Source organism: Paracidovorax oryzae ATCC 19882 (assembly GCF_000687165.1).
Taxonomy (GTDB): Bacteria; Pseudomonadota; Gammaproteobacteria; order Burkholderiales; family Burkholderiaceae_C; genus Paracidovorax; species Paracidovorax oryzae.
Map to the genome: position 1 here is coordinate 55,903 of NZ_JMKU01000006.1, position 113,547 is coordinate 169,449.

102 protein-coding genes, 1 other RNA gene and 2 pseudogenes (2 of these 105 cut by a window edge) are annotated in these 113,547 nt (G+C 69.1%); 55 read left to right on the forward strand and 50 right to left on the reverse strand.

What is annotated here, in order from left to right:
* The 5 genes in view from kdsB to T336_RS0105270 are tightly spaced (at most 34 nt apart) and all read right to left on the reverse strand, a layout consistent with a single transcriptional unit that may run on beyond the window.
* Positions 1-507, reverse strand: partial view of a 3-deoxy-manno-octulosonate cytidylyltransferase gene (kdsB, locus tag T336_RS0105250; RefSeq protein WP_026431748.1) — the 5' portion only. Its footprint begins 285 nt before the window's first position; 507 of the gene's 792 nt are visible here — the first part of the coding sequence; the start codon lies at positions 505-507; its stop codon lies beyond the left edge, outside the window.
* Positions 504-686, reverse strand: coding sequence for a Trm112 family protein (locus tag T336_RS0105255; protein ID WP_013595057.1), 183 nt, complete (start codon positions 684-686; stop codon positions 504-506). Before T336_RS0105255 ends, kdsB begins: the two co-directional genes overlap by 4 nt.
* A 34-nt stretch (positions 687-720) precedes the next feature.
* Positions 721-1,761, reverse strand: a complete 1,041-nt coding sequence (gene lpxK, locus T336_RS0105260) for a tetraacyldisaccharide 4'-kinase (protein WP_026431749.1) — start codon at positions 1,759-1,761, stop codon at positions 721-723.
* Positions 1,762-1,766: 5 nt separating this feature from the next.
* The gene (locus tag T336_RS0105265) at positions 1,767-2,192 is read right to left on the reverse strand and encodes an ExbD/TolR family protein (RefSeq protein ID WP_026431750.1); all 426 of its coding nucleotides are present in this window, start codon (positions 2,190-2,192) and stop codon (positions 1,767-1,769) included.
* A gap of 8 nt (positions 2,193-2,200) precedes the next feature.
* Entirely contained in the window at positions 2,201-2,827 is a 627-nt protein-coding gene (locus T336_RS0105270; RefSeq protein ID WP_019700999.1) for a MotA/TolQ/ExbB proton channel family protein, read from the reverse strand.
* A gap of 362 nt (positions 2,828-3,189) precedes the next feature.
* Between T336_RS0105270 and xseA the strand changes: the two genes are divergently transcribed.
* Together xseA and T336_RS0105280 are read left to right on the forward strand one after the other, a co-directional pair.
* Complete coding sequence (gene xseA, locus T336_RS0105275) at positions 3,190-4,503, forward strand: exodeoxyribonuclease VII large subunit (protein ID WP_026431751.1); 1,314 nt, start codon at positions 3,190-3,192, stop codon at positions 4,501-4,503.
* 130 nt (positions 4,504-4,633) lie between these two features.
* A complete protein-coding gene (locus T336_RS0105280) occupies positions 4,634-5,218 on the forward strand; it encodes a superoxide dismutase (RefSeq protein ID WP_013595052.1) in 585 nt (194 codons plus the stop codon).
* Between the two features lie 83 nt (positions 5,219-5,301).
* Here T336_RS0105280 and T336_RS0105285 read toward each other — a convergent pair whose 3' ends face one another.
* Together T336_RS0105285 and T336_RS0105290 are read right to left on the reverse strand one after the other, a co-directional pair.
* Entirely contained in the window at positions 5,302-5,790 is a 489-nt protein-coding gene (locus tag T336_RS0105285) for a DUF192 domain-containing protein (RefSeq protein WP_026431752.1), read from the reverse strand.
* A 132-nt stretch (positions 5,791-5,922) separates the two neighbouring features.
* The gene (locus T336_RS0105290) at positions 5,923-6,132 is read right to left on the reverse strand and encodes a hypothetical protein (RefSeq protein ID WP_013595050.1); all 210 of its coding nucleotides are present in this window, start codon (positions 6,130-6,132) and stop codon (positions 5,923-5,925) included.
* 200 nt (positions 6,133-6,332) lie between these two features.
* On the opposite strand from T336_RS0105290, the gene icd reads away from it, so the two are divergent.
* The 3 genes and pseudogenes from icd to T336_RS25950 all read left to right on the forward strand — a co-directional run.
* Positions 6,333-7,592 (forward strand): NADP-dependent isocitrate dehydrogenase, encoded by a 1,260-nt coding sequence (gene icd, locus T336_RS0105295; RefSeq protein ID WP_019703162.1) that lies wholly within the window; start codon positions 6,333-6,335, stop codon positions 7,590-7,592.
* 198 nt (positions 7,593-7,790) lie between these two features.
* On the forward strand, positions 7,791-8,000 hold the full coding sequence (locus T336_RS25945) for an Arm DNA-binding domain-containing protein (RefSeq protein ID WP_084151372.1): 210 nt from the start codon (positions 7,791-7,793) through the stop codon (positions 7,998-8,000).
* A gap of 95 nt (positions 8,001-8,095) precedes the next feature.
* Positions 8,096-8,706, forward strand: a pseudogene (locus T336_RS25950) (IS3 family transposase); the annotation flags it as partial.
* A 4-nt stretch (positions 8,707-8,710) separates the two neighbouring features.
* Here T336_RS25950 and T336_RS0105305 read toward each other — a convergent pair.
* The gene (locus T336_RS0105305) at positions 8,711-9,718 is read right to left on the reverse strand and encodes an alpha/beta hydrolase (protein WP_019703164.1); all 1,008 of its coding nucleotides are present in this window, start codon (positions 9,716-9,718) and stop codon (positions 8,711-8,713) included.
* A 575-nt stretch (positions 9,719-10,293) separates the two neighbouring features.
* A complete protein-coding gene (locus T336_RS0105310; protein ID WP_026431754.1) occupies positions 10,294-10,872 on the reverse strand; it encodes a PaaI family thioesterase in 579 nt (192 codons plus the stop codon).
* A 91-nt stretch (positions 10,873-10,963) separates the two neighbouring features.
* Between T336_RS0105310 and T336_RS0105315 the strand changes: the two genes are divergently transcribed.
* From T336_RS0105315 to T336_RS0105330, 5 genes and pseudogenes are all read left to right on the forward strand, one after another.
* Positions 10,964-11,437, forward strand: a complete 474-nt coding sequence (locus T336_RS0105315) for a MarR family winged helix-turn-helix transcriptional regulator (RefSeq protein ID WP_026431755.1) — start codon at positions 10,964-10,966, stop codon at positions 11,435-11,437.
* 39 nt (positions 11,438-11,476) lie between these two features.
* A complete protein-coding gene (locus T336_RS0105320) occupies positions 11,477-12,775 on the forward strand; it encodes an MFS transporter (RefSeq protein ID WP_026431756.1) in 1,299 nt (432 codons plus the stop codon).
* 26 nt (positions 12,776-12,801) lie between these two features.
* Positions 12,802-12,897 (forward strand): annotated as a pseudogene (locus T336_RS27320) (VOC family protein); the annotation flags it as partial.
* A 143-nt stretch (positions 12,898-13,040) separates the two neighbouring features.
* A complete protein-coding gene (locus T336_RS0105325; RefSeq protein WP_026431757.1) occupies positions 13,041-13,733 on the forward strand; it encodes a response regulator transcription factor in 693 nt (230 codons plus the stop codon).
* A gap of 27 nt (positions 13,734-13,760) precedes the next feature.
* The gene (locus T336_RS0105330) at positions 13,761-14,993 is read left to right on the forward strand and encodes a sensor histidine kinase (RefSeq protein WP_026431758.1); all 1,233 of its coding nucleotides are present in this window, start codon (positions 13,761-13,763) and stop codon (positions 14,991-14,993) included.
* Between the two features lie 35 nt (positions 14,994-15,028).
* Here the strand turns inward: T336_RS0105330 and T336_RS0105335 are convergent, their stop codons facing one another.
* The 12 genes from T336_RS0105335 to T336_RS0105390 form a co-directional block, all read right to left on the reverse strand.
* Complete coding sequence (locus T336_RS0105335) at positions 15,029-15,271, reverse strand: hypothetical protein (RefSeq protein ID WP_026431759.1); 243 nt, start codon at positions 15,269-15,271, stop codon at positions 15,029-15,031.
* A gap of 8 nt (positions 15,272-15,279) precedes the next feature.
* Positions 15,280-16,980, reverse strand: a complete 1,701-nt coding sequence (locus tag T336_RS0105340) for a phosphoethanolamine transferase (RefSeq protein ID WP_026431760.1) — start codon at positions 16,978-16,980, stop codon at positions 15,280-15,282.
* Positions 16,981-17,233: 253 nt separating this feature from the next.
* Positions 17,234-17,593, reverse strand: a complete 360-nt coding sequence (locus T336_RS0105345; protein WP_019701569.1) for an H-NS histone family protein — start codon at positions 17,591-17,593, stop codon at positions 17,234-17,236.
* 98 nt (positions 17,594-17,691) lie between these two features.
* Complete coding sequence (locus T336_RS0105350; protein WP_026431761.1) at positions 17,692-18,270, reverse strand: putative pterin-binding protein; 579 nt, start codon at positions 18,268-18,270, stop codon at positions 17,692-17,694.
* Positions 18,271-18,589: 319 nt separating this feature from the next.
* Complete coding sequence (locus tag T336_RS0105355; RefSeq protein WP_019701565.1) at positions 18,590-19,210, reverse strand: hypothetical protein; 621 nt, start codon at positions 19,208-19,210, stop codon at positions 18,590-18,592.
* A 287-nt stretch (positions 19,211-19,497) separates the two neighbouring features.
* The gene (locus T336_RS0105360; RefSeq protein ID WP_244883871.1) at positions 19,498-20,865 is read right to left on the reverse strand and encodes a S8 family peptidase; all 1,368 of its coding nucleotides are present in this window, start codon (positions 20,863-20,865) and stop codon (positions 19,498-19,500) included.
* On the reverse strand, positions 20,862-21,554 hold the full coding sequence (locus T336_RS0105365; protein WP_026431763.1) for a hypothetical protein: 693 nt from the start codon (positions 21,552-21,554) through the stop codon (positions 20,862-20,864). Before T336_RS0105365 ends, T336_RS0105360 begins: the two co-directional genes overlap by 4 nt.
* On the reverse strand, positions 21,551-22,144 hold the full coding sequence (locus T336_RS0105370) for a sigma-70 family RNA polymerase sigma factor (protein WP_019701562.1): 594 nt from the start codon (positions 22,142-22,144) through the stop codon (positions 21,551-21,553). The genes T336_RS0105365 and T336_RS0105370 overlap by 4 nt, the downstream gene beginning before the upstream one ends.
* A gap of 79 nt (positions 22,145-22,223) precedes the next feature.
* Positions 22,224-22,940, reverse strand: coding sequence for a TorF family putative porin (locus T336_RS0105375; protein WP_026431764.1), 717 nt, complete (start codon positions 22,938-22,940; stop codon positions 22,224-22,226).
* A 151-nt stretch (positions 22,941-23,091) separates the two neighbouring features.
* Positions 23,092-24,003: a 5-dehydro-4-deoxyglucarate dehydratase gene (gene kdgD / locus T336_RS0105380; protein ID WP_026431765.1), complete on the reverse strand. Its 912-nt coding sequence runs from the start codon at positions 24,001-24,003 to the stop codon at positions 23,092-23,094.
* A gap of 74 nt (positions 24,004-24,077) precedes the next feature.
* A complete protein-coding gene (locus tag T336_RS0105385; RefSeq protein ID WP_026431766.1) occupies positions 24,078-25,052 on the reverse strand; it encodes a Bug family tripartite tricarboxylate transporter substrate binding protein in 975 nt (324 codons plus the stop codon).
* Positions 25,053-25,138: 86 nt separating this feature from the next.
* Complete coding sequence (locus T336_RS0105390; RefSeq protein WP_084151378.1) at positions 25,139-25,951, reverse strand: FadR/GntR family transcriptional regulator; 813 nt, start codon at positions 25,949-25,951, stop codon at positions 25,139-25,141.
* 65 nt (positions 25,952-26,016) lie between these two features.
* Between T336_RS0105390 and T336_RS0105395 the strand changes: the two genes are divergently transcribed.
* From T336_RS0105395 to T336_RS0105430, 8 genes are read left to right on the forward strand one after another with little or no spacing between them, the layout of a single operon-like run.
* Entirely contained in the window at positions 26,017-26,829 is an 813-nt protein-coding gene (locus T336_RS0105395) for an NAD-dependent epimerase/dehydratase family protein (RefSeq protein ID WP_019701557.1), read from the forward strand.
* A gap of 5 nt (positions 26,830-26,834) precedes the next feature.
* Positions 26,835-27,773, forward strand: coding sequence for an SMP-30/gluconolactonase/LRE family protein (locus tag T336_RS0105400; protein ID WP_026431768.1), 939 nt, complete (start codon positions 26,835-26,837; stop codon positions 27,771-27,773).
* A gap of 43 nt (positions 27,774-27,816) precedes the next feature.
* On the forward strand, positions 27,817-28,785 hold the full coding sequence (locus T336_RS0105405; protein WP_026431769.1) for a TRAP transporter substrate-binding protein: 969 nt from the start codon (positions 27,817-27,819) through the stop codon (positions 28,783-28,785).
* A gap of 58 nt (positions 28,786-28,843) precedes the next feature.
* The gene (locus T336_RS0105410) at positions 28,844-29,332 is read left to right on the forward strand and encodes a TRAP transporter small permease (RefSeq protein ID WP_013595022.1); all 489 of its coding nucleotides are present in this window, start codon (positions 28,844-28,846) and stop codon (positions 29,330-29,332) included.
* A gap of 3 nt (positions 29,333-29,335) precedes the next feature.
* A complete protein-coding gene (locus T336_RS0105415; protein WP_013595021.1) occupies positions 29,336-30,631 on the forward strand; it encodes a TRAP transporter large permease in 1,296 nt (431 codons plus the stop codon).
* A gap of 14 nt (positions 30,632-30,645) precedes the next feature.
* Complete coding sequence (gene garD / locus T336_RS0105420) at positions 30,646-32,202, forward strand: galactarate dehydratase (protein WP_019701554.1); 1,557 nt, start codon at positions 30,646-30,648, stop codon at positions 32,200-32,202.
* Positions 32,203-32,248: 46 nt separating this feature from the next.
* Positions 32,249-33,322 carry an SMP-30/gluconolactonase/LRE family protein gene (locus T336_RS0105425; RefSeq protein WP_019701553.1) on the forward strand — a complete coding sequence of 358 codons (1,074 nt, stop codon included), beginning with the start codon at positions 32,249-32,251 and terminating at the stop codon, positions 33,320-33,322.
* A gap of 46 nt (positions 33,323-33,368) precedes the next feature.
* The gene (locus tag T336_RS0105430) at positions 33,369-34,364 is read left to right on the forward strand and encodes a Bug family tripartite tricarboxylate transporter substrate binding protein (RefSeq protein WP_026431770.1); all 996 of its coding nucleotides are present in this window, start codon (positions 33,369-33,371) and stop codon (positions 34,362-34,364) included.
* A 49-nt stretch (positions 34,365-34,413) separates the two neighbouring features.
* Here T336_RS0105430 and T336_RS0105435 read toward each other — a convergent pair whose 3' ends face one another.
* The 7 genes from T336_RS0105435 to T336_RS0105465 all read right to left on the reverse strand — a co-directional run bounded on the left by T336_RS0105435 (position 34,414) and on the right by T336_RS0105465 (position 42,207).
* Positions 34,414-36,585, reverse strand: a complete 2,172-nt coding sequence (locus T336_RS0105435) for a TonB-dependent receptor family protein (protein WP_026431771.1) — start codon at positions 36,583-36,585, stop codon at positions 34,414-34,416.
* A gap of 5 nt (positions 36,586-36,590) precedes the next feature.
* Positions 36,591-37,301 (reverse strand): superoxide dismutase family protein, encoded by a 711-nt coding sequence (locus T336_RS0105440; RefSeq protein ID WP_019701550.1) that lies wholly within the window; start codon positions 37,299-37,301, stop codon positions 36,591-36,593.
* A gap of 155 nt (positions 37,302-37,456) precedes the next feature.
* A complete protein-coding gene (gene mmsB, locus T336_RS0105445; protein WP_019701549.1) occupies positions 37,457-38,356 on the reverse strand; it encodes a 3-hydroxyisobutyrate dehydrogenase in 900 nt (299 codons plus the stop codon).
* Positions 38,357-38,388: 32 nt separating this feature from the next.
* Positions 38,389-38,841 carry a TfoX/Sxy family protein gene (locus T336_RS0105450; protein ID WP_026431772.1) on the reverse strand — a complete coding sequence of 151 codons (453 nt, stop codon included), beginning with the start codon at positions 38,839-38,841 and terminating at the stop codon, positions 38,389-38,391.
* Positions 38,842-38,878: 37 nt separating this feature from the next.
* On the reverse strand, positions 38,879-40,045 hold the full coding sequence (locus T336_RS0105455; protein WP_026431773.1) for an acyl-CoA dehydrogenase family protein: 1,167 nt from the start codon (positions 40,043-40,045) through the stop codon (positions 38,879-38,881).
* 67 nt (positions 40,046-40,112) lie between these two features.
* Positions 40,113-40,535: a lysozyme inhibitor LprI family protein gene (locus T336_RS0105460; protein ID WP_019701546.1), complete on the reverse strand. Its 423-nt coding sequence runs from the start codon at positions 40,533-40,535 to the stop codon at positions 40,113-40,115.
* A 148-nt stretch (positions 40,536-40,683) separates the two neighbouring features.
* On the reverse strand, positions 40,684-42,207 hold the full coding sequence (locus T336_RS0105465; RefSeq protein WP_019701545.1) for a CoA-acylating methylmalonate-semialdehyde dehydrogenase: 1,524 nt from the start codon (positions 42,205-42,207) through the stop codon (positions 40,684-40,686).
* A 163-nt stretch (positions 42,208-42,370) separates the two neighbouring features.
* Here T336_RS0105465 and T336_RS0105470 point away from each other — a divergent pair, with 163 nt between their 5' ends.
* The 8 genes from T336_RS0105470 (at position 42,371) to T336_RS0105505 (ending at position 53,089) form a co-directional block, all read left to right on the forward strand.
* Positions 42,371-43,258, forward strand: a complete 888-nt coding sequence (locus T336_RS0105470) for a LysR family transcriptional regulator (protein ID WP_019701544.1) — start codon at positions 42,371-42,373, stop codon at positions 43,256-43,258.
* Positions 43,259-43,588: 330 nt separating this feature from the next.
* Positions 43,589-44,908: an ATP-grasp domain-containing protein gene (locus T336_RS0105475; protein ID WP_026431774.1), complete on the forward strand. Its 1,320-nt coding sequence runs from the start codon at positions 43,589-43,591 to the stop codon at positions 44,906-44,908.
* A gap of 194 nt (positions 44,909-45,102) precedes the next feature.
* Positions 45,103-46,566, forward strand: coding sequence for a D-serine/D-alanine/glycine transporter (cycA, locus tag T336_RS0105480; RefSeq protein ID WP_026431775.1), 1,464 nt, complete (start codon positions 45,103-45,105; stop codon positions 46,564-46,566).
* 202 nt (positions 46,567-46,768) lie between these two features.
* Positions 46,769-47,344, forward strand: a complete 576-nt coding sequence (locus tag T336_RS0105485) for an EF-hand domain-containing protein (protein ID WP_026431776.1) — start codon at positions 46,769-46,771, stop codon at positions 47,342-47,344.
* Between the two features lie 170 nt (positions 47,345-47,514).
* Complete coding sequence (gene carA / locus T336_RS0105490) at positions 47,515-48,699, forward strand: glutamine-hydrolyzing carbamoyl-phosphate synthase small subunit (RefSeq protein ID WP_026431777.1); 1,185 nt, start codon at positions 47,515-47,517, stop codon at positions 48,697-48,699.
* Positions 48,692-51,952 carry a carbamoyl-phosphate synthase large subunit gene (carB, locus tag T336_RS0105495; RefSeq protein WP_026431778.1) on the forward strand — a complete coding sequence of 1,087 codons (3,261 nt, stop codon included), beginning with the start codon at positions 48,692-48,694 and terminating at the stop codon, positions 51,950-51,952. The genes carA and carB overlap by 8 nt, the downstream gene beginning before the upstream one ends.
* Positions 51,953-52,169: 217 nt before the next feature.
* Entirely contained in the window at positions 52,170-52,646 is a 477-nt protein-coding gene (greA, locus tag T336_RS0105500) for a transcription elongation factor GreA (protein ID WP_013595003.1), read from the forward strand.
* Between the two features lie 32 nt (positions 52,647-52,678).
* Positions 52,679-53,089 (forward strand): DUF4149 domain-containing protein, encoded by a 411-nt coding sequence (locus T336_RS0105505; RefSeq protein WP_026431779.1) that lies wholly within the window; start codon positions 52,679-52,681, stop codon positions 53,087-53,089.
* 92 nt (positions 53,090-53,181) lie between these two features.
* On the opposite strand, the gene T336_RS0105510 is transcribed toward T336_RS0105505, so the two are convergent.
* Together T336_RS0105510 and T336_RS0105515 are read right to left on the reverse strand one after the other, a co-directional pair.
* Positions 53,182-53,949 carry a hypothetical protein gene (locus T336_RS0105510; protein ID WP_026431780.1) on the reverse strand — a complete coding sequence of 256 codons (768 nt, stop codon included), beginning with the start codon at positions 53,947-53,949 and terminating at the stop codon, positions 53,182-53,184.
* 18 nt (positions 53,950-53,967) lie between these two features.
* Entirely contained in the window at positions 53,968-54,444 is a 477-nt protein-coding gene (locus T336_RS0105515; RefSeq protein WP_026431781.1) for a YhbY family RNA-binding protein, read from the reverse strand.
* A 21-nt stretch (positions 54,445-54,465) separates the two neighbouring features.
* Between T336_RS0105515 and T336_RS0105520 the strand changes: the two genes are divergently transcribed.
* The 4 genes from T336_RS0105520 (at position 54,466) to glmM (ending at position 59,641) form a co-directional block, all read left to right on the forward strand.
* Positions 54,466-55,122: an RlmE family RNA methyltransferase gene (locus T336_RS0105520; RefSeq protein ID WP_026431782.1), complete on the forward strand. Its 657-nt coding sequence runs from the start codon at positions 54,466-54,468 to the stop codon at positions 55,120-55,122.
* Positions 55,123-55,336: 214 nt separating this feature from the next.
* The gene (gene ftsH, locus T336_RS0105525) at positions 55,337-57,265 is read left to right on the forward strand and encodes an ATP-dependent zinc metalloprotease FtsH (protein ID WP_019701534.1); all 1,929 of its coding nucleotides are present in this window, start codon (positions 55,337-55,339) and stop codon (positions 57,263-57,265) included.
* 116 nt (positions 57,266-57,381) lie between these two features.
* Positions 57,382-58,248 (forward strand): dihydropteroate synthase, encoded by an 867-nt coding sequence (folP, locus tag T336_RS0105530; protein ID WP_026431783.1) that lies wholly within the window; start codon positions 57,382-57,384, stop codon positions 58,246-58,248.
* Positions 58,249-58,306: 58 nt separating this feature from the next.
* On the forward strand, positions 58,307-59,641 hold the full coding sequence (gene glmM, locus T336_RS0105535) for a phosphoglucosamine mutase (RefSeq protein WP_026431784.1): 1,335 nt from the start codon (positions 58,307-58,309) through the stop codon (positions 59,639-59,641).
* A 63-nt stretch (positions 59,642-59,704) separates the two neighbouring features.
* On the opposite strand, the gene T336_RS0105540 is transcribed toward glmM, so the two are convergent.
* Positions 59,705-61,942, reverse strand: coding sequence for a bifunctional diguanylate cyclase/phosphodiesterase (locus tag T336_RS0105540; RefSeq protein WP_026431785.1), 2,238 nt, complete (start codon positions 61,940-61,942; stop codon positions 59,705-59,707).
* Between the two features lie 269 nt (positions 61,943-62,211).
* Here T336_RS0105540 and T336_RS0105545 point away from each other — a divergent pair, with 269 nt between their 5' ends.
* The 3 genes from T336_RS0105545 to T336_RS0105555 all read left to right on the forward strand — a co-directional run bounded on the left by T336_RS0105545 (position 62,212) and on the right by T336_RS0105555 (position 65,789).
* Complete coding sequence (locus tag T336_RS0105545) at positions 62,212-63,051, forward strand: GNAT family N-acetyltransferase (protein WP_019701530.1); 840 nt, start codon at positions 62,212-62,214, stop codon at positions 63,049-63,051.
* 123 nt (positions 63,052-63,174) lie between these two features.
* Positions 63,175-65,328, forward strand: coding sequence for a polyphosphate kinase 1 (ppk1, locus tag T336_RS0105550; RefSeq protein WP_019701529.1), 2,154 nt, complete (start codon positions 63,175-63,177; stop codon positions 65,326-65,328).
* Positions 65,325-65,789, forward strand: coding sequence for a SixA phosphatase family protein (locus T336_RS0105555; protein ID WP_019701528.1), 465 nt, complete (start codon positions 65,325-65,327; stop codon positions 65,787-65,789). Before ppk1 ends, T336_RS0105555 begins: the two co-directional genes overlap by 4 nt.
* A 4-nt stretch (positions 65,790-65,793) precedes the next feature.
* Here T336_RS0105555 and T336_RS0105560 read toward each other — a convergent pair whose 3' ends face one another.
* Together T336_RS0105560 and T336_RS0105565 are read right to left on the reverse strand one after the other, a co-directional pair.
* Positions 65,794-66,300, reverse strand: a complete 507-nt coding sequence (locus T336_RS0105560; protein WP_026431786.1) for a hypothetical protein — start codon at positions 66,298-66,300, stop codon at positions 65,794-65,796.
* Positions 66,301-66,388: 88 nt separating this feature from the next.
* The gene (locus T336_RS0105565; RefSeq protein WP_026431787.1) at positions 66,389-67,867 is read right to left on the reverse strand and encodes a Ppx/GppA phosphatase family protein; all 1,479 of its coding nucleotides are present in this window, start codon (positions 67,865-67,867) and stop codon (positions 66,389-66,391) included.
* A 345-nt stretch (positions 67,868-68,212) separates the two neighbouring features.
* Between T336_RS0105565 and pstS the strand changes: the two genes are divergently transcribed.
* From pstS to phoR, 7 genes are all read left to right on the forward strand, one after another.
* A complete protein-coding gene (pstS, locus tag T336_RS0105570) occupies positions 68,213-69,253 on the forward strand; it encodes a phosphate ABC transporter substrate-binding protein PstS (RefSeq protein ID WP_019701525.1) in 1,041 nt (346 codons plus the stop codon).
* 73 nt (positions 69,254-69,326) lie between these two features.
* On the forward strand, positions 69,327-70,340 hold the full coding sequence (gene pstC / locus T336_RS0105575; RefSeq protein ID WP_019701524.1) for a phosphate ABC transporter permease PstC: 1,014 nt from the start codon (positions 69,327-69,329) through the stop codon (positions 70,338-70,340).
* Positions 70,337-71,221, forward strand: a complete 885-nt coding sequence (gene pstA / locus T336_RS0105580; RefSeq protein WP_035225342.1) for a phosphate ABC transporter permease PstA — start codon at positions 70,337-70,339, stop codon at positions 71,219-71,221. The genes pstC and pstA overlap by 4 nt, the downstream gene beginning before the upstream one ends.
* A 36-nt stretch (positions 71,222-71,257) precedes the next feature.
* The gene (pstB, locus tag T336_RS0105585; protein WP_013594986.1) at positions 71,258-72,040 is read left to right on the forward strand and encodes a phosphate ABC transporter ATP-binding protein PstB; all 783 of its coding nucleotides are present in this window, start codon (positions 71,258-71,260) and stop codon (positions 72,038-72,040) included.
* 19 nt (positions 72,041-72,059) lie between these two features.
* Positions 72,060-72,761 (forward strand): phosphate signaling complex protein PhoU, encoded by a 702-nt coding sequence (gene phoU, locus T336_RS0105590; RefSeq protein WP_013594985.1) that lies wholly within the window; start codon positions 72,060-72,062, stop codon positions 72,759-72,761.
* A 15-nt stretch (positions 72,762-72,776) separates the two neighbouring features.
* The gene (gene phoB / locus T336_RS0105595) at positions 72,777-73,484 is read left to right on the forward strand and encodes a phosphate regulon transcriptional regulator PhoB (protein WP_013594984.1); all 708 of its coding nucleotides are present in this window, start codon (positions 72,777-72,779) and stop codon (positions 73,482-73,484) included.
* Positions 73,485-73,587: 103 nt separating this feature from the next.
* Positions 73,588-75,015 carry a phosphate regulon sensor histidine kinase PhoR gene (phoR, locus tag T336_RS0105600; protein WP_019701522.1) on the forward strand — a complete coding sequence of 476 codons (1,428 nt, stop codon included), beginning with the start codon at positions 73,588-73,590 and terminating at the stop codon, positions 75,013-75,015.
* On the opposite strand, the gene T336_RS0105605 is transcribed toward phoR, so the two are convergent.
* From T336_RS0105605 to T336_RS0105615, 3 genes are all read right to left on the reverse strand, one after another.
* On the reverse strand, positions 74,939-76,315 hold the full coding sequence (locus tag T336_RS0105605; protein WP_026431790.1) for an MATE family efflux transporter: 1,377 nt from the start codon (positions 76,313-76,315) through the stop codon (positions 74,939-74,941). The two genes, phoR and T336_RS0105605, sit on opposite strands and share 77 nt — an antisense overlap.
* Complete coding sequence (locus T336_RS0105610; protein ID WP_167333637.1) at positions 76,315-78,060, reverse strand: hypothetical protein; 1,746 nt, start codon at positions 78,058-78,060, stop codon at positions 76,315-76,317. The genes T336_RS0105605 and T336_RS0105610 overlap by 1 nt, the downstream gene beginning before the upstream one ends.
* Before the next feature lie 174 nt (positions 78,061-78,234).
* Entirely contained in the window at positions 78,235-78,495 is a 261-nt protein-coding gene (locus tag T336_RS0105615) for a type B 50S ribosomal protein L31 (RefSeq protein ID WP_013594980.1), read from the reverse strand.
* 149 nt (positions 78,496-78,644) lie between these two features.
* Between T336_RS0105615 and sbcD the strand changes: the two genes are divergently transcribed.
* Together sbcD and T336_RS0105625 are read left to right on the forward strand one after the other, a co-directional pair.
* Positions 78,645-79,865, forward strand: coding sequence for an exonuclease subunit SbcD (gene sbcD / locus T336_RS0105620; protein ID WP_026431792.1), 1,221 nt, complete (start codon positions 78,645-78,647; stop codon positions 79,863-79,865).
* Complete coding sequence (locus T336_RS0105625; protein WP_026431793.1) at positions 79,862-83,365, forward strand: AAA family ATPase; 3,504 nt, start codon at positions 79,862-79,864, stop codon at positions 83,363-83,365. The genes sbcD and T336_RS0105625 overlap by 4 nt, the downstream gene beginning before the upstream one ends.
* Before the next feature lie 86 nt (positions 83,366-83,451).
* Here T336_RS0105625 and rho read toward each other — a convergent pair whose 3' ends face one another.
* Both rho and trxA read right to left on the reverse strand, forming a co-directional pair.
* Positions 83,452-84,714, reverse strand: coding sequence for a transcription termination factor Rho (gene rho, locus T336_RS0105630; protein WP_013594977.1), 1,263 nt, complete (start codon positions 84,712-84,714; stop codon positions 83,452-83,454).
* A 263-nt stretch (positions 84,715-84,977) separates the two neighbouring features.
* Complete coding sequence (gene trxA / locus T336_RS0105635) at positions 84,978-85,310, reverse strand: thioredoxin TrxA (protein ID WP_013594976.1); 333 nt, start codon at positions 85,308-85,310, stop codon at positions 84,978-84,980.
* 116 nt (positions 85,311-85,426) lie between these two features.
* Here trxA and T336_RS0105640 point away from each other — a divergent pair, with 116 nt between their 5' ends.
* The 3 genes from T336_RS0105640 to T336_RS0105650 all read left to right on the forward strand — a co-directional run bounded on the left by T336_RS0105640 (position 85,427) and on the right by T336_RS0105650 (position 93,297).
* Positions 85,427-88,078: a PD-(D/E)XK nuclease family protein gene (locus T336_RS0105640; protein ID WP_026431794.1), complete on the forward strand. Its 2,652-nt coding sequence runs from the start codon at positions 85,427-85,429 to the stop codon at positions 88,076-88,078.
* Positions 88,079-88,326: 248 nt separating this feature from the next.
* Positions 88,327-91,872 (forward strand): UvrD-helicase domain-containing protein, encoded by a 3,546-nt coding sequence (locus T336_RS0105645; protein WP_026431795.1) that lies wholly within the window; start codon positions 88,327-88,329, stop codon positions 91,870-91,872.
* Positions 91,873-91,917: 45 nt separating this feature from the next.
* Positions 91,918-93,297 (forward strand): TIGR03862 family flavoprotein, encoded by a 1,380-nt coding sequence (locus tag T336_RS0105650; RefSeq protein WP_026431796.1) that lies wholly within the window; start codon positions 91,918-91,920, stop codon positions 93,295-93,297.
* A gap of 1 nt (position 93,298) precedes the next feature.
* Here the strand turns inward: T336_RS0105650 and ffs are convergent.
* Both ffs and T336_RS0105655 read right to left on the reverse strand, forming a co-directional pair.
* Positions 93,299-93,395: signal recognition particle sRNA small type (gene ffs, locus T336_RS25965), an RNA gene on the reverse strand.
* The gene (locus T336_RS0105655) at positions 93,394-95,019 is read right to left on the reverse strand and encodes a methyl-accepting chemotaxis protein (protein WP_026431797.1); all 1,626 of its coding nucleotides are present in this window, start codon (positions 95,017-95,019) and stop codon (positions 93,394-93,396) included. The genes ffs and T336_RS0105655 overlap by 2 nt, the downstream gene beginning before the upstream one ends.
* A gap of 119 nt (positions 95,020-95,138) precedes the next feature.
* Here T336_RS0105655 and dnaX point away from each other — a divergent pair, with 119 nt between their 5' ends.
* The 6 genes from dnaX to T336_RS24780 all read left to right on the forward strand — a co-directional run bounded on the left by dnaX (position 95,139) and on the right by T336_RS24780 (position 100,210).
* Positions 95,139-97,163: a DNA polymerase III subunit gamma/tau gene (gene dnaX, locus T336_RS0105660; RefSeq protein ID WP_026431798.1), complete on the forward strand. Its 2,025-nt coding sequence runs from the start codon at positions 95,139-95,141 to the stop codon at positions 97,161-97,163.
* A gap of 104 nt (positions 97,164-97,267) precedes the next feature.
* Entirely contained in the window at positions 97,268-97,600 is a 333-nt protein-coding gene (locus T336_RS0105665; protein ID WP_011795741.1) for a YbaB/EbfC family nucleoid-associated protein, read from the forward strand.
* A 17-nt stretch (positions 97,601-97,617) separates the two neighbouring features.
* Entirely contained in the window at positions 97,618-98,217 is a 600-nt protein-coding gene (recR, locus tag T336_RS0105670) for a recombination mediator RecR (RefSeq protein WP_026431799.1), read from the forward strand.
* A 33-nt stretch (positions 98,218-98,250) separates the two neighbouring features.
* Positions 98,251-98,655 (forward strand): MAPEG family protein, encoded by a 405-nt coding sequence (locus tag T336_RS0105675; protein WP_019701510.1) that lies wholly within the window; start codon positions 98,251-98,253, stop codon positions 98,653-98,655.
* Between the two features lie 166 nt (positions 98,656-98,821).
* The gene (locus T336_RS0105680) at positions 98,822-99,883 is read left to right on the forward strand and encodes an ABC transporter substrate-binding protein (protein WP_026431800.1); all 1,062 of its coding nucleotides are present in this window, start codon (positions 98,822-98,824) and stop codon (positions 99,881-99,883) included.
* A gap of 174 nt (positions 99,884-100,057) precedes the next feature.
* Complete coding sequence (locus tag T336_RS24780) at positions 100,058-100,210, forward strand: DUF3096 domain-containing protein (RefSeq protein WP_013594967.1); 153 nt, start codon at positions 100,058-100,060, stop codon at positions 100,208-100,210.
* 46 nt (positions 100,211-100,256) lie between these two features.
* Here the strand turns inward: T336_RS24780 and T336_RS0105690 are convergent, their stop codons facing one another.
* Together T336_RS0105690 and gloB are read right to left on the reverse strand one after the other, a co-directional pair.
* A complete protein-coding gene (locus T336_RS0105690) occupies positions 100,257-101,798 on the reverse strand; it encodes a transglycosylase SLT domain-containing protein (protein ID WP_019701507.1) in 1,542 nt (513 codons plus the stop codon).
* Between the two features lie 4 nt (positions 101,799-101,802).
* Positions 101,803-102,585 (reverse strand): hydroxyacylglutathione hydrolase, encoded by a 783-nt coding sequence (gloB, locus tag T336_RS0105695; protein ID WP_019701506.1) that lies wholly within the window; start codon positions 102,583-102,585, stop codon positions 101,803-101,805.
* Here gloB and T336_RS0105700 point away from each other — a divergent pair.
* Positions 102,584-103,423, forward strand: coding sequence for a class I SAM-dependent methyltransferase (locus T336_RS0105700; RefSeq protein ID WP_035207908.1), 840 nt, complete (start codon positions 102,584-102,586; stop codon positions 103,421-103,423). The genes gloB and T336_RS0105700 overlap by 2 nt on opposite strands.
* Positions 103,424-103,466: 43 nt before the next feature.
* Positions 103,467-103,916, forward strand: a complete 450-nt coding sequence (rnhA, locus tag T336_RS0105705; RefSeq protein ID WP_019701504.1) for a ribonuclease HI — start codon at positions 103,467-103,469, stop codon at positions 103,914-103,916.
* Positions 103,917-103,923: 7 nt separating this feature from the next.
* Here rnhA and T336_RS0105710 read toward each other — a convergent pair whose 3' ends face one another.
* From T336_RS0105710 to moaA, 5 genes are read right to left on the reverse strand one after another with little or no spacing between them, the layout of a single operon-like run.
* A complete protein-coding gene (locus tag T336_RS0105710; RefSeq protein WP_019701503.1) occupies positions 103,924-104,277 on the reverse strand; it encodes a thioredoxin family protein in 354 nt (117 codons plus the stop codon).
* A 59-nt stretch (positions 104,278-104,336) separates the two neighbouring features.
* Positions 104,337-105,692, reverse strand: a complete 1,356-nt coding sequence (moeA, locus tag T336_RS0105715) for a molybdopterin molybdotransferase MoeA (protein ID WP_019701502.1) — start codon at positions 105,690-105,692, stop codon at positions 104,337-104,339.
* A complete protein-coding gene (locus T336_RS0105720) occupies positions 105,689-106,276 on the reverse strand; it encodes a GNAT family N-acetyltransferase (protein WP_019701501.1) in 588 nt (195 codons plus the stop codon). The genes moeA and T336_RS0105720 overlap by 4 nt, the downstream gene beginning before the upstream one ends.
* Positions 106,273-106,926, reverse strand: a complete 654-nt coding sequence (gene mobA / locus T336_RS0105725; protein ID WP_019701500.1) for a molybdenum cofactor guanylyltransferase MobA — start codon at positions 106,924-106,926, stop codon at positions 106,273-106,275. Before mobA ends, T336_RS0105720 begins: the two co-directional genes overlap by 4 nt.
* Positions 106,927-106,939: 13 nt before the next feature.
* Entirely contained in the window at positions 106,940-108,082 is a 1,143-nt protein-coding gene (gene moaA / locus T336_RS0105730) for a GTP 3',8-cyclase MoaA (RefSeq protein ID WP_026431803.1), read from the reverse strand.
* A gap of 180 nt (positions 108,083-108,262) precedes the next feature.
* Here moaA and T336_RS0105735 point away from each other — a divergent pair, with 180 nt between their 5' ends.
* Positions 108,263-108,592 carry a hypothetical protein gene (locus tag T336_RS0105735; protein WP_026431804.1) on the forward strand — a complete coding sequence of 110 codons (330 nt, stop codon included), beginning with the start codon at positions 108,263-108,265 and terminating at the stop codon, positions 108,590-108,592.
* A 5-nt stretch (positions 108,593-108,597) separates the two neighbouring features.
* Here T336_RS0105735 and T336_RS0105740 read toward each other — a convergent pair whose 3' ends face one another.
* From T336_RS0105740 to T336_RS0105750, 3 genes are read right to left on the reverse strand one after another with little or no spacing between them, the layout of a single operon-like run.
* A complete protein-coding gene (locus tag T336_RS0105740) occupies positions 108,598-109,368 on the reverse strand; it encodes an SDR family oxidoreductase (RefSeq protein WP_019701497.1) in 771 nt (256 codons plus the stop codon).
* Positions 109,369-109,413: 45 nt separating this feature from the next.
* Entirely contained in the window at positions 109,414-110,574 is a 1,161-nt protein-coding gene (locus T336_RS24785; RefSeq protein WP_051647060.1) for an NAD(P)/FAD-dependent oxidoreductase, read from the reverse strand.
* On the reverse strand, positions 110,571-112,583 hold the full coding sequence (locus tag T336_RS0105750; RefSeq protein ID WP_026431805.1) for a LodA/GoxA family CTQ-dependent oxidase: 2,013 nt from the start codon (positions 112,581-112,583) through the stop codon (positions 110,571-110,573). The genes T336_RS24785 and T336_RS0105750 overlap by 4 nt, the downstream gene beginning before the upstream one ends.
* 218 nt (positions 112,584-112,801) lie before the next feature.
* Between T336_RS0105750 and T336_RS0105755 the strand changes: the two genes are divergently transcribed.
* Positions 112,802-113,547, forward strand: the 5' portion of a protein-coding gene (locus T336_RS0105755) for a GntP family permease (RefSeq protein ID WP_026431806.1). 655 nt of this gene lie beyond the right edge of the window; the window shows 746 of its 1,401 coding nt (coding positions 1-746); it begins with the start codon at positions 112,802-112,804; its stop codon lies off the right edge, out of view.

The following is a 113,547-nucleotide window of genomic DNA, read 5'->3' on the forward strand; positions in this document are numbered from 1 at the left end:
CGGAATCGGTGCCCGGCTGAAATAGTGCGCGAGGCCGCGGGCGTCGAGCACCACTTTCACCACGTTGGGATTGGCGAAGTCCTCCAGCGCATGGATGGCGTGCGCGGCCGTGCCCATGTCCGCTTCGGGGCGGGCCGGCAGCAGGGCCGCGACCGCATCGATCAGGGCCGGTGCGATCAGCGGCTCGTCGCCCTGCACGTTCACCACCACATCGTCGTCGGCCAGCCCGAGCTGCACGCAGGCCTCGGCCAGCCGGTCGCTGCCGCTGGGATGGTCCGCGCGCGTCGCGACGGCCTGCACGCCATGCGCCGCGCAGGCTTCCAGGATGCGAGGATGGTCGGCGGCCACGACCACGCGGGCGGCCGAGCTGCGGGCCGCCTGCTGCGCCACCCGCACGACCATCGGGACACCCCCGATGTCGGCCAGCGGCTTGTCGGGCAGGCGGGTCGATGCCAGCCGGGCGGGAATCAGGACGGTGAAGCCAGCGGATGCGGCCGGGCCGCTCACGCCTCCAGCTCCGCGTCGGTCAGCGTGCGGGCCTCGGTCTCCAGGAGTACCGGAATGCCGTCGCGCACCGGGTAGGCAAGGCGCGCGCTGCGCGACACCAGTTCGTCGCGCTCGCGGTCGTAGGTCAGCGGACCCTTGGTGACCGGGCAGACCAGCAGTTCGAGCAGTTTGGGATCCATGGCGTGGCGGATAAGTTCGAAAAATGGATCCCGATCATAGCGAGGGCTGGCCCAGCGCCTGCAGCCGTGCGTGCAGCCGGTCGAAGAAGGCCGGCGCGATGTCCACCACGAGCGGCACCGCCAGCGCCTGCGGGTGCGTGCGCCACAGTTTCGCTGCGTCTTTCTCGGTGCAAACCAGAGGCACGCCGGGCGGCGTGTCCGGATGCCAATCCGAGAAGTCGGCATGGTCGGGCAGGGCGGTGGCCTCCTGCAGGACCAGTCCTTCGGCGCGCAGCATGCCGAAGAAGGCGGCGGGCCGGGCGATTGCCGCCACGGCATGCACCGGCACGCCGCGCAGGTGCGACAGCGGCGTGGCGCGTCCGGAGGCGTCCACCGCATGGGCGGCAAGCGTTCTGCGCAGGGCGAAAACCCCCATGGGGGCGCGCCCGGTGCCCTCAGGGGCCGCTCCGGCATGCAGCACGGCATCCACGGGCCGCGGCCAGCGCTCGCGCAGCGGGCCGGCGGGCAGCAGCCAGCCATTGCCGACGCCTTCCTCGCTGAACACGCACAGTTCCACATCCCGCGCCAGCGCCCAGTGCTGCAGGCCGTCGTCGCAGACGATGACGTCGGTCTCTGGATGCCGTTCCAGCAGGGCACGGGCTGCCTGTGCACGGCGCGGGGCGACGAACACCGGCACGCCGGTGGAGCGCGCGAGCAGCAGGGGCTCGTCTCCGGCTTCGGCGGCGCTGCTGTCCGCCAGCACCTCCCGGCAGTCGGAAGTGCTGCGCCCGTAACCACGGGAGACCACGCCCGGATGCCAGCCGCGCTGCCGCAGCGCGTGCACGGTGGCCTGGGTCACGGGCGTCTTGCCGGCGCCGCCGGCCACTACGTTGCCCACCACGACCACGGGAACAGGCATGCGCTCCGCCCGCAGGACGCCCCGCTCATACAGCAGCCTGCGCATGCCGGCCAGGGCGCCGTAGAGCAGGGAGACGGGCGACAGCAGCCAGGCGACCGCGCTGCGGTGGCGCCAGACCCGCTGGATCCCCGGCGTCGCCTCCGGCTCCGGCAGCCCGCGGCGGCGTGGCTGCGCCATCCGGGTCAGCGGCCCGCGCTGGCGGACGATTGCGTGGCGAAGGTGATCTGCGACAGGCCCACGCGGCGCGCGGCTTCCATGACGGAAATCACGGCCTGGTGGGGAGCGCTGGCGTCGGCGCTGATGATCACCACGCTGTCGCGCCCGGCCTGCGCGGCGGTCCCGAGGGCCTGGGCGATCGCTTCCACGCCCTTGCCTTCCACGGCGGTCTTGTTGACGGCGTAGCGCCCGTCGGCGGCCACCGCGACGATCACTTCCTTGGGATGGTCGCGCTGCTGCTCGGCGTCCGCCACCGGGAGCGTGAGCTGCAGTTCGGTGAACTTGCTGTACGTGGTCGAGAGCATCAGGAAGATGAGGATCACGAGCAGCACGTCGATGAACGGGATCAGGTTGATCTCCGGCGCTTCCTTCGGGCGGTGGCGGAAATTCATCGCACCGCTCACTTGCGCAGGCGCAGCAGGTGGCGGACGAACTGCTCGGAGGCGAGCTCCAGCGTGAGCAGGTAGGCGTCCACGCGGCTGCGGAAATACCGCCAGAAGATCAGCGTCGGGATGGCGACGATCAGGCCGAAGGCCGTGTTGTAGAGCGCGATGGAGATCCCGTGCGCCAGCTGGGCCGGATTGCCCTGGCCCGTGGCGGACGACCCCTGCGAGCCGAAGATCTCGATCATGCCGATCACCGTGCCGAGCAGGCCCAGCAGCGGGGCGGCCGAAGCGATGGTGGCCAGGGCGTTGAGGTACTTCTCGAGCCGCTGGGCGACGGCACGGCCCGTGCCTTCCATGGCGGCCCGGACGTCCGCCTCGCTGCTCTGGGGATGGCTGTTGAGCGTTCGCAGCCCGCTGGCCAGCACTTCGCCCAGGGCGGAGTTCTGCGACAGCTGGTTCACCACGTCGGGCGTGGGCAGCCCGCGGGAGGAAACGGAGATGGCCTCGTCCAGCAGCTTCGGGGGGGCGACCTTGGCGGCTTTCAGGGCGACGAAGCGCTCCGCCACCAGTGCCAGCGCCAGGATGGAGCAGGCTATGAGGGGCCAGATCGGCCAGCCTGCGGCTTGTATGATCGACAGCAATTCTCTCTCCGCGCAGATGGAAGCAGTCCGCGATTATGGCCCAGTGCCATGGCGCTCCGGCGGCTGCGCAGGTACCGGCCGGGTCCACCGGCCGCGTCGGCGTTGTTTTTCACAGCCACCCACAATTTCTGTGGATAACTTTGTGGGCAACCGGGTGTGTAACACCTGCTACATGGCGCCAAATCGACACTTTGACAGATTGATGAAAAATTGCGCAGCAAAAAATCGTTGTAAATCAACAGGTTGCACGGATTCTCGTGGTTTGCGCGCACATCCGGACCGCCAGACCAGCCCATCCGCTGCTCCGTGCGGCTTGTGGACTATTGCGGGTGCCCCGCTCCCCGCAAACCCTGGCGGCGCCGATGTTTGAATGTCCGGACCCAGCATCGGCGCCGCGAATTTGGGACGTCGGGGCGCTGTGCCGCGCCGTTGCTGATGCACTGGAGGCGCGGTTCAACCCTGTCGCGGTGCGCGGGGAGATCACGGGCTTCTCGCGGGCTTCCAGCGGGCATTGCTACTTCTCCATCAAGGACGGCCAGGGGCAGATCCGCTGCGCCATGTTCCGCCGGGCGGCCATGCTGCTCGACGGCACTCCGCGGGACGGGGAAATGGTCGAGCTGCGAGGGCGGCTGGCCGTCTATGAAGCCCGGGGCGACCTGCAGCTCATCGTCGAGAGCCTGCAGCGCGCAGGGCAGGGGGCGCTGTTCGAGCAGTTCCTGCGGCTCAAGGCCCGGCTGGAATCCGAAGGCCTGTTCGATTCCGCCCGCAAGCGCGGCCTGCCGGTCATGCCCCGCTCGATCGGCTTGGTCACCTCGCCGGGCGCCGCGGCGCTGCACGATGTCGTGACCGCCCTGCGGCGGCGCGTTCCGCACCTGCCCGTGGTACTGGCCCCGGCCCTGGTGCAGGGGGCGGCCGCACCGGCGTCGATCTGCGCCGCCCTGCGCGCGCTCTACCGCATGGCCGAACCCTCCGGCGATGGGGCAGGGCATCCGCCGGTGGAGGTGATCCTGCTGGTGCGCGGGGGCGGCTCCATCGAGGACCTGTGGGCATTCAATGATGAGCAGGTCGCCCGCACGCTGGTGCAGAGCCCGGTGCCGGTCGTGTCCGGCGTGGGCCACGAGACCGACTTCACCATCGCCGATTTCTGCGCCGACCTCCGGGCACCGACCCCCACGGCCGCGGCAGAGCTGGTCGCGCAGCCCCAGGCCACCTGGCTCGCGGGCATGGACGCGCTGGCCGGCCGCCTGTCGGACAGCCTGCAGCGCCAGATCGACGGGCGCCACCAGCGGCTGGACATGGCGGCGCAGCGGCTGGGGCGGCCTTCCGGGCTGGTGGCGCGCCAGGAACTGCGCCTCGCGCGCCTCGCGCAGCAACTGCGCCATGGCGCGGCCTGGACGGCCCAGCGGTGCGCCCAGCGGCAGGATGGCCTGGCGGATCGCCTCCCCAAGGCCGTGGCGCAGGGCGTGGCCCGGCAGGCGCAGCGGCTGGACCATGCGGCATTGCGGCTGGAGCTGCTCGATCCGCGCCTGGTGCTCCAGCGCGGCTACGCGCTGCTCACCGACAGCGAAGGCCTGCCCGTGACCCGCACCGCCCAGGTACGTACCGGGGACGCCGTGCGCGCCGCCGTATCGGATGGCGAGATCGATCTGACGGTGTCCGCTCCGCGCCTGCTGTGAGCCCGGCATTCTGGGCCGTCGCCTACACCGCGGGGCGCGATTAACTTCCTACAATGCCCGCCTGTTGCGCTGCATGTCACATTGCGGCGCTGCACACGCAAGAATCACCAACCACCCACGAGGACCGCACATGGAACATACCCTGCCACCGCTGCCTTACGCCATCGACGCCCTGGCTCCGCACTACAGCCAGGAAACCCTGGAGTACCACCATGGCAAGCACCACAACGCCTACGTGGTGAACCTCAACAACCTCCAGAAGGGCACCGAATTCGAGAACATGCCCCTCGAGGAGATCATCAAGAAGTCCAGCGGCGGCATCTACAACAACGCAGCCCAGATCTGGAACCACACCTTCTTCTGGAACTGCATGGCCCCCAACGGCGGCGGCGAGCCTTCCGGCGCGCTGGCCGATGCCATCAAGGCGAAGTGGGGCAGCTATGCCGCGTTCAAGGAAGCCTTCGTGAAGAGCGCCGTGGGCAACTTCGGCTCCGGCTGGACCTGGCTGGTAAAGAAGGCCGACGGCAGCGTGGACATCGTGAACACCGGCGCCGCCGGCACGCCCCTGACCACCGCCGACAAGGCGCTGCTGACCGTGGACGTCTGGGAGCACGCCTACTACATCGACTACCGCAACCTGCGCCCGAAGTTCGTCGAGACCTTCCTCGACAAGCTGGTGAACTGGAAGTTCGCGGAAAGCAACTTCGCGGGCTGATCCCGCGGCCCGGCCTGCCGGGCTCCATGAAAAAACGGCCCCTGGAGGGCCGTTTTTTTGTGCGGTCGCCGGGTGCCGACGCGTCAGCGCCTGGCGAACGGTGCGCCGGACAGCTTCGAGCCCGGCTTGATCCCGCGTTTGGCGAACCACCCCTGGTTCATCTCGAGCACGAAGCGCACGGGCTTGTCGGAGCAGTGGGAGTCCAGCGTCTGCGGCTTCATGTCGGCCAGGTTGACGATGGTGCCGTCGTCGGCGACGAAGGCGGCGGTGAGTGGCAGCAGGGTGTTCTTCATCCAGAAGCACTGCACGGCCGGTACCGAGAACACGAACAGCATGCCTTCGTTGGAGGGCATGTCCTTGCGGTGCATGAGGCCGGTTTCGCGCTCCTGGGGCGTTACCGCCAGCTGCGCGTCGATACGGTGCATGCCGGCGGCCAGGTCCACCCGCTGCAGGTCGAGTTGCGGCCCTTCCTGGGCCTGTGCCGTGCCGAGGCAGGCAGCGGCGAGGGCCAGCGAAGCCGCCAGGCGGCGAAGGGGGCGGGGCGTCGGGCCGGACAAAAGAGCGTGGTTCATGGCGGGTGGGGCATCCATCGGGAAAGGGCTGTTCCAAAGCCTATCAGCCAAAAGCAAAGCCCGCGTAAAGCGGGCTTCGGAGCGGGGACGGCGCCAGGGCGGTCATCCCCGTTGCACGGGAGGCGGCAAACCTCAGGCGGCAGCCTTGTGCTTCTTGCTCTTCTTGTGGGCGGTCTTGTGCTTGGCACCCTTGCCGGCCTTCTTGGCCTGGGCCGTGGGAGCGGGCGCAGCGGTGTCGGCGGCCATGGGAGCGGACGTCGTGGCGGGGGCCTGGGCCGGAGCCTGGGCGAAAGCGCCGGCGGTGAACAGACCGGCGATCAGGACAGCGAGGAGTTTTTTCATTTGGCCGTTTCCTTGAGAGTTTCGGAAGGTTTGCGAGCCCCGCGTAGGCCCGCGAAGCCCTGACACAACGATACCGCAGCCCGGGGCGTTGACAGACAAGACCTACAAATTTTTATCGCTAAAATCATTGCGTTTTGTGCCTGTCGCACAGGCCGGCCGGGCGCCGCCCCGGACGCCATCCCACCGGAGATAACCGTTCCATGACCAGCTACCAGCACATCAAGGTCCCTGCCGAAGGCCAGAAGATCACCGTCAATGCCGACATGTCCCTGAACGTGCCGGACCAGCCCATCATTCCCTACATCGAGGGTGACGGTACCGGCCTCGACATCACCCCCGTGATGCTGAAAGTGGTGGACGCAGCCGTGGCCAAGGCCTACGGCGGCAAGCGCAAGATCCACTGGATGGAAGTCTTCGCCGGCGAGAAGTCCACGAAGGTGTACGGCCCCGACGTCTGGCTGCCGGAGGAAACCCTGCACGCCGTGCGCGACTACGTCGTGTCCATCAAGGGCCCGCTGACGACGCCCGTGGGCGGTGGCATCCGCTCGCTGAACGTGGCGCTGCGCCAGGAGCTCGATCTCTACGTCTGCCTGCGCCCCATCCAGTACTTCAAGGGCGTTCCCTCGCCCGTGAAGGAGCCCGAGAAGACCAACATGGTGATCTTCCGCGAGAACTCGGAAGACATCTATGCCGGCATCGAGTTCGAAGCCGAGTCCGACAAGGCAAAGAAGCTCATCAAGATCCTGCAGGAAGAGTTCGGCGTCAAGAAGATCCGCTTCCCCGAGACCTCCGGCATCGGCGTGAAGCCCGTGTCCAAGGAAGGCACGCAGCGCCTGGTGCGCAAGGCCATCCAGTACGCCATCGACAACGACAAGCCCAGCGTGACCATCGTTCACAAGGGCAACATCATGAAGTTCACGGAAGGCGGCTTCCGTGACTGGGCCTACGACCTGGCTGCCAAGGAATTCGGCGCCGAACTCATCGACGGCGGCCCGTGGATGAAGTTCAAGAACCCGCGCACCGGCAAGGAAATCACGGTCAAGGACAGCATCGCCGACGCGTTCCTGCAGCAGATCCTGCTGCGCCCCGCCGAGTACAGCGTGATCGCCACGCTGAACCTGAACGGCGACTACGTCTCCGACGCGCTGGCAGCCCAGGTGGGCGGCATCGGCATCGCCCCCGGCGCCAACCTGTCCGACTCCGTCGCCATGTTCGAAGCCACGCACGGCACGGCACCGAAGTACGCCGGCAAGGACTACGTGAACCCCGGTTCCGAAATCCTCTCCGCCGAAATGATGCTGCGCCACATGGGCTGGACCGAAGCGGCCGACATCATCATCAGCTCGATGGAAAAGTCCATCCTGAGCAAGAAGGTGACGTACGACTTCGCCCGCCTGATGGAAGGCGCGACGCAGGTGAGCTGCTCGGGCTTCGGCCAGGTGATGATCGACAACATGTGAAGCTGAACCACGACGTCTCATGACGTCTCGTAAGCCCTTGATTTTCCTGGGAAAATCAAGGGCTTTTTCGTTTTGGCGCGTCCCACGGCAATTCGCGAAATCCGGCCCTTTTGGAGCCGGAATTAGAGCGACAGCACCGGTTTTCTGCTCCAAATTACTCCATTTGGAGCATGACCGGACTGACACCGTGAGGACGCGATGCGATCAATCAACTACACCCTTTCACCCACCCGTATCAACAACGCGAAGCCCAGAGCGAAGACCTACAAGCTCAGCGATGGTGGAGGGCTTTTCGTGGAGATCAGCCCTGGCGGGCAGAAAACCTGGCGATACCAGTACCGGCTGGATCGATTGCGCAACACCGTCAGCATCGGTCGGTACCCGGAAATAGGCGTAGCCGATGCCTGAAGTTGTCCCGGTTTGACGGGCACCTTACGCTATAGAGCAAGGAGTTCGAAATGGGCAAGACAAGGCCGCCGTATCCGGCGTAGTTCCGAGAGCAGATAGTGGAGTTGGTGCGAGTTGGGAGGCCCCCAGCAGAGCTGGCTCGCGAGTTCGACGTGACCGCTCAGACCATTGCCCACTGGGTGGGTGCCGCTGGTGGTCAAGCGTCGCGAAGCCAGGCGACGGCAGGTGCGCTCACCGGGAGCGAACGCGAGGAGCTGGCCAGGCTGCGCCGGCAGTTGCGGCAAGTGCAGATGGAGCGCGACATCCTGGCAAAGGCTACGGCCTGGTTCGCCGCCAAGAGCGACAAGACGTTCACGCCGTCTTCGAACTCGTGAACGCGAACCAGGCCGACTTCCCCGTTCGGACGATGTGCCGGGTGCTGGGCGTGTCCCACAGCGGCTTCTACGACTGGCGGCACCGAGCGCCAAGCCAGCGCGCGATGGAGGACATGGTGCTCACCGAGCGGATCAGGCAGGTGCACGCCGAGTCCCGCGAGACCTACGGCCAGCCACGCGTGCGGGCCGAGTTGGCCGCACAGGGCGTGCGCGTCGCAGGCAAGCGGATCGCCCGCCTCATGCGCCAGGCAGGCCTGCAGGGGATCAGCAAACGACGGGCGACCACGGTGACCACGCGGCGTGACCCACGCGAGCGTCCAGCGGCGGACATCGGGATCACTGCTGCTCGCCCGAACCCTTCCGCCAGTGCGTCCTGGCGAATCGGGACACCTCGTCGGCCAACTCGCTGTCTTCGGGCGTATTGCCCATGAAACCGCCATGCGGCATCGCTTCGAAGACATGCAGTTCGGCAGTTACGCCACACTTGCGCAAGGCGCGGTGCATGCGCACGGTGTTGGACAGGAACAGGTCACGGGTACCCGATTGCAGGAACGTCGGAGGCAGGCCGGCCAGATCGCCGAACAAGGGCGAAAGAAAGGGATGCGACAGATCGGTTCCGTCGGCGTAGAGCTGGTTGTTTCGCATCAGCGAGCCGGGCAGCACGACGTCGACCATCTGGTTGACCTGGAAGCTGTCGCCGGACTCGGTCAGATCGACTTCCGGCGAAAGCAGGATCAAGGCCGCGGGCATGGGAAGCCCCTCGTCTTTTGCGCGCAGCAGCATGGCGACGGCCACGTTGCCACCGGCCGATCGGCCGCCCACGACGACGTGCGAGGCCGCGTGGTGCTGCAGCAGATGGCGGTACGCCGCCATGGCATCGTCCAACGCCGCCGGATACGGATGTTCGGGCGGCAACCGGTAATCGACGCCGTAGCACAGCACGCCATGCTGGTCCGCCTGCATCCTGGCCTGGACGCGGCAAGCCTCGCCGCCACCGAACACCAGCGCACCACCATGAAAATCCAGATAAGCGCAGTCCGGCATCGAGAAGGGATCCGGGGTCGCGACATGGATGGTCGCATCACCGACACGAATCGTCTCTGCGCGCGCACGCAGCGTACCAGCCAGACCGCTGAGGGAGGCCGCATAGTGCGCATCCGCCGCTGCCTTCACCTTCGTCCATCCGGCACGGTCATGCGGCAATGGCATCGTGTAGCTGGCGTTCCGAGGAATGCCATCCGCATCCACCATGCGCTCCAGGTTCGCGCGCGCTTCGGGGCTGATCGACGACGGGAAGGGAATCAGGCGTGCCGCCGCGCGGACGCCATGCGGATGATCATTCATCGTGGTTCGGAGACCTTCTTGTTGCGAGGAGCGCGGGTGCGTCCTGCAAGCGCGCCGACTCCCGATCGAAGCCGATGATCGTCGCCTGCCAGACCGATCGATTCTTCATTATGCAAGCCTACTCAATCGCAGTGCGCATGTCTTCTGCGACATCAACCGGCACACGCATCACAGGTGACTGTACGGCAGTGGAGCGCGCCTGCTTCTGCAGCGCCGCCGCAGTTCCTGCAGAAGACGCCGCGGACGCTCTGCGTCATTCCCGGCGCCACCGTGTAGCGCTAGACGTGGCGTTGTACCGCCGCACAGCATGGCGGCCGCTACGGCCAACCGCGGTCGGTGCGGATGTAGGCGATGTATTCAGCGAGGCGGGATCGGGCAGCAGCCAGGAGGGCGACTATCTGTTGCTCGAGTCCGGCGGCGGGGCTTCGGGGTGAAGGTGGTTTCGCTCCCCGTATTCCCGGCCGCTTCCGTGCCTGGACTCCCGTCGTGCCCGTGCAGGCCCGTGTGGACCACCTTGTCGTGCTTGACGGCGGTGACGGAGCCCATCGCCCGACGGGTCTCGGGGAGCGCTGAAGTCAGCGAGTGCCCGGTATGTCGAACACCAGGCACGTGGTGGTGGCATGGGCGTACAGCCTGCCGTCCGCACCCACCAGGCGTGCCTCGGCCGTGGCGAGCTGGCGGCCGCAATGCAGCACGCGGCCTTCGGCGCGCACCCGTGGCACGCGCGGCGTGAGGCCCTTGACCAGGTTGATGCTCAGTTCGGCCGTGGTGTAGCCGCGGCCTGGCGGCATGCGGGTATGGACTGCGCAGCCCAGCGCCGAATCCAGCAGCGTGGCGAACCAGCCACCATGCACCCCGTTCATGGGATTCAGGTGCGCCGTGCCGGGCGTTCCCTGGAATACGGCGCTGCCTTCGCCAACGGAAATCAGCAGGAAGTCCAGCGTCTGCGCGATGGGAGGGTAGGGGACTTCGCCGCGCAGCATGGCCTGCATCAGTTCCAGTCCGCTGCGGCCTGCGGCCTGTTCCGGCCGTATCACGCCAGGACCGGGGCCGGCATCAAGGCGGGCCTGGACGGCCCGTTCCTCGTCCAGCCAGGCCTGCAGGGCGGGTGATGGCGTGCTGTCCGAGGTCTGGAAATGGGTATGGGTGTCCATGGCGTCGCTCTCTTCCTTGTGTTGATGCCTCCGGGTGCGAGGCGCAAAAATTATTGTATCTACAACATTTGTATATGCAATAATAAACTCCATGTCGAGCAACTCCAACCGTTCCACCGTGCCATCGGGCTGCACCAACAACCGTGTGCGGCAGCTCATGCGTAGCGTGGGCCTGGTCTATGACGCCCATCTCCATGCCGCCGACATGCGCATCACCCAATACACGCTGCTGAGCCACGTGCTGGCCGCCAGCCCCGTGCGGCCGGTGGATCTCGCGCGGCTCATGCGCATGGATGCATCGACGCTGACGCGCAACCTCAAGCCGCTGATGGACGCGGGATGGGTGCGTATGGGCCAGGGCGAGGACCAGCGCAGCCGCCTGGTTCACATCACCGAAGCGGGCCGCGCCAAGCGCGACGAAGCCAAGCGAAGCTGGAAGGCCGCGCAAACCGAACTCAATGCCCGGTTGGGCCCCGAGCGTGTGGCAGCCCTGCACCTTCTGATCGATGAGTGCCTGCCCCTGCTCGATGGCGGTGACAGCGGCACGACCAGTTTGTCTGGCTAGATCTGCCCCACAGGCATTCCTCTCGAGAAAGGAACCGGCATGTTCTCCATTCCCACGGCGCGCTGGCTGCAGCGGCGCGGCATCCACTATGGCTGGCTGGTCGCGGCCATCACTTTCCTGACCATGCTGACCATGTCGGCCGCCCTGGGCCTGCCGGGCGCCATGCTGCAGCCGCTATCGCGCGAGTTCGGCTGGAGCACCGAGCAGATATCGAGCAGCCTGGCATTGCGTTTTGCGCTGTTCGGCCTGCTGGGCCCGTTTGCTGCCGTGTTCATGGAACGATTCGGGCTGCGGGCCGTCATGGTGGCCGGGCTGCTGCTGGTCGGCGCCGCCATGGCCCTGGTCACGCAGGCCACGCAGCTGTGGCAGCTGTTCATGCTCTGGAGCCTGGTGCTGGGCATCGGCACGGGACTGACGGCCCTGGTGCTGGGTGCCGTGGTCGCCAATCGCTGGTTCGTGGCGCGCAAGGGGCTGGTCGTCGGCGTGCTCACGGCCAGCGCGGCCACGGGCCAGCTGGCCTTCCTGCCGATGGCGGCCTGGATGATCGAGCACTGGGGCTGGCGCTCGGCCACGGTCCCCGTGTGCGCGGGGAGTGCGCTGGTCGCGCTCCTTGTCTTCGCCCTGGTGCGCGACCGGCCCTCCGATCTCGGCCTGGCGCCTTATGGCGGCGAGCCCGCGTCCACGTCTGCGGGCGTGGCCCCGCCTTCGGTCATGACGCTGGCCACGCCGTTCAGGGTGCTGGCCGAAGCCTCGGGCCACCGGACGTTCTGGCTGCTGGCGGGCACCTTCTTCATCTGCGGCCTGTCCACCAACGGCCTGGTGCAGACGCATTTCATCTCGCTGTGCGGCGACCGCGGCCTGTCGGCCGTGCCGGCAGCCTCGGTGCTGGCCATGATGGGGGCCTTCGACTTCGTGGGCACGGTGCTTTCGGGCTGGCTGTCGGACCGCTATGACAACCGCAAGCTGCTGTTCTGGTACTACGGGCTGCGCGGGCTGTCGCTGTTCTGGCTGCCGCATTCGGAGTTCACCTTCTACGGCCTGGGCCTGTTCGCCATGTTCTATGGCCTGGACTGGATCGCCACCGTGCCGCCGACGGTCAAGCTCACGGCGCAGCATTTCGGTCCCGAGAAAGTGGGCCTGGTCTTCGGCTGGATTTTTGCCGCCCATCAACTGGGCGCCGCCACGGCCGCATGGGGGGCGGGCCTGACCCGCACGCTGCTGCTGACCTATACGCCCGCGCTGTATGGCGCGGGCGCGGCCTGCCTGGTGGCGGCGGTGATGGCGATGGTGATCGGGCGGGCGCGTGCAATGGCCGGAGCAGGGCGGCCGGGCGCCTAGCCCGGGTGGAGCCACCGAGGCCGCGGGGGCTGCGGCCCGGCTATCACGCCCGCTACTACGGAGCCTTCGTGATCGACCCTGAGGGCAACAACATCGAGGCGGTCTGCCATCTGCCTGGATAGCGTGGTCGCTGCGGGCCCATCGAGTAGCACTGGGCCTTTTCGCATGGGCGATTTCGCACGCGATGGTGCGGAGATGGATGGGCCGCTGACCGGTGCGTGCCCGCTGCCGGCGGTGGCCGCGCTGGCTAAGATGCCGACCACCTATGACACGCCTGCTCATCATCGAAGACAACCCCGAGCTCGTGGCCAACCTGTACGGTTTCTTCGAGCCGCTGGGCTATGTGCTGGACGATGCACGCGATGGCGCCACCGGCTTGCGCATGGCCACGCAGCACGATTACGACGCCATCCTGCTGGATCTGATGCTGCCGCGGCTCGATGGCATGGCGCTGTGCCGCAAGCTCCGCGAGGAATACCAGAACCCCGTGCCGGTGCTGATGCTGACCGCGCGCGATCCGGTGGACGATCGCGTGGAGGGCCTGGCGGCGGGCGCGGACGATTACCTGGTCAAGCCGTTTTCGCTCAGGGAGCTCGACGCCCGCATCCAGGCGCTCGTGCGCCGCGCCCAGGGCCGGCAGGTGCAGGGCATGCTGGCCTGGGAAGACCTGCAGGTGGATACACGCGCGCCCCGCGCGTGGCGGCAGGGCCGGACCATCCACCTGACGCCCACCACCCACAAGTTGGTGATGTGCCTGGTGCGTGCCGCTCCCGTGGTCGTCCGCAGGCAGGAGATGGAATACCTGCTCTGGGGAGAGGAGCCGCCCGAGGGCGGCGCCTTGCGCACGCACATCCATGACCTGCGCCAGCAGGTTGACAAAAACTTCACGCACGCGCTCATAGAAACGGTGCACGGCATCGGCTGGCGCCTGCAGGGGCGCCCTCGGGCCGCGCCATAGCGACGTGCCCGCAGCGGAGTGACTTACATGCGATCCACCTTCCACCCGATGACGCTCAGGACACGCATCACGGTGTCTTTCGTGCTGCTGATGGCGGCCGTCATGGCGTTCGTGGTGCTGGCGGAGCAGGTGGACTACGACGAGTTGCGGGCTTACGGCGTTTCTGAAAGCCTGCACCGCGAGGCGCGGCGGCTGGAACCGGACATCGCCCGGGGCATCGTCCCCGCCATGCCCGAGGGCACCGCACTCCACGACGCGCGCACGGTGCCGGATGCCCTGCGTGGTTACACCCCGGGCTACCACGGCGGGAGCGAGCTGGATGGCCGCCACCTGCTGGTGTTCGAGTTCGGCGGCCAGCGCCATTACCTGCTCCGGGACCGGGCGCACTACCGCTACCTGGAGCGCGTGATCGACGGGTTCGCCCCGCTGGTCATCCTGCTGTGCATGCTGGGCGCGTTCTGGATGGGGCGATGGACATCGGAGCGGGTCGTCGCTCCCATCAAGCGCCTGGCCGAAGCCGTGCAGCGCAAGCAGCAACCCTTTCCCTTCCAGGACGCGCCCAACGAGATCGGCGTGCTGGCCCGGGCCTTCGCCCGGCACAGCGACGAGGCGGAGCAGTTCCTGCAGCGCGAGCGGTGCTTCGCGGGCGATGCCAGCCACGAGCTGCGCACCCCCCTGGCGATCATCGCCGGTGCCGCGGAAACCATCGCGCACCAGTTGCCTGCCGGCAGCCCGCTGGCCTCCAGTGCCGAGCGCATCGTGCGCACCACGGAGGAAATGCAGCGCCAGCTGGCCTGCCTGCTGCTGCTATCGCGCGATCCGCAGAGCCTGGCCCGGACCGACGTGCCCCTGCGCCCCCTGATCGAGGAGTGCATGGCGCGCTGCGCGCCCTGGCTGTCGAAAAAACCCGTGGCGCTGGTGCTGGACGCGCCGGCGGACATCCATGCGCACACCCATGCGGAACTGGCGCGCAGCGTGCTCTGGAACCTGCTGCGCAATGCCTGCCAGTACACCGATGAAGGCGAGGTGCGCATCGTCCTGCAGGGCAGTACGCTGGTCGTTTCGGACACGGGGCCCGGTTTGCCGCCCAGCATCGACCCGCGGCATTTCCAGCGCTTTCTGCCCAGTGCCCGCCAGAGCGGCGAGGGGCTCGGCCTGTCCATCGTGCAGCGCATCGTGGAGCACCTGGGCTGGCACATGGAGGTCGAAAGCTCTGACAGGGGCTGCCGCTTCACGCTGGACATGCGCGGCCCGGCCTGAAGTTCCTGCCGGGCCTGGAGGACGCCCGCGAGTTTTCAGGTGACCAGCAGGCACACCTTTTTCTGTACGCCATCCTCAATGACCTCCATCGACGAGGCATAGGGCGACCCCGACCTCCAGGCCCGCAGAATGGCATGCACGTCCATGCCGCGATCTTTCAGGCGGGTGAGCGCGGACGAAGGAAGCACCCAGGCGGCCACACGGACGAGCAGGCAGGGCACCTCGAAGCTCCGTTCGAGCGTGCCGGCGACATATTTTTCCACGGTGAGTCTTGGCATTTGGGTGTTCAGGCGCTTTGTGCGGCCCGTGCTGTTGCGAGGGTGTGCGGAGCTGCAGGTGCCGGCTGGCGGCAGGGGGCGAAGAGGTCCAGCCCGCTCTGGTACACGCTGCTGCGGACATCCAGCAGGCCCAGCAGGGAGTGGTAGAGGTTGTCGTGGCTGTAGTCCTCGCGGGACGCATTGGCGCGCAGGCAGGCCAGATCGAGGCGGGCCCGCTGCGCGAAGGCCGGGGAGAACCACATCACCATGGGCACCTGCGTCTGTTCGTCTGGCGCGATGGGGTAGGGCGTGCCGTGGAGGTACATCCCGCGTTCGCCAAGAGATTCGCCGTGGTCAGAGACATAGAGCATGGCCACATCGCGCTCATCCGCGTGGCGCTGCAGCAGGTCGATGGCCATGTCCAGCACCCTGTCGGTGTGGACCAGCGTGTTGTCGTAGGTGTTGACCAGTGCTTCGCTGCTGCACTTCTGGATCTGGTTGGTATCGCAGGTGGGGGCGAAGACCTTGTCCTGCGCGGGATAGCGTTCGAAGTACGAGGGCCCGTGGCTGCCGAGCTGGTGCAGGACGACCAGTGCATCGCCCTGCATGGCATCGATGCGCGCGCCGAGCTGATGCAGCAGCGCATCGTCATGGCAGGTTCCGTCCGGGTTGGTGCAGTGCCCGGAGGGCTTCAGGGCGGGCATGTCGTCGGTGTCCACGCGCTCGCACACACCTTTGCAGCCGCCATTGTTGTTGTTGCGCCATAGGATGTGCATGCCGGTGCGGCGCAGGATGTCGAGCAGGTTTTCCTCCGTCGCCGCTCGCACGCCATCGTATTGGGTTCGTCCCATGCGGGAGAACATGCACGGCAGGGAAATGGCCGTGGCGGTGCCGCAGGACGCCACGTGCCTGAAGCTGATGATGCCTTCGCGCCGCGACAGCGACGGGTTGGTCGCACGCGGATAGCCGTTGAGCTGGAAATTCCGCGCCCGCGCGGTTTCTCCCACCACGATCAGCAGGAGCAGGGGCCGTCCACCTGCGGCGGCCGCCGGGCGCACGGCGTCTTCGCCGATGGAGCGCAGCACCTGCCGCTTCGCGATGTACCTGCGTTTCAGGTAGCCGTTGGCGTTGCGCACGAAGTTGAATGGCAGTACCTGGTCCCTGATCTGCCGGTGGTTGCGCAGCAGCGAGGCGTAATCCTTGTAGAACGCCATGGTCACCGCGGCCAGCACGGCCAGGGTGGCGAGGACATTGCCCAGCCACCACAGGGCGCCATGCAGCGGGCGCCCGTTCGATCCGGTCGGCAGCAGGACCATCGCGGCGGCGGGCAATACGCCCAGCACGAGGATGGTGAGCACCAGCGGGACGGAGATGTACGACGTGAGTTCCGCCCGGTTGGTCTCGAAGGCGTTCTGCACCATGCCCCGGTCGATCAGCACGTTGTAGTGCAGCATGAAGTAGCTGCAAACCGCGCTCACCATGACCAGCAGCGCCAGGAGCGGCTTGCGCACATACGGCAAGGCCAATACCGCCGTGAGCAGCAGGTTCAGGAGGCAGAACAGGAAGACCGGCAGGCTGATGAAGAACCACAGGCTGCGGAGGTTGTCCACCTCCACGGCGGACCACAGCGTTCGCCACAGCACGGCGTTGCCCAGGGTGGTGAAGAACAGGGCTGCGCACCAGCCCAGTTGCACCGGATGGAGCCGGAGGGATGTCAGTCGTTGGAACACGCGCAATTTCCAGGAAGTGAAAACTGCGCGCAGTGTCGGAAAGCGCCCGTCAGGAAATCGTCAAGGACTGCCTGCGGGCATGGAAGCCTGTGCCCGGTGCGTGGCGATCGGCATGCGCGATGTGCATAGGCACGCGCACGACGCGGCGGGACCACGCAGGCCCGGTTGCAAGGCGGCCTGGCTGCTGCCGTCGTGTGTGGCTGGGTGCAGGTTCAGGGCCGGGCCTGAACCTGGAAATGGACGGAGGGCCGGATCAGCGCCTGTGGTTCCGGGCCGCCGCCGCAGCCGCCGCCATTTCGGCGAGGAAGGGCCCTTGCTGGGCCGGCTGCGTCACGGTCTTTTCGATCAGGAACTGGTCGCGGTCCTTCCCGGCGATCCAGGCGGGCGGCTTGCCGCGGCCCGTCCAGGTGGCGCCGGTTTTCGGATCCAGGTATTTGGCGGGCACGTGCTTCTTGGCGGGCTGCCAGGGAAACACCTGCTGGGCAGTGAAGCCGAACTCGGCAATCAAGGCCTGGATCTGGCTCAGGGCTTGTGCGGCTGCCTGCTTTTTTTCGCGGGCGATTTCTGCATCCAGGGCTGCTTGCTCTGCAAGCAGCGTCTTCAAACTCTTCATGCTGTCTTTGTGGCGGGCTGTAGGGGGGCGTGAACGCGCTGGATCATAGCGCCAACGCCACCCCTCAGGCCCGCCGCCGGGCAGAATTCCAGGCTTCCCTAGCGTACTTCGATCAGATAGAGGCCCCAGGGGGCCAGTGCGAAGCGCTCCTTGAGCGGCTTGTCCTTGAACTGCGGCAGGTTGTCCGCATCGTAGATCGCCCACTGGGGGCCCAGACCGCCGAGGGGCAGGGGAGCGCCGTCCATGCGCAGCGCGACGATCATGCGGTAGCGGTCCGCGTCGGCGACGGTCAGGGAGACGTTGTAGCCGTCCACGGCGCGCAGCACCACGGTGGCCGAGCCCTGGGTCGGTGCGCCGGCTGCCGCGAGCACGGCGGTGAGCAGCGGACCTTCGAGGGTGTGGCGCTGGCCGTCGTATTCGAGCGTGGGGTTGATGGAGATGGCCGGCAGGTGCTGCAGCGCCGCGGCATCGAAGCTGCGGGCCTGGCTGAACTGCACTCCCTGCTTGGCGGCCAGCAGGTCTGCCGTGGGGTTCAATGCCCCGCGGTTGGGATGCTGGATCGCGCCGGCCACGGTGAGCAGCGCGGGCTGGGGCTGGGCAGGCGCATGGGCCAGCGCGGAACCGGCGGGCAGCATGCCGGCGAGGCCGAGGTGGGTCAGGAAACTGCGTTTGCGCATGGGCATTCATTCGCGGTCTTGTGGAGGGGGCCAAAGCATCGCATGGAACCGGGGCTGGATGCCATCCGCACAAAACGGTGCGGAATGCGATGTATGCACGGCGATGCATTGCCAACCGGATGGCCGTCTGCTATGGGGTTGCTTCCCTAGGGCCCCGCACGGCTACCCTTGCGCGGGCGCCGCGTTCAGGTAGCCCATGGTGGGCGGCTTCCGCGTAGTGCTGCGCGAACCGCCACTGGAGATCGAAATAGTCTTCCCGCATGGACATGGCGGCAAGAATACCCGGCACCTTGGCCGACCGGCGGCAGGACCGGGGGGGTCAGGTCGTGCTGGAGGATGCCTCCTTCTTCCAGGCGCCCACCGGCAGGGCGAACGCTTCCGGGGCGCGCCGGTAGAGGTGGCGCAGGGTGGCCATCAGGGCCACGGAGCCGCAGCCGGCCACCAGCAGCAGCCCGAGGTAGATGGCCAGCGCATGCTGGAAGGGCATGACGTGGTTCCACGAGCGCGCGATGCCCAGGAACGATGCGTAGAGCCACGAGACGGAGGAGACCGTGGCGAACAGGGTGAGGCCGAGCATTCTTCCAGGTGGGAACTCCAGGAAGATGCCGCCCTGCATCATGAGCGGAAACGCGAAGCGGTGCATGAGCATGCCGTTCAGCGTGAGCACGCTCACCGCCAGGATCTTCATCCAGAGCTTTTCGTTCATCACATAGGCGGGATCCTGGGCGTAGCCGGTATAGACGAACACGGCGCCCGTGGCCCAGAGCAGCCACAGAGCGCTCGTCATGACGGCCTTGGTGCGCTGCAGTTCTTCGCGGCGCTCGGGGGTGATGGGGCGGTGGGCCATGCCGAGGAATCGGAAGTCGTATTCCAGCATCTTCGCGATGGCGACGGCCATGGCCAGCAGGTGGAGGAAAACCAGTGCGTTCTTGATAAACATGGGAGGGATCGGCAATCAAAAGGGACGGTCGTGGGTGCTGCCTTTTGCTGCCCTGCGCGCGGCATGGCCGATCGGTTTCATTGATCGCGCCCATTGGCTGGCTCAATGCCCTGTTTGCATGGGATCGCCTGCTCACGCGCATGCGCAAGTACCGGCACCGCGGCAGCGGGCCGGTGTACAGGCGAGGGGATGGGATGGCGAGACGTGCCGGAGTGTTGTCCGGCAGGTGGTGCGCGGCGCCGGGCTGGGCAGGGGAGGTGCCGCCGGCCGCCCGCGCGCCGCGTGTCTCAGCGGGCGGCGAAGCGCGCGGTGGAGGAGGACAGGGTCGCCAGGGCACGCTCCGCATTCACCATCAAGGGTTGCGTGCCGTCCTGGACTTCGCTGCGCAGCAGCAGCCGCTCGATGGTGTCCCGGTCCAGGCGCGGCTCCACCGACTGGAGCAGAGCGATCATGCCGCTCACGTGGGCCGCGGCCATGGAAGAGCCCGTGGCGAAGTCGTACCGGCCCTGCGGCTGGAGGGTGAGGATGTCACTCCCGGGGGCGAGCAGGACCCCGTCCGTGGACGGCGTGCGCACGGCGCCGGCGGAGTCCACGGCCAGGACGCCTGGCACGCCCGCGGGAAAGCCGCTGCGCTGGCCGCCTGAGGGCACCGCGGCGACGATGATCCGGCCCTGGCCGACCAGCTGGGATAGCAGTTGCCCGAGCAGGGGATCGCTCGGGCCGCCGAGGCTCATGTTGACGATCCGCGCATCCGACGACATCACGGCGACCAGCGCCTTGGCGAGCGTGAAGGAGTTGCAGCGCGCGCTGCTGCCCGGCGGCTGGGCGGGGTACCAGCAGGCCTTGTAGAGGCTGAACCGGGCCCCCGGGGCCATGCCGACGATGCCCTGCAGGTTGTTGCCGGTGGCTGCCATGATGCCCAGCACCTCGGTTCCGTGGCGGTCCTTCTGGAAGGCGGCGGCATCGTCGTCCACGACGTTGCGGGTTTCGAGGATGCGGCCCTGCAGGTCCGGGTGGCCGGTCTGCGCGCCGGTATCGATGACCGCGACATGCGTGCCGCGGCCCGTGGTGATGCGGTGGGCCTGCGCTGCGGACATGCCGATGAAGCCGCGCTGCAGCGGGACGTAGGGGTCGTTGTAGGCCACGGCGGAGGCATCCGCCGCCGCCGGCTGTGCCTGGACGGAAAAGTCCTGCAGGGGTTGCGCGAGGGCGATGCGGGTATCTTTCGCCAGGGCCCTGAGCACCTCGTCGCGAGGGCGGCTGCCCAGGATCTCGAACACGATGCAATGCACGTTGAGCGAGGGTATCGGCCAGGCATCGGCCTGGGCGAGCCCGTGGTCGCGGGCGATCTGTTCCACCTGCGTGGCGGCCTGCATGCCGGTGGTGTATCTCGGCGGTGCTCCATAGCCTGCCAGGCTGGTGGCGGCACGCACGGGCACCCGCTGCAGGGGGTTGGCGAGCGCGACGATGACGTACCGGCTGCTGTCTTCCCGCATGGCGAGGTCTGCCGCCTGCGCTCCGCTGGCAGCCGCTGCCCTGGATGGTGTATCCACGCCCCCAGGAGGCGGGCCCGCGCAGGCCGCCAGCAGCACCAGCGCCGGCAGCATTGCAGCCCGGCGCAGGCTTTGCGCGGCGTGCTCCAGGGCGTGTTTCACGGCGCGTCTCCCGCGGGCTCGACGAGCCGCATGCCCGGCATGGCCCGCAGCTGCGCGAGCGCCTGCGCGCCGGAGGTGCCGGGCAGCGGCGCCAGCATGTAGGCACCCATGGCGTTGGGACCGGCCACCACTTGCAGGCCCGAGCCGGCCAGCGCCGCATTCCAGGCAGCCAGCGTGAGTCGATCGTCCGGAACCGCCCGGATGGTGCCCTGGGCCGCGCCGCCCGTGCCGGCAGTGGCTTGCGGGCTGCTGAACATGCGGTACTGCGCGGGCTCCTGGTCCGCCGTGCGCCAGCCGATGAGCGCCAGGGCGGCGGTCTGGAGCACGGCCACGGCGGCCAGCGCATAGGTGGACCATCCGTGGCGGCGCGGCTGCGGCGCGGCCTGCGGTGCCTGCGGGGCGGGCTGGTCGCACAGGGCGTCCAGATCGATGCGCTGCATGAGCCGCTGCAGTCCCTCTTCGGCGTCGGGAAGGGCAGTGGCCGGCTGCAGTTGCAGGCCCGCCTGGATGCGCTCCTGCAATGCCAGTTCGGCCTGGCAGTCGGCGCAGGCCGCGAGGTGGCCCGCCGCGGCGGCGCGCTGCTCGTCGGTGGCGGTACCGTTCACGATCCACGGCAGCAATTCCTGCGTGAGCAGGTGGGACCGGTCCTGGTCCGGGCCGTGGGCGGATACGGGGGGGAATGTCGTCATGGTTGGATATCCTTGGTGCCGGTGCTGCCCACCGCCAGGCCGGGCAGCAGGTTGCGCAGCTTCACACGCGCGTGGAACATGCGGGCCTTGACGGTGCCCACGGGGGCCTGCGTGATGACGGCGATCTCCTCGATCGAGTGGCCGTGGGTGTAGGCCAGCTCGAGGACGAGGCGCTGGTCCGCCGACAGCCGGGCGAGGCCCTTGGCCAGCCAGTCCCTCAGTTCGCGGTCATCGCCGGGGTTGATGCCGGGGTGGCCCCTCTCCAGGGCCGTTTCGTCGTCCAGGTCGTCGCTCGCATCCAGCGGGCCGCTCTGCCGCAGCACCTTGAGCCCGCAGCGGTAGGAGATGCCCATGATCCAGGTGGACACGCGGGAATCCCCGCGGAAGGTGCCGGCCTTCTGCCAGACCACCCAGAAGCAGTCGTTGATGATCTCCTCGATGAGGTCGGTGCGGCGCGTGAGGCGGGTGAGGAACTGCCCCAGGCGCCGGTGGTAGCCGCGGTAGAGGGTGGCCAGCGCGTCGCGATCGCCAGCCGCGATCGCGTGCAGCAGCGCCAGGTCGTGGGAGTTGTCCGGATAGTGTGCGGTCATGGGCCACCAGAGGTAAAACGTGCCGTTCTGGCTGTGGTGGGTGCGTCTGCGCGGTGGAAAGGTTGCAGGCCGGTCCGCATCAGAAGCTGCGGATGACGGTCACGGCCCAGCGGCCCGGGGTGGCCCCCATGATGTGGCGCTGCGCCCAACGGTCCGATGCGAGGTAATTCAGTTCGGCGCGCCAGGGGCCGGTGGTCCAGGCGGCGCCCACGCTGCCATACAGGTACTGGCCGTGGGGGCGCACGGCGGAGACCCCGAGCGAGCCGACCAGGGACAGCCGGGGCGTCAGGGGCCAGCGCGCGCCGGCATCGAGCGCCCAGCGCATGGGAGAGATCTCGTCGCGGGTATGGACATAGTGAAAGGCGGACAGGCCGACGGTGAAGACATCCCGGAAGCTGGCGCTCAGCGTGCCCTCCGCGCGGTCGTACAGTCGGAAGAACGCATCCCCGGGGTAGGCGTAGTACTGCAGCGACGCCTGGTATTGCCAGTCGTTGTCGATCACGCCGTCGTAGGCGCCCCGCACGATGGCACGCGTGGATTGCGACCCATAGGTCTGCATGCCCAGAGCGGTGGTGACGGACCAGCCGCGGGCGTCGTAGAAGCTGAGCAGGCCCTGGACGATGGGGCGGGGCCGGCCCACGACGATCCCCCGCTCGACCAGGTCGCTGCTGACGGCCAGTTCGCCGGTGACGTCGCGCGTCTGGGCCATGCCCGCCGCCGGAAGCGCGCAGGCCAGCAGCAGCCAGAAGCGGCAGGCAGTGGGCGATGTCTGGCGGGAACGCGCATGGCAGGGCATGCGCGCAGTTTAGAACGGCTTGGAGAGGCCGCCGCCGTGCTGGCGGCTCCCGCGGCAGCCTCGTGCGGCATGCCTCGGGTCACGCGGCCCCGGAGGTGGCCCCTGGCCGGAAGCGGGCGGCCTGCCCGCTGCCCGGCCATGGGAGTCCGGATTATTGCGGTCCGAGCTGGTCGATGAGTGCCTTGAGCGCGGCCATCTCGTCGGCCTTGAGGTCGGTGAGCGGCGCGCGCACGGGGCCCGCGTCATGGCCGACGATCTTCGCGCCGGCCTTCACGATGCTCACCGCGTAACCCGGCATGCGGTTGCGCAGTTCCAGGTAGGGCATGAAGAAGCTGCGCAGCAGGCGGTGCTGCGTGGCCTGGTCGTCGTTCGCCACCGCGTGGTAGAAGTCCATCGCGGTCTTCGGGATGAAGTTGAACACCGCGGAGGAATACACGGGCGTGCCCAGGGCCTTGTAGGCCGCCGCATACACCTCGGCCGTGGGCAGGCCGCCCAGGTAGGCGAAGCGGTCGCCCATCTTCATGTAGATGGAGTTCATCAGCTCGATGTCGCCCACGCCGTCCTTGAAGCCCACGAGGTTGGCGTTGCGCTCGGCCAGGCGAGCGAGCGTCTCGGGCGTGAAACGGCTCTGGCCGCGGTTGTACACGATGACGCCGAACTTCACGCTCTTGCAGACGGCCTCGACGTGCGCTGCCAGGCCCTCCTGGCCGGCCTCGGTGAGGTAGTGCGGCAGCAGCAGGATGCCGTGGGCGCCGGCCTTCTCGGCGGCTTGGGCGCACTGGATGGCGAAGCGCGTGGGGCCGCCGGCACCCGCGATGATCGGCACCTTGCCGCGGCAGGTCTGCACGGCGGTCTCGATGATGGCGGGATATTCGTCGGCGGTGAGCGAGAAGAACTCGCCCGTGCCGCCAGCCGCGAAGAGCGCGCTGGCGCCGTAGGGGGCGAGCCATTCGAGGCGCTCGGCGTAGCCGCGGGGATTGAAGTTGCCTTCGCTGTCGAAGTCCGTCAGCGGGAAGGACAGCAGGCCGGAGCCCATGATGGTCTTGAGTTCTTGAGGTTGCATGGCGAAAGCCCGGAAAGTGGTTCGGAAAGCGGGTGGGGTGGTGGGGGATCGGGAAATTCCTGCAGGGCCGCGCGTCAGTCCAGCCGGATCTGCGCCGCGGACACGACGCCGGCCCAGCGGGCGCGTTCCTTCTCGAAGAAGCGGTCCTGCTCTGCTGGCGCCATCGTGACCACTTCGGCGCCCTGGCCGGTCAGGCGCGAGCGGATGTCGGGGGTGCGGATGACGGAAATGAGTGCGGCATGGATGCGCTGGACGACCGCCTCGGGCGTGCCGCGGGGCACCAGCACCCCTTGCCAGGTGCCCGACTCGAAGCCGGGGACACCCTGCTCGGCGATGGTGGGCACATCGGGCAGCAGGGGCATGCGGGTGCCCTTGGAGAGCCCGAGCACTTTCAATTTGCCGCTCTGCACGTGGGGCAGGGTGGCGAGCATGCCGTTCATGAGAACCTGGGTCTGGCCGGCCATGGTGTCCTGGATGGCCGTCACGCCGCCCTTGTAGGGCACGTACTGCCAGCGCGCTCCGCTGGCGGCCGCGAGGGCCACGCCGGCCAGGTGCGGCGCGCTGCCCGTGGCCGTGACGGCGAAGTTCAGGTCGCTCGTGCGCGACAGCGCGATCAGCTCCTTCAGGTCCCGGGCCGGCACGGAAGGATGCACCACCAGCATGTGGGGTGAGTAGGCGAGCATCGTCGTGCCGCGCAGATCCCTGGAAGGATCGAAGGGCAGCTTGGTATAGACCGAGGGGCTGATCGCCAGGGCGCCCACGTCGCACAGCAGCATCGTGTAGCCGTCCGGCGCGGCCTTGGCCACGAAGTCCGCGCCCAGGTTGCCGTTGGCACCCGGCTTGTTCTCCACCACCACCGGCTGCTTCAGGGCTTCCGAGAGGGGCTGGCTGATGGCGCGGGCGATGATGTCCGAGCTGCCGCCCGGCGGGTAGGGAACGACGAGGCGCAGCGGCCTGGCGGGCCAGGGCGTCGCGGTCTGCGCAGTGGCTGACGAGCAGGCGAGGGCCAGGACAGTGGCGTGCAGCAGGGTGCGGCGGGAAAAGGGCATGGTCTCTGTCTCCTGGATTTTGTTGTACGTCATCATACAACTTGACTCGCGAAGAAAACAAGGGGGCCCTGCCCATGGGCGTTTCGTCACATGGAAGGTGGCGCGGCGGGCTCGGTGTCGGCCTGGCTCTTGGCCGCTTCCTGCGCGAGGCGCAGGCGTTCACGGCTGTTGGTGAGGTGGATGCGCATGGCCGCGCGCGCGGAGTCGGGGTCCTGCCGCGCGATGGCGGAGTAGATTTCCTCGTGCTCGCGGTTCACGCGGTCCAGGTATTCGGTGCTGCGCTGCACGCGCAGGGCCGCGATGCGGGTGCGCGGTATCAGCGTGGTGCCGAGGTGGTTCATGATGTCCGCGAAATACGGGTTGCCCGTGGCTTCCGCGATCTGCAGGTGGAAGCGGAAATCGTGCGCCACGGTGTCTCCCCCGCTGCGGACGTTGCGCTCGAAATCGTCCAGGGCCTGGGCCATGGCCTGCAGGTGCGCCTCGCTGCGCCGCATGGCGGCCAGGCCCGCGGATTCGGTTTCCAGGCTGATGCGCAGCTCCAGCACGGCGAGCACGTCGGCCGACGTGCTGAGCTCGGAAGGATCGAGGCGGAAGACGCCGCCTGCCCGCGGCTGCAGCACGAAGGTGCCGATCCCGTGGCGGGTCTCCACGAGGCCGGCTGCCTGCAGGCGCGAGATCGCCTCGCGCACCACCGTACGGCTGACATCATGCGCGCGCATGATCTCGGATTCCGTGGGCAGCTTGTCGCCCGGCACCAGGATCCGGTCGCGGATCCTGCCCGAGAAATCCTCCACCACCGCGTGGGCCAGGCCCCGGGCGCGACGCACGGGCGGGGCGGCCGGCACGGGCCGGTCGGCGGGGGCGGTGAATGAGGGTAATCCCTTTGTCGAGGCGGCCATGGCCATGATCATAATCCCGTCGCGTTGTACGACAACATATGACAAATACCTGTAGAGAAAACGCCATGAGCCAGTCTTCCCGATTCCAACGACTGCTGTTGACCGGTGCCGCCGGTGGCCTGGGGCACGTTTTGCGAGAGCGCGTGCGGCCTTTTGCGGAGACCGTGCGTCTCTCCGACATCGCGGAGATGGAGCCTGCGCGGGACGGCAGCGAGGAAGTGGTGGTCTGCGACCTGGCCGACAAGGCGGCCGTGGATGCGCTGGTGGCCGGCTGCGACGCCATCGTTCACCTGGGCGGGGTATCGGTGGAGCGGCCCTTCGAGCAAATCCTCGAGGCCAACATCAAGGGCGTCTTCCATATCTACGAAGGGGCCCGCCGCCACGGTGTGAAGCGGGTGGTGTTCGCCAGCTCCAACCACGTGATCGGCTTCTACCGGCAGGACGAGCGCATCGATGCCCTGTCACGCCGCAGGCCCGATGGCTACTACGGCCTCTCGAAGTCGTTCGGGGAGGATATGGCGAGTTTCTATTACGACCGCTATGGCATCGAGACGGTGAGCCTGCGCATCGGGTCGTCGTTTCCCGAGCCCCGCGACCGGCGCATGATGAGCACCTGGCTGAGCTATGACGACCTGACGCAACTGGTGCAGAAGGCGCTGTTCACACCGGACGTGGGCCACACGGTGGTGTATGGCGCTTCGGCCAACCGCGACCTGTGGTGGGACAACCACGCGGCGTCCCATCTCGGGTATGCGCCCAAGGACAGCTCCGAGCCGTTTCGCGCGAAGGTGGAGGCGCAGCCGGCTCCTGCCGCGGATGATCCCGTGGCTGTTTACCAGGGGGGCGCTTTCACGGCCCAGGGGCCGTTCGAGGGATGAGCGGCATGCAGGCCACACCTTCGAACCGGGCCGAGCTGGTGCTGGACGCGCGCTGCGCCACGGGCGAGAGCCCGGTATGGCGCACGGCGGAAGAATCGCTGTACTGGACCGACATTCCCCGCGCCGTGCTGCACCGCTGGTCGGCGCGCACGGGAACCAGGGCGCAGTGGACGTCGCCCGAAATGGTGGCCTGCATGGCCGCCTGGGCCGGCCAGCCGGATCGCTGGATCGCCGGCCTGGAGACCGGGCTGTTCGCACTGGACCTTCCGCAGGCCGGCGGTGCGCTGGCGGCCGCGCGCCTGGCCGGCGTGTCGCATGCGTCGCCCGGAATGCGCTTCAACGACGGCCGGTGCGACCGGCAGGGGCGTTTCGTTGCGGGCACCATGCTCATGGACATGGCGGCCGCCTCCCCGGTGGGGGCCGTCTTCCGCTTCGGCGGCAGGGAACTGGCTGCGGGCAGCGCCACGGACCTGGATCTCGGGCCGTTGATCGTGCCCAACGGCATCGCCTTCAGTCCGGACGGGCGCACGATGTACCTGTCGGATTCGCACCCGCAGGTGCAGAAGATCTGGGCGTTCGACTACGACACAGACACCGGAACCCCGCACGGCCGCCGCCTGTACGTGGACATGGCGCCGCTGCCGGGGCGCCCGGACGGCGCGGCGATCGACGTGGACGGCGGCTACTGGATCTGCGGCAACGACGCCGGCCTGGTGCACCGCTTCACCCCGGACGGCCGGCTGGACCGCTCGCTGGCGGTGCCGGTCAAAAAGCCGGCGATGTGCGCGTTCGGCGGGCCGCGGCTGGACACGCTCTTCGTCACCTCGATCCGGCCCGGCGCGGAGGCGGACCTGGCGGACCAGCCACTGGCCGGCGGCGTGTTCGCATTGCATCCGGGCACGCAGGGCCTGCCGGAACCCGAGTTCGATCCCGCTGCGGAGTGACCCCTTTTTTTCAGCTGACAGACATCTCCAAGAGGTAGCAAGCATGAAGTTCATCAAGACCACCCTGGCCGCCGTGGCGGCCTGCCTGACGGCTTTCGCGGCGCAGGCGACGGAGTTCCGCTCCGCCGACATCCATCCCGACGACTACCCCACCGTGACCGCGGTGAAGTTCATGGGCGAGCGCCTGAAGGCGCTTTCGGGCGGCAAGCATTCCATCAAGGTGTACAGCAGCGGCGCCCTGGGCAACGAGAAGGACGCGATCGAGCAGGCGAAGATCGGCGCGCTGCAGATGGTGCGCATCAACATCGGCGCGATGAACAACATCTGCCCCGAGACCGTGGTGCCGACCATGCCCTTCCTGTTCCGCTCGGTGGAGCATCTGCACAAGGTGCTGGACGGCCCGGTGGGCGAGGAGATCCTGAAGGCCTGCGAACGCCAGGGCTTCGTGGGCCTGGCCTATTACGACAGCGGCGCGCGATCCATGTTCACGGCCAAGAAGCCGGTGCGAAAGTTCGAGGACATGAAGGGCATGAAGGTGCGCGTGCAGCAGTCGGACCTGTGGGTGTCCATGCTGGAGGCCATGGGCGCCAACGCCACGCCGATGCCGATGGGCGAGGTGTACACGGGCCTCAAGACCGGCCTGATCGATGCCGCGGAGAACAACTATCCCACGTACGAAAGCTCGCGCTCTTTCGAGGTGGCCAAGTACTACACCAAGACCGAGCATTCCATGGCCCCGGAAATGCTGCTCTTTTCCAAGCGCGCCTGGGACCGCCTCTCGCCGCAGGAGCAGGGCTGGATCCGCCAGGCCGCGAAGGAGTCCGTGCCCTACATGCGCAAGCAGTGGGCCGAGCGCGAGGTGAAGTCGCTCGCCACCGTGAAGGCCGGCGGCGCGGAGATCATCGAGATCGACAAGGCCCCTTTCCAGGCCGCGATGAAGCCCGTGTATGACAAGTACATCACCGACGCGAAGCTGAAGGACCTCGTCAAGCGCGTGCAGGACACGCAGTGATCCCCCATCCCCGGGCCGTCTCAACGGAAGCCCGGGGATTTTTTCATCTCCCATCAACATGTACACCCAAATCTGCCGCACGCTCGCGCGTGCCTGCATGTGGCTGGGCATCCTCGGGCTCGTGGCGGTGATCTGCGCCGTGAGCTGGCAGGTGTTCGGCCGCTATGTCCTCAACAACACGCCCACCTGGGCGGAAAGCCTGGCGCTGCTGCTGGTGCTCTACGTGACCATGTTCGGCGTTGCCGTGGGCGTGCGGGATGCCGGGCACATCGGGCTCGAATCCTTCCTGGTGCTGGCGCCCGACTGGCTGCGCCTGAAGATGGAGTACCTGATCCACGTGCTCATCCTGGTGTTCGGCGCCGCCATGGCCTGGAACTGTGCATCGCTCGCCCAGTCGGTGTGGGAATACCGCCTGCCCACGCTCTTCATCTCCGAAGGCTGGAAATACGTCCCGGCCAGCATCGCCGGCGTGCTCATCGTGCTGTTCTCCATCGAGCACATCATCGCGCTGGCCCAGGGCCGCGAAGTCGAACCTGCCTGGGGCTGATCCATGACCGTGCCACTCCTGATCCTGTGCGTGACATTCACGCTGTTCCTGCTGCTGGGCGTGCCGGTGGCGTTCTCCATCGGCCTGTCGGCCCTGGCCACGCTGGCCTACGAAGGCCTGCCGTTGGAAGTGGGCTTCCAGCAGATGACCTCCGGCATGGGAATCTTCTCGTTCCTGGCGATCCCGTTCTTCATCTTCGCGGGCGAGCTCATGCTGTATGGCGGCATCGCCGACCGCATCGTCAATTTCGCGCGGGCCCTGGTGGGCCACGTGCGCGGTGGCCTGGGCATGTCCAACGTCGTGGCCTGCACGCTGTTCGGCGGGGTCTCGGGCTCGCCGGTGGCGGACGTGTCCGCGATGGGCGCGGTGATGATCCCCATGATGAAGAAAGAGGGCTACCACGCCGACTACGCCGTGAACGTGACGACGCACGCGGCGCTGGTGGGCGCGCTGATGCCCACGAGCCACAACCTCATCATCTACTCGCTCGCCGCAGGCGGCAAGGTGTCGATCGCGGCGCTGATCCTGGCGGCACTGATTCCGGCCCTGGTGCTCACGATCAGCAACCTTGCGGCGGCCTACCTCGTTGCGGTCAAGCGCGGCTACCCGAAGGGCACGTTCCCCGGCTGGCACATCGTGGCCCGCTCGTTCGCGGCGGCGCTGCCGGGCCTCTTCATCGTCGTGCTGATCCTCGGGGGCATCCTCTCGGGCATCTTCACGGCGACAGAATCGGCGGCGGTGGCGGTGCTCTATGCGCTGGCGCTCACCATCTTCCTCTACCGCACTTTGACGCGGGAGCACTTCATCAAGGCGGCCTCCAAGGCCGTGCGCACCACGGGCGTGATCCTGCTGCTGATCGGCATTTCCAGCACCTTCGGCTACCTCATCAGCCTCTACGGCGTGGCGGAGCTGACGGGCGAGATGCTGTCCCAGGTGACCAGCACGCCCTGGGTGATCTTCCTGCTGATCAACATCATCCTGTTCGTGCTGGGCACCTTCCTGGACATGGCAGCGACCATCCTGCTGTGCACGCCCATCTTCCTGCCGATCGCGCAGCACTACGGCATGAGTTCGGTGCAGTTCGGCATCGTGATGCTGATCAACTGCGCGCTGGGCCTGAATACGCCGCCCGTGGGCACGACCCAGTTCGTGGGCTGCGCCATCGGCGGAGTGTCGGTGGGCACGGTGATGCGGACCATCTGGCCGTTCTACGGCGCGCTGATCTTCGCGCTCGCGCTGGTCACCTTCGTGCCGTCGTTCTCGACCTGGCTGCCCGGCATGTTCATGGTCGTGCGCTGAGGGAAGGACACAGCATGGCGACGCCCCTGACCATCCGCATGCACGAGGCCGACAACGTCGCCATCGTGGCCAACGACGGCGGCCTGCCCGCGGGCACGCCGCTGCCCTCGGGCATCACGCTGCGCGAGCACGTGCCGCAGGCCCACAAGGTCGCACTCGCGGACATTCCCGAAGGCGGTGCCGTGCGCCGCTACAACGTGCCCATCGGCTATGCCATCCGGCCGATCTCGGCCGGCAGCTGGGTGCACGAGAAGCTGCTGCACATGCCCGACGCGCGCTCGCTCGAAGGTTTGCCCATCGCCACGGTGAAGCCGCCGGCCCTGCCGCCGCTGGAGGGCTACACCTTCGAGGGTTACCGCAATGCCGATGGTTCCGTGGGCACGCGCAACATCCTGGCCATCACCGAGACCGTGCAGTGCGTGGCCGGCGTGACCGAATTCGCCGTGCAGCGCATCAAGGCGGAACTGCTGCCGAAGTACCCGAATGTCGATGACGTGGTGGCCCTGGCCCACACCTACGGCTGCGGCGTGGCCATCGACGCGCCCGACGCGGTGATCCCCATCCGCACGCTGCGCAACATCAGCCTCAACCCCAATTTCGGCGGCGAGGTGATGGTCGTCAGCCTGGGCTGCGAGAAGCTCCAGCCCGAGCGCCTGCTGCCGCCCGGCGCCATCCCGCTGGTGGACGAGCGCACGCTCGAAGAAGCGCCGCTGGACGTGGTCTGCCTGCAGGACGAGGCCCATGTGGGCTTCATGTCCATGGTCGAGTCGGTGATGCGCCAGGCCGAAAGGCACCTGGAACGCCTGAACCGCCGCCGCCGCGAGACCGTGCCCGCCAGCGAGCTGGTGGTGGGTGTGCAGTGCGGCGGCAGCGATGCCTTCAGCGGCGTGACCGCCAACCCGGCCGTGGGCTTCTGCACCGACCTGCTGGTGCGCGCCGGGGCCACGGTGATGTTCAGCGAGGTGACCGAGGTGCGCGACGGCATCGACCAGCTCACCTCCCGCGCAGCATCGCCCGAGGTGGCCGAAGCCATGATCCGCGAGATGGCCTGGTACGACGCCTACCTGAGCCAGGGCCGCGTGGACCGCAGTGCCAACACCACGCCAGGCAACAAGAAGGGGGGCCTGTCCAACATCGTCGAGAAGGCGATGGGCTCCATCGTCAAGAGCGGCAGCGCGCCCATCAGCGGCGTGGTGGCACCCGGCGAGAAGGCGCGGCAGAAGGGGCTGCTCTATGCCGCCACGCCCGCCAGCGACTTCATCTGCGGCACGCTGCAGGTGGCCGCGGGCATGAACCTGCACGTGTTCACCACCGGCCGGGGAACACCCTATGGCCTGGCCGAAGTGCCGGTCATCAAGGTGGCCACGCGCAGCGACCTGGCGCGGCGCTGGCACGACCTGATGGACGTGAACGCCGGACGCATCGCCGACGGCGAATCCACCATCGAGGAGATGGGCTGGGAGATGTTCCGCCTGATGCTGGACGTGGCCAGTGGCCGCAGGAAGACCTGGGCCGAGCACTGGAAGCTCGCCAACTCACTGGTACTGTTCAATCCCGCGCCCGTGACCTGATTGCCCACGTGGCGCTTTCCATCATCACGAACAGGGAGAGAGAAACATGACGCCACGGCATCCAACCCTTCACTCCGGCGGCAGCCGCCGGGCCTTTCTCGGCGGAATGCTGGCAGCCGGCGGTGCAGCCGCCTGGCCTGGCGCCGCGGGCGCCCAGGCCTTCGATTTCAAGCCCAACCAGCGGTATCCCGATCCGGCCGTGCAGGTGCTGGATCCCTCATTTGCCAAGTACCGCCTGTTCAACAGCACCGTGGAGCAGGTCGCGACAGGCCTGCGCTGGGCCGAGGGGCCCGTCTGGTTCGGCGACGGGCGCTATCTGCTGGTCTCGGACATTCCCAACAATCGCATCGTGCGCTGGGACGAGGCCACGGGGCAACTGGGTGTCTTCCGCCAGCCCTCCAACTTCTCCAACGGCCTCGCGCGGGACCGCCAGGGCCGGCTGCTGGCCTGCGAACACCTGACGCGCCGCATCACGCGCACCGAGTACGACGGCAGCATCACGGTGCTGGCGGACGGCTACGGCGGAAAGCGCTTCAACTCGCCGAACGACATCGTCTGCGGGAGCGATGGTTCCATCTGGTTCACCGACCCGTCCTTCGGTATCTCGGGCCACTGGGAAGGGGACAAGGCGACGCCGGAACTGCCGCATTCGGTCTATCGCATCGATCCGCAGAGCGGCAGGACCGAACTGGTGCTGGACGACCTCGCCGGCCCCAACGGCCTGTGCTTTTCGGCGGACGAGCAGCGGCTCTACATCGTCGAGTCGCGTGCGCAGCCGCACCGCGTGGTGTGGGCGTTCGATGTCGCGGCGGGCGGCCGGCGGCTTGCCAATCGGCGGGTACACATCAAGGCGGCGGGAGGCGGCGCGCTGGACGGCATCAAGTGCGACGAAGACGGCAACCTCTGGTGCGGCTGGGGCAGCGACGGTTCGGCCGGAGCCAGCGCCGCCGAGCTGGACGGGGTGCGGGTGTTCAACCCGCAGGGCCAGCCGATCGGACACATCCACCTGCCCGAGCGCTGCGCGAACCTCGCGTTCGGCGGCGCCAAGCGCAATCGCCTTTTCATGGCCGCCAGCCATTCGATCTACGCGCTTTACGTCGAGGCACGCGGCGCGTCCTGAGGCGTCGCGCGGCCCGGAATCTTTTCACAACAAGGAGACAACCACCATGCAGCGCAGAACCTTCACCCTCCACGCCCTGGCCCTCGGCGCAGGTGCCATGCTGGGCACCGGGCCGGCCCTGGCCCAGGCGCCATGGCCCACGGGCAAGACCATCACCTACCTGGTGCCGTTCGCGGCGGGCGGCACGACCGACACGCTGGGCCGGCTGATCAGCCAGCAGCTGGGCACGGCCCTGGGCACCACGGTGGTGGTGGACAACAAGGGAGGGGCGGGCGGCAGCGTGGGCTCCGAGATCGCGGCGCGGGCCGCCCCGGACGGCTACACGCTGCTGGGGGGCACCATCAGCTCGCACGCGATCAACGTGAGCCTCTATCCGAAGCTGGGCTACGACCCGGTCAAATCCTTCGCGCCCGTGACGCTGATCGGCACCAACCCGGTGGTGCTCGTGGTGGCCGCCGGCAGTCCCTATAAGACGCTGCAGGACGTGCTCGCGGCGGCGAAGGCCAAGCCGGGCGGGCTTTCTTCGGCCTCGGCCGGCACGGGCACCTCGCAGCATCTGGCCCTGGAACTGCTGGCCTACAAGTCGGGCGTGAAGTTCACCCATGTGCCCTACAAGGGCAGCGGGCCGGCGATTCAGGACGTGATCGGCGGCCAAGTGGACATGATGTTCGACACCACCGTGGTCGCGGCGCCGCACATCCAGAGCGGCAAGCTGCGCGCGATCGCCGTCACCTCGGCGAAGCGGCTGGCCTCCATGCCCGACGTGCCCACGGTGGCCGAATCGGGCGTGGCCAGCCTCAAGGACTTCGAAGTGGTGTCCTGGCAGGCGATCTTCGTGCCCGCGGGAACGCCTGCGCCCATCGTCAACCGGCTGCACGACGAGATCCGCAAGATCCTCGCCCAGCCCGACATGCAGGCCAAGCTCAAGGGCTTCGGCATGGAGCCGGCGGACCTGACCATCGCCCAGATCGCGACCTTCCAGAAGGCCGAGGTCGAGAAATGGGCCCAGGTCATCAAGGCCGCGAACGTGAAGGTCGATTGAGACCCGGGCGTGGGGCAAGGGGGCGCCGGCCCTGCGGAGGCGCGCCCCTTCAAAGCAGCTGCGCGCGCAATCCCACCATGATGCGCCGGCCTGCCGCGGGCTCAAAGAAGCGTCCGTTGCCATCGTTGACGATCAGCGAGCCTGCGTAGCGGCGGTCGAACAGGTTGTCCAGCCGCGCCCAGGCCTGCCAGCGCACGGTGCCTCCGGTCTTCCATCCATAGCCCGCCCGCAGTCCGGCGACGGCATAACCGGGGGCCGATTCGGTGTTGGCGTCGTTGGCTTGTACCCGGGAGGAGAAGTCCACCGCGCCGCCCAGCGTCCATCGCGCGTCGGGCGCGTAATCCAGCGACAGGCGGGCCGTGTGGCGCGCCGTGCCCGGCAGGCGGTTGCCGGAGGGCACCGCCACGCCGCCCGCGCCGGTGTAGGGACTGGCGAAAAAGGCGTCCAGGTAGGTGTAGGCGGCCCGCGGGACGAAGGCACCCATGCGCGCGCTCCAGCCCAGCTCCATGCCGCGGCGGTGCACGCGGTCGGCATTCTGGTACACCGTGCGGCCATTGACCGTCGCCGCGGGAACGATCTCCCCGCGCGTGCGGGCGTCGAACCAGGCGGCCTCCACGCGGTGCACCCCGTCCTGCCACTTGGCGCCCACCTCGAACTGGCGGTTGCGCGCGGCCTCCAGCCCGTAGTTCGGTCCGCTGTTGGTGCGGCTGTAGGCCATCTCGGCCAGCGTGGGCGTCTCGATGCCTCCGCCGGCATTGGCATACAGGTTCAGGTGCTCCGAGGCGGCCCAGACCAGGCCCACGGCCGGACTGGTGCGGTGCCAGGTGCGTTCGCCGCTGTCGTCGGGATTGGCGGCGCTCGCGGGAAAGCGGTCGTCCACGGCCAGCCGGACCCGCGTCGATCGCAGTCCCGCGACCGCGCGCACGGTGGGGGCGATCCATGCGTCCACCTGGGCGAAGAGGTCGGTGTTGCCCGCGCGGTCCTGCTCGTCGCGCCGCAGTGCGCCGGGCACGCCCGCATCGTTGACGAAGCCCTGGCGATGCTCGGAGAGCCGGTCGGCATCCACACCCACCGTCCAGGACCAGGGCAGGCCGGCGGCGGTGCGGTCGCTGTGCGTCCAGGCGGCCCCGAGGCCGTAGTAGTCGCGGTCCAGGTCCACCACGCCGCCGGCGCTGTTGGCGGCCGCACCGGAGAAGGAGAGGGTCTGGAACAGGCTGCGGGTGCCGCCATAAAGCCTTGCGCGCACGCTGTCCGTGGCGCTCAGCGCGTGCTCCACCACCAGACCGAGCTGGTTCTGTCGCACGGTCTTGCGGGTGTCGAAGCTGTACGCCACCGCGTGGGCCTGGCGGGGATCGGCCCGCCACTGCTCGCGCGTCAGACCGAGCGGGTCCTGCGCCAGCGGCTGGTCGAACAGGTTCACCAGCACCGTGACGCGGGTGTCGCTGGAAGGCCGTGCCACGACCTTCGCATTCAGGTGCGTGCGGCGGGCGGCGCCGTGGTCTCGCCATCCGTCGGTCTCGAAGCGGGAGATGTCCACCAGCCCGCCCAGGGTGCGGTCGCCCGCGTCGAACGATGCCTCGGCCATGCGCTGGCCGTAGGATCCCGCGGCCACCGAGGCGGAAGCCCCTCCGCCTTCCCGCGGATCGCGCGTGGTGACCTGCAGCACGCCGCCCGCCGCGTTGCCGTACTGCTGGGCGAGCGGCCCGCGCAGCACTTCCACCTGCGAGGCGGACGGCAGCTGGGCCGTGGCGGCCTGGCCCTGGCCATCCGGCATCGTGGCCGGGATGCCGTCCACGAGGATGCGCACGCCCCGCACGCCGAACGTGGAGCGCGACCCGAAGCCGCGCACCGCGATCTGGAGATCCTGCGCGTAGTTCTGTCGGTCGGACACCGCCACACCGGGCTGGCCGGCCAGCAGCTCGGACAGGTTGACGAGCGGCGTGGCGGCCGTGAAGGGGTCCAGGGCGATGGCCGTATGGCTTGCGGTGGCATCGAAGCGGCGCTGGGCCGCAGCCTGGCCGCCGGACACCTCGACGGCCGGCAGCGCGGGATCGGGGCCGGCGGCCTGGGCCATGGCTTCCGGCGGGCTGCCCGCCCACAGGGCGCAGCCGGCCATGACCGCCCAGACCGGCGCGTAAGCGCGGTTGGTCGCAGTGCCGGAAGGAGCGCAGGGCGGAAGGGAGGGGGCCGCGTGGTTCGGGGGAGAGGGCAGGCCGCGCATGCGCATCAGCTGCGCGGCGCCGGGGCCTGGCCGACCACGCTGCTGGGCTGCGCTGGCTCGATCACGCCGCACAGGACGCGGCCACCGGAGTTGCCGGCCGGATTGGTCTTGTAGTCGTCTTCCTTCTCGTGCACCACGAGGGCGCGGCCCATGATGGAAGCCTTGCCCGGGGTGAGCGTGACATTGGCATTCAGGTAGCGCAGCGTGCCGCGGCCATCCGCGCCCACGGTGATGTTGGGCAATTCGCCAGCGTGGGCCTTGTCGACGGGCGATCCAGGCTGGCCGTGCTGGTGGGACATGCCGGGGTCGAAGTGCCCGCCCGCCGCGCCGAAGGGAATGGTCTTGCCGGTGGCGGCGTCCGGCCCGGGAGCGCACTGGCCATTGGCATGGATGTGGAAACCGTGCAGGCCGGCGGAAAGCCCCTGTACCTGCGCGGCGATTTCCACGCCGCTGGGCGTTTCGGTCAGGACGGCCGTGCCGGCGGGCTGGCCGTCCGCGGTCATCAGGCGGGCCGAGGCCGTGGCGCGCTCCGGGCCGGGGACCGGCATCTTCGTGGCGCTGCTGGCGGCTTCCACGGCGTGGGGGGCGGGCGTGCCCTGTGCCTTGGTGCCCTGGGCGCCGCAGCCCGCGAGGGCCAGCGCGGCGCCCGCAGCCGCCAGCGCGGTGGCCAGGCGCAGGGGACGGAGAGAGGAGTGGGTCGGGCGGTACAGGTTCATGGTCGTCGGGCTGTGTAGAAGGACAAAGGCCCTGCGATGCAGGGCTGCGGCACCCGGCAGCATGCGGCGCGATTTCCGCGTGCCGCGTAGGACAACCGCCCGGGGGCGGCCGGCCTTCCCTCGGCAGCGGCAGGCGTGCCACCCCGGAAAAGGGCTCAGGTGCCGGGTTTGCGGACGAGCCGCAGGATACTGGAGAAATCCAGCCCGCCGTGGCCCGCCAGGCTATGCGCCGCATAAAGACTGCGCGCAAGTCCTCCCAGGGGCGTGGCCGCTTTCACGGCGGTGGCATTCTCCTGCGCGAGCCCCAGGTCCTTGAGCATCAGGTCAGTGCCGAAGCCTCCCGCGTAGTCCTTGCTCGCCGGGGCCTGGGGCATGACACCGGGCCAGGGATTGTATTTTTCCAGGGCCCAGTTGCCGCCCGAGCTGCGGCGCATGATCTCGCTGAGCACCGCCGGATCCAGGCCGTTGGCGACGCCCAGGGCGAGGGCCTCGCTCGTGCCGGCCATCAGGATGCCCAGCAGCATGTTGTTGCAGATCTTGGCGGTCTGGCCCGCACCCACCCCGCCTGCGTGGAAGATGTTGGCGCCCATTTTCTCCAGCACCGGGCGGGCACGTTCCAGATCGGCCGCATCGCCGCCCACCATGAAGGTCAGCGTGCCCGCGACGGCCCCCCCCGTGCCGCCGGAGACGGGGGCGTCGATGAAGGCGATGCCGCGCTCCCGTGCAGCCTCGGCGACCTTACGCGACGTGGCTGCCGCGATGGTCGAGCAGTCGATCACCAGCGTGCCGGCGGCCAGCTGGGGCAGCAGGCCGGGCTGCTGGGCGCTTCCCAGGAACAGCGACTCCACATGCGGGCTGGCCGGCAGCATGCTGATGACCACCTCGGCGCCCGCCACGCAGGCGCCGGCATCGGTGGCGATGCGCACCCCGTCGGCTGCCAGCCTGTCGCAGGCGGGCCGGGACAGGTCGAATGCGCCGACGTCATGGCCGGCCTTGTGCAGGTTCAGGGCCATGGGGCCGCCCATGTTGCCCAGGCCGATGAATGCGATCTTCATGTGTTGTCTCCTTGGGGTGGTGAATCGGTGTGTCAGTCGTCGGCCTCGAAAATGCTGTGGCGACGCGGGGCTGCCTTGGCCGGCGGTGCTTTCGGGGCCGTGGCCGCAGTCGTGGCAGCTTTCCGGCGCTTCGGGCTCGCCTTGGCGCGCGGGTTGTAGGCGAGGGCTTCGTCCAGCCAGAAGGCCCACTGCGCGGCACGCGCGTAGCCGTGCGGCTCGACCCAGAAGTAGCCCTGCATGCCGCCGCCGGGAGAGAGCTCGCGCGTGTTCTGCATTTCCTGGAATTCGCCGTGGCGCTCCGGCGGCAGGCGCACCAGCAGTTCCGCACCTTTCACGCCGATGCACAGCTTGCCGTCCACGAAGAAGGCCCGGCAGCCGAACAGCGTGCGTTCTTCCATCGACGTGGGGCCGCAGCGCTGCGCGAGCGCATCGCGCACGGCATCGATGAGGTGCAGTGTCTCGTCGGAAAGGGGGCGCGCAGGCATCTGAATGAAGGCACTTCAGCCGGTGGTGCGGCAGGGCTCAGCGGATCGCGTCCGGTGCGTCGCCGTCCAGCATGCGCCGGGCGATGATGACGCGCATGATCTCGTTCGTGCCCTCCAGTATCTGGTGCACTCGCGCATCGCGCAGCAGGCGCTCCAGCGGGTATTCGCGGATGTAGCCGTAGCCGCCGTGCAGCTGCAGCGCCTCGTTCACCACGGCGAAGCCCGCATCGGTGGCGAAGCGCTTGGCCATGGCGCAGTAAGTGGAGGCGTCGCGGGCGCCCGCATCCAGCTTGGAGGCGGCCAGCCGCACCATCTGGCGCGCGGCGACCAGTTCGGTCGCCATGTCGGCCAGCTTGAACTGCAGTGCCTGGAAGCTGGCAATGGCCTTGCCGAATTGCTTGCGGTCCTGCATGTATTGCTGCGCCGCGTTCAGCGCCCCCTGGGCTGCGCCCACAGAGCAGGTGGCGATGTTGATTCGCCCTCCGTCCAGGCCCTTCATCGCGATCTTGAAGCCCTCGCCCTCGGCCCCCAGCAGGTGGTCAGCCGGGATGCGCACGTTGTCGAAACTGATGGTGCGCGTGGGCTGGCTGTTCCAGCCCATCTTCTCTTCCTTCTTGCCGTAGTGGATGCCTGCCGCATCCGCCGGCACGGCGAAGGCGCTGATGCCGCCCGCACCGGAGTCGGGCGCGCCCGTGCGGGCCATGAGCACCAGCACGTCGGTGCTGCCGGCGCCGCTGATGAAGGCCTTGGAGCCGTTGATGACGTATACATCGCCCGACCGCTCGGCCCGCGTCTTGAGCGAGGCCGCGTCCGAGCCCGCGCCCGGCTCGGTCAGGCAGTAGCTGGCGAGCTTCTCCCCGCTCGTGAGCAGCGGGCCCCAGTGGTCCCGCACCGCACTGGTGGCCCAGGTGCCCAGCATCCAGGTCGCCATGTTGTGGATGGTGATGAAGGCGGTGGTCGAGGGATCGACGGCCGCCATCTCCTCGAACACCAGCGTGGCATCCAGCCGCGGCAAGGCGAGGCCGCCGGCGTTCTCGGGCGCGTAGAGGCCGCAAAAGCCCAGCGCGCCCGCCTTCGCGATCGCCTCGCGCGGGAAGATGCCTTCCGCGTCCCATTGCGCGGCATGGGGCGCCAGTTCGGCCCGGGCGAACTCGCGGGCGGTGTCGGCGAAGGCGCGTTGTTCTTCGGTCAGCTCGAAATCCATGGTGCGTGTCTCGTCCTGCTCGTTGTTCTGTCTTCGTCCTGGGGGCGTCGTGGATGCATGGCGCCCGCTAGGGTTTCGCGGATGGATGCTCCAGCGTCAGCCAGCGCATCAGGCCCCGGCGCCGCGCTTCGGTTTCAGCCGCCAGGCACTCGTGGTAGAGGCGCGGCCCCTCGGGCAGCGCTTCGGTCGCGCGCGTCGCCTGCTTGCACCGCGTGATGCGCTCGCGCTGCCACGCGGCCTGCTCCTGCCGCAGTTGCGGCCGCTCGTTTGCCGACAGCGCCCGCATCACATCGCCGTACAGGATCGCGATGGCCGCATCCGCCTGCTGCCAGGCCTGCACCGCACAGGCATTCGTTTCAGCCAGCGTGCCCTTGGGATCACAGGCCGCGCCAGCCTGGGCATGCGCGCCGGCACTGCACAGCAAGAGGGCGAGAGCGCCCGCGGCACTGGCCACCCGGGCCGGTCGTCGCGGAATCTTGAGAATTTCCATCCTTCGCTTGTACCACTGCGCCAGATACCGGCGCGGCCCGAGGCCAGCAGACGCCGTGGAACTGGCTTTGCCAGGCCACTGGCGTCGTCTCCCTTCCCGCGCGCCAGCGCGAGAGAAGGGGGAAGGCGCGCAGCGCCTCAGGGGGATGTCACTTCAGGCTAATGGTGGTGTTCACGCCATGGCCGATCGTGCTGTCGTCGAACCAGCGCGCCGTCACCGTCTTGGTCTGCGTGTAGAACAGCACCACCTGCTTGCCGTAGGGCCCCAGGTCGCCGAGCTTGGAGGCGCGCGAGCCCGAGAACGAGAAGAGGGGCACCGGCACGGGAATCGGCACGTTGATGCCCACCTGGCCCACGTCGATCTCTTCCTGGAACTTGCGCGCCGCCGCGCCCGACTGGGTGAAGATGGCCGTGCCGTTGCCGTTCGGGTTGGCGTTGATGAATTCGATGGCTTCCTCGATATCCTTGGCCGCCGCCAGGCAGAGCACGGGGCCGAAGATCTCCTGGTCGTAGATGGACATGCCGGGCTTCACGCCGCTGAAGATGGTCGGGCCGACGAAGTTGCCCTTCTCGAAGCCGGCCACCTGCGGCTTGCGGCCATCCAGCTCCAGCGTGGCGCCGTCGGCGATGCCGCGCTCGATCAGTCCTTCGACGCGGTCCCTGGCGGCGCAGGAAACCAGCGGACCCACGTCCGTGCCTTTCTCGGTGCCGGCATTGACCTTGAGCGTCTTCGCCTTGGCGACCAGGTCGGAAATCCATTGCTGCGCCTCGCCCACCAGAACCACCACCGACAGTGCCATGCAGCGCTGGCCGGCAGCGCCGAAGGCCGCGCCGGCCAGTGCGTTGAGCGTCTGCTCCTTGTTGGCATCGGGCATGACGATGGCGTGGTTCTTCGCGCCCATCATGCACTGCACACGCTTGCCATTCAGGCTGGCGCGGTTGTACACATGGGTGCCGACCTTGGTGGAGCCCACGAAGCTGATCGCCTTGATGTCCTGGTGGTCGCAGATCGCGTTCACCGCATCCTCGCCGCCGTGCACCACGTTCAGGACGCCGGGTGGGATGCCTGCCTCCAGCGCCAGTTCGCACAGGCGCATGGTCACCATCGGGTCCTGCTCGCTGGGCTTGAGCACGAAGGTGTTGCCGGTGGCGATGGCCATGGGGAACATCCAGAGCGGGATCATGGCCGGGAAGTTGAAGGGCGTGATGCCCGCGCACACGCCCAGCGGCTGCATCAGCGTGTAGGTATCCACGCCACCGGCCACGTTGTTGGCCAGTTCGCCCAGTTGCAGGTTGCCGATGGCGCTGGCGTGCTCCACCACCTCCAGGCCGCGGAACACGTCGCCTTCTGCATCGGGCAGGGTCTTGCCCTGCTCGGCCGTCAGCAGCGCGGCCAGCTCGGCCATGTTCTCGCGGATGAGCTGCTGGTATTTCAGGAAGATGCGCGCCCGGGCGCCGATGGCGGTCTTCTTCCAGCTCTTGAAGGCTTCCTTGCCGGAGGCCACGGCGGCATCGATCTCTTCCGGCGTGGCGAAGGGCACGCGCGCCAGCACTTCCTGCGTGGCAGGGTTCACCACGTTGCGCCACTGGGTGGTCTTCGATTCGACGAACTGGCCGCCGATCAGCAGCTTGACCGTCGGCGCCAGGACGGCCGTGGATTGGGGGGCATTCATGCGCTTGTCTCCTGTCTGGGTTGGAATCGGGGTGCCGGCTCCGGACCGGTACGCCGACACATGCTATCCGTGCGAAATTGCAAGATCAATAGAGAAAAATCGCACGGGCGCTTTGCGAAATTGCACAACACAATCCCCGCATCGAACACCACGCGAACGCCTTATGGATTGGGAGAACCTGCGCTATTTCCTGGAACTGGCCCGTACCGGCACGCTGGCCGCCGCGGCGCGCCGCACCGGCGTGGAACACACCACCGTCGCGCGCCGCATCCAGGCCCTGGAAAAACAGATGGGCGAATCCCTGTTCGCCCGTGAGGCCGGCGGCCACCGTCTCACCGAAGCAGGCCGGAACCTGCTTCCGGCCGTCGAGGCGATGGAGACGGCCGTGCTCGGCGTCGAGCGGGTGCGGCCCACCGGCATCGGCCCGGCAGGCCTCGTGCGCGTGGGCGCCACGGAGGGCTTCGGCACGCAGGTGCTCGCTCCGCACCTCGCGCGGCTCACGTTGCAGTATCCCCACCTCAGCGTGGACCTGCTGGCCTTGCCCCGCATGCTGCACCTGTCACGCCGGGAGGCGGACATCGTCATTTCGCTGGAGCGGCCCACGCGCGGCGCCGTGATCGTCTCCAAACTGGCGGACTACACCCTGCGCCTCTACGGCCAGAAGGAATACCTGGCCCGCAGGCCGCCCATTGCCCGGCGCGATGACCTGCGGCACCACGCGTTCGTCAGCTATGTGGACGACCTGCTGTTCACCAAGGAGCTTCAGTTCCTCGACCAGCTCGTCCCGCCCGAGCGCTTCGCGTTCCGCAGCACCAGCGTCGCGGCGCAATACGAGGCGGTACGCGCCGGTGCGGGGCTGGGGGTGCTGCCGGCTTTCCTGGCCGGCAGCGACCCGCTGCTGGAGCGTGTGCTGCCTGGCGAGGCACGTTTCACCCGCACGTTCTGGATGAGCATGCCGGCCGAAGCGAAATACCAGGCGCGTACCCAGGCGGTGTGGGATTTCCTCAAGGAAGTCGGCCAGCAGGAGGCTGCCAGGCTGATGCCGTCCTGATACGGGGTGTTTCAATTCAAAGAAACATTAATGGCGTGCATGACCTGTCAGATCAAGGTCTGTGCATGGATGCGTGCAATCATTCCTGCATTGCATTCCAGAAGATTTCGAGGGTGGGGCAGGGGAAGCGCCGCGTCTGACGGGGCGGGGCACTCCTGAAGGAGCCTGCTGCGTGCGTCGGCGCCAGCATGCCGCGTGCCGTGCCGCAGCGGCGCCTGGGCCATGGGCCATGGGCCGTGCAGGTCGGTGCGAGACGTGCATGCGCTGCCAGTCGCCATCTCCCGGCTGGAGACGCCGCCCGCATGCCATGGCTGTCGAGATCGCGGTCCCATGAACATTCTCATCTTCCATTCCATTCCCTATCCGCACGTGGAGTACCACCGCGGGATCGACCACTCCCGGCACGACGTGACCTATTTCGGCCCTGCGGAGGCGCTGGCAACAGTGCCCGAGGGGCTGCGCTGCAGCAAGGTCGCGCGCCCTGGCGCCGCAGGGGCCTGCGAAGAGGCGCGCTCCTGGATGGCGGCCCATCCTTGCGTGGCGTTCGACCGGGTCATCGCCCTGTCCGAGGGCGAGCGCCTCGAGGCCGCTCGCTTGCGCGAATGGCTGGGCCTGCCGGGCGACCGGTCCGAGAAGGTCGCGGCCCTGCGCAACAAGCTCTGGATGAAACAGGCCGTCGCCGCCGCAGGGCTGCGGGTGCCGCGCTTCGCCTCACTTCCCGCCTTCCTCGCCCGCCGGGACGGCCCGCCCTGGCAGGGGCGGACCGTCCTCAAGCCCCACAGCGGCGCGGCCAGCGAAGACGTGGCCGTCTTCGCAACCGCCGCGCAGGCCCGTGCCGCCGTGCTGGGCTTCTGCTCCGGCATTCCCCGGCTGGACGCCCTGGAGGCCGTGGACGCCTGCGGCGACTTCGAGGTGGAGGAGTATGTGGAAGGGCCCGTCCTGCATTTCGATGGCGTGGTCGCGGGCGGCACGGTCTTCGCGCTCGCCGCCAGCCGCTACCTCAATACCTGCCTGGACTATGCCCGCGGAGCACCGCTGGGCTCCATCCACATTCCGCTGGACGAGCGCATGCGTCACTGGGTCGCCCGCGCCCTGGAGGGGCTCGGCATGCGCGACGGCTGCTTCCACCTGGAGGCGATCGAGCAGGGTGGCGAGCTGGTTTTCCTGGAGATCGACCATCCCGTCGATGTCCCCCACGGCATTGCCACGTTCGAGCGGGCCACGGGCATCCATCTGCCATCGGTGGAGCTGCACCGACTGCTCGGCGAGGCCGGGGAGAACGAAGTGCCTCCCCTGGGGCGGGAGGCTGGCTCGGCCGATCCGGGACGGTGCTGGCACGGCTGGTTCGCCGTGCCCGGGCACCACCTGGGATGCGCCACCCATCCCGGCCTGGAGGGTATCGCCGTTTTCCGGCGCAGCGAGGCGGTGGTCGGCTGGAGCGAGCTCCCGGCAGGTGCGCCGCTGCCCGGAAGGGTTACCTACCGGACCGATGCGCTGCCGCTCGCAGGCATCGTCGCCACCGCGGCCCCGCCGCAGACCCAGGCCTGGATGGAGTCGCTTTTCGCGGCGGTGCAGTGGAAGCCCGCCGCGCCGCATGCCGTGCCGGAAGCCGCCCCCGGTCCCGCGGCCCCGCTGCCCGCCACCGCATGAGTTCCAGCCTCCGCGGACCGGGCTGCCGGCAAAGGGGCGCGGGTTGGGTCTAAGATCCGCGCTTTCCGGCCAGCGGAACCACGCGCCGCCCGCACTGTCGGGCGGCTTCTTTCCGGCCCCTGTTCGGCCTTGTCTGCCCTGAGCGGCGAAGCGAGCGGGCCGGTTTCCCTGTTTCTTCCATTGGAGTTCCCTGAATGACACCTCAGGCCACGCCCCCAGGGCAAGACCCCACGGGGCACGACCATCTGCAGCGCAACCTCACCAACCGGCACATCCAGCTCATCGCCATCGGCGGCGCGATCGGCACCGGGCTTTTCATGGGGTCCGGCAAGACGATCAGCCTCGCGGGCCCGTCCATCGTGTTCGTGTACATGGTGATCGGCTTCGTGCTGTTCTTCGTGATGCGTGCCATGGGCGAACTGCTGCTCTCCGACCTGCGCTACAAGTCCTTCATCGATTTTTCCGCCGACCTGCTCGGGCCCTGGGCAGGGTTCTTCACCGGCTGGACCTACTGGTTCTGCTGGATCGTCACGGGCATCGCCGACGTGATCGCGATATCGGCATACACCCAGTTCTGGTTTCCGCACATTCCGCAGTGGGCGCCGGCCCTGGCCTGCGTCGGCCTGCTGCTGTCGCTCAACCTCCTCACCGTCAAGCTCTTCGGCGAGATCGAATTCTGGTTCGCCATGGTCAAGATCGTCGCCATCGTGGCGCTGGTCGCCACCGGCCTGTACATGGTGGGCACGGGCTTCGTCGCTCCGGCGGGGCACCAGGCCAGCCTGGGCAACCTCTGGAACGACGGCGGCATGTTCCCGCACGGGCTGATGGGCTTCTTCGCCGGCTTCCAGATCGCGGTGTTCGCCTTCTCGGGCATCGAGCTGGTCGGCACCACCGCGGCGGAGGCGCAGGATCCGGAGCGCAGCCTGCCGCGGGCCATCAACTCCATTCCCGTGCGCATCATCGTCTTCTACGTGCTGGCGCTGGTCGCCATCATGGCGGTCACGCCATGGCGCGAGGTCGTGCCCGGCAAGAGCCCGTTCGTGGAGCTGTTCGTGCTCGCCGGGCTGCCGGCCGCGGCAGGCATCATCAACTTCGTCGTGCTGACCTCGGCCGCCTCGTCGGCCAACAGCGGCGTGTTCTCCACCAGCCGCATGCTCTACGGGCTGGCGCTGAAAGAGGACGCGCCCCGGGCCTTCCGCCACCTGTCGAAGCAGAGCGTGCCCTCGCGCGGCCTGCTGTTCTCGTGCACCTGCCTGCTGGCGGGGGCCCTGCTGATGTGGGTGATTCCCGACCTCGTGGAAGCATTCACCCTGGTGACCACCGTGTCGGCCATCCTGTTCATGTTCACCTGGTCGCTGATCCTGCTGTCCTATATCGCCTACCGGCGCAACCACCCGGAACGGCACGCCGCCTCCATCTACAAGATGCCCGGCGGCGCGGCGATGTGCGCGGCCTGCCTGGCGTTCTTCGTGTTCATCCTGGGGTTGCTGGCGCTGGAATCGGACACGCGCAAGGCGCTCATCGCGACCCCGCTCTGGTTCGTGCTGCTGGGAGCGGCCTACAGCCTGCTGCGCCCCGGCTCCCGCCGGGCGGCCGCGCAGGCCGCCGAGACGGGGATGGCTCCGGGCCCGATGCCAGGACCGGCTTCCAGCCGCTGACCGCGCGGGGCATTCCAGGGGGCGACACCTGGCCCATGCGGAGTGCGGCTTCGTGCCGCGCTGCCCGAAAAGCCGGGCGCTTGCCGCCTTCTTCCGGGGATCGGCGCGCCGCAGGCTGCGTAACCTTCCGGGGAGCGCATGCGGTTTCGCTCCGGGCAGGGTGCCAGGAGCGGCGGGCGCCATTCCTCAGGAGCCTGCGGCCATGTCCCCCATCATTTCCGGTCTCGCGTCCGTCGCGTCCATGCTGTACAACGCGGCCTCCTCGTCCAGGGCGTCCTCCGGCCCGGCAGGCAAGGGTGCCGACACATCGTCCCTGCCCGACCCCTCGGCAGTCGTGACGCTGAGCCAGGATGCAGGCGGCCTCGCCCGCCTGGCCGGCCAGGGCGTGATGGCCTCCACGGCTCAGGCGCAGGCCGGCCTGCTGGCCACGGGCGGATCGGCAGGCGGTGCGCTGCAGGCGCTGTCGTCCAACCGCGCCGTGCCGAAGGAAGACTTCCAGGCGCTGCTCACGCGCTTCGGTGCCACGGACGCGCAGAAGGAGCAGCTCACTGCGGGCTTCGACACCGACAAGGACGGCACCATCACGCGCGACGAGTTCCTCCAGGGCCTTGCGCAGACGGCGGGCCCGCAGGGTTCGGGGGAGTTCGCGCAGTCCCTCCTGGCGCTGCTCGACCGCGGCGCCGCCGGCAATGCCGACGGGACCGTGGGCGCCAACGAGTTCAGCGCGCTGACCACCGCGTTCGCGGACATGTCACGGCGCCCGCGCAACATCCTCTGAAGGCTGCGGAGATTGGCCGGCCGCCGACCGCGGCACCCGGGTGAGGCTACAATTGGAGGCTTTCCCGCAAAAACGTCGCCCGGCCGCAACCAAAGCAATCCTTCCATAAAGAGCAGTCCTCAGGTCCATCCCGAGGGCTCCGGGCGACCCGTAACCATCCGGAGAACCCAGTGCTTTTGTCTCTCAAGGGAACCTTCCCTCCCGCCATCCTGGCGCTCGCAGACGGCACGGTCTTTATTGGTCGCTCGATCGGTGCCACCGGCACCACGGTCGGTGAAGTGGTGTTCAACACCGCCATCACCGGCTACCAGGAAATCCTCACAGACCCCAGCTATTGCCAGCAGATCGTCACGCTGACGTATCCGCACATCGGCAACTACGGAGTCAACACGGAGGACGTCGAGGCCGACAAGATCCATGCCGCAGGTCTCATCATCAAGGACCTGCCCCTGCTGGCCAGCAATTTCCGCAGCACCGAAACGCTGTCGCAATACCTCGTGCGCGGGAGCACGGTGGCCATCGCCGACATCGACACCCGCAAGCTCACCCGACTGCTGCGCGACAAGGGCGCGCAGAACGGCGCGATCCTGGGCCTGGCGGCCGGCGAGGCGGTGACGCAGGCGCGCATCGACGAAGCCCTGGCCGCCGCGAAGGCAGCCCCCAGCATGAAGGGGCTGGACCTCGCACAGGTGGTGAGCACGCCGTCTTCCTACGTCTGGGAGCAGACCGAGTGGAAGCTGGGCGAAGGCTACGGCCGGCAGGAGTCGCCCCGCTTCCACGTGGTGGCGTACGACTACGGCGTGAAGAAGAACATCCTGCGCATGCTGGCCGAGCGTGGCTGCAAACTCACCGTGGTGCCGGCGAAGACCCCGGCCGCCGACGTGCTCGCGATGCGCCCGGACGGCGTGTTCCTGTCCAACGGCCCCGGCGATCCGGCACCCTGCGACTACGCCATCGAAGCCACGCGCCAGATCATCGACGCCGGCGTGCCCACCTTCGGCATCTGCCTGGGCCACCAGATCATGGCCCTGGCCAGCGGCGCGAAGACCTTCAAGATGGACAACAGCCACCACGGCGCCAACCATCCCGTGAAGGACCTGGACAACGGCCGCGTGAGCATCACCAGCCAGAACCACGGCTTCGCCGTCGAGGCCGGGTCGCTGCCCGACAGCCTGCGCGCCACCCACGTGAGCCTGTTCGACGGCACGCTGCAGGGCCTGGAGCACACCAGCCAGCCCGCATTCTGCTTCCAGGGGCACCCCGAGGCATCGCCAGGCCCGCACGACATCGCCTATCTGTTTGACCGCTTCACGGCGCTGATGGAAAAGCACAAGACGGAGAACAAGAATGCCTAAGCGCAGCGACCTCAAATCGATCCTCATCATCGGCGCCGGCCCGATCATCATCGGCCAGGCCTGCGAGTTCGACTACTCCGGCGTGCAGGCCTGCAAGGCGCTGCGCGAGGAGGGCTACAAGGTCATCCTGATCAACAGCAACCCCGCGACGATCATGACCGACCCGGCCACGGCCGACGTCACCTACATCGAGCCCATCACCTGGCAGACGGTCGAGAAGATCATCGCCAAGGAGCGCCCGGACGCGATCCTGCCCACCATGGGCGGCCAGACCGCGCTCAACTGCGCGCTCGACCTGTGGCGCAACGGCGTGCTGCACAAGTACAAGGTGGAGCTGATCGGCGCCACGCCCGAGGCCATCGACAAGGCCGAGGACCGCCTGAAGTTCAAGGACGCGATGACCCGCATCGGCCTGGGCTCCGCCCGCTCCGGCATCGCCCACTCGATGGACGAGGCCTGGGCCGTGCAGCGAAGCGTGGGCTTCCCCACGGTGATCCGCCCCAGCTTCACGCTGGGCGGCACCGGCGGCGGCATCGCCTACAACCCGGAAGAGTTCGAGACCATCTGCAAGCGCGGCCTGGAAGCCTCGCCCACCAACGAGCTGCTGATCGAGGAATCGCTGCTCGGCTGGAAAGAGTACGAGATGGAAGTGGTCCGCGACAAGAAGGACAACTGCATCATCGTCTGCTCCATCGAGAACCTGGACCCGATGGGCGTGCACACGGGCGACTCGATCACGGTCGCGCCCGCGCAGACGCTCACCGACAAGGAATACCAGATCATGCGCAACGCCTCGCTCGCGGTGCTGCGCGAGATCGGCGTGGACACGGGCGGCTCCAACGTGCAGTTCTCGGTGAACCCGAAGGACGGCCGCATGATCGTCATCGAGATGAACCCGCGCGTGTCGCGCTCCTCGGCGCTGGCCTCCAAGGCCACGGGCTTCCCGATCGCCAAGGTGGCCGCCAAGCTGGCCGTGGGCTACACGCTCGACGAGCTGCGCAACGACATCACCGGCGGCGCCACGCCGGCCTCGTTCGAGCCCTCGATCGACTACGTGGTGACCAAGATCCCGCGTTTCGCGTTCGAGAAGTTCCCCGCGGCCGACAGCCGCCTGACCACGCAGATGAAGTCCGTGGGCGAGGTGATGGCCATGGGCCGCACCTTCCAGGAGTCCTTCCAGAAAGCCCTGCGTGGCCTGGAAGTCGGCGTGGACGGCATGAACGAGAAGACCCAGGACCGCGAGCTGCTCGAAAAGGAACTGGGCGAGCCCGGCCCCGAGCGCATCTGGTACGTGGGCGATGCCTTCGCCATGGGCCTGTCGGTCGATGAGGTGCATGACCTCACCAAGATCGACAAGTGGTTCCTGGTGCAGATCGAGGAGATCGTGAAGATCGAGCTCGACCTCGACCGGCTCTACGACGAGAAGGGCGAGGGCGCGCTGGCCGCGCTGGACGCCGACACTCTGCGCGTGCTCAAGAAGAAGGGCTTCTCCGACCGCCGCCTGGCGAAGCTGCTCAAGACCAACGAGAAGGCCGTGCGCGAGGCGCGCCGCGCGCTGAAAGTGCGCCCCGTCTACAAGCGCGTGGACACCTGCGCCGCCGAGTTCCCCACCAACACCGCCTACATGTACTCGACGTACGAGGAAGAGTGCGAGGCCGCGCCTTCCTCGAAGAAGAAGATCATGGTGCTGGGCGGCGGGCCGAACCGCATCGGCCAGGGCATCGAGTTCGACTACTGCTGCGTGCACGCCGCGCTCGCCATGCGCGAGGACGGCTACGAGACCATCATGGTCAACTGCAACCCCGAGACGGTCTCCACCGACTATGACACCTCGGACCGCCTGTACTTCGAGCCGCTCACGCTCGAAGACGTGCTCGAGATCGTGGACAAGGAAAAGCCCACCGGCGTGATCGTGCAGTACGGCGGCCAGACGCCGCTGAAGCTCGCGCTGGGCCTGGAGGCCGAGGGCGTGCCGATCATCGGCACCAGCCCCGACATGATCGATGCCGCGGAAGACCGCGAGCGCTTCCAGAAGCTGCTGGGCGACCTGGGCCTGCGCCAGCCGCCCAACGCCACGGCCCGCACCGAGGCCGAGGCACTGGAAAAGGCTGCCACCCTGGGCTACCCGCTCGTGGTGCGCCCCAGCTACGTGCTGGGCGGCCGCGCAATGGAGATCGTGCACGAGCAGCGCGACCTCGAGCGCTACATGCGCGAGGCCGTCAAGGTGAGCAACGATTCCCCGGTGCTGCTGGACCGCTTCCTGAACGATGCGATCGAGTGCGACGTGGACTGCCTGCGCGACCCCGAAGGCAAGGTCTTCATCGGCGGCGTGATGGAACACATCGAGCAGGCCGGCGTGCACTCGGGCGACTCCGCCTGTTCGCTGCCGCCGTACTACCTCTCCAAGGCCACGGTGGACGAGCTCAAGCGCCAGACCGCCGCCATGGCCGAGGGCCTGAGCGTGGTGGGCCTGATGAACGTGCAGTTCGCCATCCAGGAGCGCGAAGAGAATGGCGCCAAGCAGGATGTGATCTACGTGCTGGAAGTGAACCCCCGCGCCTCGCGCACGGTGCCGTTCGTCTCCAAGGCCACGGGCATCCAGCTGGCGAAGGTGGCCGCGCGCTGCATGGCCGGCCAGTCGCTCGCGTCCCAGGGCATCACCGAAGAGGTGACGCCGCCGTACTTCAGCGTGAAGGAAGCGGTGTTCCCGTTCGTGAAGTTCCCGGGCGTGGACACCATCCTCGGCCCCGAGATGAAGTCCACCGGCGAGGTGATGGGCGTCGGCAAGACCTTCGGCGAGGCCTTCGTCAAGAGCCAGCTCGGCGCCGGCACCAAGCTGCCCACCTCGGGCAAGGTGTTCCTGACGGTGAAGAACAGCGACAAGCCGCGCGCCGTGGCGATCGCGCGCGAGCTCGCCGCCATGGGCTTTGACCTCGTGGCGACCAAGGGCACGGCTGCGGCCATCGCCGACGCCGGCGTGCCGGTGAAGGTGGTCAACAAGGTCACCGAAGGCCGCCCCCACATCGTGGACATGATCAAGAACGACGAGATCGTGATGGTCATCAACACGGTGGAAGAGCGTCGCAACGCGATCGCGGATTCCCGTGCGATCCGCACCAGCTCGCTGCTGGCGCGCGTGACCACGTTCACGACCATCTTCGGCGCGGAAGCGGCCGTGGAAGGCATGAAGCACCTGCAGAACCTGGACGTGTATTCGGTGCAGGAACTGCACGCGCAGCTGACCGCCGCGTGACGGCGCCCGCACGCCTGTCCCGCACGGGCCTGCCCCGTGCGGCGGCCGGTGTGGACAGGCATGAAAAACCGGCATAATTTGCCGGTGACCTATTCAAGACCGCCGCGCGGCAACGCGCGGCGGTTTGCTTTTGGGGCGCAGCCAAACCCTTTCGCGGTCTGCTGCGCCGGTAGGCCGCGCGCGTGCGCGGCATGAGTTGAACGTGGAGACTGATTCAATGGCCACCATTCCCATCACCAAGCGCGGCGCCGAAAAGCTCAAGGAAGAGCTGCACCGCCTGAAGACCGTCGAGCGGCCCGCCGTCATCAACGCCATCGCGGAAGCCCGCGCGCAGGGCGACCTGAGCGAAAACGCCGAGTACGAGGCCGCCAAGGACCGCCAGGGCTTCATCGAGGGCCGCATCCAGGAGGTGGAAGGCAAGCTGTCCGCTGCGCAGGTAATCGATCCCGCGCAACTGGACGCGGGCGGCAAGGTGGTGTTCGGCGCCACGGTGGATCTCGAGGACGAGGAGTCCGGAGACCCGGTGACCTACCAGATCGTGGGCGAGGACGAGGCCGACCTCAAGCAGGGACTGATCAACGTGTCCAGCCCGATCGCGCGCGCGCTCATCGGCAAGGAAGAGGGCGATACGGCAGAAGTGCAGGCGCCCGGTGGCCTGCGCCGCTACGAGGTCGTGGCCGTCCGCTACCAGTAAGCACCACCACCTCCCGCGCCGCCGAGCTCACCATGCGCCACCGCCTGCACGTCCTGCTGGCCGCCCTGTGGTGGGGCAGCCTTTCCACGATCGGCTTCCTCGCCGTGCCCATGCTGTTCGCGCACCTGCCGACGCCGGTGATGGCAGGCAACATGGCGGCCCGGCTGTTCGAGGCGCAGACCTTCGTTTCCGCTGCCTGCGGCATGGGCCTGCTCTTGGCCTCGCAGGGCAGGGGCGATGCGCCGCGGGAAGATTGGGCGAAGGAGGCGATGCCCTGGATCATCGGCGGCCTGCTGCTGGCCTTGCTCGTGCAGTACGGCGTGGCGCCGCGCATCGTGGCGCGCACCCAGCTCAAGCTGTGGCACAGCGTGGGAACGGTGATGTATGCCCTGCAGTGGCTGTGCGCATTGCGGGTGCTGTGGCGCGCTTGCGCGCCGCGATAGAGCGAAGAACGGCCAGGGCCGCCACCGCAGCCGGCGTTTGCAGGGTCTCGCGCAAAGGGCAGGGCGGCCGGCGGACGCACCCTGCCGTGGCGTCATTCCCGCCAGTGCTCCGCCACCCAGGGCGTGGGCTCGATATGGCGGAACCGGCGGTTGCGCCGGCCTGCGAGGGCATCCGGCGGATTGCATTCCCCGTGGAAGATCACCACGCGCGCGCCCGGTGGAATCGCCGGCGGCCGCCAGTAGTTGGCGGGCCAGCGCGGAATGCTGTGGTACTTGAAGCTCGGGCACCAGGCCGCCGGCCAGTAGCTGAGCTTGCCCTGGCGGTGCAGGAAGTCCGACAGGTAGGCCTGTTCATTGCGGAACTGCGCGCGGATCGCCTCGAAGTTATCGCGAAAGTACTCCAGCACGCCCGGGTGCGCGCCGATCTCGAACCGGTAGACGGACGAATTGCCGGTGATCCGCCAGGGTCGCTTGTAGTCGTGGATGATGACGAATTCGCCCGGCTGGGTGAAGAAATCGTCCAGCGGGCCGACCACCACCACGTCCACGTCGAGGAACAGCGCCGTTCCGCGCAACCCGTACAGATCCGGGTGGAAGGTGGCCAGCTTGGTCCAGCCGCGCTCCGGGATGCCCGCGGGCAGCTCGAGCGGAGGAATGGGAAAGCACTCCACCTCCTGCCGGATGCCCTGGGAATCGTCCGTCAGGCAGATGAAGCGGAACGGGCCCGTGAGATGCCGGCGCACCATGGCGTACAGCCGGTTCACATAGTCCGGTCCGTACTTCGTGCCCCATTTCATGCAGAGGATGTGGCGCTGGGACGAGTTCGCCTGCGCCTGCGTGGCGCCGATGTCCGTGCCCATCGCGTCAGTTCCCCTGCATCAATCCGCCTGCCGCTTCTTCACGGAGGTCTGCTTCGGCTTCTTGGCGCGCTTGATCTGGCCGCCGGGCGTCAGGCGCTGGTTGCCGAGCACGCGCAGCTGCTTCACTTCCGGCCGCTGGCCGCCACGCTTGCTGAATTTGAGGACCTTCACGTCCCGCGGGCCGGGCATGCGGTCCTCATCGACCGTCTTCGCCTTCTGCGCTGGAGGGCGCCAGAGCACGATGAGCTTGCCGATGTGCTGGATCGGCGCTGCATTCAATTCATCGGCCAGTTTCTGGTAGATCTGGTCGCGCGCGGCGCGGTCGTCGCCGAGAATGCGCACCTTGATGAGGCCGTGGGCCGACAGCGCGGCATCGACCTCTTTCTGGACCGCTGCGGTGAGGCCGTCGCCGCCGATCATCACCACGGGGTCCAGGTGGTGGGCGTTGGCGCGGTGTTCCCGGCGCTCCGCGGGGGTCAATTGGATTTGGGGCATGGGCCGTATTATCGAGGCAGGATGAAAGCCAACACAAAAAGCAAGAAGGTGAACAAGGCGTGGCTCCACGACCATGTCAACGACACCTACGTCAAGCTCGCCCAGAAAGAGGGCTACCGCGCACGCGCCGCCTACAAGCTCAAGGAGATCGACGAAACCCTCGGCCTCATTCGCCCCGGGCAGGTGGTGGTCGATCTCGGCTCCGCGCCCGGCGCCTGGAGCCAGTACCTGCGCCGGCGCATGGCGCCTGCCGGCGCCGCCACCGGCCAGCTCAACGGCACGCTGATCGCCCTCGACATCCTGCCCATGGAGCCGATCGAGGGCGTCACCTTCCTGCAGGGCGACTTCCGCGAGGAAGACGTGCTCGCGCGGCTGCAGGAGACGGTGCAGGGCCGGCCGGTGGACGTGGTGGTGTCGGACATGGCGCCCAACCTGTCGGGGGTGGAGTCCGTCGATGCCGTGCGCATCGCCCACCTGATCGAGCTGGCGGTGGATTTCGCGCAGCAGCACCTCAAGCCGGACGGTGCGCTGGTGGTGAAACTCTTCCATGGCAGCGGCTATGCCCAGCTGGTGCAGCTTTTCAAGGAAAACTTCCGCACCGTGAAACCGATGAAGCCCAAGGCATCCCGCGACAAGTCGTCCGAAACCTTTCTCGTCGGAATGGGTTTGCGCAAATAACCCGGCGGGAATTTTTCCCGACTCCGTGCAGGCGGCCATGCCGCGGGAGGGTCATCCGGATGCCGGAGCTATGGTGACCATAGCCGCGGTTGGGGTAAAGGCAAGGGGGCGCCCGCCTTGAAAGGCCTAAAATGCGCCCTAAATGCGCTGGAACATGCCCCCGGTGAGCGTCTGATCCGGCCATTGTTCTCCCCCTCGATTCTGGAGCCCCGCTTTGAACAATCAATGGTTTTCGAAAATTGCCGTGTGGCTCGTGATCGCCATGGTGCTTTTCACGGTGTTCAAGCAATTCGACACCCGTGCGGGCGCCAGTGCCGGCAACATCGGGTATTCGGAATTCCTCGATGAAGTGCGTGGCGGCCGCATCAAGAACGCCACCATCCAGGAAGGGCAGGGCGGCACCGAGATCGTCGCCACCACCAATGACGACCGCAAGGTCCGCACCACGGCCACCTATCTCGACCGTGGCCTGGTCGGGGACCTCATCAACAACAACGTCAAGTTCGACGTCAAGCCCCGCGAGGAAGGTTCCCTGCTCATGACCCTCCTGGTCAGCTGGGGCCCCATGCTGCTGCTGATCGGCGTGTGGGTGTACTTCATGCGACAGATGCAGGGCGGCGGCAAGGGCGGTGCCTTCAGCTTCGGCAAGAGCAAGGCGCGCATGCTCGACGAGAACAACAACACCGTCACCTTCGCCGACGTGGCCGGCTGCGACGAGGCCAAGGAAGAGGTCAAGGAAGTCGTCGATTTCCTGAAGGATCCGCAGAAGTTCCAGAAGCTGGGCGGCCGGATCCCGCGCGGCCTGCTGCTGGTCGGCCCTCCCGGCACCGGCAAGACGCTGCTGGCCAAGTCCATCGCCGGCGAGGCCAAGGTGCCGTTCTTCAGCATCTCCGGCTCCGACTTCGTCGAGATGTTCGTCGGCGTGGGCGCGGCCCGCGTGCGCGACATGTTCGAGAACGCCAAGAAGAACGCCCCCTGCATTATCTTCATCGATGAAATCGACGCCGTGGGCCGCCAGCGTGGTGCCGGCCTGGGTGGCGGCAACGACGAGCGCGAGCAGACCCTCAACCAGATGCTGGTCGAGATGGACGGCTTCGAGACCAACCTGGGCGTCATCGTGGTCGCCGCGACGAACCGCCCGGACATCCTGGACGCCGCTCTGCTGCGTCCCGGCCGCTTCGACCGCCAGGTGTACGTCACGCTGCCGGACATCCGCGGCCGCGAGCAGATCCTGAACGTCCACATGCGCAAGGTGCCCGTGGGCCAGGACGTGAACGCCGGCGTGATCGCCCGCGGCACGCCGGGCATGTCCGGCGCCGACCTCGCCAACCTCTGCAACGAAGCCGCGCTGATGGCAGCCCGCCGCAATGCGCGCACGGTGGAGATGCAGGACTTCGAGAAGGCCAAGGACAAGATCATCATGGGCCCCGAGCGCAAGAGCATGGTCATGCCCGAGGAGGAGCGCCGCAATACGGCCTACCACGAGGCCGGCCACGCCCTCATCGGCAAGCTGCTGCCCAAGTGCGACCCGGTCCACAAGGTCACCATCATCCCGCGCGGCCGCGCGCTGGGCGTGACGATGAGCCTGCCCGAGAAGGACCGCTACAGCTACGACCGCGAGTACATGCTCAACCAGATCAGCATGCTGTTCGGCGGGCGGATCGCGGAAGAGGTCTTCATGAACCAGATGACGACCGGCGCCAGCAACGATTTCGAGCGCGCGACCTCGATCGCCCGCGACATGGTGACGCGCTATGGCATGACCGAGGCGCTGGGCCCCATGGTCTATGCCGAGAACGAGGGCGAAGTCTTCCTCGGCCGTTCCGTCACCAAGACGAACAACATGAGCGAGCAGACGATGGAGAAGGTGGACGGCGAAGTCCGCCGCATCATCGACGAGCAGTACACCCTGGCGCGCAAGCTCATCGAGGACAACCAGGACAAGATGCACGCCATGGCGAACGCGCTGCTGGAATGGGAAACCATCGACACCGAGCAGCTGGACGACATCATGGCGGGCAAGCCGCCCCGTCCTCCCAAGGACTGGACGCCCCGCACGCCTTCGTCCGGCGGCGGTGACAACTCCTCCGGCGGCGGAACGCCCGCGCCGGTGTCCAGCGATCCTTCGCCCACCGTGGCATAAGGCGCTACAGCACTGCCGCGGGGCAGTGCACGGAAACGGGGCCTCGGCCCCGTTTTTGCGTTTGCAGCCTCGCTTTTTGCTTTCACGAACTCCGTCACGTCGGCGACCTAGCTTCCATGCACTGGCAGACAACCCGTTTCCGCATCGACCTCTCGCGCCCACAGGTCATGGGCATCCTGAATGTGACGCCGGACTCGTTTTCCGACGGCGGGCGACATGCCTCGCTGCGGGATGCCCTGCGCCGCGGCGAGGCCATGCTGCAGGACGGCGCGGACATCCTGGACATCGGGGGGGAATCGACCCGCCCCGGCAGCCCGGCGGTGCCCCTGGAGGAGGAGCTGGCCCGCGTGGTGCCGGTGGTGAAGGAGGCCGTGGCCTGGGGCGTGCCCATCTCGGTGGACACCTACAAGCCTGCCGTGATGCAGGCGGTGCTGGACCTGGGCGCGGACATCGTCAACGACATCTGGGCCCTGCGGCAGCCGGGCGCGGTGGAGGCGGTGGTGCGCCACGGCGCATGCGGCGTCTGCCTGATGCACATGCACGGAGAGCCGCAGACCATGCAGGTGGCGCCCATGGAGGGCGACGTGGTGGCGCAGGTAAGGTCCTTCCTCGGCCGGCAGGCCGATGCCCTGCACGGCCAGGGTGTGGCCAGGGACCGCCTCGTGCTGGATCCCGGCATCGGGTTCGGCAAGACGGTGGAGCAGAATTTCGCGCTGCTGGCGCAGCAGGCGCAACTGGCCGCGGACGGCCATGCCTGGCTGGCAGGGTGGTCGCGCAAGTCGTCGCTGGGCGCGGTGACTGGCCTGCCGGTGCAGGACCGGCTCGTGCCCAGCGTCGCGGCGGCGCTGTTGTCGGTGGAGCGGGGCGCCCGCATCGTGCGCGTGCACGATGTCGCGGAAACGTCCGTGGCGCTCAGGATCTGGTGCGCGGCCCGGATACCATCGGAAGATACCGGCGCAGGCACTGCGCGAGGCAAGTCGTAGCCCTGGCCGCTTGCGCGAAGCGCCCGGCGGCCCGGGAAAAACCATCAGGAACATGACCATGGCTCGCAAATATTTCGGAACGGACGGCATCCGTGGAACCGTGGGGCAGGCCCCCATCACGCCGGATTTCGTCCTGCGACTGGCGCACGCGGTGGGCCGGGTGCTGCGGCGCACGGAGGAGAGGCCGACGGTGCTGATCGGCAAGGACACGCGCATTTCCGGCTACATGCTCGAGAGCGCGCTGGAATCCGGCTTCAATTCGGCCGGGGTGGACGTAGTGCTGCTGGGGCCGCTGCCCACCCCGGGCGTCGCCTACCTCACGCGCGCTCAGCGGGCCAGCCTGGGCGTGGTGATCAGCGCCAGCCACAACGCCTATCCCGACAACGGCATCAAGTTCTTCAGCGCCCAGGGCACGAAGCTGCCCGACGAATGGGAACTGGCGGTCGAGGCCGCCCTCGACGAGGCCCCGGCCTGGGCGGACTCGGCCTCCCTGGGCAAGGCCCGGCGCCTGGAGGATGCGGCCGGCCGCTACATCGAGTTCTGCAAGAGCACCTTTTCCCAGGATCTCACCCTCAAGGGCACGAAGATCGTGGTGGATGCAGCGCACGGTGCGGCCTACCACATCGCGCCCAAGGTGTTCCACGAACTGGGGGCCGAGGTGCTGGCCATCGGCTGCTCGCCCGATGGGCTCAACATCAACCACCAGGTGGGCGCCACCCATCCCGACGCACTGGTGCGCGCGGTGCGCGCCAACCGTGCCGACTATGGCGTGGCGCTGGACGGCGATGCGGACCGCCTGCAGATGGTGGATGCCGCAGGCCGGCTCTACAACGGCGACGAACTGCTCTACCTGCTGGCGGCGGACCGCCTGTCGCGCGGGGAAAGTGTGCCTGGCGTGGTTGGCACCCTGATGACCAACATGGCCGTGGAACTCGCGCTCCAGGCCGACGGCGTGGAGTTGGTCCGTGCCAAGGTGGGCGACCGCCATGTGCTGGAGGAACTGGCCCGGCGCCGCTGGCTGCTGGGCGGCGAGAGCTCCGGCCACCTGCTGGCGCTGGACCGGCATACGACGGGTGACGGCCTGATCAGCGCGCTGCAGGTGCTGCAGGCCTGCGTGCGCGGCGGCCGCAGCCTGGCGCGCACGCTGGAGCACGTGCGCCTGTTCCCGCAGGTGCTGGTCAACGTCCGGCTGCCTCCCGGCCAGGACTGGAAGGCCAACACCGTGCTGCAGGACGCCCTGAAATCGGTGGAGGCCGAACTGGGAACCCAGGGCCGCGTGCTGGTGCGGGCGAGCGGAACCGAGCCGCTGCTGCGCGTCATGGTCGAGACTTCCGACGCGGACCGCGCCAGCCATTTCGCCCACCAGCTGGCCGACGCGGCCAGGGCAGGCTGAAAAGGCTCCGTCCGGCGCAGTCGGAATGGGGCGGGGCCAGGGCGGTGCCGCCGAGCCTGCGGCTCAGCCTGCAGGCTGGATCTTGCGCTGCCGCAGCAGCGGCGTGATGGCCTCCGCGGTCTGCGGCCGGCTGAAATAGTAGCCCTGGGCCTCGTCGCAGCCCTGCTGCCGCAGGTACTCCAGCTGTTCGGCCGTTTCCACGCCCTCGGCGGTGGTCCGCATGCCCAGGGCCTGGGCCATGCGGATGATGGCGCTCACGATGGCGCGGTCATTGCTGTCCACGCCCAGGTCCCGCACGAAGGACTGGTCGATCTTCAGCTTGTAGATCTGGAAGCGCTTGAGCTGGCTCAGGGACGAGTAGCCGGTGCCGAAGTCGTCCATCGACATGCGCACGCCCCGGGCGTGGAGCTGGTCCATGGTGGCGATGGCAGACCGCGGGTCGTCCACGGCGACACCTTCGGTCAGCTCCAGCTCCAGGCGCTGGGGATGCAGGCGGGTTTCGTCCAGGATGCGGCTGACCAGTTCGGGCAGCAGGGGCTGCCTGAACTGCAGGGCCGACAGGTTGACGGCCATGGACAGCCATTCCAGGCCCATGGCGTGCCATGCCTGCAACTGGGCCAGGGCCGTGCGCATCACCCATTCGCCGATCTGCAGGATCTGGCCGCTGTCCTCGGCGATCGGGATGAACTCGGCCGGGGACACGGGCCCGAGTTCGGGGTGGTCCCAGCGCAGCAGCGCCTCGACGCTGCGGATCTCGCCGCTGGCGATCGTGATCTGGGGCTGGTAGTGCAGGCGGAGCTGGTCGCGCTCCAGGGCCCGGCGCAGCGCGTTTTCCAGCAGCAGGGCGCGCACGGACTGCGCCTGCATCTCCGGCGTGAAGAAGCGGTAGGTGTTGCGGCCGTCGAGCTTGGCGCGGTACATGGCCACGTCCGCGGATTGCGTCAGCGTGTCGAAGTCGCTGCCGTCGTCGGGGAAGAGGGCGATGCCCATCGAGGGCGCCATGGTGAGTTCGTGGTGGCCGATCTGGTAGGGCTGGCGCGAGGCCTCCTGCAGCTTGGTGGCCACGCGCGCCGCGCCATGGGCGTTGGCGCCTGGCAGCAGCAGGATGAATTCGTCGCCGCCCAGGCGGGAGACCGTGTCGCGGTCACGCACCACGGCGCGCAGGCGCTTGGCGATTTCCACCAGCAGCGCGTCGCCGACGCGGTGGCCCAGCGAATCGTTCACGTGCTTGAAGTGGTCCAGGTCCAGGAAGACGACCGCCAGCGGCGTGCCGTTCTCCTGCGCGACCCGGATCGCATGCTGGGCGCGCTCGGCCAGCAGAGTGCGGTTGGGCAGGCCCGTGAGCGGGTCGTAGTGCGCCAGCCAGTAGATGCGCTCCTGGTCGTGCTTGCGGTCGTTGATCTCCCGGTGCAGGCTTTCGACGGTTTCGCTGAGCTGGCGCGTGCGCTCCTGCACCTGGTGCTCCAGTTCGGCATGCATGCGCGCGAGTTCCGCCTGCGTCTTGCGCTGCGCGGTCACGTCCATGGCGATGCAGATGCAGCCCTGCTCGGGCAGGAGCGGATCCAGCGGCTGGCTGCGCACCTCGCAGGTGACCGTGCTGCCATCCTTGGCGAGCAGCTCCATCTCCCCGGTGAAGCCTGCAATCGCGCGGTTCGGCTCGCCGTGGCCGTGGCGTTCCATGGCCTCCCAGTCGGCATCGCTGAAATGCTGCTGGCGGGCCGAGCCCTCGGACAACTCGCCCGGCATATAGCCCAGCATCTGCTCGAAATGCCGGTTGCAGCGGGTGAGGCGGTTGTTGCGAACGAACGCGATGCCCACCATCGCATGGTCGAACAGTGCCTGCTTCTCCCGGATGGCCGCGTGCAGGCGGATCTGCGCGTGGCGCTGCTCGTCGATGTCATCGACGATCCAGATCGATCCTTCGGACGTGTCCAGCGGGTTGATGAGGCGGCCCGTGAGGCTGGCCCAGAACAGGCGGCCGTTCTTGCGCCGCATCTGGCATTCGCAGCGGTACGGCAGCCCGAGGGACAGGGTGGGATAGGCCGCCCGGCCGAGGGCGCGGAAGGCCGCGGAACTGGGGTAGAGGCTCTGGCTGCTCAGCCCGATCGCCTCGCGGGTGGAGGCGTAGCCGAATATTTCCGCGTAGCGGGGGTTGCAGCGCACCACCTGCCGCTGCCGTATGAACACGATGCCTACGCCGGCACTGTCCAGTAGCGTCTGCTGCTCGCGCAGGAGTCGTTCCACGGCAGGGCCGTCAGATGTTCCCAGGACAGGCAGGGACCGGACTTTGGTGAAGGGCATGACGAGGGGACGCCGGCCTCGGGCGGCAGGCAGAGGCTACAAAGTGTAGCAGCGGGCCACTGCCGGGCGGGCAGGGCAATCCAGTAGAGCAAGGGGTTGTGCCGTGCGCGGGATCACCTGGGCACGTGGGGCGGGGCCGGCAGCGATGGGCGTTTGTCATGAACGCGCCATCGCCGCGACACCGACATGTCATGCGCCGCTGCGACATTGTCCAGCGCGGCCTTGCCGGGCAGGGCTGCGATGGTTCAACGGTTCACCGGGAGTAATTCGTGAGCGACCTTCCTGTCCCCACCCTGTCTCTGTCCCCAGACATGCCTTTCCGGAGGTCGCTTCATCGACCGGGTCCTGGGGAGGTTCCAGCGCCACGGCAAGGCAAAGGCGCAGTGGCGCCCATCGAGGCTTCCTGGGCGCGCGACGCTGCCGAAGTCCGGGAAGCCCAGCGCCTGAGATACCTCGTGTTCGCCGGGGAGATGGGCGCGCGCCTGAGCACGTCCGTTCCCGGCCATGACGTGGATGCATTCGACGCCTACTGCGAGCACCTGCTGGTGCGCGACGTGGAGACGCGGGCCGTGATCGGCACCTACCGCGTGCTCACGCCCGCCCAGGCGCAGCGTGCTGGCGGCCTGTACAGCGACACCGAGTTCGACCTGTCGCGCCTCGCCCACCTGCGCGGGCGCATGGTGGAACTGGGCCGCAGCTGCGTGCACCCCGACTACCGCCATGGCGGCGTCATCATGACCCTGTGGGGCGCGCTGGCGGACTTCATGGTGCGCAACCGGCTGGACATGATGATCGGCTGCGCGAGCATCCCCATGCTGCACAACGGCGTGCTCAGCGGCAACGCCGCGGCCAGCATCTGGAACCAGCTCAAGGCCGGCTACATGGCGCCCCCCGAATACGAGGTGCAGCCCCGCCTGCCGCTTCCGGTGGACCAGCTCGACGGATCTCTGCCGGTGGAGCCACCGGCGCTGATCAAGGGCTACCTGCGCCTGGGCACCCGGGTGCTCGGCGCGCCCGCCTGGGATCCGGATTTCAACACCGCCGACCTGCCGATGCTGATGCGCATCGAGGACCTGCCTCCCCGCTATCGCAAGCACTTCCTCGGCTGACCGCTGTCCCGGCGCTGGATGATCGTTGCAAATCTGTTCGTGACAGCGTTGATGACATGTCATGAAAATGTCATGGTCGAGACTAATACTAAAACTGATTCCGGTACTGACAATTTGTCTTCCATGCACTCTTCGACCACGCTCCCTCCAGAACCGGCATCCTTCGCAGGCGCGCAGGACCTCCTGGCGGCTCCCGAGCCCCTGCCCGATGCGTCCGGCATCGCGTTCCTCAATCGCGACCACAGCATCCTGGCATTCAACGAGCGGGTATTCGACTGGGCGACGCGCATCGACGTGCCCCTGATGGAGCGGCTGCGCTACCTGTGCATCGTGTCGTCCAACCTCGACGAGTTCTTCGAGGTGCGCGCCGCGCCGCACATCACGGCGGCGCAGAGCGGGGAGACCAAGGGACCCTACACGGTGGCGTCCTTCGAGGCGCTGTCCACCAAGGCGCACGACCTCGTGGCCCGCCAGTACGCGCTCTACAACGAGTCGCTGATGCCGGCCTTCGCGGAGCAGGGCATCCATATCGTCTCCCATGGCGAGCGCTCGCCCGAGCAGCGCCGCTGGGTGCGCGACTATTTCGAGCGCGAGGTGCGCCCGCTGCTGGTGCCGGTGGGGCTGGATCCGGCCCACCCCTTCCCGCAGGTGGCGAACAAGTCGCTGAACTTCATCGTGCGGCTCAAGGGCAATGACGCTTTCGGGCGCGAGAACGAGATCGCCATCGTCAAGGTGCCGCGCGTGCTGCCGCGGCTGGTGCGGCTGCCCGTGAAGGTGGCGCCGCAGGGGGCGCAGTGCGTCAGTCTGTCCAGCATTGTGCGGGCACATCTGAGCGAACTGTTCCCCGGGCGCGAGGTGACGGAATTCTCCCAGTTCCGCGTGACGCGCCATTCCGACCTCGCCGTGGACGAGGACGACGTGCGCAACCTGCGCACCGCGTTGCGCCAGGGCCTGCAGCACCGCCATTACGGCCAGGCGGTGCGCCTGGAGGTGTCGGCCAGCTGCTCGCGTTTTCTCTCCGATTTCCTGCAGTCGCAGTTCGCACTGCCCGATGCGGCGCTGTTCCGCGTGCATGGTCCCGTGAACCTGGTGCGGCTCACGCAGCTGGTGGACCTGGTCAACGAGCCCGCGCTGCTGTTTCCGCCCTGGCGCGCGGCCTGGCCCCGGCAGGTGCAGGCGGGTGCGCCGCTCATGGAGCAGATCCGGCGCCGCGACATCCTGGTGCACCAGCCGTTCGAGAGTTTCGACTCGGTGCTGCAGTTCCTGCGCGAGGCCGTGAACGATCCGCAGGTGCTGGCCATCAAGCAGACGATCTACCGCACGGGCGCGGATTCCGAGATGATGGAGCTGCTGCGCGAAGCCGTGCGCCGCGGCAAGGAAGTGATGGCCGTCGTCGAGTTGAAAGCCCGCTTCGACGAAGAGGCGAACATCAACTGGGCGGAGGCGCTGGAGTCCATCGGCGCGCAGGTGGTCTACGGGGTGGTGGGCCTCAAGACGCACGGCAAGATGCTGCTGGTGACCCGCCGCGAGGGCAAGCAGCTGCGCCGCTACGGGCATCTCTCCACGGGCAACTACAACCCCCGCACGGCACGGCTCTACACCGACCTGAGCTATTTCACGGCCGATGCGGACACGACGGCCGACATGGATGCCGTGTTCAACCACCTGGCCAGCCAGAACAAGCTGCCCCGGCTCAAGCGCCTGGTGATGGCGCCTTTCCACCTGCACCGGCAATTGCAGGAAATGATCGCGGCCGTGGGCGATGCCGCCGCGCGCGGTGAAGACGCGCGCATCGTGGCGAAGATGAATGCCCTGACCGACGAGGCGCTCATGAACGCGCTCGTCGCCGCCGGGCAGAAAGGCGCGCGCATCGACCTGATCGTGCGCGGTGCCTGCATGCTGCCGGCGCAGCGCGAGGGCGTGACCGACAACATCCGCGTCCGCTCCATCATCGGGCGGTTCCTGGAGCACACGCGGGTGTTCTATTTCCGCGCGGGCGGCCAGGAGCAGCTGCTGCTGTCCAGCGCCGACTGGATGAACCGGAACATGCTGCGCCGCGTGGAGCTCGCCTGGCCGGTGGACGATCCCGAACTGCGCCAGCGGATCATCGACGAGTGCCTGGTCGCCTACCTGCACGACGACAAGGATGCCTGGACGCTGCAGGCCGATGGCTCCTATGCGCGGGCACCGCACCCGGTGTCGGGCAACGGTGCCCAGCAGGCACTGATGCTGCGCTACGGCCCGCCCGGCACTGTGCCTTCGGCGGCCAGGGCATGATGGATCTGATCCTGTGGCGGCACGCCGAGGCGGAGGAGCCTCGCGAGGGCGATGAGGACCTGCAGCGGCCATTGACACCCCGGGGCGAGAAGCAGGCCGCGCGCATGGCGGCCTGGCTGGACCGCCAACTGCCGGACGGCCTGCGCGTGCTGGCGAGCCCGGCCGCGCGGACCGAGGCCACGGCCAAGGCGCTGGGGCGCAAATACAAGCTGCGCGCGGAACTGTTGCCCGGAGGCACAGCGGCGGACCTGCTGGAGCTGGTGCAGTGGCCGCACGCGCGCGGAGCGGTGCTGGTCGTGGGGCACCAGCCCATGCTGGGTCAGGCCGCTGCCGAACTGCTCGGCCTGCGTTCGCCGGATTGCACCATCCGCAAGGGCGCGGTGTGGTGGCTGCGCCGGCGCGATCGCGCCGAGGTGGCGGAAACCATCCTCATGGCCGTGCAGGCGCCGGATTTCCTCTAGGGCATCAGGCCTTGCCGGCGGCGCGCGCCTTGGGGGCCTTGGCAGGCTTTGCGGTGGCTGCGGTTTCGGCCGGCTCGGACTTCGGGCGGCCCGTCTTGATGGACGGAATGGCCTGCATGGCCTTGGCCAGCGCGGCATCCGACAGGCTGGCCAGCAGCACGAGGCCCGCACGCAGCAGTTCGCTCTTCTTCGCGGGCGTGCCCTGCAGGGCCAGACGCTGCTTCAGCCCTTCGATCGCGGCGTACTCTTCCTTCGGGATCGTGAAGCTGTCGCGCACCAGCTTGGGCTTCTTCGCCTTGGCCTCGCGCACGGCGGGTGCCTGCTTGGCGGCGGGCTTGCTCTTTGCTGCCGCGGGCACGCTGCTGCGCTTTCCTGCCGCACGGGGGGCCTTGGCGGCCTTGTCGGTCTTGACGGACTTGGCCGGCTTCGCGGCGGATGCCGGTGCGGCTGCCGGCGTGGAGGCCACTTCGGCGGCGGCAGGGACGGGGGCGGAAGAGGTGATGTCGGACATGGCAGGCCATCCAGAGTGAAACGATATAAACAGTTTATACCGTTATGGATGAGCCTGCATGTTTTTGCGGCTTTGCGCCGCCGGGCCATCAGGGCAGATCGGCCACGAATTCCCAGGCGGTTCGCTGCCACGCAGTGCCTTCCTCGCGCAGCAGGTGGGCCGATTGCGGATAGGCCGCGGCCCAGCCGGGGCGGGCGGACGCGATGAAGCGCTGGCCGTCCCGTACCAGGGCCACGCCTTCCAGGTCCGGATCGCGGCGGGCATGGCACAGGGCGACGGCCATGCGCAGGCAGGCCAGCTGGTGGGCCAGCCGCGGGTCGTCGATGTCGGCCTCGAGCTTGCGCACCTTGCCCCGGTGGCCCTGCACGAGCCGGGCGAGGTGGCGCAGCTCCGGCACGGAAAAGCCCGCCGCGTCGGTGTGGTCCAGGAGGTAGGCACCATGGTGGTGGTGGTCGCCATGGGAGACGATGCAGCCGATTTCGTGCAGCTGCGCGGCCCAGACGAGCTCCCTGTGGCTTTGCTCCGCGCCGCCGGGGCAGGCCTGCTGGTGGAGCAGGGCGGCCGTGCGGGCCACGCGCCCGGCATGCCGCACGTCCACGCGGAACCGCTCCATCAGTCCGATCACCGTGGAGGAGCGCAGGTCGTCGGCATGCTGCTCGCGGTCCAGCAGGTCGTACAGGGCGCCCTGTCGCAATGCACCCTGGGCCACCTGCATCTCGCGGATGTCCAGCAGGTCGAACACGGCGCGCAGCACGCTCAGGCCGCCGCCGATCACCGGCCGGCGGTCTTCCTTCAAGCCTTCCAGCCGCACCTTGTCCACCGTGCGGGCGCGCAGCAGCTGCTCCTGCAGCCAGTCCAGCCCGGCGCGCGTGATCAGGCCGGGCGGGCCGCCCAGAACGGCCAGGATGTCACCGATCGCGCCGGCGGTGCCGGAGGAGCCGTAGGCCACGTCCCAGGCCTGGGGCCGGTAGGTGTTGAGCGCCTCGTCCAGCACGGCCTTGGCCGCGATCTCCGCGGTGCGGAAGGATTCCGCGGTGAAGGCACCGTCAGGGAAGTAGCGGGTGGACCAGGCCACGCTGCCGACGCGGAACGACGCCACGGTATCGGCCGAGAAGCCATGGCCCAGGATCAGCTCGGTGGAGCGGCCGCCGATGTCCACCACGAGCCGGCGCTCGTCCGACTGCGGCAGCAGATGGGCCACGCCCTGGTAGATCAGGCGGGCCTCCTCGGGGCCGGAGATCACGTCGATCGGGTGGCCCAGCAGGGCGCTGCCGCGCTGCAGGAAGGCGTCGCGGTTGCGCGCCTCGCGCAGCGTCTGGGTGGCGACGGCGCGCACCCTTTCGGCCGGAAAGCCCTTGAGGCGTTCGGCGAACCGCGCAAGGCAGTCCCAGCCGCGCTGCATGGCGTCGGGCGTGAGGTTGCGTTCCTCGTCCAGGCCGTTGCCCTGGCGAACGGTTTCCTTCAGGTATTCGATCCTGCGTATCAGCCCGTGCTCGAAGCGTCCGATTTCGAGGCGAAAGCTGTTGGATCCGAGATCCACCGCGGCAAGCAATGTTCCGTCGTGCATGTTGTCGCGCCTTGCGCGCTGGTTTTTCTGGCGGCGCAGCATAGCACTCCCTTTTTTCCACGCCCAGGCAAAAGCGGGCGCGCACCCGCGGGCAAGGCTTGCCCGCGCGTGATCGGTGGGTGCTGCATGGGCGGGCGGTCCGGGCGGCCGCCATCGGCATGCAGCCTTGTCGCGGATGTCCAGAGTAAGGCGGAATCATGACATTCGCATGACTTTCGGGGTCGCGAAAGTGGCCGGTTTCCCTGGAGAAGCCATCCATGACAGGCTGGACGGCGCGTCACAGTCCTGTCATAAAGCGCTCCTACAGTCCGCACCACTGATTCTTTTCAACCAAGAGGTTCCCTCATGAAACTGTCTGTGATTCGGATTCTGGTGTCGGGTGTCGTCTCGGCGGGTGCGTTCTCCGCCGCGTGGGCCCAGCAGGAGGCCACGGGCGCCGGCGCCAGTTTCCCCGCTCCGCTGTACTCCAAGTGGGCGGCCGATTACAACAAGGCAACCGGTGTCAAGATCAACTACCAGTCCGTGGGCTCCGGCGCCGGCCTGCGCCAGATCGAGGCCAAGACGGTGGACTTCGGCGCATCCGATGCCCCCCTGAAGGACGAAGACCTGGCCAAGAAGGGCCTGGTGCAGTTCCCCACGGTCATCGGCGGCGTCGTGCCGGTGGTCAACATCAAGGGCATCGCCCCCGGCCAGATCAAGCTGAGCGGCCAGGTCCTCGGCGACATCTACCTGGGCAAGGTGACCAGCTGGTCCGACCCGGCCATCAAGTCCCTCAACCCCGGCGTGAACCTGCCGGACGCGCAGATTGCCCCGGTGCGCCGCGCCGACGGCTCCGGCACCAGCTTCATCTTCACGAACTACCTGTCGAAGGTGAACGAGGAGTGGAAGACCAAGGTGGGCGAAGGCACGGCCGTGAACTGGCCCACGGGCGCGGGCGGCAAGGGCAACGAAGGCGTCGCTGCCTTCGTCGGCCGCCTGCCGAACTCCATCGGCTACGTCGAGTACGCCTACGTCAAGCAGAACAAGCTGACCTACGTGCAACTGCAGAACGCCGACGGCGCCTTCGTCTCGCCCGACGATTCCGCCTTCAAGGCCGCTGCGGCCGGCGCCGACTGGTCCAAGAGCTTCTACCAGATCCTGACGAACCAGAAGGGCAAGGAATCGTGGCCCATCACCGGCGCCACCTTCATCCTGATGCAGAAGGTCCAGGACAAGCCCGCCCAGGCCGCCACGTCGCTGAAGTTCTTCGACTGGGCCTACAAGAACGGCGACAAGACCGCCGCCGATCTCGACTACGTGCCCATGCCCGACAGCGTGAAGGCCGTCGTGCTCAAGTCCTGGGATGAGATCAAGGACGCTTCCGGCAAGGCCATCCCGCTGAAGTAAGTCCCCGGGCCGCCCCTGCCGCGCAGGCGGGGCGGCCGCAAACCTGAAAAGGCCACCCTCCGTGTCCAGCACCATGTCCGCACCTCCCGCGACGCCGCTGCAGCGCAGCGCCAGCGCTCCCCGAACCACTCCACCGTCCCGCGCGCCACTGCTCTCCGGAGCGGTGGCGGACCGCATTTTCGCGTGGCTCGCCCGGGGCGCTGCCATGCTGACCCTGGCGCTGCTGATCGGCATCCTGGTCTCGCTCGTGATCGGCGCGTGGCCGTCCATCCACAAATACGGCGTGAGCTTCCTCGGCCGCAGCGTCTGGGACCCGGTGCAGAACGACTACGGTGGCCTGGTCATGATCTACGGCACGCTGGCCACGTCGATCATCGCGCTGCTCATCGCCGTGCCCGTGAGCTTCGGCATCGCGCTCTTCCTCACCGAACTGTCCCCCGCCTGGCTCAAGCGCCCGCTGGGAACCGCCATCGAACTGCTGGCCGCCGTGCCCTCCATCGTCTATGGCATGTGGGGGCTGATGGTGTTCGGCCCCATACTGGCCACCTGGGTGCAGCAGCCCCTGCAGTCGCTGCTGTCGGGCGTCCCCTACCTGGGAGCCCTCGTGTCCGGCCCGCCCGTGGGCATCGGCATTCTTTCGGCCGGGATCATCCTGGCCATCATGATCATCCCGTTCATCGCCTCGGTGATGCGCGACGTGTTCGAAGTCACCCCCGCGCTGCTCAAGGAATCCGCCTACGGCCTGGGTTCGACGACCTGGGAAGTGGTGTGGAAGGTCGTCCTTCCCTATACCAAGACCGGCGTGCTGGGCGGCGTCATGCTGGGCCTGGGCCGCGCCCTGGGTGAGACCATGGCCGTCACCTTCGTGATCGGCAACATGAACCAGCTCGATTCGCTGTCGGTCTTCCAGGCCGCCAACAGCATCACCTCTGCGCTGGCCAATGAATTCGCGGAAGCCGGCGAGGGCCTGCACCAGGCGTCGCTGATCTACCTGGGCCTGGTGCTGTTCTTCATCACCTTCGTGGTGTTGTCGATGTCCAAGATCCTGCTGTCGCGCCTGCAGAAGAACGAAGGAGCCCGCTCGTGAGCACCTCGCAGCAACTCATTTCCGCGGCCGAGCTGGCCAGCAACCGCCAGGCGCGCTATGCCCGCCGCAAGCGCGTGAACACCATCGCCCTGGCCCTGTCGCTCGCGGCCATGGCGTTCGGCGTGTTCTGGCTGATCTGGATCCTCTGGGAAACCGTCCGCCTGGGCGTGGGCGGGCTCAGCGCCACGCTGTTCACGCAGATGACGCCGCCGCCCAACGAGGTTGGCGGCATCTCCAACGCCATCTTCGGCTCGTTCGTGATGGTGCTGCTGGCCACGTTCGTGGGCACGCCCATCGGCATCATGGCCGGCGTGTACCTCGCCGAATACGACCAGCGCAGCTGGCTCGCGTCGTGCACCCGCTTCGTGAACGACATCCTGCTGTCGGCTCCCAGCATCGTGATCGGCCTGTTCGTGTATGCCGTGGTGGTCGCCCGCTTCAAGAGCTTCTCCGCCTATGCCGGCATCCTGGCCCTGGCGCTCATCGTCATCCCGGTGGTGATCCGCACGACCGAGAACATGCTGATGCTGGTGCCCGCCAGCCTGCGGGAGGCCGCCTATGCCCTGGGCACGCCCAAGTGGAAGGTGATCACCCTGGTCACGCTGCGCGCCGCCCGTGCCGGCGTCATCACCGGCGTGCTGCTCGCCGTGGCCCGCATCGCCGGCGAGACCGCTCCGCTGCTGTTCACCTCGCTCAACAACCAGTTCTGGAATGCCGACCTGTCCAAGCCCATGGCCAGCCTGCCGGTGACCATCTTCAAGTTCGCGATGAGCCCCTACGAGAACTGGCAGGAACTGGCATGGGCCGGCGTGTTCCTGATCACCCTCGCCGTGCTCGGCCTCAACATCCTGGCCCGCGTGCTGACGCGCCAGAAGTCCTGAGACAAACCCATCCGCCACAGATCGGACCCATTCCCCATGTCCACGAAAAACACCGGCGCTGCCGGCACCTCCAAGATCACGGTTCGCGACCTGAACTTCTACTACGGGAAGTTCCACGCCCTGAAGGGCATCAACCTGGACATTCCCGAGAAGAAGGTCACGGCGTTCATCGGCCCGTCGGGCTGCGGCAAGTCCACGCTGCTGCGCACGTTCAACCGCATGTACGAGCTCTATCCCGAGCAGCGCGCGGAAGGGCAGATCCTGCTGGACGGCGAGAACCTGCTGACCAGCAAGCAGGACGTGGCGCTGATCCGCGCCAAGGTCGGCATGGTGTTCCAGAAGCCGACGCCGTTCCCGATGTCGATCTACGACAACATCGCCTTCGGCGTGAAGCTGTTCGAGAGCCTCAACGCCACGGACATGGACGACCGGGTGGAGTGGGCGCTGCGCAAGGCGGCACTCTGGAACGAGGTCAAGGACAAGCTGCACCAGAGCGGCTCGGGCCTGTCCGGCGGGCAGCAGCAGCGCCTGTGCATCGCGCGCGGCATCGCCATCAAGCCCGAAGTGCTGCTGCTCGACGAGCCGTGCTCGGCGCTGGACCCGATCTCCACGGCCAAGGTCGAGGAACTGATTGCCGAGCTGAAGAACGAATACACCGTGGTGATCGTCACGCACAACATGCAGCAGGCCGCCCGCTGCAGCGATTACACGGCCTACATGTACCTGGGTGACCTGATGGAGTTCGGCGAGACCGAGCAGATGTTCTTCAAGCCCCAGCGCAAGGAAACCGAAGACTACATCACCGGCCGTTTCGGCTGAACGGACCAGGAGACTCCGCATGCCCGAAAAACACCTTTCGTCCCAGTTCGACAGCGAACTCAACAGCATCTCCGCCCGCGTGATGGAGCTCGGCGGACTGGTCGAGTCCCAGATCCGCCAGGCCATCTACGCGCTGTCGCAGTTCAGCGTGGAGGCCGCCGACCAGGTAGCCACCACCGAGCACCGCGTGAACGCGATGGAGGTCGAGATCGACCATGAGCTTTCGTCCATCATCGCGCGCCGCCAGCCCACGGCCCGCGACCTGCGCCTGCTGATCGCCTTCTCCAAGGCGACGGCGAACCTCGAGCGCATGGGCGACGAGGCCAACAAGATGGCCCGCATGGTCAAGTCCATCATCGAGAGCGGCTCCGCCCGCTCGCTGCCCACCACCGACCTGCGCGTCGCGGCCGACCTGGCGTCGGGCCTGCTGCGCAAGGCCCTGGATGCCTTTGCCCGCCTCGACACCAAGGCGGCCGTGGCCATCCTGAAGGAAGACGACCTCATCGATCGCGAGTTCGACGGCTTCGTGCGCAAGCTCATCACCTACATGATGGAAGACCCCCGCACGATTTCCGCGAGCCTGGACCTGCTGTTCCTGGCCAAGGCCATCGAGCGCATCGGCGATCACTCCAAAAACGTGGCCGAACTCATCATCTACCTCGTCAAGGGCAAGGACGTGCGCCACACGGCCCTCGAGGAGATCGAGTCGGCCGTGCTCTGAAAGGCCTGTCCCTCCATGAAGAGACTTCCCCGCGTACTCATCGTCGAAGACGAATCCGCCATCGCCGAACTGATTGCCGTCAACCTGCGCCACAACGGATTCCAGCCCATCTGGTCCGAGGACGGCGAGTCCGCCCAGCGCGAGCTGGATGCGGTGCTGCCCGATGTCATCCTGCTGGACTGGATGCTCCCCGGCCAGAGCGGCCTGCAGCTCGCGCGCAAGTGGCGTGCGGATGCGCGCACCAAGCCCATTCCCATCCTCATGCTCACGGCGCGCGGCGACGAGCCCGACAAGGTGGCCGGGCTCGATGCGGGGGCCGACGACTACATCACCAAGCCGTTCTCGACCCAGGAACTGCTGGCACGCATCCGCGCCGTACTCCGGCGCCGGGCGCCCGAGCAGGCCACCGATACGGTGGCCATCTCCGACCTGATCCTCGACGCCGGCACCTACCGCGTGACCTACCAGGGCCAGCAGCTCAAGATCGGCCCGACCGAGTTCAAGCTGCTGCACTACCTCATGAAGCACCCCGAACGTGTCCACAGCCGGGCGCAGCTGCTCGACAAGGTGTGGGGCGATCATGTCTTCATCGAGGAGCGCACGGTGGACGTGCACGTCAAGCGCCTGCGCGAGGCCCTGGGCGTCGCAGGCGCCATGGTGGAGACCGTGCGCGGCGCGGGCTACCGGCTCACGGCCCAGCCTGCCGCCCTGATGAGGGCCTGACCGCCGACCGGGGCCGCCCGCGGGCGGCCTCCCTTTTCGTTATCTGACAACAAGGCAGCGGAGTGCGGACGGGGAGGGGCCCCGCGGAGCCCTCCCGGATTCCATGGTTTGGCGTTGCATCTTCTTCCTGTCCTTCCAGGTCGCCGGCCTCCTGCTCGGCTGGCTGTGGGGCGGCTTCCACGGCGCAGTGGTGACCGTTTTCGTAGGCATGTGGCTCTGGTTCCTCTGGGACCTGTGGCGCGGATCCCGGGTGCTGCGCTGGCTGCGTGATGGCGACCTGGCCAGCTGTCCCTCGCTCACCGGCCTCTGGGGCGAGGTCGCCGACAGGACCCGCCGCCTGCTGCGCCAGAACCAGGCCGACATCGCCGCCAGCGATGCGCGCCTGCAGGAGATCCTCGCGGCCCTGCAGGCGACGCCCAATGGCGTGGTGCTGCTCGATGCCGAGGGCCACATCGAGTGGTGCAACCAGATCGCGGTCACGCAGTTCGGCCTCGATGCCGCGCGCGACATGGGCCAGTCGATCGGCAACCTGCTGCGCGACCCCGAATTCAGCGCCTACTACGCCGCCCAGGATTTCTCCAGGGATGTCGTGCTGCAGGGACGCGAGAGCACGGCTTCCCGGCCGGTGCGCATTTCCGTCCACCTGCACCCGTACGGTGACGGCCGCAAGCTGCTGCTGTCGCGCGACGTGACGGCACTGGAGCAGGCCGAGGCCATGCGCCGCGATTTCGTGGCCAACGTGTCGCACGAGATCCGCACGCCGCTCACCGTCCTCATGGGCTTCGTGGAAACCCTGCAGACGCTGCCGCTGTCCTCTGAAGAGCGCGCACGCTACCTGAACATGATGTCGCAGCAGGCCGGCCGGATGCAAAGCGTGGTGCAGGACCTGCTGACCCTGTCGCGCCTGGAGGGCAGCCCGCCGCCGGGCCTGACCGAATGCACGCCGGTGGATGCGCTGCTGCGCCGCTGCGAAGACGAGGCCCGCGGCCTGTCCGCGCTGCTCACCCGCAGCCAGTCTGCGGGCCATGTGCTGGAGTTTCCGCCGGCCGAGGCATTGCAGGGCGCCGGCCAGCTGGTCGGGGTGGCGGCCGAGCTGCAGAGCGCGCTCGCCAACCTGATCGGCAATGCGGTGCGCTATACGCCCGCTGGTGGCCGGATCACGGTGGCCTGGGACACGCTGGCCGACGGCAGCGGCCGGTTTTCAGTGCGGGACACGGGCCCCGGCATCGAGGCCGTGCACATTCCGCGGCTGACCGAACGCTTCTACCGCGTGGACCGCAGCCGTTCGCGCGACACCGGCGGCACCGGGCTGGGCCTGGCCATCGTCAAGCACGTGGTGCAGCGCCATTCGGCGTCGCTGGGCATCGAGAGCACGGTGGGCAAGGGATCCGTCTTTTCCGTCACGTTCCCGCCGCACCGCATCCAGCGCAGTGCCGCGGTGCGCGGCGCGCCGGCTAAGCCTGCCCTGCCGAAGCCGGGCGCGGACCCGGTGGGCGGGCCTGCCGCAATGCCCTCGCCAGCATCGCGATGAACACCGCGGCCGTCAGGCCCAGCGCCAGCGCCCCGCCGATCCAGAAAGCGGCGGGCGATTGCTGCGGCGGATGCCCGGCCAGGCCCACGTAGGCCAGCACATAGCCTGCCGGCAGTCCGGCACCCCAGAGCAGCACACCGTAGGTGGCCAGCGGGGCGATGGTGATGCGGTAGCAGCGCAAGGCGAACGCGCAGAAGGTCTGCAGCGCATCGGCCACATGGTAGGCCGCGACCCAGGCCAGCAGCCCGCCGGCCATGGCCAGCACGTCGGGGGAGGAGGTGTAGAGGCTCGCCAGGCCGTCCCGTGCCAGCAGGACCAGGCCGGAAAGCACGAGGGCGATGGTGCCCGCCATGCGCAACCCCATCCACGCCACCTTCCGGGCGATGGCCTCGTCCGCGCGCCCGCGCCAGTAGCTGACCCGGGCGCTGGTGGCGATGGCCAGCGAAAGCGGAACCATGTAGAGCACGGCGGCGAGGTTCGAGGCGATCTGGTGCGCCGCGGCGGCGACCGTGCCCTGCCGGGCGATGAACAGCGCCATCAGCGTGAAGGAGGTGACCTCCACCATCACGGCCAGCCCGGCGGGAACGCCCAGCCGCGCGAAGCGCCCGATCTGGGCCGGGTCGGGGCGCTCCATGCGCTTCCAGAGCGCGAGCGGCGCATACATCGCCGACGAGCGGACCAGCCACAGCGCGATGCCCAGCAGCAGGTAGTTCACGACCAGCGTGGCCCAGGCGCACCCGACGGCGCCCTGCGCGGGCAGGCCGGCGAACCCGAAGGTGAAGCCGATGGACAGGGGGATCTTCACGGCCAGCGAACCCAGTTGCAGCCAGGTGACCAGCTGCGGGCGCCCCAGGGCCTGGTTGAGCGTGGTGTAGAGCCGGAAGGCCAGGGCCGGCGGCAGGGCCGCGGCCAGCACCGTGAGGTAGCGGCCCACCTCCGCGCGCAGGTCGGCGGGCACTTCCGTCCAGCGCAGGATGGCGCCGGGCGACAGCAGCACGGCCATGCCCAGCAGGCTCGCCAGGGCGCAGAGGTACAGGGACTGGCGTACCGTGCGGCCGATCTCGGCGGTATGGCCCGCGCCGCGCTGCTCCGCCCAGATGGGCAGCAGCGCCTGCAGCACGCCCATGAGGGCGACATAGACGCTCACATAGACGGCCGAGCCGATTGACAGCGCGGCCAGGGAGGAGGGCGCATGGCGGCCGGCGACGATGGTGTCGGTCACGCCGAACGCCATCACGGCGAGCTGCCCCGCCAGCACGGTGGCGGCGTGGCGCGCCACCTGGGCGCGCTCGGAGGGCATCAGGGCTGCCCGGCCGCGGAGGGCCGGCGGCGCAGCACCAGGAGCTGGTCGTTCCTGTCGGTGGGGCGGGGCAGCACCGCGGCGCGGTGCCAGCCGCGGCCGCGGGCCAGTTCGTGGACCGTGGCCTGCACGCCGGCATCGGCCACCAGCCACTCGCAGGGGCTCTCCCGCACTTCCGAGGGAAGCGCCACGGGCTGGAGGTTCCAGCCGCCGTGGTATTGCAGCCCGGCGATCTGGGCGCGGCTCAAGCCATAGACCAGCACGCACCCCGGCTCGGGACCGAGCACGCGCGCAAGATTCTCCACCTGCGGCCGGTAGCTGCGGCCGTAATCCAGTATGGGAAGAAAGAGGGTGTTGAGCAGCAGCCACGCGAGCGTGGCACCGCTGGCCGGCAGCACCAGGCTCTTCCAGATTTCCGTACGGTTGCGCGCGGCGCGCCACCATGCCAGCGCGCACCACACCGCGGTGGCGGCCAGCGCCACGCCGAACGCAACGGCGGAAAAACCCGTGGGGTAGCCGGGCGCGAGCTTGGCGACGTTGGCTGCCGGCTTCGCGGGCACGCCCGTCTGCACGGACACCCAGATCACCCAGATGGTGATGGCCGACACGCTGAAGAACAGCAGGGTGAACCAGTCGATCAGCGAAGCGATGGCGCGGCGCAGCGTGGGCAGTGCGAACGCGGCCAGCGTGGCCAGGGCGGGCAGCCCGAGCAGCAGGGCCCGGTCGGCAGGGCTCGTCGTCAGGCAGCCCGCGACGGTAACGCCAACGAACCACAGGGGCAGCAGCAGGTGGCGATGGAGGGTGCGGCTGAAGATCTGCCGGCGCCAGCGCCAGGCCGTCCACAGCGCCAGGGGCCAGGCGGGCCACGCGAACCAGACCAACAGGCGTGCGAGGCTGCCCCATTCCTTGACCTCGCTCGCCGGGAGGATGCGCCAGCGCCACAGGTCCAGTGCCGTGGACAGCGCCGCCACGAGCAGCACCGGCACGGCCAGCGCCAGCCCCCACACCCATCCCGGCCGTGCGGTGCCCTGCAGGTCCGGCTCGGCAGGATCGCGGGCGGTCAACGCCACCAGCAGCGCGCCGCCGCCGCCGAGCAGGGCTGCCATGGTCGGTGCGCCGCTCAAGGCCAGCCCGAGCAGGCCGAGGCTGGCAGCCGCCAGGGAGATGAGCGGGCGACGCGGCAGGCTGGCCGCGGCAAAGAACAGCAGTGCGGTGCAGGCCAGTTGCGAGAGATAGCTCGTGACCTCGTGGGACAGCTGGGCGAGTCCCAGGCAGGCCAGCAATGCGAGCAGCGCGCCGTCGGCCATGGCCCGCGCGTAATCGGACGGGGAGGCCTCCCCGCCGAAGGCGAAGGCCACCGGCTGCGCGCCAGGGCTGCGCGCGAGGTGGTACATGCCCCACCAGGTGGCGGCGAGCGTGAGAGCCAGCAGCGCGACGAATGGCAGCCGGGCGGCCATGTCCGCGGACAGCCAGGCGGGTGCGGCCCGCACGGCCAGCGCGCCGAGCCAGTAGGGCAGCAGCCCGTCGGTGTCGGGCGCCATGCCGCCCAGGGTCGGCGACATCCAGGGAGTGTTTCCCCGGGCCAGTTCCATCATGTAGCCGAATGCGGTCACGTCCGCGTTCTTCCAGGGCGAGCGGGCCACGAAGCCGGGCACGACGTAGGCCAGGCACAGCAGCAGCAGCGCCCAGCGCGGCAGCGGCCGCACGGCGTCCTGGGTCACGATGGCAGGGGTCGGAGGATTCACGCGTTCAATGCCGAAAAAATCGATCGAGAATAAAGGCAAAAGCCTGCGCGGAGCCAGCCGGCGGGCCGGGCAGTAAAAAAGGCAGCGCGGACGTGCCGGGCTGCCTTTGGCGGGATGCGGGTGCGGAATGCCATGCGGCCATCCGTGCCGCCCCGGGTCCGGTGGACCGCTGGATTACTTCGCGGCGGCCGTCTTGCCGAAGCGGTTGCGGAAGCGCTCGACGCGGCCGCCCATGTTGTCCACCGACTTCTGCGTGCCGGTGTAGAAAGGATGCGATTCGCTGGAGGTGTCCAGCTTGAAGAGCGGCAGTTCGCGGCCGTCGTCGGTCTTGCCGGTTTCCTTGGTGTTCACGCAGGAACGGGTGACGAACTTGAAGCCGTTGGACAGGTCCACGAAGAGCACTTCGCGGTAGTTGGGGTGAATGCCTTCTTTCATGGCATGGTCCTTTCAAGGGGGCTGCTGCGGGAGCCACGCCGCACCCATTGCGACGCACTTTCCGCTTCGAAAAAGCCTACCATTATCGCATAACCGCGCAAAGAAGCGCCAGCCCCGGGTGCGGGGCCTTCCATGGGAACCCCTCCATCTTGCGTCTGCTGCACACTTCCGACTGGCACCTGGGCCAGCATTTCATGGGCAAGAGCCGCCAGGCCGAGCACCGTGCGTTCATCGACTGGCTGGCCGCGCAGGCGGCTGCCCGCCAGGCCGATGCCGTGCTGCTGGCCGGCGATGTGTTCGACACCTCTGCCCCGCCCAGCCATGCCCGCGAGCTCTACCACCACGCCGTGCTGTCGCTGCGCGAGGCCGGGACCGCACTGGTGGTGCTGGGCGGCAATCACGATTCTGCCGCAGTGCTGGGCGAGAGCCGCGCGCTGCTGGCCGAACTGGGCACCCGCGTGGTGCCCTGCGCGGCCGCCACGCCCGCGGAGCAGGTGCTGGTGCTGCATCGGCGCAGCGGCGGGCCGGGGGCCGTTCTGTGCGCGGTGCCGTACCTGCGCCCGCGGGAGCTGCTGCTCAGCCTGCCCGGCGAGAGCGCCGCGGACAAGCGGATGGCGCTGCAGCAGGCGATCCGCGCGCACTACGGTGCGCTCTTCGAGATCGCACGCGAACGCAGCGCGTCGCTGGGCGGCCTGCCGATCGTGGCCACCGGCCACCTCGCCACCGTGGGCGCCACGGGCGGCGACGCCGTGCGGGACATCTACGTCGGCACGCTGGAGGCCTTCCCGACCGATGCATTTCCCGCGGCGGACTACATCGCCCTCGGGCACATCCACCAGCCGATGAAGGTGGGCGGGCACGAGCACATCCGCTACTGTGGATCGCCGATACCGCTGGGCTTCGACGAGGCGGCGCAGCGCAAGGAAGTCCTGCAGGTGGATTTCGACTTGGCAGGCCTGCAGTCGGTCGCGCCGCTGCCGGTGCCGTGCTTCCAGCCGATGGCGTCCCTGCGGGGCACCCTCGCCACCCTGCCTGCGGAGCTCGCCACCGCTGCGCGGGCCGGCACGCCGGAAACGCCCGCGTGGCTCGACGTGGAGGTGGCCGGCGACGACTACCTGCCCGACCTGCAGGCGCGCGTCGCGGCGATGGCCGACGGCCTGCCCGTGGAGGTGCTGCGGGTGCGCCGCGCGCGCGGCGGCGCCGCTCCGGCCCTCGTGCCCGTCGCCCGCGAGACGCTCGACGAGCTGGCCCCCGGCGACGTGTTCGAGCGCCGCCTGCGGGAGGAGTCGCTGGACGAGGCACTGCGGGAGCGGCTTGCGGCCATGCACCGGGGCGTGCTGTCCGATCTGCAGGAAGAGGGGGCGGGATGAGGATTCTGTCGCTGCGGTTGAAGAACCTCAATTCGCTGAAGGGCGAGTGGCGCATCGATTTCACGCAGGTGCCGTTCTCGGACGGCGGGCTGTTCGCCATCACCGGACCCACGGGCGCGGGCAAGACCACGCTGCTCGACGCGATCTGCCTGGCGCTCTACCACCAGACGCCGCGCATCGGTGGTGTCTCGCAGGGGGGCAACGAACTGATGACGCGGCACACCGCCGAATGCCTCGCCGAGGTGGAGTTCGCCGTCCCCGGGGGGCGCTACCGGGCCTTCTGGAGCCAGCGGCGTGCCCGGGACCGACCCGACGGCGCGCTGCAGCCCGCGCAGGTGGAACTGGCGGAGATCCTCGCAGCTGATGGCACGGCCCGCCCGGTCACGAGCAAGGTGCAGGAAAAATTGAAGCACGTCGAAACGCTGACAGGGCTGGATTTCGGGCGCTTCACCAAGTCGATGCTGCTCGCCCAGGGGGGCTTCGCGGCCTTCCTGGAGGCGCCGGCCGGCAAGCGCGCGGAACTGCTTGAAGAGCTGACGGGCACGGACATCTACGGACGCATCTCCCAGCGCGTGCACGAGCGCGCGCGCGACGCGAGGACCGCGCTGGAGGCGGCGCGCGCCCGGGCTGGAGGCGTCGAGCTGCTGGATGCGGCGGCCCGCGGCGCGCTGGAGCAGGAGGCGGCGGGCCTGGAGGCGCGACTGGGCTCTCTTCGTGCCCGGCGCGCCGAGGCCGGGAAGGAGCGCGAGTGGTTCGGTGCCGTGGAGCGGGCGCGGCAGCGCAGTGCTGCCGCACAGGCCGGCGCCACCGCCGCGGAAGGTGCCTGGGCCGCGCGGGATGCCGACGTGCAGCGCCTGCGGCGCGCCGAGCCGGCCATGCGCCTGTCACCCGTGCACGCGGCGTGGCAGTCGGCGCAGCAGGCGGAGGCCACCTGCATGCTGCGGCTGCGGGAAAGCACCGACCGGCTGGCCGAAGCCGCCACGGCGCATGCCCTGGCGCTGGGCCGTGCGGCCGTGGTGAGCCAGCATCTCTCGGTGCTGCGGCTCGGCGAGTGGCAGGCGGGCCGCGAGGCCCTCGCGGCGCTGGAAGCCGGGGGCATCGACGATCCGCGCCACACGGCGCTCGCAGGGCGGCTGGGCGACTGGCGCGGCCGCTTCAAGGCGCGGGCCCTGTTGCAGGAAGAGATCGGCCGCACACGAACGCAGCAGCAGGAGGCGGCAGATCGGTGCACCGAGCACGAACGGCTGCTGCAGGCCGCGGGCGAGGCTGCGCGACTTGCCGATGCCGCGCAGGCCGACGCGCAAGTGGGCGCAGAGCAAGCCCGTGGCGCCTACGTGGAGCGGCTGGCGGGCCGGGATGAGGCCTATTGGCGCGAAGAGCCGCTGCGGCTCGCCAAGCAGGGGCATCTCTGGGTGCAGGCGCGGGAGTGCCGGGAGCGCATGGACGCACAGCGTGTGGAACAGGCGCGGCGATCGGCGGAGGAGTCGCAGCGGCAAGGGCGGGTGGTTGCGCTGGAGGCATCGCTGCAGCAACTCGCCGCGCGCCATGCCGATGGCCAGCAGCGCGTGCGCGACCAGGAACGCCTGCTTGCGCAGGAGCGGCGCATCCAGTCGCTGGAAGCCCACCGGCAGCAACTGCGGCCCGGCGAATCCTGTCCGCTCTGCGGTGCCACTGAACACCCGGCCCTGGCGGCCTACGAAGCCCTGGACGTGTCCGCCACCGAAGCGGCGCTGGAGAACGCAAGGCGCGTGCTGGACACCATCGCTGACGAGCGGCGCCAGTCCGAAGCCACGCTGGCCGCGCTGCGTGCGCAGCAGACACGCGCCCGGGAAGATGCAGAAGCTTGCGAGCGCTCGGTGGCAGAGCTGGAGGACCGCTGGCAGACGCTGTGTGCGGCCCTGGAGTGGCCCGCCGATCACACCGACAGCGCGTTGCTGGAGGACGCGCAGCGCCGGCATGCCCAGGCCGTGGGCGAGGTGCAGGCCCATGGCGCTGAACTCGCCCGGGCACGCGAGCGCGGCGAAGCGGCACAACGCGCGCTGCAGCAGGCCGAGCGCGATGCCGGCGCGGCGCGGCAGGCGTTAGCACTGGCGGAGCGGGATCTCCAGGCCCGGAAGCAGCAACTGCAGGCGCTGGCGGAGACGCTCGATCGTCTGGCAGCGGACTTGAAGGGCATGGAGAGCGAACTGGCGCAGGAACTTGCCGACCACGGGTACGACCTGCCCGCACAGCCAGGGCGCTGGTTGCAGGAGCGGACGCGCGAACTGGAGGCATGGCAGGCCGCCTGCGCCCGCCGGCAGGGCCTGCTGGCGCAACTGCCGCTGCAGCAGCAGAGGGCGGAGCACGCAGGCGCCGTGGCGCAACAGTGGGCGCAGCGGCGGGATGCGCTGCTGGTGGCCTCGGAAGGCAACACCTTGCGCGAGGAAGGTGCCGGGCATCCGGACTGTGAAGGGATGGCGCCCGGACGACTGGAAGAGCTGCTGCAGCAAGCAGCACAGGCCGTGCAGACCCATGCCGCGGCCCTGGCCACCCTGGGCGGCACGCGGGACGCGCAGCAGCAGGCATGGGTGCTGGCGGCCGAAGAGGTGACACGCAGCGCCGCCGCCTGGACCACCGCGCTGGCAGAAAGCCCCTTCACGAACGCCGAGGACTTCCTCGCGGCACGGCTGGAGCCGGCCGAGCGGCAGGCCCTGCAGGATGGCGTGGAAAACGCCCGGCAGGCGCTCACCGCTGCCCAGGCGCTGCACCACGAAGCCGCACAAGGCCTGGACGCGCTGCTGTCCGCTCCGTTATCGGACCGCCCGTTGCCCGAGGTGGAGGCCGAGCTGGCCGACCTGGAGGCGCAGAGCACGCAGGCCGCCCAGCGCCAGGGAGAGATCGCCGGCAGGCTGCGGGAGGACGCACGCCGGCGCGAGGGCCTGCAGGCGTTGCTCGCGGACATCGCGGCGCTCGAGGCCGATGCCGACGCGTGGCAGCACCTGAACGGCCTGATCGGCTCGGCCGACGGGGCGAAATACCGCAAGTTCGCCCAGGGACTGACGCTGGACCACCTCGTGCACCTCGCCAACCTGCGGCTGCAGCGGCTGCACGGCCGCTACCAGCTCGCCCGCCGCGCCGGAGGCGAACTCGAGATGGAGGTGATCGACACCTGGCAGGCCGACGTGGCGCGCGACACGCGCACGCTGTCGGGTGGCGAGAGCTTCCTCGTGAGCCTGGCTCTGGCGCTGGCGCTCTCCGACCTCGTGAGCCACAAGACCCGCATCGACTCGCTGTTCCTCGACGAAGGTTTCGGCACGCTGGACCCGGACACGCTGGAGATCGCGCTCGATGCGCTGGACAGCCTGCAGTCCGGCGGCAAGGCGATCGGCATCATCAGCCACGTGGAGGCGGTGAAGGACCGCATTCCCGTGCAGATCCGCGTGCGCAAGGGCGTGGGCCTGGGCTACAGCGCGCTGGAGCGTCGCTTTGCCGTGACCACCGGAAGCAGCAGCGGCAGCTGACCCGACGCCAGGGGCAAGATGCGAAAAGGCCCCGCCGCGTCGCCGCAGCGGGGCCCGGGGCCCTTCGCAGGAGTGCGCGGCGCGGATCAGCCGCCGCGGCGCATCATGTCGAAGAAATCGACGTTGGTCTTGGTGGCCTTCATGTTCTTGATCATCAGCTCCATGCTTTCGATCTCGTCCATGTTGTAGAGGAACTGGCGCAGGATCCGCGTCTTCTGCAGGATTTCCGGGGGCAGCAGCAGTTCTTCGCGGCGAGTGCCGCTCTTGTTGAGCTCGATCGCCGGGAACACGCGCTTTTCATACAGGCGGCGGTTCAGGTGGATCTCGCTGTTGCCGGTGCCCTTGAATTCCTCGAAGATCACTTCGTCCATGCGGCTGCCGGTGTCCACCAGCGCCGTGGCGATGATGGTGAGCGACCCGCCTTCTTCCACCTTGCGCGCGGCGCCGAAGAAGCGCTTGGGTCGCTGCAGCGCAGCGGCGTCCACGCCGCCCGACAGCACCTTGCCGGAAGAGGGCACGACGTTGTTGTAGGCACGGGCCAGGCGGGTGATGGAGTCCAGCAGGATCACCACGTCCTTCTTCAGTTCGACCAGGCGCTTGGCGCGCTCGATCACCATCTCGGCCACGTGCACGTGGCGGGCGGCGGGCTCGTCGAAGGTGGAGGCGATGATCTCGCCCTTGACCGTGCGCTGCATCTCGGTCACTTCTTCAGGGCGCTCGTCCACCAGCAGCACCATCAGATGCACGTCGGGGTTGTTGGCCGTGATGGCGTGGGCGATGTGCTGCATCATCATCGTCTTGCCGCTCTTGGGCGGCGCGACGATCAGCGCGCGCTGGCCGCGGCCGATGGGGGCGATGATGTCGATGATCCGGCCCGTGATGTTCTCGTCGCCCTTCATGTCGCGCTCGAGCTTCATCTGCTCCTTGGGGAACAGCGGGGTCAGGTTCTCGAACATGACCTTGTGCTTGTTCTGCTCCGGCGGGCCGCCGTTCACGGCGTCGAGCTTGGTCAGCGCGAAGTAGCGCTCGCCGTCCTTCGGCGTGCGGACCTCGCCCTCGATCATGTCGCCCGTGTGCAGGTTGAAGCGGCGCACCTGGCTCGGGGAGATGTAGATGTCGTCCGTGCTCGCGGTGTAGCTCGTGTCCGGGCTGCGCAGGAAGCCGAAGCCGTCGGGCAGGATTTCCAGCACGCCGTCTGCGAAGACCTGCTCGCCCGCCTTCGCGCGCTTCTTGATGATCGCGAACATCAGCTCCTGCTTGCGCATGCGCCCGGTGTTCTCGATCTCCAGCTCTTCGGCCTGCTTCAGCACTTCGGACACGTGCAGTGCCTTGAGTTCGTTTAGATGCATGGGGGTGACTCCGGAACGGAGTAAATAGGAATTCAGGAGGAGACCGCATGCCGTGGGGACTGCTCATGGCGTCCAGGCGGGTCTGGGGGATCTGCGACGGGGGCCGTTGCTGGGCTGGCCCGGTGATCGATGCGGATTATGACAGGAAAAGACGCCCGCTCATCAGGGACTCTGCGCGGGTGCCGGCAAGTGCCCGCCGGAAGGGGAAGGGCCGGTGCGCAAGCGGCATGCAGGCCTGGCGCACCGGGGGGCTGGCAGGCGGCTCAGGCGAGCTGCTGGTCGATGAAGGACGTCAGTTGCGCCTTGCTCATCGCGCCGACCTTCGTGGCGGCGAGCTGGCCGTCCTTGAACAGCATGAGCGTGGGGATGCCGCGGATGCCGAACTTGGCGGGCACTTCACGGTTCTCGTCCACGTTCATCTTGGCGACGGTGAGCTTGCCCTGGTAGGAGTCCGCGACTTCGTCGAGGATGGGGGCGATCATCTTGCACGGGCCGCACCATTCGGCCCAGTAGTCCACCAGTACCGTGGTGCCGGGTTGCAGCACGTCGGCTTCGAAGCTGGCGTCGGAGATGTGTTTGATCAGTTCGCTGGCCATGGCGCGTTCCTTGTGGAGGCGAATAAATGGATTGTGGGGAAGGGTGCGGATACAGTCCTGGGATTGTGACAGAAAGACATTCCCTGCTCGATGTGGTGGATAGCGACTCAGGCGCTATGACAGTCATAGCGAAAACCGAATCGCGGGACGATGATTGGAAGGTGCTGCTCGGCCGCCTGGAGAGCTTCGTGCGCGGCACCGGGCAGCCCGCGGGCGCTGCGGTGGTGCTCGTGCCCTATGCCCAGCTCATGGGGGAGGCCCAGCGCCGCTGGGCGAGGGCCTTCCCGGACGGCTTCGCGCCGCGCTTCGAGACCACCCGCAACTGGGCCTCGCGCCTGGCGCCTTTCGTGCCCGAAGGTGACGACCTGGCGCGCGACACGGCGCGGGACACGCTCACCGCCCGCTCCCTGCTGGACCGTGCGGGGCTGGGCGGGCAGCGCGACGTGCTGGCGGGTCCGCTCCTCGATGCCGCCTGCCAGCTGGCGCCGGCGGTCGCGGCGGTGCCTCCCGCAGGCCGCGAGGCCTGGGCCGGCAGGGTGCGGCCGCTGCTGCCCCCCGCGGCCGATGGCGCGGCCCTGCGCTATGAAGCGGCGGTTGCCCGCATCGCGCTGGAATGGGCCCTGGCCACGCGCCACGCCACCGACGTGCTGTTCGAGCCGCGCGTGCGCGCCTGCGCACCGGTGCTGGTGGTGCTGGACGGATTCCAGCCCGATCCGCTGGCACATGCACTGTGCGCCCTCTGGGGGGCGGACCGTGCCTGCGTGCTGCCGCTGTGTCCCGCCCCCGGGGCAGGCAGCCCGGATGGGCTTCATGCGGCGCCTGCCGCCGGCGACGTGGCGCTGCATGCCGCTGCAGATGCGGAAGACGAGGCCCAGAGGGCGGCCGCGTGCGTGCTGCGGCACGTGGCCGAAGGCCGCACGCCGGTGGCCCTGGCGGCCATCGACCGGGCGCTGACACGGCGCATCAGCGCGCTGCTCGCGGGGCGGGGCGTGGGGGTGCACGACGAGAACGGCTGGACGCTGTCCACCACCCGCGCGGGGGCGCAGGTGATGGCGGCCCTGCGCGCCTGCATGGCGCATGCCTCCGGCGATGCGGTACTCGACTGGCTCAAGCACGTGCCCACTGCCGATGCCGGGGCGCTGCGGCAGGCCGAGCGCTGGCTGCGGCGCACGGGCATGGGCGACTGGCCGGCGGCCGTGCGCAGCGCCGGGCTGGCTGCGGGGCAGGGGCAGGAGGCGACCGAGGCGGAAGACCTGGAAGTTCCCGGCCCCGCAGCTGCGGAGGGCTGGCGCATGCTGGTGCGGCGCACGGAGGCGTGGCGCGCTGCGATGCAGGCACCGCGCGACCTGCCGGGCTGGCTCGCGGCGCTGCGGGCGCTGCTGCAGGCCACCGGGCAGTGGGGGCGGCTGCAGGAGGATGCGGCAGGACTGCGCGTGCTGGCGGAATTGCGGCTCGACCTGGCCCAGGAAGGCGAGTGGCGCGGGCTGGATGCCTCCGGCCGGCCGATGGCACTGGCCGAGTTCGTGCATTGGGCGGACGAGGTGCTGGAGGCAGGACGCTTCCGCCCCGAATTCGGCGGCGACGGAACCCCGGACGCTGTCGTGGTGCCCCTGCCGCAGATGCTGGCACGGCCCTTCGCGGCCCTGGTCGCCGCCGGATGCGACGAGAAGCGCCTGCAGGCCGCGCCGGAGCCTCCCGGTGCCTGGACGCGGGAGCAGCGCGAGACACTGGGACTGCCCCTGCGCAAGGACCTGGAGGCCGCGCAGCGCGCCGCCTGGGCGCACGCGCTGTCGGTCGGCCAGGTGGACGTGCTGTGGCGCATCGGCGACGAGGGCGGCGAGCCGCTGCTGGCCAGTCCGCTGGTGCTGGCCCTGCAGGCCGAAGGGAGCCGCCGCGCGGGAGTCGATCCGCGCGAACTGCGGGCGGTGGCGCCATCGCCGGTGCCCCGGCCGCTGCCGCGGGGCGACGCGTTGCCGCTGGTGCGGGTGTCTTCGTCGGCCTATTCGGACCTGCGGCACTGTCCTTATCGTTTCTTCGCCCTGCGGCTGCTGGGCCTGCAGGAGTCGGACGAACTGGGCGCGGAGGTGGACAAGCGCGACTTCGGCAACTGGCTGCATGCCGTACTGCAGCGCTTCCACGAAGGCTTGCGCGATGCGTCGGTGGAAGACACCTCCACCCGCCGCCAGTTGCTGGATGCCGCGGCCGAGGCCACGACCCGGGCCCAGCGGCTGTCGGCGGGGGAGTTCCTGCCGTTCTCGGCTGGCTGGCCGGCCCTGCGCGAAGGCTACCTGCGCTGGCTGGCGGGGCACGAGGCCGGGGGGGCGCGCTTCCGCGAGGCGGAGCGGCGCTGCGTGCAGCCGCTCGGGTCCCTCGAACTGATCGGCACCCTGGACCGGGTGGACGCGGTGCGCGGCCAGGCACCCGGCGAGCCGCCCACGGTGATGGTGATCGACTACAAGACCGAAGGCGAATCCGCGACCCGGCGCCGCATCGCCGCCGGCACCGAGGACACGCAACTGGCCTTCTATGCCGCGCTGCTGGGCGACGACACGCTGCGCGCCCTCTACGTGAATGTCGGCGAACGGGGCGAGACCCGCAGCTTCGAGCAGGAAGACGTCGTGGCGCTGCGCGACCAACTGGTCGAGGGCCTGCTGCACGACTTCGCCCGTATCGCGGAAGGTGCCCCGCTGCCCGCGCTCGGCGAGGGGGCGGTGTGCGACTACTGCGCTGCCCGCGGGCTGTGCCGCAAGGATTTCTGGAGTGAATGAGACCACTCCCCTGGGGCGCTGCGCGCCTCCGTGCAGCCGCCAGAGGCGACAGCCCTTCGGGCACGTCCGACCCTGCGCCGGCAGGCTCGGAGCCGCGGCCCTCAGCCCCCGCTCTCGCTACGCTGCGCTTCGCGGGCAGGAGGACGACGCCAGCGCGGCGGGGCGTCCCTTGCGCGGCGTCTGCTGGCCTGGGGCGCGCCGGTCTCAAGCGCCGCTGGCGTTGGCGATTGCCGCAGTGATCAACACCCGTGATGGAGATGCGTGTGCAAGCCGCCTATGAACACAACGGCCGGCCCGTGGAGCGGGAGGCTTTCTACGCCATTGCCTGCGACCCTGCCCGCAGCGTGGCGGTGGAGGCCTGCGCAGGCGCGGGCAAGACGTGGATGCTGGTCTCACGCATCCTGCGCGCGCTGCTGGAAGGCTGCGCACCGCACGAGATCCTGGCGATCACCTTCACCAAGAAGGCCGCGGGCGAGATGCGGCAGCGCCTGCTGGAATGGCTGGAGGCCTTCTCCCACACGCCGCTGCCGGCGCTGCGGGGGGAACTGCAGGCCCGCGGCATTCCGGCGGAGCAGGCCACGGAAGAAGCCTGCGCGCGCCTGCAGGGCCTGTTCCTGCAGGTGCTGGGTGCGGGCCGGCCGGTGCAGATCCGCACTTTCCACAGCTGGTTCGCCGCGCTGCTGGGTACCGCGCCGTTGGCGGTGCTGCAATCGCGCGGGCTGCCGCTGCATTACGAACTGCTTGAAGACGATGCCGAGGCCGTGCGCCGGGTGTGGCCGCTGTTCCTGCAGCAGGTGGCCGCTGATGCCGGCCTGGGGGCGGATTTCGCCGAATCCGTGGCCCTGCACGGCCGCTCCCAGACCCGCAAGGCGCTGGAGGCGGCCCTGGCCAAGCGCGTGGAGTTCGAGCTGGCGGAAGAGGGCGGCGTGGTCGATGCCTCTGTCCCGCCGTTCCACGCGCAGTCGCCGCAATGGGCGGGTCTGGAGCATCCCGCGCAGGCGCTCGCCGCCGAGGACTGCCGGGCACGCTGGCTGGCCTGGGCGGCGGCGCTGGGCTCGGAGTCCGCCAAGACGCCGCAGAAGGCCGCGGATGCCATCGTCACGGCGTTCTGCGACACCGCTGGCCTGCAGGAGCGGCTGGAGGTGCTACGGGGCGCGCTGTTCGTCGCCAAGGAGGACCGGCTCACCCGCCATCTCGAGAAATTCGCCGCGGCGCAGGAGGCGGAGCGGGAGCTGCAGGCCCTGTGCCTCGCGCGGCGCCAGCATGAGGCCTGGCTGCACCAGCAGCGCATGGCGCGGCTGACCCGCGCGCTGGTGGCGGCGTTCGGCGCGCTCAAGCGCGACCGGGGCTGGGTGGACATGAACGACGTGGAGCGCACCGCGCTGGTGATGCTGTCCGACCCGGTGCTCAGCGGCTGGGTGCAGGAGCGCCTGGACGCGCGGGTGCGCCATCTGCTGATCGACGAATTTCAGGACACCAACCCGCTGCAGTGGCAGGCGCTGCATGCCTGGCTCGCGGGCTACGTCGGCACGGGCGGCGGGCATCAGCCCCCCAGCGTGTTCATCGTGGGCGACCCCAAGCAGAGCATCTACCGCTTCCGGCGCGCCGAACCCCAGGTGTTCCGCGCGGCGCAGGCCTTCGTGCGCCAGGGACTGGGCGGCGACCTGCTCGCCTGCGACCACACGCGCCGCAATGCCCCGGAAGTGATCGCCGCGGTGAATGCCGTGATGGGCGCCGCGCAGGCCCAGGGCGACTACGCGGACTTTCGCGACCACACGACCGAATCGCGGGACGCGGGCGTGCTGCTGCGCCTGCCGCCGATCGAAGACGCCGCGGACGAGGATGAAAATCAGGCTGGGCCGCCGGATGCCCGGCCCGACCCGCTGGCCTGGCGCGACAGCCTGGCCCAGCCCCGCCACGAGGCGGAAGAGACCCTGCGCATGCGCGAATGCCAGCAGGCCGCCCGCTGGGTGGCCGACCGGATCACGGCCGGCGTGCCGGCGCGGCAGATCATGGTGCTGGCGCGCAAGCGCGATCGCCTGTCGGCCCTGCAGGATGCCCTGCGCGACCTGCACCTGCCGTGCGTGCAGCCCGAGAAGGTGGAGCTGTGCGAGGCCCCGGAAGTGCAAGACGTCGTCGCCTTGCTGGACGTGCTGGTTTCCCCTGGGCACGATTTGTCCCTGGCCCGCGCCCTGCGCTCTCCCTTGTTCGGCGCGGACGATGCGCTGCTGGTGCGCGTGGCAGTCGCCCGCAGGGATGCGGAGCGCACCGCGGCACGCGGAACGCAGGAGGGCAGCGTGCCGGGATGGCTGGAGCTGCTGGCAGACCAGGCCCTGCTGGACGCCGAGATGCCCGGCCTGTCACACGATTTGCGGCTCTACCGCCACTGGGTGGACCAATGGCCGCCCCACGATGCGCTGGACGCGATCTACCGGCACCGCGACGTGCTCGCCCGGTATGCGGCCGCGTCCCCCGCGCCGCTGCGGCCCGGCGTGCTGGCGAACCTGCGCGCACTGCTGTCGGCCGCGCTGCAGCAGGACGGTGGCCGCTACCTGACGCCCTATGCCTTCGTGCGCGCCCTGAAGCGCCCGGGGCAGCGTGCCCCCGGCCGCGTGGACGCGGATGCCGTGCGCCTGCTGACCATCCACGGGGCGAAGGGGCTGGAGGCGGACGCCGTGCTGCTGCTGGACACCGACGGCCGCGCGCAGAAGGCCGAGACCATGGGCGTGCTGGTGGACTGGCCCGGCGAACTGCCGGCCCCGCGCCGCTTCGTGTTCCTGGCGAGCGAGGCGTCGCCCCCGCCGAGCGCTGCCGATGCGCTGGCCGCCGAGCAGGCGGAGCGCCAGCGCGAGGAGATCAATACCCTGTACGTGGCCATGACGCGCGCGCGCCACTGCCTGGCGCTGTCGTGCGTGCGCGCGTCGCAATCCGCGCCGGGCAGCTGGTGGAACCGGGTCGCGCCCCTGGCGGCCGACGTGCCGCAGGACCCCGGCGGGCCGATGGAACGCGCGGAAGGCCGACCGGTCGCCGCAATGGACGCACAACTGCCGGAACTCCCCGGGTGGCAGGACGCCGTGCCGCTGCCGATGGGGCCGCCGCCCGGGGCCGGGGCAGAGGCCGGCTCGGAGGTCGAAGCTCCGGTGGCCGGGCTTCCCCGGGAACGCCGTGCGCCCTCCACGCCGGTATCCCGGCAGGGCGAGGCCATGCACCAGCTGCTGGAGCAGGCGGGGCTGGCAGGCACGCTGCCTGGCGGGGCCGCCGCAGGAGGCTCCGCCGGATGGCCGCGGGCGCGCCTGCTGCAGCTGGCCCGGGATTTCGAACTGCCTCCGGAACTGGCCGAGCGCGCCGCAGCGATGGCGACCCGCATCCTGCAGGGCGAGGGCGCCTGGGCCTGGAACAGCGCCGACATCGAACTGGCCATGGACGAGGCCCCCATCGTCCACCGCGGGCAGACCCTGCGCATCGACCGGCTCGTGCGCCGCTCCACCGGCGGTCGCGGAGAATGGTGGGTACTGGACTACAAGAGCGCGGCGAACCCCGAGCGGCAGGCGGAGCTGGTGGAACAGATGCGGCGCTACCGCCAGGCCGTGCAGGGCCAGTTTCCCGGAGAGCCCGTGCGCGCGGCCTTCCTCACCGGCGATGGCCGCATGGTGGAGGTGGATTCTTCCGCCCGGGGCCTGCCGGCGCCCGCGCAGCCCTTACCATCGCCCACCCCGGCGGCCGGCCCATCGCACCCGGCCGCCGCGCCCCCTCCACCGGGGCCCAAGCCCGTGCAGGGCTCGCTGTTCGATTGATACCCGCCCGTTCCCTTCCACCCCACGCCCACTGTCCGCACCGCCATGTCGTCTTCTTCCGCTTCCCTGCCGGCCACCGGCCTTCCGACCTGTGACGTGGCCGTGGTCGGCGGCGGGCCGTCGGGCCTGATGGCTGCCGAGGTGATGGCCGCGCGCGGCCTGTCGGTGCATGTGTTCGACGCGATGCCCTCGGTGGGACGCAAGTTCCTGCTGGCGGGCAAGGGCGGGCTCAATCTCACGCACTCCGAGCCGTTCGGCCCTTTCCTGGAGCGTTATGGCGACCGCGCCGGCGCCCTGGAAGCCGGCCTGCGCGCCTTCGGCCCCGACGCCCTGCGCGACTGGGCGCGGGCGCTGGGCGTGGAGACCTTCGTCGGCACCTCCGGCCGCGTCTTCCCGGTGGACATGAAGGCCGCGCCGCTGCTGCGGGCCTGGCTGCACCGGCTGCGCGGCATGGGCGTGCAGTTCCACATGCGGCACCGCTGGCTCGGCTCCGAGGGTGAGGCTGCGGCCGAGGCCGGCGCTGTGCGGGGGGCGGTCGCACTGCGCTTCGCGGCACCGGCGGGCGAGGTGCAGGTGCATGCGCGCGCTGCCGTGCTGGCCCTGGGGGGCGCGAGCTGGCAGCGCCTGGGCTCCGACGGAGCCTGGGTACCGTGGCTGGAGGCCCGGGGCGTGGCGGTGGCGCCGCTGCGGCCGGCGAACTGCGGCTTCGATGTCCTGGGCCCCGGCGCGCCGGCCGACGCCAGCCGGCGTGAGTTCCTGCAGGCGCTGCTGGGGCGCGGTGCTCCGCCGGTGGGATGGACGCCGCACTTCGCCGAGCGCTTCGCCGGCCAGCCGTTCAAGTCGGTGGCCCTGCATTTCACCGACGGCCAGGGACGGTCTTTCCACCGCCGCGGCGAGTTCGTGGCTACCGCGTCCGGCGTGGAGGGCAGCCTCGTGTATGCGGCCTCCGCCCTGCTGCGCGACGAGATCGCCGCGCATGGGCACGCCACCTTCCACCTGGACCTGCTGCCGGACCACACGCCCGAGCGCGTGGAGAAGGAAGTGCGGCATCCGCGCGGCTCGCGCAGCCTGAGCAGCCACCTCAAGAGCCGCCTCGGGCTCGACGGCATCAAGGCCGCGGTGCTGTATGAACAGCTGGGCAAGGAGGGCATGCAGGATGCCCGGGCCCTGGCGCACGCCATCAAGGCGGTGCCGGTGACCGTGGTGGCCTGCCGGCCGCTGGACGAAGCCATCAGCACGGCCGGGGGCGTCGCATTCGAAGCGGTGGACGCGCACGGCATGCTCGCGGCCTGGCCAGGCGTGTTCTGTGCGGGGGAGATGCTGGACTGGGAAGCCCCGACGGGGGGCTACCTGCTTACCGCCTGCATGGCCACCGGCGCAGCGGCGGGGCAGGGTGTCCTGCAATGGCTGCAGGAAGAGAAATGAAGTTGACGAGCCTTACCCCCGGCACTGGCTCCACGGTTAGGGCTGCTTGGTTCCCCACCTGACCCGGTTGGCCGCTTCCCCATGCGGGGAGGCCCGTCACGTCGGATTGTACCCAATGCCGGGGGCACCTCCGGGCAAATTCCCGTCCGCCGTTGCCGTGATCCGGAAAACACCCACCAATTGCTCCAGCCGCGAGGCCTGGGTGGTCAGGGACTGGGCCGCGGCGGTGGCTTCTTCCACCAGCGCGGCGTTCTGCTGGGTGGCCTGGTCCATGTGGGTCACGGCCTGGTTCACCTGGTCGATGCCGGCGGCCTGCTCCTGGTTGGCGGAGGCGATCTCCTGGATCAGGCGCGCCACCTGCTGCACGCTGTCCACCACCTCGCCCATGGTGGCGCCGGCCTGGTTCACCAGCCGGGAGCTTTCGCCCACCTGCTGCACCGAGGTGTCGATCAGCTGCTTGATCTCCTTCGCGGCCGAGGCGGAGCGCTGGGCCAGGCTGCGCACCTCGCTGGCGACCACCGCGAAGCCGCGGCCCTGCTCGCCGGCACGCGCCGCTTCCACGGCGGCGTTCAGCGCCAGGATATTGGTCTGGAACGCGATGCCGTCGATTACGCCGATGATGTCCACGATGCGCCGGGAGGAGTCGGTCACCGCGCCCATGGTGCTGACCATCTGCCCCACCATCGCACCGCCGCGCTGCGCCACCTCGGACGTGGAGCCCGCCAGTTGCGCCGCGTGGCGGGCGTTGTCGGCGTTGTGGCGCACGGTGCTGGTGAGCTGCTCCATCGAGGCGGCCGTCTGCTGCAGGGCCCCGGCCTGCTGCTCGGTGCGGGCGGACAGGTCGTTGTTGCCGGCCGCGATCTCTGCCGATGCAGTGTTGATGGACTGGGTGCCGGAGCGCACCTCGGCCACGATGTGGGCAATGCTCTGGCGCATGCGCTCCAGCCCGTGCAGCACGCTGGACTGGTCGCCCGGCTTGAGGGCGATCGGATGTGCGAGGTGGCCCTGCGCTATGGCCTCGCTGATGCGCAGGGCTTCGCCCGGCTCGCCGCCGAGTTCACGCACCAGGCTGCGGGCGATCAGCAGGCCCAGCGCCAGCAGCAGCCCGGCCAGCACCAGGGCGCCCAGGCCGAAGCGCAGGATGCGTGCATTCACCGTGGCGGCGACCGTGTCCACGTACACGCCCGAGCCGATCACCCAGCCCCAGGGGGCGAAACCCTTGACGTACGAGATTTTCGGCACCGGCTCTGTGGCGCCGGGCTTGGGCCACAGATAGGGTACGAAGCCCGAGCCGCTTTGCCGGACCATGTCCACGAAGGCCACGAACAGGTGCTTGCCGGTCGGGTCCTGGTTGGCCGCCAGGTTCTTGCCTTCCAGTTCGGGGCGGATGGGGTGCATGAGCATGACCGGCCCCATGTCGTTGATCCACAGGTATTCGCTGCCGCTGTAGCGCATGGCGCGCAGGGCGTCCATGGCCATCTGCCGGGCCTGGGCGTCGGTGACCTTGCCCTCCGCGGCGAGCGCGTGGTAGCGGGCGACCAGGCTGTGGGCGACTTCCACCGTCTGCCGTACGCCGGCCTGGCGCTCCTCCATGATGAGTTTCCGTTCGGAGGCCAGCAGCACGGCGGTGATCAGCGCGATGCCCAGCAGGGCGCAGCCGATCAGCAGGCCCAGGCGGCGTGCGATGCCCATGCGGGCGAGCCAAGGCGTGTTTCTTTCCATGATCCCCTCTTTTTCGGTGCGGGTGGCCGGTGCGGAAATGCCCGGCCGTCTCCCTGTCACCAAATGTTAGTGGCGCCGCGCGCCCTGCAGGGGCTGGCGACCCCCGTAGAATCCCGCGGATGTCCTATCTCGTGCTCGCCCGCAAATACCGCCCCAAGACCTTCTCGGAGATGGTCGGGCAGGAACATGTGGTGCAGGCGCTCTCGAATGCGTTGATCCAGCAGCGCCTGCACCATGCGTACCTGTTCACGGGCACGCGGGGGGTGGGCAAGACCACGGTGTCGCGCATCCTGGCCAAATCGCTCAACTGCCAGGGCGAGGACGGGCAGGGGGGCATCACGGCGACGCCCTGCGGCGTGTGCCAGGCCTGCCGGGACATCGACGCCGGCCGCTTCGTGGATTACACCGAACTCGATGCCGCCTCCAACCGCGGCGTGGACGAGGTGCAGGGCCTGCTGGAGCAGGCCGTGTACAAGCCCGTGCAGGGGCGCTTCAAGGTCTTCATGATCGACGAGGTCCACATGCTCACGAACACCGCGTTCAACGCGATGCTCAAGACGCTGGAGGAGCCGCCCGAATACCTGAAGTTCGTGCTGGCCACGACCGACCCGCAGAAGGTGCCGGTCACCGTGCTCAGCCGCTGCCTGCAGTTCAACCTGCGGCCCATGGCGCCGGAAACCGTGCTGGAGCACCTCACCCGGGTGCTCGCCCAGGAAAGCGTGCCGGCCGAGCCGCAGGCGCTGCGGCTGCTGGCGCGTGCTGCGCGCGGCTCCATGCGCGATGCGCTGTCGCTCACCGACCAGGCCATCGCCTTCGGCAGCGGCCAGCTCCAGGAAGCCGGCGTGCGCCAGATGCTGGGCAGCGTGGACCGCAGTTACGTGTTCCGCCTCATCGACGCGCTGGCGCGCGGCGACGGGCGCACCGTGGTGGAAACTTCCGAATCCCTGCGCATGCACGGGCTGTCCGCCGCCTCCACGCTCGAGGAAATGAGCGCCGTGCTGCAGCGCATGGCGGTGTTCCAGGCCGTGCCGCAGATGGCCGACGCGGTGGATCCGGCCGATCCGGAGGCTTCCGAAATCGCGCGGCTGGCCGGCACGCTGCCCGCCGACGAGACGCAACTGCTCTACAGCATCTGCCTGCACGGGCGCACTGAACTGGGCCTGGCGCCCGACGAGTACGCGGCGCTGACCATGGCGCTGCTGCGGCTGCTGGCCTTCAAGCCTGCGGCGGAGGGCGGAACGCCCCCGGCGGAAAAAAAAACACTGAAACCGCCCCAGGCGCAGCCTCCGGCCCCTGAGCCTGGGCCGGTGTCCGCCGCGGAACCTGCACCTTCCATTCCTGTACCCGCGGCAGCCTCCGCGCCCGTGGAGCCCGCCGCCGCCGCACTGCCCGGGCCGGAAACCCGGCCTGCCGAAGCCCGCGCGCCCGAGCCCGCACCGCTTTCCCCCGATCTGCAGGAGCCATCCTCCGGCGATGCACCCTGGGCGGACGATGCGCCCCCGCCAGCCGCGGCCGCCTCCACGGCGTCACCGGCCCCCGCGCAGGAGCCGTCGTCCGGCGCCGCCGCGGCGGAGGCCGTGCGCCTGCCGGTCAGGACGCCGGCCGACCTGCAGGCGCACCGTCCCGCCAATGCCGCGCCACCTGCCGCCAGCACCCCGGATTTCGTGGCCATTCCCGTGCGGGTCGCGCCGGAGCCCGGCATGCGGCTGCAGCCGGCGGCCTCGCCCGGCGCCCTGCCGGCCTCGGCCCGCTATACGCCGACGGAAGAGGGCGATGTCTGGCATGCCACCGTGATGCAGCTCGTCGCGGCCGAGGCCATCAATGCGCTGGTGCGCGAGCTTGCGCTGCAGTCCCAGCTGGTGGCCCGCGACGCCGACCATTGGCTGCTGCGCGTGGAGCGCGAATCGCTCAACCAGCCCACGGCACGCGAGCGCCTGCGCGCCGCGCTGGAGGCGGCCGGCTTCGCCCGCCAGATCAGCGTGGAGGTGGGCGCGGTCATCGACAGCCCCGCGCGGCGCAATGCCCACGCGGCCGCGGAGCGCCAGCGGCGCGCGCAGGAGATCGTGGAAAACGATCCCTACGTGCAGGCGCTGGTGCGGGACTTCGGGGCGAGAATCGTTCCTGGCAGCATCAAGCCCGCATGAAGGCCTGCACAAAGACCCGCATGACGCGCCGCCCGGCGCGCGGCCCCGCCGGACTCGCCTGAATTTTTCGCTTTCGTCTTCGACCCCCAGAGAAAAGGAACCCCATGTTCAACAAAGGACAACTCGCCGGCCTGATGAAGCAGGCCCAGGCCATGCAGGACAACCTGAAGAAGGCCCAGGACGAACTCGCCCTGATCGAGGTCGAGGGCGAGTCCGGCGCCGGCCTCGTCAAGGTGCTGATGACCTGCAAGCACGACGTGAAGCGCGTCACCATCGACCCGAGCCTGCTGTCGGACGACAAGGACATGCTGGAAGACCTGGTGGCCGCGGCCTTCAATGCCGCGGTGCGCAAGGCCGAGGAAACCTCGCAGGAGAAGATGGGCAAGCTGACCGCGGGCATGCCCGGCATGCCGCCCGGCATGAAGTTCCCGTTCTGACCGGCGCCGTGCCCGCCATGGCGTCCGGCTCCGACATGCATTCGCTCGACGCCCTCGTGCAGGCGCTGCGGCGCCTGCCGGGCGTGGGCGTGAAGTCGGCCCAGCGCATGGCGTTCCACCTGATGCAGCACGACCGGCAGGGCGCCGAAGTGCTGTCCCGCGCGCTGCACGACGCCGCACAATCGGTGCGGCACTGCGCGCGCTGCCATACCTTCACCGAGGGCGAGGTCTGCTCGACCTGCCTCGATCCGTCGCGCGACGCTTCCCGGCTGGCCGTGGTGGAAACCCCTGCGGACCAGGCCGCGCTGGAGCGCACCGGTGCCTTCCGGGGACTTTACTTCGTGCTGATGGGCAAGCTGTCGCCGCTGGACGGCATCGGCCCGAAGGACATCGGTTTCGGCAAGCTGCTGGAGCGTGCCGGCGACGGCGTGGTCCAGGAGGTCATCCTCGCCACCAATTTCACGGCCGAGGGCGAGGCGACCGCGCATGCCCTCAGCGAAACGCTCAAGGCGCGCGGCATGCACGTGACGCGCCTGGCACGCGGCGTGCCGGTGGGCAGCGAGCTGGAATACGTGGACCTGGGCACCATCGCCCATGCCCTCGTGGACCGGCGGTAGCCCGGGCTGCGCCAGGCTTTCTGGAAGATCGACATGAATTCCCTGCACATCGCCCGCTTCACCGTGGCGTACTGGTGCGTTTTCGCGATGGCGCTCATGCCGATCGCCTGCGCCATGCTGGCCAAGCGCGGCGGATTCAGGGCCGCGGACAACCGCGATCCGCGCAGTTGGGCAGCGCGGCAGACCGACTGGCGCGCCCGCGCGCTCGCAGCCCAGTCCAATACCTTCGAGTGCCTGCCGTTCTTCATCGGCGCGGTGATCGTCGCGCACCAGCTGGGTGCCGCGCAGACACTGCTGGACCTGCTGGCCCTGGCGTTCGTGATGCTGCGGATGTTCTACGTGCTGATGTACGTCTCCGACATGCCCACCATCCGCAGCGCCGTCTGGCTCGGCGCCTTCGCGGTCAACGCGGCCATTTTCTTTCTCGGCTACCGCTGACCCGGGCCCGCGGGCGGGGTGCTGCAGCGCGGGGTTGCCGGCCGCCGGGCCTGCCGCGGCTTCGGTTTATTGCGTTTCCTTGCGGTTTACAGGGATTCTCCCCAGTACCGGCCGGGCGCTTTTCGGGCACGATTGCTGCAGTGCAGCATAAATCCCGCTCCGTTCCATGACTTCGCCGTCCTTCAGCCGCCGCCGCCTGGGCGCCATGGCCCTGTCCTTGCCGCTGGCAAGCCTGGCAGGTGGTGGTGCGCGGGCGCTCGTGCCGCCGTTCGGCGTGGCATCCCGGGGGCAGGTGCGCGTCGCCGTGGGCGGTGCGGGCCTGCTCTACTACCTGCCCCTCACCGTGGCATGGCAGCTGGGCTTCTTCCGTGCCGAGGGCCTGGACGTGGTCATCCAGGACTACGCCGGGGGCGCGCTCGCGCTGCAGGCCGTGGAGCAGGGTGCTGCGGATGTGTGTTGCGGGGGCTACGACCATACGCTGCGCCGGCAATTGCACGGGCACGATGACTGCGCCGTGGTGCTGCTGGGTCGGGCCCCGCAGCTGGCGTTCGCTGCCTCCACGCGCGGCTGGCCCATGCGGAGCGTGCAGAGCTTCAAGGGCCTGCGGGTGGGGGTGACGGCGCCCGGCTCGTCCACGCACATGCTGGCGCAGCTGGCCCTGTCGCAGAACGGCGCGTCGCTGGAAGACATCTCCTTCGTGGGCGTGGGCGCCTCCGGCCGCGGCGCGCTGGCCGCGCTCCGGCAGGGCCGCATCCATGCGCTGTGCCATGCCGATCCCGTGGTGAGCGTGCTCGAGCAGCACGGAGAGGTGCGGCTGCTCTGCGACACACGCACCCTCAAGGCGTCGCAAGAACTCTTCGGCGGCACCATGCCGGCGTCCAGCCTGTATGCGCCCCGGGCGTTCGTGCAGCAGCATGCCGCCGTGTCGCAGGCGCTCGTGCATGCCATGGTGCATGCGCTCAAGTGGCTGCAGACGGCCAGTGCCGCGGACCTCATGCGCGTGGTGCCGCAGGACGACCTGCTCGGCGACCGCAGCGCCTACATGGCCGCATTCCACAAGGTGCGCGACACCTTCTCGCCGGACGGCATGATGCCCGACGACGGCCCCGCCACGGCCTTGCGCGCGCTGGCGCGGCTGCGGCCGGAATGGGCCGCCTCCAAGGTGGACCTGGGGCGCACCTACACCAACGAATACGCGCGCAAGGCCAAGGCGAAGTTCAACGCCTGAGCACGCCGGCAGCCCCCAAGTGGCGCCATGGTCCGACACCACTGCGCCACGGCGCGGCGTTAGATTCCGGCCACTGCCCGGCAATCGGCGTCCGGGCACCGGCCGGCCGCGCTGCGGACGGCTGCATCCAGCCTTTCACCCCTGTTGACCCCGTTCTCCGAGGAAACCTCTCCCATGACACTGAACCTCAGCATCGGCCCGCTCGTGGCCCTCATCGCCGGCATCCTCATCCTGGTGATGCCCCGCCTGCTCAACTTCATCGTGGCGATCTACCTCATCCTCATCGGCGTGCTCGGGCTCGTGGGCATGCACAACCTGAGGATCTGACGGGCGCAGGGAGGCATCTCCCCAGCGCGCTTTCGTCAGCGCTCCATCAGCGTTTCTTCACGCGCGACGGGGTCCCGCCCTTGCGGGACGGCGCAGGCGCCGATGCCTTCTTCGCCGTGCCCTTCGACGGCGCGGCCGACTGGCGGCTGGTGCGGCTGCTGCTGGCCGAGGCGCCGGAGGTCATGCGCACCGGCAGATACACCACCACCGCCTCTCCGGCCTTGAACGACGCGGTGGATTTCACGTCGTTCCAGGTCGCGACGTCCGCGGTGGTGACCTTGTAGCGCCGGGCGATGGTGGCCACCGAATCGCGCTTGCCGGCGCGCACCGTGGTGCGGCGGGTGACGATCTCGGGGGTGAAGGCGACCTGGCCGTTGTCGGCCAGCTGCCCAGGCACATCCGCCTGCGTCGCGTTGCCGCGGGGCACCATCAGGGCCGATCCGGCCTTGATGAGCATGCGCGGCGGGATCTTGTTCACGTTGCGCAGGTCGGCCTCGCTCATGCCGACGCGCTGCGCCGCCGCGGAGACGCTCATCGTGGTCGGGACGCTCCAGACCGTCCAGCTCGCGTACTGGCCCTCGGTGTAGGCCTCCAGGTTCTTGCGGAAGACCTGCGCGTTGTCCCAGGGCAGCAGGATTTGCGGCATGCCGGCCGCGAGGATGATGGGCTTGTGCAGCGAGGGATTGAGTTCGCGGAAGTCCTGCTCGCGCACGCCCGCCAGGCTGGCCACCAGCGAGACATCGATGTCGCGGGTGATGTCCACCGTCTGGAAGTAAGGATGGTTCTCGATGAGCGGCAGCTCGGTGTTGAAGCGCTCCGGGTGCGCGACGATGTTCTTCACCGCCTGCAGCTTGGGCACGTACATGCGGGTTTCCGCCGGCATGTTCAGGTCGGTGTAGCCAGTGCCCAGGCCCATCTTCTGGTTGCGGGCGATGGCGCGGCTCACATTGCCTTCGCCCCAGTTGTAGGCGGCCAGGGCCAGGTGCCAGTCGCCGAACATGCCGTAGAGCCGCTGCAGGTAATCCAGCGCCGCGCGGGTGGAGGCGAGCACGTCGCGCCGGTCGTCGCGGAAGGCGTTCTGCTTGAGCTGGTAGTCGCTGCCGGTGGCGGGCATGAATTGCCACATGCCCACGGCCTTGGCGCTGGAGACCGCCATGGGGTTGAAGGCGCTCTCGATATAGGGCAGCAGCGCCAGTTCGGTGGGCATGCCGCGCAACTCCAGTTCTTCCACGATATGGAAGAGGTATTTGCTGGAGCGCTCGGTCATGCGCTGCATGTAGTCGGGGCGGCTCGCATACCAGAGCTCGCGGTCTCGCACCAGGTCCTGGTCGAGGTCCGGCATGGCGAAGCCGCGGCGGATGCGGTCCCAGAGGTCTGTGGGAGCGGCCAGCGAGGTCACGCCGAAGTGGCTCGCGTCCGCTGCGGTGATGGGGCGCAGTGGAGGGGAGCCCGCCGTGGGCGGGGTGGGCGCGGTGCCGCCCGTCGTGCTGGAAGGGGTGGCCGGGGCGTCCTTGCCGGGGGTGCCGGGCGCCGCGCAGCCGGTGAGCCAGAGCACGCTCGCGAGGCCCAGGATGTGCAGGAGTTTCATGGGGTCAGGTCGGTCGGAATTCGTTTTTCCACTGGCGCAGCGCCGCCAGCACCGAGGCCGGGTCGGCGGTGTCGGTGCGCGGTGCGAAAGCCTGCGCCGCACGGGCCACGCCGGGCTCCCGCGTCCGCAGGAAGGGGTTGACGGCATGCTCCGTGCCGAGCCGCGAGGGCAGGGTGGGCTCCCCGGCGGCGCGGAGCGCCTCGCAGTCACGGCTGTACTGGAGCAGCGCCGCGTTGCCAGGTTCCACGGCCCGCGCGAAAGCAAGGTTCGAAAGTGTGTATTCGTGGGCGCAGCACACCCGCGTGTCCGGCGGCAATGCGCCGAGCCGGTCGAGCGAATGCTGCATCTGGGCGGGCGTGCCCTCGAAGAGCCGGCCGCACCCGCCGGAAAACAGCGTGTCGCCGCAGAAGAGCAGCGGACCGCCCGCGGCGTCCGCGGCGTAGTAGGCGATGTGCCCTGCCGTGTGGCCGGGCACGTCGATCACCGAGAATTGCAGGCCCAGCACCTGCAGCGTGTCGCCATCGGCCAGCGGCTGCGCCGGCTGGGGGATGGACTCGCGCGCCGGGCCGCAGACCGGTGCGCCGGTGGCCTCGCGCAGCGCCGCCACGCCGCCGACATGATCGCCGTGGTGGTGCGTGACTAGAATCGCCTGCAGTGCCAGGCCATGGTGCTGCAGGGCCTGCAGCACCGGGCCGGCCTCCCCTGGATCGACCACGGCGGCCGAGTGGCCGTCGTGCAGCATCCAGATGTAGTTGTCGGTGAAAGCGGGCAGCGGCAGCAAGTTCATGAGCGACGAAATTATAGGTTTGCACCATTGGTTCGACTCACCGCCCGGCCGCTACCTGCTGGCGTGGGAGCAGGAACGCTATGACGAGATGGTGGCCGACGTGTTCGGCTTCCATGCGCTGCAGCTCGGCATGCCCGGCCTGCAGGGACTGCGGGCCAACCGCATGCCGCACCGCTGGCTGGCTCTGGGCGCTGCCGAAGCGCTGCTGTGGCCGCCGCCGGCAGAGACCGAAGCCGGACCGGCGGACGGCCCCGTGCGCGCGGCGCTGCTGGCCGACCCGGTGGCGCTGCCGTTTCCGGAGAACAGCCTCGACCTGGTGCTGCTGCCGCACGCGCTGGAGCTCAGCGTGGATCCGCATGCCGCACTGCGCGAGGTGCACAGGGTGCTGATGCCTGAAGGGCGGCTGGTGGTGAGCGGGCTCAATCCCGTGAGCCTCTGGGGCCTGCGCCAGCGCCGCGTGCGGCTGTACCAGCGCCTGGGAGCCGGGGGGCAGCTCTACCTGCCCGACGTGGGCGAGTTCATCGGCCACTGGCGTCTGCGCGACTGGCTGCGGCTGCTGAACTTCGAGATCGAGACCATCAGCTTCGGTGCCTACCGTCCCGCGGTGCGCAGCGCGCGCTGGCTCGACCGGTACGAATGGCTGGATGCCGTGGGGGCACGCTGGTGGCCGATACTCGGGGCCGCCTACATGGTGGTGGCCGTCAAGCGCGTGCATGGCATGCGCCTGCTGGAGCCGTCCTGGCGCACTGGCCAGGCCCCGCAGGCGCGCGCCGCGACCGTGCCGGTGGCACAGCGCGCCGGGCCGGAACCCGGGGGCGCGCGGCGGGGCGGCCGGTGAAGACGCGGAAGCTATGAATGACGACAAAGGAAGCGAGCGAGTTTTGAATCAGGTTGTGATCTATACCGACGGGGCCTGCAAGGGCAATCCGGGTCCCGGCGGCTGGGGGGTGGTGCTGCGTTCGGGGGCGCTGGAAAAGGAATTGTGCGGGGGGGAGCTGGGCACCACCAACAACCGCATGGAACTGCTGGCCGTGATCGAGGCCCTGGGCGCGCTCAAGCGCCCGTGCGCGGTCACGCTCTATCTCGATAGCCAGTACGTGCGCAAGGGCATCACGGAGTGGATCCAGGGATGGAAGAAAAAGGGCTGGCGTACGGCATCCGGCCAGCCGGTGAAGAACGTGGAACTGTGGAAGCGGCTCGACGACCTCGTTGCCGGGGGCGGCCATGTGATCGACTGGCGTTGGGTGAAGGGCCATGCGGGCGACCCCGGCAACGAACGCGCGGACGCGCTCGCCAACAAGGGCGTGGACAAGGCCCTGGGCCGGGCCTAGCGCCGGGTCAGGCCGGGCCGATGCTGATGGCCGGCGCGTGGGCGATCGCCTGCATGCCCGGATGCAGGGCCGTCGCGTCCTGCGGCCGGACCACCCGGTCGATCTCCTTGCCGTCGCGCAGGAACACCAGGGTGGGCCAGAGCTTCACGCCGAAGCTGCGGCCCAGCGGACGGCCCGGGCCGTCTTCGACCTTGATGTGCTGTATGGCATCGTGGTCCTTGAGGGCGGCTTCGATCAGCGGCTGCGCGCGCTGGCAGTAGCCGCACCAGGGCGTGCCGAACTCCAGGACGGCCGCGCCCTGCAGGCGGTCGATATCCTCCCGCGCGGGGGCTTCGGCGAGGTGCTGGGCGGTATAGGGCATGGGGCTTTCCAGTCGGTGGGGATGGTTGCAAGGGTACGCCCGGCCCGGGCCTTCCCGTGTCAGAGCATGCCGTCAAACAGCAGCACGTCCACCGGCTCGCCCACGGCGACGGGGCCGCGGGCGTGCGGCAGCAGGATGAGCCCGTCGGCCTGCACCATGGAACTCAGCAGCCCCGAGCCCTGTGGCCCGGTGGTGCGCACGCACAGGGTGCCTTCCGCATCCTGGAAGACGATGCCGCGCTGGTATTCGGTGCGCCCGGGGCGCTTGTGCAGCGGCTCGGCCGCGAGCGCACGCAGCGCGGGCGGTGCCGTGGACTCGCAGCCCATCATGCGCCACAGCGCCGGCCGCACGAACACGAGGAAGGCCACCATCGCCGCCACCGGATTGCCGGGCAGCGCGAACAGCACGGCGGCGCCGTCCGCTCCGGCTTCGCTGCCGCCGGCTCCTTGCGGGCGCGGGATGCGGCCTGCGGCCATCGGGCGGCCCGGCCGCATGGCGATGCGCCAGAACTCCACCTGGCCGAGGTGGTCGAGCAGCGTGCGCGTGTGGTCGGCCGCACCCGCGCTGACGCCTCCGCTGGTGACGATGGCGTCGGCACGCGCCGCCGCCGCGCGCAGCGTGGCTTCCAGGGCCTGCGGCTCGTCCGGGACGGCGCCCAGGTCGATGGGCTCCACGCCCATGCGTGCCAGCAGCCCGAACAGGGTGTATCGGTTGCTGTCGTACACGGCCCCCTCGCGCCAGGGCGTTCCCAGGCTGAGGATCTCGTCCCCCGTGGAGAAGAACGCCACCCGCAGGCGGCGGACGACGGGCACCGTGGCCTGCCCGAGGCTCGCCAGCAGCCCGAGCGCGGCCGGCGCGAGCCGGGTTCCTTTGGACAGGGCGGTCCGGCCGCGCGCCAGGTCCTCGCCCGCGCGCCGGCGGTGCTCGCCCCGGCGGACCGCGCCCGGGGCGACGGTGATGCTCTCCGCCCCGCCCGCGGGGGGCGCGGTGAGGATGGCTTCCTGGGGAACCACGGTGTCGGCTCCGTGCGGCATCACCGCGCCGGTCATGATGCGCAGGCACTGGCCCGGCCCGAGGCGCCCCGGCCAGCGGTGGCCGGCGAGCACGGTGCCGGCCACCTGCAGGGCCAGCGGCTGCCCGTCCACCAGGGCCGCGCCGTCGAAGGCGAAGCCGTCCATGGCGGAGTTGTCGTGCGGCGGTACGTCCATGGGCGAGACGACGTCCTCGGCGAGGATGCGGTCGAGTGCGGCGAAGATGTCCACCCGTTCGATGCCAAGCACCGGTTCGGCGAGTGCGGCGAGCCGCGCATGCACGGCGTCCACGGGCAGGTCGTGCGCCACGGTGGCTGCCGGGGACGTGGCGGGCGTCGTCGATGGGGGCGGCGGATGGCCTGGGCGAAAGGTCATGGGGCTCATGTGGCTCGGGGCAGCATGCGGTACATGTGAAGCTTGTCGTAAGGGATTCCGGCCACCCGGATGGCCCCCGGCAGCAGGCCCCAGGGGCGGAAGCACTCGCTCTCGTAGAGCCGCACGGCGTTCCCGTTGACGGCGGTCACCGACAGCTCCAGCAGTTCGAGCCCCTCCATCTGCATGGCGTATTCGATGCAGGCGCGCAGCAGTTGCCGGCCGATGCCGCGCCGCTGGGCGTGCGGGGCGACCATCATGGCGATCACCAGGGCGCAGTGGCGCTGCTGCAGGCGCGCCTGCCGCTCGCAACCCACGCTGCCCAGCAGTTCGCCGGAAGCTGCATCGAATGCACCGAGAAAGAAGAGGCCCGAGCCTGGCGTGCCGAAGCGTGCCGCATAGGATTCGGCCGGCCTGCCGACCGCACTGGCGTAGTCCGAAGTGAAGGCCTCCGGTGTGGCGAGCAGGGCGGCATCCCGCAGCGTCTTGTAGGCCGCTGCATGGGATGCGTCCAGCAGCCCGATGCGCGCGGCCGGCGTGCCGGGTGGCCCGGAGCGGCCGCCAGACAAGGAAGGGGCAGGGGCGGTCGGGTTCATGCCGTGTCGGCTTCCAGGCGGTGCAGTTCGTCCAGGGTGTTGGCGTTGCGGAAGGCGTGCGGGTCGTCTCCCGGCCGGTCGAAAGCGGCCGTGGCCAGGACGTGTCGGCCCATCCAGTCCAGCACCTTGCGCCCGCCGCCGTCCAGATAGCGCCGCAGGTCGTCCTGCAGGCCCGCGCGCAGCAGGCAGGCCACCGGGTGCATGCGTAGCGGCACCGGCGCTGCGTCGGGAGAGCCAGTCGGCAGGGCGTCGGGGGCGGCCGCGATGGCGATGTCCGCGCCCGCCGCCATGGCGGCCTCGGCCAGCCGGGCGCCGAGGTCGAGCGGAAAGCAGGGCGTATCGCAGGGCACGGCCAGCAGCCAGGGCGCGTCGCACCATTGCAGGCCCGCCAGGAGGCCAGCCAGGGGCCCGGGATGGCCGGGCAGGGCGTCGCCCAGGACGGGAATGCCGAACGCGGCGTAACGGTCCAGGTGGCGGTTGGCGCTGACGGACAGCTTTCCGGGGGCGGCCTGCGGGCGCAGCCGCTCCAGCGCGACCGCGGCGAGCGGCCGGCCCCTGAATGGCTGCAGGCCCTTGTCCAGCCCGCCCATGCGGGCGCCCTGGCCGCCGGCCAGGACCATGCCGGCGATGTCCGCGCGGCGGATCACCATGGCACCCCGCGCCTCATCCGCCGATGTAGCTCATCTCGACGCGCCGCGCGGCCGGTGCGCCGGTGGCCGGCGGCAGGCTCCCCCGCAGTTCGGAATAGCGGTCGGTGCGGCCCTGCCAGATGCCGGCGATGGCTGCGGCCAGATCGGGGTCGGCGGCCCCGCCGCGCAGCAGCGCGCGCAGGTCCCAGCCCTGCGTGGCGAAGAGGCACAGGTAGAGCCGGCCTTCCATCGACAGCCGGGCGCGGTTGCAATCGCCGCAGAACGCGCGGGTGACGCTGCTGATCGTTCCCACTTCTCCCAGGGCGGGATCGTGCCGGCCCAGGGCGTCGGCATAACCCCAGCGCTCGGCGGTTTCCCCGGGGGCCGCGGGCGGCAACTGCACGAGGGGCAGTTCCTGCCGGAGCCGGTCGATCACCTGCGCCGACGGCAGCACCTCGTCCATGCGCCATCCATTCGTGGCGCCAACGTCCATGTATTCGATGAAGCGCAGCGTGATGCCGGTGCCCCGGAAATGGCGGGCCATGGGCACGATCTCGTGGTCGTTGGTGCCGCGCTTGACCACCATGTTGACCTTGATGCGCTCGAACCCGGCCGCCCGGGCGGCCTCGATGCCGGAGAGCACCTCGGCGACGGGAAAGTCCACGTCGTTCATGCGGCGGAAGACGCTGTCCTGCAGGCTGTCCAGGCTGACGGTGAGCCTCGCCAGCCCCGCATCGCGCAGGGCCCGGGCCTTGCGGGCGAGCAGCGAGCCGTTGGTGGTCAGCGTCAGGTCGGGCATGCGCCCCTCCGTGGTGCGCAGCCCCGCGAGCTGCTCCACGAGGTTCTCCAGGTGGCGCCGCAGCAGCGGTTCCCCGCCCGTGAGCCGGATCTTGCGCACGCCATGGGCCAGGAAGACCCGCGCCAGGCGCGTGATCTCCTCGAAGCTGAGCAGGTCGCCGTGGGACAGGTAGGGATAATCCTTGCCGAAGACTTCCTTGGGCATGCAGTAGCTGCAGCGGAAATTGCAGCGGTCGGTGACGCTGATGCGCAGGTCGCGCAGGGGCCGGCCCAGCGCATCGGCCAGGCGCCCGTCGGGCCCGGCGAAGGGGCCCTCGGGCATGCGGGGACGCAGCGCGGCGATGCGCTGGTCCACGAGCGGAATCACACGTTCGGCCATGGCGGGATTCTGCCGCATGGCCGCAGTAGGGGTATGGACGGACGGCGGAATATTGATGCCCGTCAATTTTGCCGGCACTTGCGGAACCTGTTGCCGGCCCGGACCTCCAAGCGCCAGAGGCCCTGGCCCCCGGACGCCGGCGGGGGCACGGTGCGGATACCGGCGGCAACGGGAGCTGACATGGACGTCTCCATCTACCAATCCATCGTGAACACGGCCAGCTTTGCCTACCAGGACCGCAACGGCAGCGCCGCGGGGACCCTCCGGAATACGCTCGCCGTGCAGGAATCCGATGTGTCGGCCCTGCTGCAGCCCGTGTCCACCACCGGTCCCTCGCTCGTGCCCTTCGGGACGCTGGAAGACAGCCTGCTGGACCCTCTGGCTTCCCTGGCCCCCTCGCTGGCCACCGCCGGCACGCTGGAGGCCACCCTGCTGCAATCGCTGCCGTTCGCCGAACCGGCCCTGGCGACGTTCGGCACGCTGGGCACGCGTCTCAATACCTTCGCCTGACTGCGTCAGACGCAGCGGGCCCCGTCCACCTCGATGCAGGCACCGCTCACGAACGCGGCCTCGTCGCTCGCCAGGTAGAGTGCCGCGTTCGCCACGTCCAGCGCCGTGGAAAAGCGGCCGAGCGGGATCGTGGCCAGGAATTTCGCCCGCCGGGCATCGTCGAGTTCGCCGCCCGCGAACTCCGCCGCCAGGCCGGTATCGGGATTGAACACCGGATTGATGCAGTTCACCCGGATGTTGTCGGGGCCGAGTTCGGCCGCCATGGACTTGCTGGTCACGATCACCGCGCCTTTCGATCCGTTGTACCAGGTCAGTCCAGGCCTCGGCCGCAGCCCGGCGGTGGATGCGATGTTGATGATGCAGCCGCCGCGCCGCTGCGGATTGCCGCGCATCGCGGGCACCGCGTGCAGCGCCGAGAGGTAGATGCTTTTGACGTTGACCGCGTACACGCGGTCGAATTCTTCCTCGGTCACTTCGAGCATGGGGCGGTTGCGGTGCGTCCAGCCGGCGTTGTTGACCATCACGTCGAGCGCGCCATGGCGGGATACCGCCTCGGCCACCAGGGCCCGCACCTCGTCCGACCGCGTGACATCCGCCGCGAAGGCGTGGGCGGTGCCGCCGTCGCCGCGGATGGCGGCCGCCACGCGTTCGGCGGCGTCGGGCCGGATGTCGTTCACGATGACGAGGCCGCCTTCGGCCGCGAGCCGCCGGGCGATGCCTTCGCCGATGCCGCCACCGGCGCCGGTGACGATGGTGGATTTGCCTGGAACGCGCATGGCGGGTGACTCCTTCGGGGGCGAACAGCCGGAGATGCCCGGCGCTCAGGCCAGTGTAGCGGCCGCGGACGGATGGGCCGCCGCCGCGGCCCGTGCATGGCGCCGCACCCAGAACGGGCGGCCGGCCCAGCGCCGTTCCTGCGCATAGACGGCAGCCAGTTGGGCCCGGTACACGCGGTGGATGTCCCGCAGGTGGGCGGCATACCGCCCGGTGGCACCGGCATCGCCGCCCTCGGCGGCCAGCATCGCCCTGGCGGCGCACAGCCCGGTATGGAGCGCGTTGCCGATGCCCTTGGACGACAGCGGATCGAAGGCCTGGGCGGCATCGCCCACGGCCAGCCAGCGGTGGCCTGCGGGCTGGTCGAGTTCGGAGCTGCAGGCGTCCGCGCCCTGGACGGCGGCGCAGGGCCGGTAACCATGCGCTGCGCAGAGCGCGCGCAGGTGCTCCGTGGACTGGAGCTGGCTCCAGAGGCCGTCGCCGGAGAGCAGCCTGCGGCGATCGACGAGATCGGCGTCGCCCAGGAAAGAAACGACCCGTTCCCCGCCGGGCAGCAGCACGCTGTACCACCAGCCGTCCTCGACGGCTTCGATCCATGTGCGGCCGTCGCGGTCGCTGCGGCCATTGCTCTCCAGGCGCAGGTGGAAGGCGAGCAGGGCGTCATGGCGCTCGCGGCGGGCCCCGAGCCGGCAGGCCGGTGCGGCCGCCCTGCCGGTGGCGTCGATGAACCAGCGTGCGCCGACCTGCAGGGTGTCTCCTCCGCTCGCTGCCCGGGCACGGATCGCGTGGGGATGGCCGTCTTCCGCGGGCCGGTCGATCTGCAGGTGGGTGGATGGCCAGAACCGCACGCCATCCAGGAGGGCGGCCGCCCTCAGGCGCGCATCGAAGCGTGCCCGGTCGAGCTGTACCCCGTCGCCCTGCAGTTGGCGCAGGGTGTCGCTGGCCCGGCCGGACGCATCACCCCAGCTGGACCAGCTGCCCAGGCATGGTCGGTGCCCGTCGGCGCGCACCGCTTCGCGCAGGCCCAGTTCCGCCAGCAGGTGGAATACCGCGGGCGGCAGGTTCTCTCCGATGCGCGCGTCCCGCTCGCCCTCGGCATCGGCCAGCAGCACGCGCCACCCGGCGCGCGCCAGCACGGCCGCGCAGGCCGCGCCCGCCGGGCCCGCGCCGGCAATCGCCGCGTCGAAGACCGTGCCGGCCGCGTTCATGCCCGGGGCGGGCCCTTGCGGACGGGCAGGGGCGCCCTGCGGGCTTCGTCGTGCGAACGGAAGTTGGCGCCGGATGGCAGCGGGCGGGCCGCTCCACCCGCGGGTGCTCCGGCTTGCACGCCCATGGGCCGCACCGCATCGCCGGCCGGAGCGGCGGCCGTGCCGGCAGTGCTGCGGGCGTCGGCAGGCGCCACGTCGGGGCCGTAGGAGGCCACCATCATCGTGGCGGGAAAGCGCGGATCGTCTTTTACGCCCGGTCGCACCTCCAGCAGCCCCATGGATCCGAAGATGCGCACCATCGTGGTCATCGCTTCGGCCGTGGGGTCGGGCAGCGGCTTGTTCCAGTCGGTGCGGTTGGTGAACGCCTCCACGCGGCGCTCGGGCGGCTGGCCGGAGTCCACCACGATGTCGTAGTCCTGCTCGGCGAGCACCTGGTTGGGCACGCGGGCGGGCCAGAAGGCCGGGGCGAACGGGTCGTAATGCGTGTCGTAGCCCGCGCGGCACCAGGCGGTGTCGGCCTGCCAGGGCAGGCCCATCCAGCGGTTGAGGTCGCCGGGGCCCTGCGCATACAGCGGCCCGTTGGCCGAGAGCGCGGTCGCCTGGTCGAGCGTCCTGCCGTAGTCCCGCTCCACTTCGCCCGCCGGCCGGCGGCGGATGCGGAAGGGGGCGCTGTAGAGGGTGAGGTGGCGCATCGGCCAGGTCAGCTCGCAGCCGGGGTGGAAGGCATCGGCCAGGCAGAAATCCAGGGCGGCCCGGTCGAGCATGGCCGGCTGCTCCTGCAGCGGCACGGCGTCGATGTGGTCCGCAGGGGCGGGCAACTGGCCCCAGTCCGCAGTGAAGCGGCCCTCTGCCCAGCGGGCCAGGATGTCGCTCTGGGTCTGGCTGATGGCGGCGTTCTGGCGCGGGCTCTGGCCCGCAGGATTGGCCATGGCGTCGCCGTAGATCCAGGGCCAGGGCATCTGGTTGCCGTCTGCCGGCTCGGGAGGCCGGAAGCTGTTGAATACCTGCCGGCGCACTTCCGCGTTCGGGTCATAGGCGCCGTGCGGGGGCAGGGCGGCGAGGCGCTCGATCAACGCCGGGTTCTCGAAGTCGAACACCCCGTTGTGGCCGAACTGCGCCGCGAATCCCTGGTTGACCCACTGCAGCCCCGAGAGCCGCTGCAGGATGGGGTACACATCGCGCGTGAACGAGATCTCCTGCGGGAAGGGCAGCCAGCCTGCCTGCACGTAGAGACTGTGCAGCAGGTCGTACAGCGTGCGTTCGGCCTTGACCTGGGGGGCATAGTTGGGCGGGGCGCTGACCACCCAGGCACCCTCCACCGGAACCGGCTGCCCATCGATGCGCACGGTGGCGGAGACGGGGCCGTCGCAGGTGTCGTCGTACCAGCCGTCGGCATTGATGAAGGAGTTGTCGTCTCCGTCGATGAAGATCGGGCTGCCCGTGGGCGATGCGGAGACGCCGTGGCCGGGCAGGAACAGCAGCCGGCCCTGGCCGTCGGTGCGCAGCTCGCCAATCTGCACCGCCACGCCGGTGAAGTGGCCCGTGCACGCGACGGCGGCGGCATGCGGCCCTTGGATGCGCTGCGCACCAGCATCGATGGCCAGGGTATCGCGCGCGGTGGCTGTCACGTTGGCGTTGCGGCGGGGCAGGACGGTCTTGGCCGCCTCCGGGATGTCCATGGCGATCTGCCACTGGTACCAGGCCGCCTTCCGGTTGGCCACATGCACCTCCCAGCAGATGTCGTCCGCGGGGGAGGCCAGTTCCCGGACGACTTCGCCCGCGGCGTTGTAGCCATAGACACGGAACTCGGCCGCCTCGCGCTTGAGCGCTCCTGTCGGATCGCGGTAGAAGCCGGGCTCCCGGGGGGCGGGATGGGTGACCTGCGGGCCGGTGTAGAACGCTTCCCGGCTGTTGCCGACGCGGGCGATGCCGATGGCGGGATGGATGGCGGCGCGCACGATGCGCGTATCCGTGCCCGCCCCGGAAGCGGGAGATGTGCTGTCTTGCATGGGAACCCTCTCTTGGTGGCCGTGCCGGCTGCCGGCCGGTCGTCGTTGGTCTGTCGTCGCCTGCGAGCCGGCCGGAGTGGCCGGTGCGCAGCGCGTTCCATTGTGCGGATTCGCCAGCCGGGAGCGCTCAGGGTTTCACCGGGCTCCGCTGCGAAATGTCACCTGCCGGGCCCGTTAGGATGCGGCTCCACCATCTTCCAACCCACCCGGCTCTTCCCATGAACGCTCAGGACATTCAATTGCTGGCCACGGCGCTGGCCAGCGTGCTCGTGCTGGTCGCGCTCATCGTGTCCCGCCTCCGGCTGCATCCGTTGCTGGCGCTGCTGATCGTTTCGGTGGCCGCGGGCCTGTTCACGGGCATGCCGCTGGACAAGCTCGTCGGGGCCATTTCCGGAGGGGCGGGCAAGACGCTGGGCGCGGTGGGGCTGGTCGTGGCGCTGGGGGCCATGCTCGGCAAGATCCTGGCGGATTCGGGCGTGACCGACCGCCTGGCGAGCGCCATCCTGGAGCGCGCCTCCACGAAGATGCTGCCGTGGGCCATGGCCGGCGTGGCTTTCGTCATCGGCATCCCGATGTTCTTCGAGGTCGGCCTGGTCGTGCTGCTGCCGCTGATCTTCGGGGTGGCCCGCAAGCTGGAGGCGGAACGCAAGGGCAACGGCTCGGCCTACGTCTATGTCGGGGTGCCGGTGATCGCCGCCCTGGCGGCCATGCACGGCATGGTGCCGCCCCATCCCGGCCCGCTCACGGCCATCGCCACGCTGAAGACCAGCGTCGGAGCCACCATGATCTACGGCTTCATCGCCGCCATCCCGGCCATCGTGCTGGCCGGCCCGGTGTATGGCACGTTCATCGCCCGGCGCCTGAAGGTACGTCCTGAGGATGCCCTGGTCGCCCAATACGCACCCGATGCTGCCGATGCAGGCGGCCCTGCGGCGCAGCCCGTGCGCCGGAACCCGCCCGGCAT

Coding starts and splice junctions, on each gene's coding strand:
- T336_RS0105255 (WP_013595057.1), bottom strand. CDS start 686: ATGGATCCCAAACTGCTCGAACTGCTGGTCTGCCCGGTCACCAAGGGT.
- lpxK (WP_026431749.1), bottom strand. CDS start 1,761: ATGGCGCAGCCACGCCGCCGCGGGCTGCCGGAGCCGGAGGCGACGCCG.
- T336_RS0105265 (WP_026431750.1), bottom strand. CDS start 2,192: ATGAATTTCCGCCACCGCCCGAAGGAAGCGCCGGAGATCAACCTGATC.
- xseA (WP_026431751.1), top strand. CDS start 3,190: ATGTTTGAATGTCCGGACCCAGCATCGGCGCCGCGAATTTGGGACGTC.
- T336_RS0105280 (WP_013595052.1), top strand. CDS start 4,634: ATGGAACATACCCTGCCACCGCTGCCTTACGCCATCGACGCCCTGGCT.
- T336_RS0105285 (WP_026431752.1), bottom strand. CDS start 5,790: ATGAACCACGCTCTTTTGTCCGGCCCGACGCCCCGCCCCCTTCGCCGC.
- T336_RS0105290 (WP_013595050.1), bottom strand. CDS start 6,132: ATGAAAAAACTCCTCGCTGTCCTGATCGCCGGTCTGTTCACCGCCGGC.
- icd (WP_019703162.1), top strand. CDS start 6,333: ATGACCAGCTACCAGCACATCAAGGTCCCTGCCGAAGGCCAGAAGATC.
- T336_RS25945 (WP_084151372.1), top strand. CDS start 7,791: ATGCGATCAATCAACTACACCCTTTCACCCACCCGTATCAACAACGCG.
- T336_RS0105305 (WP_019703164.1), bottom strand. CDS start 9,718: ATGAATGATCATCCGCATGGCGTCCGCGCGGCGGCACGCCTGATTCCC.
- T336_RS0105310 (WP_026431754.1), bottom strand. CDS start 10,872: ATGGACACCCATACCCATTTCCAGACCTCGGACAGCACGCCATCACCC.
- T336_RS0105315 (WP_026431755.1), top strand. CDS start 10,964: ATGTCGAGCAACTCCAACCGTTCCACCGTGCCATCGGGCTGCACCAAC.
- T336_RS0105320 (WP_026431756.1), top strand. CDS start 11,477: ATGTTCTCCATTCCCACGGCGCGCTGGCTGCAGCGGCGCGGCATCCAC.
- T336_RS0105325 (WP_026431757.1), top strand. CDS start 13,041: ATGACACGCCTGCTCATCATCGAAGACAACCCCGAGCTCGTGGCCAAC.
- T336_RS0105330 (WP_026431758.1), top strand. CDS start 13,761: ATGCGATCCACCTTCCACCCGATGACGCTCAGGACACGCATCACGGTG.
- T336_RS0105335 (WP_026431759.1), bottom strand. CDS start 15,271: ATGCCAAGACTCACCGTGGAAAAATATGTCGCCGGCACGCTCGAACGG.
- T336_RS0105345 (WP_019701569.1), bottom strand. CDS start 17,593: ATGAAGAGTTTGAAGACGCTGCTTGCAGAGCAAGCAGCCCTGGATGCA.
- T336_RS0105350 (WP_026431761.1), bottom strand. CDS start 18,270: ATGCGCAAACGCAGTTTCCTGACCCACCTCGGCCTCGCCGGCATGCTG.
- T336_RS0105355 (WP_019701565.1), bottom strand. CDS start 19,210: ATGTTTATCAAGAACGCACTGGTTTTCCTCCACCTGCTGGCCATGGCC.
- T336_RS0105365 (WP_026431763.1), bottom strand. CDS start 21,554: ATGACGACATTCCCCCCCGTATCCGCCCACGGCCCGGACCAGGACCGG.
- T336_RS0105370 (WP_019701562.1), bottom strand. CDS start 22,144: ATGACCGCACACTATCCGGACAACTCCCACGACCTGGCGCTGCTGCAC.
- T336_RS0105375 (WP_026431764.1), bottom strand. CDS start 22,940: ATGCCCTGCCATGCGCGTTCCCGCCAGACATCGCCCACTGCCTGCCGC.
- kdgD (WP_026431765.1), bottom strand. CDS start 24,003: ATGCAACCTCAAGAACTCAAGACCATCATGGGCTCCGGCCTGCTGTCC.
- T336_RS0105385 (WP_026431766.1), bottom strand. CDS start 25,052: ATGCCCTTTTCCCGCCGCACCCTGCTGCACGCCACTGTCCTGGCCCTC.
- T336_RS0105390 (WP_084151378.1), bottom strand. CDS start 25,951: ATGGCCGCCTCGACAAAGGGATTACCCTCATTCACCGCCCCCGCCGAC.
- T336_RS0105395 (WP_019701557.1), top strand. CDS start 26,017: ATGAGCCAGTCTTCCCGATTCCAACGACTGCTGTTGACCGGTGCCGCC.
- T336_RS0105400 (WP_026431768.1), top strand. CDS start 26,835: ATGCAGGCCACACCTTCGAACCGGGCCGAGCTGGTGCTGGACGCGCGC.
- T336_RS0105405 (WP_026431769.1), top strand. CDS start 27,817: ATGAAGTTCATCAAGACCACCCTGGCCGCCGTGGCGGCCTGCCTGACG.
- T336_RS0105410 (WP_013595022.1), top strand. CDS start 28,844: ATGTACACCCAAATCTGCCGCACGCTCGCGCGTGCCTGCATGTGGCTG.
- T336_RS0105415 (WP_013595021.1), top strand. CDS start 29,336: ATGACCGTGCCACTCCTGATCCTGTGCGTGACATTCACGCTGTTCCTG.
- garD (WP_019701554.1), top strand. CDS start 30,646: ATGGCGACGCCCCTGACCATCCGCATGCACGAGGCCGACAACGTCGCC.
- T336_RS0105425 (WP_019701553.1), top strand. CDS start 32,249: ATGACGCCACGGCATCCAACCCTTCACTCCGGCGGCAGCCGCCGGGCC.
- T336_RS0105430 (WP_026431770.1), top strand. CDS start 33,369: ATGCAGCGCAGAACCTTCACCCTCCACGCCCTGGCCCTCGGCGCAGGT.
- T336_RS0105435 (WP_026431771.1), bottom strand. CDS start 36,585: ATGCGCGGCCTGCCCTCTCCCCCGAACCACGCGGCCCCCTCCCTTCCG.
- T336_RS0105440 (WP_019701550.1), bottom strand. CDS start 37,301: ATGAACCTGTACCGCCCGACCCACTCCTCTCTCCGTCCCCTGCGCCTG.
- mmsB (WP_019701549.1), bottom strand. CDS start 38,356: ATGAAGATCGCATTCATCGGCCTGGGCAACATGGGCGGCCCCATGGCC.
- T336_RS0105450 (WP_026431772.1), bottom strand. CDS start 38,841: ATGCCTGCGCGCCCCCTTTCCGACGAGACACTGCACCTCATCGATGCC.
- T336_RS0105455 (WP_026431773.1), bottom strand. CDS start 40,045: ATGGATTTCGAGCTGACCGAAGAACAACGCGCCTTCGCCGACACCGCC.
- T336_RS0105460 (WP_019701546.1), bottom strand. CDS start 40,535: ATGGAAATTCTCAAGATTCCGCGACGACCGGCCCGGGTGGCCAGTGCC.
- T336_RS0105465 (WP_019701545.1), bottom strand. CDS start 42,207: ATGAATGCCCCCCAATCCACGGCCGTCCTGGCGCCGACGGTCAAGCTG.
- T336_RS0105470 (WP_019701544.1), top strand. CDS start 42,371: ATGGATTGGGAGAACCTGCGCTATTTCCTGGAACTGGCCCGTACCGGC.
- T336_RS0105475 (WP_026431774.1), top strand. CDS start 43,589: ATGAACATTCTCATCTTCCATTCCATTCCCTATCCGCACGTGGAGTAC.
- cycA (WP_026431775.1), top strand. CDS start 45,103: ATGACACCTCAGGCCACGCCCCCAGGGCAAGACCCCACGGGGCACGAC.
- T336_RS0105485 (WP_026431776.1), top strand. CDS start 46,769: ATGTCCCCCATCATTTCCGGTCTCGCGTCCGTCGCGTCCATGCTGTAC.
- carB (WP_026431778.1), top strand. CDS start 48,692: ATGCCTAAGCGCAGCGACCTCAAATCGATCCTCATCATCGGCGCCGGC.
- greA (WP_013595003.1), top strand. CDS start 52,170: ATGGCCACCATTCCCATCACCAAGCGCGGCGCCGAAAAGCTCAAGGAA.
- T336_RS0105505 (WP_026431779.1), top strand. CDS start 52,679: ATGCGCCACCGCCTGCACGTCCTGCTGGCCGCCCTGTGGTGGGGCAGC.
- T336_RS0105510 (WP_026431780.1), bottom strand. CDS start 53,949: ATGGGCACGGACATCGGCGCCACGCAGGCGCAGGCGAACTCGTCCCAG.
- T336_RS0105515 (WP_026431781.1), bottom strand. CDS start 54,444: ATGCCCCAAATCCAATTGACCCCCGCGGAGCGCCGGGAACACCGCGCC.
- T336_RS0105520 (WP_026431782.1), top strand. CDS start 54,466: ATGAAAGCCAACACAAAAAGCAAGAAGGTGAACAAGGCGTGGCTCCAC.
- folP (WP_026431783.1), top strand. CDS start 57,382: ATGCACTGGCAGACAACCCGTTTCCGCATCGACCTCTCGCGCCCACAG.
- glmM (WP_026431784.1), top strand. CDS start 58,307: ATGGCTCGCAAATATTTCGGAACGGACGGCATCCGTGGAACCGTGGGG.
- T336_RS0105540 (WP_026431785.1), bottom strand. CDS start 61,942: ATGCCCTTCACCAAAGTCCGGTCCCTGCCTGTCCTGGGAACATCTGAC.
- ppk1 (WP_019701529.1), top strand. CDS start 63,175: ATGCACTCTTCGACCACGCTCCCTCCAGAACCGGCATCCTTCGCAGGC.
- T336_RS0105555 (WP_019701528.1), top strand. CDS start 65,325: ATGATGGATCTGATCCTGTGGCGGCACGCCGAGGCGGAGGAGCCTCGC.
- T336_RS0105560 (WP_026431786.1), bottom strand. CDS start 66,300: ATGTCCGACATCACCTCTTCCGCCCCCGTCCCTGCCGCCGCCGAAGTG.
- T336_RS0105565 (WP_026431787.1), bottom strand. CDS start 67,867: ATGCACGACGGAACATTGCTTGCCGCGGTGGATCTCGGATCCAACAGC.
- pstS (WP_019701525.1), top strand. CDS start 68,213: ATGAAACTGTCTGTGATTCGGATTCTGGTGTCGGGTGTCGTCTCGGCG.
- pstC (WP_019701524.1), top strand. CDS start 69,327: ATGTCCGCACCTCCCGCGACGCCGCTGCAGCGCAGCGCCAGCGCTCCC.
- pstB (WP_013594986.1), top strand. CDS start 71,258: ATGTCCACGAAAAACACCGGCGCTGCCGGCACCTCCAAGATCACGGTT.
- phoU (WP_013594985.1), top strand. CDS start 72,060: ATGCCCGAAAAACACCTTTCGTCCCAGTTCGACAGCGAACTCAACAGC.
- phoB (WP_013594984.1), top strand. CDS start 72,777: ATGAAGAGACTTCCCCGCGTACTCATCGTCGAAGACGAATCCGCCATC.
- phoR (WP_019701522.1), top strand. CDS start 73,588: ATGGTTTGGCGTTGCATCTTCTTCCTGTCCTTCCAGGTCGCCGGCCTC.
- T336_RS0105605 (WP_026431790.1), bottom strand. CDS start 76,315: ATGCCCTCCGAGCGCGCCCAGGTGGCGCGCCACGCCGCCACCGTGCTG.
- T336_RS0105615 (WP_013594980.1), bottom strand. CDS start 78,495: ATGAAAGAAGGCATTCACCCCAACTACCGCGAAGTGCTCTTCGTGGAC.
- T336_RS0105625 (WP_026431793.1), top strand. CDS start 79,862: ATGAGGATTCTGTCGCTGCGGTTGAAGAACCTCAATTCGCTGAAGGGC.
- rho (WP_013594977.1), bottom strand. CDS start 84,714: ATGCATCTAAACGAACTCAAGGCACTGCACGTGTCCGAAGTGCTGAAG.
- trxA (WP_013594976.1), bottom strand. CDS start 85,310: ATGGCCAGCGAACTGATCAAACACATCTCCGACGCCAGCTTCGAAGCC.
- T336_RS0105640 (WP_026431794.1), top strand. CDS start 85,427: ATGACAGTCATAGCGAAAACCGAATCGCGGGACGATGATTGGAAGGTG.
- T336_RS0105650 (WP_026431796.1), top strand. CDS start 91,918: ATGTCGTCTTCTTCCGCTTCCCTGCCGGCCACCGGCCTTCCGACCTGT.
- T336_RS0105655 (WP_026431797.1), bottom strand. CDS start 95,019: ATGGAAAGAAACACGCCTTGGCTCGCCCGCATGGGCATCGCACGCCGC.
- dnaX (WP_026431798.1), top strand. CDS start 95,139: ATGTCCTATCTCGTGCTCGCCCGCAAATACCGCCCCAAGACCTTCTCG.
- T336_RS0105665 (WP_011795741.1), top strand. CDS start 97,268: ATGTTCAACAAAGGACAACTCGCCGGCCTGATGAAGCAGGCCCAGGCC.
- recR (WP_026431799.1), top strand. CDS start 97,618: ATGGCGTCCGGCTCCGACATGCATTCGCTCGACGCCCTCGTGCAGGCG.
- T336_RS0105675 (WP_019701510.1), top strand. CDS start 98,251: ATGAATTCCCTGCACATCGCCCGCTTCACCGTGGCGTACTGGTGCGTT.
- T336_RS0105680 (WP_026431800.1), top strand. CDS start 98,822: ATGACTTCGCCGTCCTTCAGCCGCCGCCGCCTGGGCGCCATGGCCCTG.
- T336_RS24780 (WP_013594967.1), top strand. CDS start 100,058: ATGACACTGAACCTCAGCATCGGCCCGCTCGTGGCCCTCATCGCCGGC.
- T336_RS0105690 (WP_019701507.1), bottom strand. CDS start 101,798: ATGAAACTCCTGCACATCCTGGGCCTCGCGAGCGTGCTCTGGCTCACC.
- T336_RS0105700 (WP_035207908.1), top strand. CDS start 102,584: ATGAGCGACGAAATTATAGGTTTGCACCATTGGTTCGACTCACCGCCC.
- gloB (WP_019701506.1), bottom strand. CDS start 102,585: ATGAACTTGCTGCCGCTGCCCGCTTTCACCGACAACTACATCTGGATG.
- T336_RS0105710 (WP_019701503.1), bottom strand. CDS start 104,277: ATGCCCTATACCGCCCAGCACCTCGCCGAAGCCCCCGCGCGGGAGGAT.
- moeA (WP_019701502.1), bottom strand. CDS start 105,692: ATGAGCCCCATGACCTTTCGCCCAGGCCATCCGCCGCCCCCATCGACG.
- T336_RS0105720 (WP_019701501.1), bottom strand. CDS start 106,276: ATGAACCCGACCGCCCCTGCCCCTTCCTTGTCTGGCGGCCGCTCCGGG.
- mobA (WP_019701500.1), bottom strand. CDS start 106,926: ATGGTGATCCGCCGCGCGGACATCGCCGGCATGGTCCTGGCCGGCGGC.
- moaA (WP_026431803.1), bottom strand. CDS start 108,082: ATGGCCGAACGTGTGATTCCGCTCGTGGACCAGCGCATCGCCGCGCTG.
- T336_RS0105735 (WP_026431804.1), top strand. CDS start 108,263: ATGGACGTCTCCATCTACCAATCCATCGTGAACACGGCCAGCTTTGCC.
- T336_RS0105740 (WP_019701497.1), bottom strand. CDS start 109,368: ATGCGCGTTCCAGGCAAATCCACCATCGTCACCGGCGCCGGTGGCGGC.
- T336_RS24785 (WP_051647060.1), bottom strand. CDS start 110,574: ATGAACGCGGCCGGCACGGTCTTCGACGCGGCGATTGCCGGCGCGGGC.
- T336_RS0105750 (WP_026431805.1), bottom strand. CDS start 112,583: ATGCAAGACAGCACATCTCCCGCTTCCGGGGCGGGCACGGATACGCGC.